At 70.6% G+C, this 91,805-nt stretch carries 89 protein-coding genes; 32 read left to right on the top strand and 57 right to left on the bottom strand.

Annotated elements, in window-relative coordinates; translation table 11 throughout:
- Positions 1-979, top strand: a 979-nt coding sequence (gene glgB, locus AAW14_RS27440) for a 1,4-alpha-glucan branching enzyme (RefSeq protein WP_265566632.1), incomplete at its 5' end; no start/stop codon positions are given.
- A 59-nt stretch (positions 980-1,038) separates the two neighbouring features.
- Here glgB and AAW14_RS27435 read toward each other — a convergent pair.
- The 3 genes from AAW14_RS27435 to AAW14_RS27425 form a co-directional block, all read right to left on the bottom strand.
- On the bottom strand, positions 1,039-3,339 hold the full coding sequence (locus AAW14_RS27435) for a HelD family protein (protein ID WP_265566631.1): 2,301 nt from the start codon (positions 3,337-3,339) through the stop codon (positions 1,039-1,041).
- Positions 3,340-3,464: 125 nt separating this feature from the next.
- Entirely contained in the window at positions 3,465-3,797 is a 333-nt protein-coding gene (locus AAW14_RS27430; RefSeq protein ID WP_322741130.1) for a thioredoxin family protein, read from the bottom strand.
- Positions 3,794-4,222 carry a MerR family transcriptional regulator gene (locus tag AAW14_RS27425; RefSeq protein ID WP_265566630.1) on the bottom strand — a complete coding sequence of 143 codons (429 nt, stop codon included), beginning with the start codon at positions 4,220-4,222 and terminating at the stop codon, positions 3,794-3,796. The genes AAW14_RS27430 and AAW14_RS27425 overlap by 4 nt, the downstream gene beginning before the upstream one ends.
- A gap of 152 nt (positions 4,223-4,374) precedes the next feature.
- On the opposite strand from AAW14_RS27425, the gene AAW14_RS27420 reads away from it, so the two are divergent.
- Positions 4,375-5,526 carry a serine hydrolase domain-containing protein gene (locus AAW14_RS27420; protein ID WP_265566629.1) on the top strand — a complete coding sequence of 384 codons (1,152 nt, stop codon included), beginning with the start codon at positions 4,375-4,377 and terminating at the stop codon, positions 5,524-5,526.
- Here AAW14_RS27420 and AAW14_RS27415 read toward each other — a convergent pair.
- Positions 5,447-5,872 (bottom strand): hypothetical protein, encoded by a 426-nt coding sequence (locus AAW14_RS27415; RefSeq protein WP_265566628.1) that lies wholly within the window; start codon positions 5,870-5,872, stop codon positions 5,447-5,449. The genes AAW14_RS27420 and AAW14_RS27415 overlap by 80 nt on opposite strands.
- Positions 5,873-5,883: 11 nt before the next feature.
- On the opposite strand from AAW14_RS27415, the gene AAW14_RS27410 reads away from it, so the two are divergent.
- Both AAW14_RS27410 and AAW14_RS27405 read left to right on the top strand, forming a co-directional pair.
- Positions 5,884-6,183, top strand: a complete 300-nt coding sequence (locus AAW14_RS27410) for an Lrp/AsnC family transcriptional regulator (protein WP_265566627.1) — start codon at positions 5,884-5,886, stop codon at positions 6,181-6,183.
- Positions 6,184-6,483 carry an Lrp/AsnC ligand binding domain-containing protein gene (locus tag AAW14_RS27405; protein WP_265566626.1) on the top strand — a complete coding sequence of 100 codons (300 nt, stop codon included), beginning with the start codon at positions 6,184-6,186 and terminating at the stop codon, positions 6,481-6,483.
- On the opposite strand, the gene AAW14_RS27400 is transcribed toward AAW14_RS27405, so the two are convergent.
- Both AAW14_RS27400 and AAW14_RS27395 read right to left on the bottom strand, forming a co-directional pair.
- A complete protein-coding gene (locus tag AAW14_RS27400) occupies positions 6,470-7,243 on the bottom strand; it encodes a DUF2127 domain-containing protein (protein WP_265566637.1) in 774 nt (257 codons plus the stop codon). The genes AAW14_RS27405 and AAW14_RS27400 overlap by 14 nt on opposite strands.
- Positions 7,244-7,306: 63 nt before the next feature.
- Positions 7,307-9,022 (bottom strand): MFS transporter, encoded by a 1,716-nt coding sequence (locus AAW14_RS27395; RefSeq protein ID WP_265566625.1) that lies wholly within the window; start codon positions 9,020-9,022, stop codon positions 7,307-7,309.
- Positions 9,023-9,177: 155 nt separating this feature from the next.
- Here AAW14_RS27395 and AAW14_RS27390 point away from each other — a divergent pair, with 155 nt between their 5' ends.
- Complete coding sequence (locus tag AAW14_RS27390) at positions 9,178-9,795, top strand: TetR/AcrR family transcriptional regulator (protein WP_265566624.1); 618 nt, start codon at positions 9,178-9,180, stop codon at positions 9,793-9,795.
- A 167-nt stretch (positions 9,796-9,962) separates the two neighbouring features.
- Here the strand turns inward: AAW14_RS27390 and AAW14_RS27385 are convergent, their stop codons facing one another.
- Positions 9,963-11,351, bottom strand: coding sequence for a cation:dicarboxylate symporter family transporter (locus AAW14_RS27385; protein ID WP_265566623.1), 1,389 nt, complete (start codon positions 11,349-11,351; stop codon positions 9,963-9,965).
- A 227-nt stretch (positions 11,352-11,578) separates the two neighbouring features.
- Here AAW14_RS27385 and AAW14_RS27380 point away from each other — a divergent pair, with 227 nt between their 5' ends.
- The 3 genes from AAW14_RS27380 to AAW14_RS27370 all read left to right on the top strand — a co-directional run bounded on the left by AAW14_RS27380 (position 11,579) and on the right by AAW14_RS27370 (position 15,050).
- A complete protein-coding gene (locus tag AAW14_RS27380) occupies positions 11,579-13,246 on the top strand; it encodes a sensor histidine kinase (protein ID WP_265566622.1) in 1,668 nt (555 codons plus the stop codon).
- On the top strand, positions 13,243-13,929 hold the full coding sequence (locus AAW14_RS27375; RefSeq protein ID WP_265566621.1) for a response regulator: 687 nt from the start codon (positions 13,243-13,245) through the stop codon (positions 13,927-13,929). The genes AAW14_RS27380 and AAW14_RS27375 overlap by 4 nt, the downstream gene beginning before the upstream one ends.
- 410 nt (positions 13,930-14,339) lie before the next feature.
- Positions 14,340-15,050, top strand: coding sequence for a helix-turn-helix domain-containing protein (locus AAW14_RS27370; protein WP_416223383.1), 711 nt, complete (start codon positions 14,340-14,342; stop codon positions 15,048-15,050).
- Between the two features lie 69 nt (positions 15,051-15,119).
- On the opposite strand, the gene AAW14_RS27365 is transcribed toward AAW14_RS27370, so the two are convergent.
- The gene (locus AAW14_RS27365) at positions 15,120-16,145 is read right to left on the bottom strand and encodes an ATP-dependent 6-phosphofructokinase (protein WP_265566620.1); all 1,026 of its coding nucleotides are present in this window, start codon (positions 16,143-16,145) and stop codon (positions 15,120-15,122) included.
- A 242-nt stretch (positions 16,146-16,387) separates the two neighbouring features.
- Between AAW14_RS27365 and pta the strand changes: the two genes are divergently transcribed.
- The 3 genes from pta to pyk all read left to right on the top strand — a co-directional run bounded on the left by pta (position 16,388) and on the right by pyk (position 21,210).
- Complete coding sequence (gene pta, locus AAW14_RS27360) at positions 16,388-18,478, top strand: phosphate acetyltransferase (protein WP_265566619.1); 2,091 nt, start codon at positions 16,388-16,390, stop codon at positions 18,476-18,478.
- A complete protein-coding gene (locus AAW14_RS27355) occupies positions 18,475-19,683 on the top strand; it encodes an acetate kinase (protein WP_265566618.1) in 1,209 nt (402 codons plus the stop codon). The genes pta and AAW14_RS27355 overlap by 4 nt, the downstream gene beginning before the upstream one ends.
- Positions 19,684-19,782: 99 nt before the next feature.
- Positions 19,783-21,210, top strand: a complete 1,428-nt coding sequence (gene pyk / locus AAW14_RS27350) for a pyruvate kinase (protein ID WP_265566617.1) — start codon at positions 19,783-19,785, stop codon at positions 21,208-21,210.
- A gap of 154 nt (positions 21,211-21,364) precedes the next feature.
- Here the strand turns inward: pyk and AAW14_RS27345 are convergent, their stop codons facing one another.
- The 4 genes from AAW14_RS27345 to AAW14_RS27330 form a co-directional block, all read right to left on the bottom strand.
- Positions 21,365-22,684 carry a hypothetical protein gene (locus AAW14_RS27345; RefSeq protein WP_265566616.1) on the bottom strand — a complete coding sequence of 440 codons (1,320 nt, stop codon included), beginning with the start codon at positions 22,682-22,684 and terminating at the stop codon, positions 21,365-21,367.
- Positions 22,674-23,219 (bottom strand): DUF6114 domain-containing protein, encoded by a 546-nt coding sequence (locus tag AAW14_RS27340; RefSeq protein WP_265566615.1) that lies wholly within the window; start codon positions 23,217-23,219, stop codon positions 22,674-22,676. Before AAW14_RS27340 ends, AAW14_RS27345 begins: the two co-directional genes overlap by 11 nt.
- A 127-nt stretch (positions 23,220-23,346) precedes the next feature.
- A complete protein-coding gene (locus tag AAW14_RS27335; RefSeq protein WP_265566614.1) occupies positions 23,347-23,985 on the bottom strand; it encodes a DUF6230 family protein in 639 nt (212 codons plus the stop codon).
- A gap of 620 nt (positions 23,986-24,605) precedes the next feature.
- Positions 24,606-25,580: a tetratricopeptide repeat protein gene (locus tag AAW14_RS27330; RefSeq protein WP_265566613.1), complete on the bottom strand. Its 975-nt coding sequence runs from the start codon at positions 25,578-25,580 to the stop codon at positions 24,606-24,608.
- A gap of 269 nt (positions 25,581-25,849) precedes the next feature.
- Between AAW14_RS27330 and AAW14_RS27325 the strand changes: the two genes are divergently transcribed.
- Positions 25,850-26,467: a TetR/AcrR family transcriptional regulator gene (locus AAW14_RS27325; RefSeq protein ID WP_265566612.1), complete on the top strand. Its 618-nt coding sequence runs from the start codon at positions 25,850-25,852 to the stop codon at positions 26,465-26,467.
- Between the two features lie 42 nt (positions 26,468-26,509).
- Here the strand turns inward: AAW14_RS27325 and AAW14_RS27320 are convergent, their stop codons facing one another.
- The 3 genes from AAW14_RS27320 to AAW14_RS27310 form a co-directional block, all read right to left on the bottom strand.
- Entirely contained in the window at positions 26,510-28,210 is a 1,701-nt protein-coding gene (locus AAW14_RS27320) for an acyl-CoA mutase large subunit family protein (RefSeq protein WP_265566611.1), read from the bottom strand.
- A gap of 75 nt (positions 28,211-28,285) precedes the next feature.
- On the bottom strand, positions 28,286-28,624 hold the full coding sequence (locus tag AAW14_RS27315; protein ID WP_265566610.1) for a DUF3817 domain-containing protein: 339 nt from the start codon (positions 28,622-28,624) through the stop codon (positions 28,286-28,288).
- Between the two features lie 64 nt (positions 28,625-28,688).
- Positions 28,689-29,198, bottom strand: coding sequence for a MarR family winged helix-turn-helix transcriptional regulator (locus AAW14_RS27310; protein ID WP_265566609.1), 510 nt, complete (start codon positions 29,196-29,198; stop codon positions 28,689-28,691).
- 125 nt (positions 29,199-29,323) lie between these two features.
- On the opposite strand from AAW14_RS27310, the gene AAW14_RS27305 reads away from it, so the two are divergent.
- A complete protein-coding gene (locus AAW14_RS27305) occupies positions 29,324-29,755 on the top strand; it encodes an SRPBCC family protein (protein WP_265566608.1) in 432 nt (143 codons plus the stop codon).
- Between the two features lie 71 nt (positions 29,756-29,826).
- On the opposite strand, the gene AAW14_RS27300 is transcribed toward AAW14_RS27305, so the two are convergent.
- The 4 genes from AAW14_RS27300 to AAW14_RS27285 all read right to left on the bottom strand — a co-directional run bounded on the left by AAW14_RS27300 (position 29,827) and on the right by AAW14_RS27285 (position 32,035).
- Entirely contained in the window at positions 29,827-30,471 is a 645-nt protein-coding gene (locus tag AAW14_RS27300) for a TetR/AcrR family transcriptional regulator (RefSeq protein ID WP_265566607.1), read from the bottom strand.
- Complete coding sequence (locus tag AAW14_RS27295; protein WP_265566606.1) at positions 30,468-31,232, bottom strand: hypothetical protein; 765 nt, start codon at positions 31,230-31,232, stop codon at positions 30,468-30,470. The genes AAW14_RS27300 and AAW14_RS27295 overlap by 4 nt, the downstream gene beginning before the upstream one ends.
- 159 nt (positions 31,233-31,391) lie before the next feature.
- Positions 31,392-31,688 (bottom strand): MTH1187 family thiamine-binding protein, encoded by a 297-nt coding sequence (locus tag AAW14_RS27290; protein ID WP_265566605.1) that lies wholly within the window; start codon positions 31,686-31,688, stop codon positions 31,392-31,394.
- Positions 31,685-32,035 (bottom strand): DUF3817 domain-containing protein, encoded by a 351-nt coding sequence (locus AAW14_RS27285; protein ID WP_265566604.1) that lies wholly within the window; start codon positions 32,033-32,035, stop codon positions 31,685-31,687. The genes AAW14_RS27290 and AAW14_RS27285 overlap by 4 nt, the downstream gene beginning before the upstream one ends.
- 151 nt (positions 32,036-32,186) lie before the next feature.
- Between AAW14_RS27285 and AAW14_RS27280 the strand changes: the two genes are divergently transcribed.
- The 4 genes from AAW14_RS27280 (at position 32,187) to AAW14_RS27265 (ending at position 34,834) form a co-directional block, all read left to right on the top strand.
- Positions 32,187-32,819, top strand: coding sequence for an AIM24 family protein (locus AAW14_RS27280; RefSeq protein ID WP_265566635.1), 633 nt, complete (start codon positions 32,187-32,189; stop codon positions 32,817-32,819).
- Position 32,820: 1 nt separating this feature from the next.
- A complete protein-coding gene (locus AAW14_RS27275) occupies positions 32,821-33,471 on the top strand; it encodes an AIM24 family protein (protein ID WP_265566603.1) in 651 nt (216 codons plus the stop codon).
- Positions 33,468-34,265, top strand: coding sequence for an AIM24 family protein (locus tag AAW14_RS27270; RefSeq protein ID WP_265566602.1), 798 nt, complete (start codon positions 33,468-33,470; stop codon positions 34,263-34,265). The genes AAW14_RS27275 and AAW14_RS27270 overlap by 4 nt, the downstream gene beginning before the upstream one ends.
- Before the next feature lie 92 nt (positions 34,266-34,357).
- Positions 34,358-34,834, top strand: a complete 477-nt coding sequence (locus AAW14_RS27265) for a MarR family winged helix-turn-helix transcriptional regulator (RefSeq protein WP_265566601.1) — start codon at positions 34,358-34,360, stop codon at positions 34,832-34,834.
- 326 nt (positions 34,835-35,160) lie between these two features.
- Here AAW14_RS27265 and AAW14_RS27260 read toward each other — a convergent pair whose 3' ends face one another.
- From AAW14_RS27260 to AAW14_RS27250, 3 genes are all read right to left on the bottom strand, one after another.
- Positions 35,161-36,462 carry an MFS transporter gene (locus AAW14_RS27260; RefSeq protein WP_265566600.1) on the bottom strand — a complete coding sequence of 434 codons (1,302 nt, stop codon included), beginning with the start codon at positions 36,460-36,462 and terminating at the stop codon, positions 35,161-35,163.
- Between the two features lie 164 nt (positions 36,463-36,626).
- Complete coding sequence (gene meaB, locus AAW14_RS27255; RefSeq protein ID WP_265566599.1) at positions 36,627-37,583, bottom strand: methylmalonyl Co-A mutase-associated GTPase MeaB; 957 nt, start codon at positions 37,581-37,583, stop codon at positions 36,627-36,629.
- Positions 37,584-37,643: 60 nt separating this feature from the next.
- On the bottom strand, positions 37,644-38,846 hold the full coding sequence (locus AAW14_RS27250) for an acetyl-CoA C-acetyltransferase (protein WP_265566598.1): 1,203 nt from the start codon (positions 38,844-38,846) through the stop codon (positions 37,644-37,646).
- 148 nt (positions 38,847-38,994) lie between these two features.
- Here AAW14_RS27250 and mce point away from each other — a divergent pair, with 148 nt between their 5' ends.
- The 7 genes from mce (at position 38,995) to AAW14_RS27215 (ending at position 48,767) form a co-directional block, all read left to right on the top strand.
- Positions 38,995-39,435 (top strand): methylmalonyl-CoA epimerase, encoded by a 441-nt coding sequence (gene mce / locus AAW14_RS27245; RefSeq protein ID WP_265566597.1) that lies wholly within the window; start codon positions 38,995-38,997, stop codon positions 39,433-39,435.
- Positions 39,436-39,690: 255 nt separating this feature from the next.
- Entirely contained in the window at positions 39,691-43,539 is a 3,849-nt protein-coding gene (gene scy / locus AAW14_RS27240; protein WP_265566596.1) for a polarized growth protein Scy, read from the top strand.
- Positions 43,540-43,719: 180 nt separating this feature from the next.
- Positions 43,720-44,655 (top strand): cellulose-binding protein, encoded by a 936-nt coding sequence (locus tag AAW14_RS27235; RefSeq protein WP_265566595.1) that lies wholly within the window; start codon positions 43,720-43,722, stop codon positions 44,653-44,655.
- A gap of 84 nt (positions 44,656-44,739) precedes the next feature.
- Positions 44,740-45,717: an ATP-binding cassette domain-containing protein gene (locus tag AAW14_RS27230; protein ID WP_265566594.1), complete on the top strand. Its 978-nt coding sequence runs from the start codon at positions 44,740-44,742 to the stop codon at positions 45,715-45,717.
- 3 nt (positions 45,718-45,720) lie between these two features.
- On the top strand, positions 45,721-46,491 hold the full coding sequence (locus tag AAW14_RS27225) for an ABC transporter permease (protein ID WP_265566593.1): 771 nt from the start codon (positions 45,721-45,723) through the stop codon (positions 46,489-46,491).
- A 210-nt stretch (positions 46,492-46,701) separates the two neighbouring features.
- The gene (locus tag AAW14_RS27220) at positions 46,702-47,907 is read left to right on the top strand and encodes an ABC transporter ATP-binding protein (RefSeq protein ID WP_265566592.1); all 1,206 of its coding nucleotides are present in this window, start codon (positions 46,702-46,704) and stop codon (positions 47,905-47,907) included.
- Positions 47,904-48,767: an ABC transporter permease subunit gene (locus AAW14_RS27215; RefSeq protein WP_265566591.1), complete on the top strand. Its 864-nt coding sequence runs from the start codon at positions 47,904-47,906 to the stop codon at positions 48,765-48,767. Before AAW14_RS27220 ends, AAW14_RS27215 begins: the two co-directional genes overlap by 4 nt.
- Before the next feature lie 7 nt (positions 48,768-48,774).
- Here the strand turns inward: AAW14_RS27215 and AAW14_RS27210 are convergent, their stop codons facing one another.
- Entirely contained in the window at positions 48,775-49,104 is a 330-nt protein-coding gene (locus AAW14_RS27210) for an ATP/GTP-binding protein (RefSeq protein WP_265566590.1), read from the bottom strand.
- A gap of 220 nt (positions 49,105-49,324) precedes the next feature.
- Between AAW14_RS27210 and AAW14_RS27205 the strand changes: the two genes are divergently transcribed.
- A complete protein-coding gene (locus AAW14_RS27205; protein ID WP_265566589.1) occupies positions 49,325-50,353 on the top strand; it encodes an LLM class flavin-dependent oxidoreductase in 1,029 nt (342 codons plus the stop codon).
- A gap of 111 nt (positions 50,354-50,464) precedes the next feature.
- Here the strand turns inward: AAW14_RS27205 and AAW14_RS27200 are convergent, their stop codons facing one another.
- Positions 50,465-50,857, bottom strand: coding sequence for an SCO5389 family protein (locus AAW14_RS27200; RefSeq protein WP_265566588.1), 393 nt, complete (start codon positions 50,855-50,857; stop codon positions 50,465-50,467).
- Between the two features lie 358 nt (positions 50,858-51,215).
- On the opposite strand from AAW14_RS27200, the gene nucS reads away from it, so the two are divergent.
- A complete protein-coding gene (gene nucS / locus AAW14_RS27195; RefSeq protein ID WP_265566587.1) occupies positions 51,216-51,887 on the top strand; it encodes an endonuclease NucS in 672 nt (223 codons plus the stop codon).
- A 67-nt stretch (positions 51,888-51,954) separates the two neighbouring features.
- Here nucS and AAW14_RS27190 read toward each other — a convergent pair whose 3' ends face one another.
- From AAW14_RS27190 to AAW14_RS27175, 4 genes are all read right to left on the bottom strand, one after another.
- Positions 51,955-54,450, bottom strand: a complete 2,496-nt coding sequence (locus AAW14_RS27190; protein WP_265566586.1) for an ATP-binding protein — start codon at positions 54,448-54,450, stop codon at positions 51,955-51,957.
- Positions 54,451-54,693: 243 nt separating this feature from the next.
- Positions 54,694-55,017, bottom strand: coding sequence for an STAS domain-containing protein (locus AAW14_RS27185; protein WP_055625190.1), 324 nt, complete (start codon positions 55,015-55,017; stop codon positions 54,694-54,696).
- A 143-nt stretch (positions 55,018-55,160) separates the two neighbouring features.
- Positions 55,161-56,009 (bottom strand): 3-hydroxyacyl-CoA dehydrogenase family protein, encoded by an 849-nt coding sequence (locus AAW14_RS27180; RefSeq protein ID WP_265566585.1) that lies wholly within the window; start codon positions 56,007-56,009, stop codon positions 55,161-55,163.
- 126 nt (positions 56,010-56,135) lie between these two features.
- Positions 56,136-56,777, bottom strand: a complete 642-nt coding sequence (locus tag AAW14_RS27175) for a TetR/AcrR family transcriptional regulator (protein ID WP_265566584.1) — start codon at positions 56,775-56,777, stop codon at positions 56,136-56,138.
- Positions 56,778-56,856: 79 nt separating this feature from the next.
- On the opposite strand from AAW14_RS27175, the gene AAW14_RS27170 reads away from it, so the two are divergent.
- The 3 genes from AAW14_RS27170 to AAW14_RS27160 are packed head-to-tail and all read left to right on the top strand — an operon-like array spanning position 56,857 to position 58,986.
- Positions 56,857-57,639: an ABC transporter ATP-binding protein gene (locus tag AAW14_RS27170; protein WP_265566583.1), complete on the top strand. Its 783-nt coding sequence runs from the start codon at positions 56,857-56,859 to the stop codon at positions 57,637-57,639.
- An 11-nt stretch (positions 57,640-57,650) separates the two neighbouring features.
- Positions 57,651-58,400 carry an ABC transporter permease gene (locus tag AAW14_RS27165; RefSeq protein WP_265566582.1) on the top strand — a complete coding sequence of 250 codons (750 nt, stop codon included), beginning with the start codon at positions 57,651-57,653 and terminating at the stop codon, positions 58,398-58,400.
- A gap of 13 nt (positions 58,401-58,413) precedes the next feature.
- Positions 58,414-58,986, top strand: coding sequence for a cob(I)yrinic acid a,c-diamide adenosyltransferase (locus tag AAW14_RS27160; RefSeq protein ID WP_265566581.1), 573 nt, complete (start codon positions 58,414-58,416; stop codon positions 58,984-58,986).
- Positions 58,987-59,004: 18 nt separating this feature from the next.
- Here AAW14_RS27160 and AAW14_RS27155 read toward each other — a convergent pair whose 3' ends face one another.
- From AAW14_RS27155 to AAW14_RS27135, 5 genes are read right to left on the bottom strand one after another with little or no spacing between them, the layout of a single operon-like run.
- Positions 59,005-59,262 (bottom strand): hypothetical protein, encoded by a 258-nt coding sequence (locus AAW14_RS27155; protein ID WP_265566580.1) that lies wholly within the window; start codon positions 59,260-59,262, stop codon positions 59,005-59,007.
- Positions 59,262-59,687 (bottom strand): hypothetical protein, encoded by a 426-nt coding sequence (locus AAW14_RS27150; protein ID WP_265566579.1) that lies wholly within the window; start codon positions 59,685-59,687, stop codon positions 59,262-59,264. Before AAW14_RS27150 ends, AAW14_RS27155 begins: the two co-directional genes overlap by 1 nt.
- 51 nt (positions 59,688-59,738) lie before the next feature.
- Positions 59,739-61,202, bottom strand: coding sequence for a sensor histidine kinase (locus AAW14_RS27145; RefSeq protein ID WP_265566578.1), 1,464 nt, complete (start codon positions 61,200-61,202; stop codon positions 59,739-59,741).
- A gap of 34 nt (positions 61,203-61,236) precedes the next feature.
- Positions 61,237-61,932, bottom strand: a complete 696-nt coding sequence (locus AAW14_RS27140; RefSeq protein ID WP_265566577.1) for a response regulator transcription factor — start codon at positions 61,930-61,932, stop codon at positions 61,237-61,239.
- Positions 61,925-62,521 carry a hypothetical protein gene (locus tag AAW14_RS27135; protein WP_265566576.1) on the bottom strand — a complete coding sequence of 199 codons (597 nt, stop codon included), beginning with the start codon at positions 62,519-62,521 and terminating at the stop codon, positions 61,925-61,927. Before AAW14_RS27135 ends, AAW14_RS27140 begins: the two co-directional genes overlap by 8 nt.
- 157 nt (positions 62,522-62,678) lie before the next feature.
- On the opposite strand from AAW14_RS27135, the gene AAW14_RS27130 reads away from it, so the two are divergent.
- From AAW14_RS27130 to AAW14_RS27120, 3 genes are all read left to right on the top strand, one after another.
- Positions 62,679-63,860 carry a sensor histidine kinase gene (locus AAW14_RS27130; RefSeq protein ID WP_265566575.1) on the top strand — a complete coding sequence of 394 codons (1,182 nt, stop codon included), beginning with the start codon at positions 62,679-62,681 and terminating at the stop codon, positions 63,858-63,860.
- Positions 63,857-64,498, top strand: a complete 642-nt coding sequence (locus AAW14_RS27125) for a response regulator (protein ID WP_265566574.1) — start codon at positions 63,857-63,859, stop codon at positions 64,496-64,498. Before AAW14_RS27130 ends, AAW14_RS27125 begins: the two co-directional genes overlap by 4 nt.
- Positions 64,499-64,623: 125 nt before the next feature.
- Positions 64,624-66,453, top strand: a complete 1,830-nt coding sequence (locus tag AAW14_RS27120; RefSeq protein WP_265566573.1) for a glycoside hydrolase family 18 chitinase — start codon at positions 64,624-64,626, stop codon at positions 66,451-66,453.
- 77 nt (positions 66,454-66,530) lie between these two features.
- Here the strand turns inward: AAW14_RS27120 and AAW14_RS27115 are convergent, their stop codons facing one another.
- The 24 genes from AAW14_RS27115 to AAW14_RS27000 all read right to left on the bottom strand — a co-directional run.
- The gene (locus tag AAW14_RS27115) at positions 66,531-66,977 is read right to left on the bottom strand and encodes a DUF2550 domain-containing protein (RefSeq protein WP_265566572.1); all 447 of its coding nucleotides are present in this window, start codon (positions 66,975-66,977) and stop codon (positions 66,531-66,533) included.
- A gap of 129 nt (positions 66,978-67,106) precedes the next feature.
- Positions 67,107-67,481: a F0F1 ATP synthase subunit epsilon gene (locus AAW14_RS27110; RefSeq protein WP_265566571.1), complete on the bottom strand. Its 375-nt coding sequence runs from the start codon at positions 67,479-67,481 to the stop codon at positions 67,107-67,109.
- A gap of 179 nt (positions 67,482-67,660) precedes the next feature.
- Positions 67,661-69,097: a F0F1 ATP synthase subunit beta gene (atpD, locus tag AAW14_RS27105; RefSeq protein ID WP_265566570.1), complete on the bottom strand. Its 1,437-nt coding sequence runs from the start codon at positions 69,095-69,097 to the stop codon at positions 67,661-67,663.
- The gene (locus AAW14_RS27100) at positions 69,097-70,014 is read right to left on the bottom strand and encodes a F0F1 ATP synthase subunit gamma (RefSeq protein WP_265566569.1); all 918 of its coding nucleotides are present in this window, start codon (positions 70,012-70,014) and stop codon (positions 69,097-69,099) included. Before AAW14_RS27100 ends, atpD begins: the two co-directional genes overlap by 1 nt.
- Positions 70,015-70,035: 21 nt before the next feature.
- Positions 70,036-71,628, bottom strand: coding sequence for a F0F1 ATP synthase subunit alpha (gene atpA, locus AAW14_RS27095; protein WP_265566568.1), 1,593 nt, complete (start codon positions 71,626-71,628; stop codon positions 70,036-70,038).
- A 115-nt stretch (positions 71,629-71,743) separates the two neighbouring features.
- Positions 71,744-72,559 (bottom strand): F0F1 ATP synthase subunit delta, encoded by an 816-nt coding sequence (locus tag AAW14_RS27090; protein WP_265566567.1) that lies wholly within the window; start codon positions 72,557-72,559, stop codon positions 71,744-71,746.
- The gene (locus AAW14_RS27085) at positions 72,556-73,101 is read right to left on the bottom strand and encodes a F0F1 ATP synthase subunit B (protein WP_265566634.1); all 546 of its coding nucleotides are present in this window, start codon (positions 73,099-73,101) and stop codon (positions 72,556-72,558) included. The genes AAW14_RS27090 and AAW14_RS27085 overlap by 4 nt, the downstream gene beginning before the upstream one ends.
- A 50-nt stretch (positions 73,102-73,151) precedes the next feature.
- Positions 73,152-73,391: an ATP synthase F0 subunit C gene (gene atpE / locus AAW14_RS27080; RefSeq protein ID WP_265566566.1), complete on the bottom strand. Its 240-nt coding sequence runs from the start codon at positions 73,389-73,391 to the stop codon at positions 73,152-73,154.
- Positions 73,392-73,469: 78 nt separating this feature from the next.
- The gene (gene atpB / locus AAW14_RS27075) at positions 73,470-74,288 is read right to left on the bottom strand and encodes a F0F1 ATP synthase subunit A (RefSeq protein WP_265566565.1); all 819 of its coding nucleotides are present in this window, start codon (positions 74,286-74,288) and stop codon (positions 73,470-73,472) included.
- Positions 74,289-74,513: 225 nt separating this feature from the next.
- Entirely contained in the window at positions 74,514-74,951 is a 438-nt protein-coding gene (locus AAW14_RS27070) for a hypothetical protein (protein ID WP_265566564.1), read from the bottom strand.
- Positions 74,952-75,249: 298 nt separating this feature from the next.
- Complete coding sequence (locus tag AAW14_RS27065) at positions 75,250-76,590, bottom strand: MraY family glycosyltransferase (protein ID WP_265566563.1); 1,341 nt, start codon at positions 76,588-76,590, stop codon at positions 75,250-75,252.
- A 127-nt stretch (positions 76,591-76,717) separates the two neighbouring features.
- On the bottom strand, positions 76,718-77,959 hold the full coding sequence (gene glyA / locus AAW14_RS27060) for a serine hydroxymethyltransferase (protein WP_265566562.1): 1,242 nt from the start codon (positions 77,957-77,959) through the stop codon (positions 76,718-76,720).
- A gap of 144 nt (positions 77,960-78,103) precedes the next feature.
- Positions 78,104-78,763 carry a protein-tyrosine-phosphatase gene (locus tag AAW14_RS27055; RefSeq protein ID WP_265566561.1) on the bottom strand — a complete coding sequence of 220 codons (660 nt, stop codon included), beginning with the start codon at positions 78,761-78,763 and terminating at the stop codon, positions 78,104-78,106.
- 142 nt (positions 78,764-78,905) lie between these two features.
- Positions 78,906-79,553: an L-threonylcarbamoyladenylate synthase gene (locus AAW14_RS27050; RefSeq protein WP_265566560.1), complete on the bottom strand. Its 648-nt coding sequence runs from the start codon at positions 79,551-79,553 to the stop codon at positions 78,906-78,908.
- 55 nt (positions 79,554-79,608) lie between these two features.
- Positions 79,609-80,448 (bottom strand): peptide chain release factor N(5)-glutamine methyltransferase, encoded by an 840-nt coding sequence (gene prmC / locus AAW14_RS27045; protein ID WP_265566633.1) that lies wholly within the window; start codon positions 80,446-80,448, stop codon positions 79,609-79,611.
- Positions 80,449-80,517: 69 nt separating this feature from the next.
- The gene (gene prfA / locus AAW14_RS27040) at positions 80,518-81,585 is read right to left on the bottom strand and encodes a peptide chain release factor 1 (RefSeq protein ID WP_265566559.1); all 1,068 of its coding nucleotides are present in this window, start codon (positions 81,583-81,585) and stop codon (positions 80,518-80,520) included.
- A 135-nt stretch (positions 81,586-81,720) separates the two neighbouring features.
- Positions 81,721-81,942 (bottom strand): 50S ribosomal protein L31, encoded by a 222-nt coding sequence (rpmE, locus tag AAW14_RS27035; protein ID WP_103838593.1) that lies wholly within the window; start codon positions 81,940-81,942, stop codon positions 81,721-81,723.
- 151 nt (positions 81,943-82,093) lie between these two features.
- The gene (locus AAW14_RS27030) at positions 82,094-83,230 is read right to left on the bottom strand and encodes an LCP family protein (protein ID WP_265566558.1); all 1,137 of its coding nucleotides are present in this window, start codon (positions 83,228-83,230) and stop codon (positions 82,094-82,096) included.
- Positions 83,231-83,560: 330 nt separating this feature from the next.
- A complete protein-coding gene (rho, locus tag AAW14_RS27025) occupies positions 83,561-85,522 on the bottom strand; it encodes a transcription termination factor Rho (RefSeq protein WP_265566557.1) in 1,962 nt (653 codons plus the stop codon).
- Positions 85,523-85,929: 407 nt separating this feature from the next.
- Positions 85,930-86,844, bottom strand: coding sequence for a homoserine kinase (gene thrB / locus AAW14_RS27020; RefSeq protein WP_265566556.1), 915 nt, complete (start codon positions 86,842-86,844; stop codon positions 85,930-85,932).
- 240 nt (positions 86,845-87,084) lie between these two features.
- Positions 87,085-88,143 carry a threonine synthase gene (thrC, locus tag AAW14_RS27015; protein ID WP_265566555.1) on the bottom strand — a complete coding sequence of 353 codons (1,059 nt, stop codon included), beginning with the start codon at positions 88,141-88,143 and terminating at the stop codon, positions 87,085-87,087.
- Between the two features lie 6 nt (positions 88,144-88,149).
- Entirely contained in the window at positions 88,150-89,442 is a 1,293-nt protein-coding gene (locus AAW14_RS27010) for a homoserine dehydrogenase (protein ID WP_265566554.1), read from the bottom strand.
- Positions 89,443-89,693: 251 nt separating this feature from the next.
- On the bottom strand, positions 89,694-91,085 hold the full coding sequence (lysA, locus tag AAW14_RS27005) for a diaminopimelate decarboxylase (RefSeq protein WP_265566553.1): 1,392 nt from the start codon (positions 91,083-91,085) through the stop codon (positions 89,694-89,696).
- A gap of 17 nt (positions 91,086-91,102) precedes the next feature.
- Positions 91,103-91,805: DALR anticodon-binding domain-containing protein (locus AAW14_RS27000; RefSeq protein ID WP_265566552.1), on the bottom strand; the 703-nt coding region annotated here is incomplete at its 5' end.

The following is a 91,805-nucleotide window of genomic DNA, read 5'->3' as shown; positions in this document are numbered from 1 at the left end:
CTACCTCGACTACTCACGGGAACCGGGCCAGTGGCGCCCGAACGCGCACGGCGGCCGGGAGAATCTGGACGCGGTGGCCTTCCTGCAGGAGATGAACGCCACGGTCTACCGCCGCAGTCCGGGTGTGGTGACCATCGCCGAGGAGTCCACGGCCTGGGACGGGGTCACGCGCGCCACGCACCACCGGGGGCCGAGCGGCTTCGGCGGCCTGGGCTTCGGTCTGAAGTGGAACATGGGCTGGATGCACGACTCGCTCCAGTACATGAGCCACGAGCCGGTCCACCGCAGGTACCACCACAACGAGATGACGTTCTCGATGGTCTACGCCTACAGCGAGAACTACGTGCTCCCGATCTCCCACGACGAGGTCGTGCACGGCAAGCGCTCGCTGGTGTCGAAGATGCCCGGGGACTGGTGGCAGCAGCGCGCCGGCCTCCGCGCGTACCTCGGCTTCATGTGGGCCCACCCCGGCAAACAACTCCTCTTCATGGGCCAGGAGTTCGCCCAGGGAGCCGAGTGGTCGGAGGCGCACGGCCCCGACTGGTGGCTCCTCGACCCCGCGTACGGCGCCGAGGCCGACCACCGGGGCGTGCGTGACCTGGTCCGCGACCTCAACACGGGCTACCGCGCCACCCCGGCGCTGTGGCAGCGCGACACCGAACCGTCCGGCTTCGAGTGGGTCGTGGGCGACGCTGCCGACGACAACGTCTTCGCGTTCCTGCGGTTCGACGCGGCGGGCACGCCCCTGCTGGCCGTCTCGAACTTCTCCCCCGTCGTCCGCCACGACTACCGCCTGGGCGTCCCCGACGACGTCCCGGCCTGGCTCGAACTCCTCAACACGGACCGGGCACGGTACGGCGGCGGCGACGTCCACAGCCCCGATCCCCTGAAGCCGGAGCCCACGCCCTGGCACGGCCGCCCGGCGAGCATCCGGACGACCCTGCCTCCACTGGCCACGGTCTGGCTCCGCCCGGCCTGACGCCCCCTTTTCGGGCGCCGGGACTCATTCCGTCGGCCCCGGCGCCCGAGGAGGTGCGTTCAGGCGGAAGCGGAAGTCCGGGCGTGCGCCCCGGCCTCCAGCGCCTCCGGCAACTCCCCGGTGTGCAGCACGCCCAGCCGCTGCGTGGCCCGGGTCAGCGCCACGTACAGGTCGCTCGTGCCGTAGCGGCCCGGCTCGACCACGAGAACGGAGTCGAACTCCAGTCCCTTGGACTGGCGCGGGTCCAGAAGAACGACCGTCTGCGTGAGGTCGGGCTCCGCGCCGGCCGTGACCCCGTCCAGCCGTGCCGCCAGCCTCCGGTGCAGATCCCGCGGGGCGATCACCGCGAGCCGGCCTTCGGAGGGAGTCAGCTCCCGGACCGCCTCGGCCACGGCTTCGGGCAGGTCGCCGGTGGCGCGCACCCAGGGCCGGACACCCGTGGACCGGACCGAACTCGGCGGTTCGAAGCCGGGGTTCTCCGCGCGGACCACGGCCGCCGCCAGCTCCATGATCTCGGACGGGGTGCGGTAGTTGACGCCGAGGCGCGTGTGCTCCCAGCGGTCATCGACGTACGGCTTCAGGATCTCCGACCACGAGCCGGCCCCGCCGGCTTCGGCCGTCTGCGCCGGGTCCCCGACCAGCGTCATCGAGCGGGTCGGGCTGCGCCGCATCAGCAACCGCCACGCCATCGGTGACAACTCCTGCGCCTCGTCGACGATGATGTGCCCGAACGCCCATGTGCGGTCGGCCGCCGCGCGCTCCGCGGCGCTGCGGTGGTCCGCCTCCTCCTGCCGCTCGGCAAAGCGCTCGGCGTCGATGATGTCGTGCGCGGACAGGACCTCGGACGCCTCGGGATCGCTGTCCTCCTTGTCCTCGAACTCATAGGTGCGGGAGGCGTACGACACCTCCAGCACGCCCTGCGCGTACGACACCTGCGCCTCTCGCTCGCGTTCCGCACGGGCGCGCGCCAACCGGTCGTCCTCGCCGAGCAGTTCGGCGGCCTCGTCGAGCAGCGGTACGTCGGCCGTGGTCCAGGCGCGCGTGACCGGCCGGCGGACGGCGGCCGCGTCCTCGTCGGGGACATACCCCTCCGGATCGGCGAGGAAGTCGGCGACCAGCCGCTGCGGGGTCAGCCGCGGCCACAACTGGTCGATGGCCGACCAGACTTCGGGGTTCTCGGCGAGCTCGTCGCGGATCTGGGTGATGTCGCCGGCGTCGAGGAGGTTGGAGCCGTCGTACGGGTCGGTCCCGATCCGCTCGGCGACCATGTCCGTGAGCGTGTTGAGGATGTGTCCCTCGAAGTGCTCGCGCGCCACGTTGTGCGGCAGTTTCGCCGCGCGGGTGCGCTCGCGGGCGACGTTGACCAGCCCGTCGTCGAGCAGCAGCACGTCCCGGTCGTGCTCGATGGCGATGACCGGGTCGGGCAGCGCCTGACGGTCGCGTACGACCCGTGCGAGCACGTCCGCCATCTCGGCGCGGCCCTTCACGGCGGCCGCCTCGGGCGTGTCGGTCGCGGTCGCCCGTACTCCCGGGAACAGTTCGCCGACCGTGGCGAGCAGCACCCCCGTCTCGCCGAGCGAGGGCAGCACCTCGCCGATGTAGCCGAGGAACGCCGGGTTCGGGCCGACGACGAGGACGGCGCGGCGGGCGAGCAGTTCCCGGTGTTCGTAGAGGAGGTAGGCCGCGCGGTGCAGCGCGACGGCTGTCTTGCCGGTGCCCGGGCCGCCCTCCACCACCAGGACGCCCCGGTACGGCGCGCGGATGATGCGGTCCTGGTCGGCCTGGATGGTCTGGACGATGTCGCTCATCCGGCCGGTGCGGGCCGAGTTGAGGGCGGCGAGCAGCACGGCGTCACCGGAGGGGTCCTCGTGTCCGGTGCGCTCGCGGTCGCTCAGGTCGAGGATCTCGTCGTGCAGGGAGGTGATCCGGCGCCCGTCGGTGGAGATGTGCCGGCGCCTGCGCAGACCCATCGGGGTGTGGCCGGTGGCCAGGTAGAAGGGGCGCGCCACGTCGGCCCGCCAGTCGATCAGGATTGGGGTGCGGTCCGCGTCGTCGGCGCGCAGCCCGATACGGCCGATGTGGTGGGTGCGACCGGCGGTGAGGTCGATACGGCCGAAGCACAGTGAACCGTCCACGGCGTTCAGCGCCGCCAGCAGCCCCGAGCGTTCGGCGACGAGGATGTCCCGTTCCAGGCGTGCCTGCATGGGCTTGTCGCCCTGTGCGAGCGCGTCCGAGACGGAGGTCTCGGTGTCGCCGCGCAGCACGTCCACGCGCGCGTACAGCCCGTCGATGAATTCCTGTTCGTGCCGCAATTCATCGTCCGGAAATTCGGTGTTTGACAATTCCGCTCCCGCCCGCATATACTGTGCTCACTGAACTTCCCGCGACTGAATTCAGGTGAAGTCGCGAACCATTGAATATACGCAAAGAGATCCCCTCGGTGCAATTGCCGAGGGGATTTCTTCTGTCCGGCGGGATCCACGGACTACAGCACGTCCGACAGCTCCTCCAGCAGCCGCCGCTTGGGACGCGCCCCCACCATCGACCGCACGGGCTCACCTCCGCGGAAGACCATGAACGTGGGCATCGACAGCACCTTGTACGCATTCGTGGTGTCCGGATTGGTGTCCACGTCCAGCTGGACCACCTTGACCCGGCCGTCCTCCTCGGCGGCCAGGGCGCTGAGCACCGGACCCATCTGCCGGCACGGCGGGCACCAGTCGGCGGTGAACTCCACCAGCACGGGCAGTTCCGCCCCGATCACCTCCGTCTCGAAGTCCGCGTCCGTCACCTCGGCCACGCCTGCTGCCCTGATCACAGCTCCTGCCCTCCCAGTTCGCACACCGGTTCCGGACCCCCCGGAACCGCCGCATCGGCCGCCAGCGCCTCGCGCGCCTGCTCCGCCTTCGCCAACTGCGCGCCGACCTTCGCCCGCACCGACTGCAACTCACCGATCAGCACGTCGAGTTCGTCCAGCTTGCGGCGGTAGACCGCGAGCGACGCCGGGCACGAGTCGCCCTCCGGGTGCCCGGCCCTCAGACACTCCACGAAGGGGCGGGTCTCCTCCAGGTCGAACCCGAAGTCCTGCAGCGTCCGGATCTGCCGCAGCAGCTTCAGGTCGCGCTCGTCGTACGTGCGGTACCCGTTGCCGGTGCGGCGCCCGGGCAGCAGCCCCCGTGACTCGTAGTACCGCAGGGTGCGCGCGGTGGTTCCGGCCCGCGCCGCCAGCTCGCCGATTCGCATGCACACGACCGTAATCCTTGACGCCGACGTCAGGGCAACACCACCGGGTCCGGGGCGCAGCCGCGCGCGACATCCACCCCGCGCTCACCGATGATTGCGCCGCGTCCCGGCAGTCTCGTCCACGAGAGCACCCGACGAAGGCGGACGGACCCATGACCACCCTGCACCACCTCCTCCAGACGTACATCGACGAGGGCTGGGCCCCGGGGGCCGTTGCCCTGGTGGACCTCCACGGCCGCACGGAAACCGCGGCGGTCGGCTACCTCGACGCCGAAGGCGGCGCCCCGATGCCACCCAACGCCCTGTTCCGTATCGCCTCTCTCACCAAGCCCGTGATGGCCGCCGCCGTCATGACGCTCGTCGAGGACGGCACCATCGCGCTGGACTCCCCCGTCGCCCCGTGGCTCCCGGAGCTGGCGCGGCCGACCGTCGTCCGCACCCCCGCGAGTCCCCTCGACGACGTGGTCCCCGCCGGCCGCCCGATCGTCGTCCACGACCTGCTGACCTCCCGCGCCGGGTACGGCTTCCCCTCCGACTTCTCCCTCCCCCAGGTCCAGGCCCTGTTCACCGTCCAGAAGGACGGCCGTGACCCCCGCAGCCTCCCCGACCCGGACACCTGGGTCGGGGACCTGGCCCGCCTCCCGCTGCTCTACCAGCCGGGCGAGGCCTGGCTCTACGGCACCTGCTCGGACCTCCAGGGCGTGCTGGCCTCCCGCGCGAGCGGGAGGCCTCTGCCCGAATTCCTGGCCGAGCGGATCCTCGAGCCGCTCGGCATGACCGACACCGCCTTCGAGGTGCCGGCCGCTGAGCGCAACCGGTTCACCACCGCCTACCGCCCCGACGGCTCCGGCGGTCTGGAGCTCGCCGACACCCCCGACGGCGCCTGGAGCAGCCTTCCGGCGTTCCCGTCCGGCGGTGGCGGCCTCGTCTCCACGGCCGCCGACTGGCTGGCCTTCGCCCGGATGCTGCTGGCCGACGGGAAGGCGCCCGGCGGGCGCCGCATCCTGTCCGCGGAGTCGGTGCGCCGGATGACCACCGACCATCTCACCGCGGAACAGCGCGAGATCGGTGCGCTGTTCCTGGAGGGCCAGGGCTGGGGCTACGGCGGTTCGGTCGACATCGAGACCACCGACCCGTGGACCGTTCCGGGCCGCTACGGCTGGGTCGGGGGCACCGGCACCACCGGGCACCTCTCCCCGGCCACCGGCACGGTCGCGATCCTGCTCACCCAGCGCGCGATGGAGAACCCGACCCCGACCGCTCTGATGCGCGGCTTCTGGCGGTACGCGGCCGAGGTGTCATGAGGGCGTCGGCCACCCCTGTGGCCACCGGCAGCAGGGCCGCCGTGCCGAATGCCGCACCCGCGCCCCGGGCGAAGAGCACACTGCCGAGCAAGGCGACCCCGAGCGTGGACCCGAGCAGCTGCACGGCGTTGAGGAGCCCGGCCGCCGAGCCGGTCTCGTGCGGGCGCACGCGGTGCAGCGCCGCGGTGAAGAACGGCACCGAGAACAGCCCCTGCCCGGGACCGCATACGGCGAGCACGGGCAGCAGCGGCCACGGACAGCGGCCGTCCGGGACCCCGGCGTACACCGCGACGGCTCCCAGCACCCCGGCGAGCAGCACACCGAGCCCCGCGTGCAGCACACGCACCCCGTGTATCCGTGCGTGCCGACGGCCTGGCGCGGCCGGGCGGCGGTCCTGAGCGCGGAGCAGATACGGCGACTGCGGCCGCGCACGGGCGGATCGGAGCCCACCCGCCCGCCACCGACGCCGACGCGGCCCTGCTGGAGGCGCTGGGGCGGGACGGCCGGGCGAGCCACGCCGAACTGGCGCAGGTCACCGGCTGGTCGCCCGCCACGGTCGCCCGTCGGCTCACCGGACTCCAGGCGGCCGGGGCGCTCTTCTTCGACGTCGACCTGAACGACACGCTGCTGGGCGCGACGGCCCAGGCGCTGCTGTGAATGTCGGTCGCCCCCGCACATCTGGACGAGGTGGCACGGGCGCTCGCCGACCATGACGAACTGGCGTTCGTCGCAGCGACGACCGGGACCACGAACCTGGTGGCCCAGGCGCTGTGCCCCGACCCGTCCGCGCTGCACGACTACCTGACCCGCCGTCCGGGCGCCCTGGACGCGATCCGGACGCTGGAGTCGGCGCCGGTGCTGCGCACGGTCAAGGCCGCGGGCCCGCTGGGACCTGGCGCGCCCGGCGGGCGCGGCAGGTCCCGTAGCCGAGGGCCGGGGTCCCTTATCCCGCGGTGACCTCGAGCCCGGCCGACTCCTCGACCTCCAGCAGCGACGCGCTTCGCCGCTCCTCCTCGAAGGCCTTGCGTCCGCCGCGCAGCCCGAACAGCCGCTTGGCGATCGCGATGTAGAGGACCGCGAGGATGTTGAGGATCAGCGTGGCGATCTTCAACCCGCTGACGTGCTCGGTGAGTTCGTAGATTTCCAGCGGGAGGAAGGCCGCGGTGGCCACGACCGTCAGGTACTCCGCCCACCGCTTGGCGTACCAGAGCCCGACCGCCTCGACCAGCTCGATCAGCGCGTACGCCAGCAGCAGCGCGGCGACCAGGACGAGCGTGGAGTGCTTGTAGCCGAAGGTCTTCTGGATGGTGCCGACCACGGGCGAGTTGTCGAGGTCGTAGTGGAAGTGGCGGAAGACGGGCCGGAGCACGTCCAGGTACTCGTTGAAGAGCCGCCGCACCGCGTCCTGGCTGTTGCTGAACTTCCACACGGCCACCGCGACCAGCACGATGAACACGCCGCGCACGGCTCGTTCGATCGCCAGGAAGCGCAGGATGAACAGGTCCCGCAGCACCTTGCCGCGCGGCACGAGCGGCGCCTCGGCGGCCGGTCCCGAGCCGTGCGGCTCGCCGAGCACGAAGTCGCCGCAGCGCAGGCAGCGCCACGCGTCCCCGACCGCCGTCTGGGCGTGCAGCCGCAGCCGCAGCCGGGAGTCGTCGGGCGCATAGGTCACATGCCCGCGGCGCGCGCAGTGACGTCGGTCCCAGTCGATCTTCATACCCCCGTGCCTCCCGATGAAGGTGCCGTGCCGGTCGTCCGGCACGGCACGGTAGTGCATGTCCTACGAGACGTAGGTCCAGGGGGCGGGGTTCCGCGGGAGGTCAGTGGGCTCCGGAGCCCGCGAACTCCCGTTCTCGGCCTGGTCCTCCGCCTCGGTGGGACGCCCCTTGCGGGGCAGCAGCACCGCGACGAGCACGGTGCCGATCCCGAGGACGACCGCACCGACGAGGCTGGTGTGGGCGACCGCGTCCGCGAATGAGGAGCCGACGGCGTCGGCCATCTGCCGTGCGCCGTGGGCGAGCTGGTCGGCCTGCGCCCTGAGCCGGGCGGCCTGCTCGGCGTTCTGCGCGTGCGCGGCCTGCTCGGCGAGCTGCCGGGCCTTGTCGCCGATGCCCTGCGCCACCGCGTATCCGGCGCCGACGGAGTCCTGCGCGGTGGTCAGCGCGTGCGCCGGCAGCCTGCTGCCCGCCGTGGCGTCCGCCAGGTGCGAGGAGTACGAACTCGCCAGCACCGAGCCGAGGATGGCGATGCCGAGTGAGCCGCCGAGCTCCAGGGAGGTGTCGTTGACCGCGCCGCCGACGCCCAGCTCCGACTCCGGGAAGGCGCCCATGATCGCGTCCGTGCAGGGCGAGAGCGCGAGGCCGATCGCAAGGCCCAGGATCACCAGGGGCAGCACGAAGTCGCCGTACGAGGACCCGGGGCCGACCCGGGTGAGCAGTGCCAGCGCCGCCGTCCCGCCGACCATGCCCGCGGTCACCGTGATCTTCATACCGATCCGCGGGGTGAGGTACCCGGTAAGCGCCGAGCCCACGAACACCGCGCCGGCCAGCGGCAGCATCCGCACTCCGGTCTGCAGGGCGTCGTATCCGAGGACGAACTGGAGGTGCTGGGTGAGGTAGTAGAAGGCGCCGAAGACCGCCAGGAAGAACAGCGCGACGGCGAGGTTGGAGCCCGCGAACCGGCGGTGCGCGAAGCGGCGCACGTCGAGGACCGGGCGCGGTTGGCGAAGCTCCCGGGCGACGAACAGGACGAGCCCGACGCCCGCGACCACGGCCGCGGTGACCGCCTTGGTGCCCCAGCCGAAGTGCGGGCCCTCGATGATCATGTAGACGAGCGAGCCGACCCAGACGACCGACAGCAGTCCGCCGACGTAGTCGATCCGCTCGTGGTGGGCGGCCCTGGACGGCGGTACGAGGACGAGGGCACCGACGATCGCGAGGGCGGCGATCGGCACGTTGATCAGGAACGTGGACGACCAGCCGTGGTGCGCCAGCAGCGCCCCGGCGACCAGCGGACCCGCCGCGATGGCAAGCCCCGCGGTGGCGGTCCACAGGGTGATCGCCTTGGCACGCTCGGCGCGCGGGAAGGTCGCGGCGAGGAGGGACAGCGTGGCGGGCATGATCAGCGCGGCGCCGACGCCCATGACCGCGCGGGCCGCGATGACCGTTGCGGCACTGTCGGCGAGGTAGCCGAAGACGGCCCCGCCTCCGAAGACGACGAGCCCGAGGACGAGGGCGCCACGCCGGCTGTACTTGTCGCCGATGGCGCCGAGCAGCAGCATCAGGGCCGCGTAGGGGACGGTGTAACCGTCGATGACCCACTGCAGGTCGGCGCTGGACAGGCCGAGGTCCTGGGTCATGTCGGGTGCGGCGACGGTGAGGGCGGTGTTGGCCATCACGATGATCAGCAGGCTCAGGCAGAGCACGAGCAGCGCCCACCAGCGCCGGGCGTAGGGCCGGTCCATCCTCTCGACCGGTTCGTTCATGACGAGACGCATGGGATACGGGCCTTCCTCTTCTCCAGTGCCCACCACTTGCACAGCAGCGTGCATTTGCACAACCATGTGCAATGTACGCCGTTGCACATGACTGTGCAAATGGAGGGCGTGGAGGCCCCCCGGTGGCGTACGGGAGCACCGCAGGGCCGTGCAGAATGGCAGCCATGACCACGGGTAACGCCAGCCGGGCCGACACCAACCGCCGCCGCATCCTGGAGGTCGCGCTCGCCGAGCTGCTGCGCGACCCCGACGCGTCCATGGACCAGATCGCACGCGCCGCGGGCGTCGTCCGGCGCACGGTGTACGGGCACTTCCCGAGCCGTGAGGCACTGATCAGCACGCTCGTCGACGGCGCGGTGGAGGCGGTCGCGGCGGCGCACGCGGCGGGCCGCGAGGGCGTCGCGGACCCGGCGGAGGCGGTGGCCCGCTCGACGCTGGCGGTGTGGGAGGTCGCCGACCGCTACCGGATCCTGGTCGCGCTGGCCCAGCGCAGCGTGACCATGCAGGGGATCCGCGAGCGTCTCGCACCGGTCCGCGAGGCGTGTGCCGGAATCCTGGCGCAGGGCCTGGAACAGGGCGTGTTCGCGTCGCCGCTGCCGCCACGGGCGCTGGCGTACGTGCACGAGCAGGAGCTGTTCGCACTGATGGAGGCGGTGAACGACGGCCTCCTGGCGCCGCGGAAGGCGGGCCCCTCCGCCGCGGTCACGCTGCTCACCACGGTGGGCGTACCCGCCGCGCGGGCCACCGAGCTGGTGGCGAAGCTGAGCGACTGACGCAGACCGGGAAGCGGGCCCCACCTCCCGTGGAAAGCGGGCCGAGCGGTCAGGCCCCCGGGGGACGGCCTGACCGCTCGGTGCCGGTGCGGTTTCTGCGGTTGTGGACCGGGCGGCTGAGCGACGGGGGTCTGCCCGGCCGCCCGGAGTACGGGGTGGCTCGGGGCTCAGGCCTTGGCCAGCGCCTTCTCGCCGCTCTGTCCGGGCGCCCCGGCCTCGGCAGGGGCGGCCGACCGGGCCTCGTCCAGCAGGGTCTTCTCGTCGAACGGCAGCTGTCCGGCGAGCACCTGCCGCACCCGCTCCTTGTCGATCTCCTTCGTCCAGGTGCCGACCAGGACGGTGGCCACGGCGTTGCCCGCGAAGTTGGTCAGCGCGCGGGCCTCGCTCATGAACCGGTCGATGCCGACGATCAGGCCGATGCCGTCGACCAGGGCGGGCTTGTGCGACTGGAGACCACCGGCCAGCGTGGCGAGCCCGGCACCGCTGACACCCGCCGCGCCCTTCGAGGCGACCAGGAGGAACAGCAGCAGCGGGATCTGCTCGCCGACGGACATCGGCGTGCCCAGCGCGTCGGCGATGTAGAGCGACGCCATCGTCATGTAGATCATGGTGCCGTCGAGGTTGAAGGAGTAGCCGGTCGGGACGGTGATGCCGACCACCGGCTTGCTGACACCCAGGTGCTCCATCTTCGCGATGAGCCGCGGAAGGGCGGACTCGGAGGAGGACGTGGACAGGATGAGCAGGAACTCACGGCCGAGGTACTTCAGCAGCGTGAAGACGTTCAGGCCCGCCACGACCCGCAGCAGCGCGCCGAGCACGACGAAGACGAACAGGACGCAGGTGAGGTAGAAGCCGAGCATCAGCACGGCGAGGCTCTTGAGCGCGTCCACGCCGGCCGAGCCCGTGACGGCGGCGATCGCGCCGAAGGCACCGATCGGCGCGGCCCACATCACCATGGACAGGATGCGGAAGACCAGCCGCTGGATGTGCTCGATGCCGCGCAGCACGGGGGCACCGACCGAACCCATCGACTGCAGAGCGAAGCCGGCGAGGAGTGCGACGAGCAGGGTCTGCAGGACCTGGCCGCCGGTGAACGCGGAGACGAAGGTCGCCGGGATGATCGAGAGCGCGAAGTCGACGGGCGGGAGCGCGTCGGACGACACCTGGGCGTGCCCTGCCTGCTTGATCGCGTTCGTCAGGTGCAGCCCTTCACCGGGGTGCAGGACGTTGCCGACCACCAGGCCGATGGCGAGCGCGACCAGGGACATCGCGAGGAAGTAGCCGAGCGCGATACCACCGACGGCACCGACCTTGGCGGCCTTCCGGACCGACCCGATGCCGAGCACGATCGTGCAGAAGATGATCGGCGAGATCATCATCTTGATCAGGTTCACAAAGCCCGTGCCGAGCGGCTTGAGTTGGACCGCTACGTCGGGCGCGGCCAGGCCCACGGCGATGCCGCAGATCACCGCGACGATCACCGCGATGTAGAGATAGTGGGTGCGGTCCCGCTTGGCTGCGGGCGCGGCAGAAGCCGTTGGGGGTGTGCTGACCACGGCTGCCCTCCTCGACGACGTCGTCGGATCTTCCGGCGTGCGGCTCACGTCCGGGGAAAACGGGAGGCGTGCTCCCGGTGACCGGGAGGCGGCCCTCCCGGGCGATGCGGTGACTATCTCCCGCCGTGTGAGGGCGGTCACCCTTCCGTTCATTTAGTTCACGCTTATACGGAGAGCCGGAACCGGGAGGTATACGAAGAGCCGGAACCGAGAGGCAGACTGAACGCATGCGCGTGCCCAGACTCCCGAGACCCCGCAGCCTGGCCGGCCAGCTCTTCGCGATGCAGGCCGTGCTGATCGCGGTGCTCGTCGCCGGGTACGCCCTCTTCTCGTATGCGAGTGATCGCGGGCAGGCGCAGGACGCGGCCGACCGACAGGTGATGGCGGTGGCCCGCTCGGTCGCCGACGCCCCGTCCGTACGGGCGGCGATCCGCACCTTGGACCCGAGCAGGTCACTCCAGCCCTACGCGACCCAGGTGCAGCGGCACACGGGCGTGGACTTCGTCACGATCATGAACCCGGGGGGCATCCGCTGGACCCACCCCAACCCCGCGCTGATCGGCGAACGCTTCCTCGGCAACACCGCCCGGGCGCTGAAGGGCGAGTCCTTCACCGAGACGTACACCGGGACACTCGGCCCCTCCGTCCGCGCCGTCACGCCCATCCGGGACGACGGCCGGATCGTCGGCCTGGTGAGCGCGGGCATCAAGGTCCGGACCGTCTCGGCACGGCTCCAGCAGCAGGTGACGACCCTGGTCGGCGTCGCGGGCGGCGCCCTGGCGCTGGGCGGCGTCGGGACGTATGTGATCAACGCCCGGCTCCGCCGCCACACGCACGGCATGAACGCCACCGAGCTGAGCCGTATGCACGACTACCACCAGGCCGCGCTGCACGCCGTGCGCGAGGGCCTGCTGATGCTGGACGGCCAGTTCCGGGTGGCGCTCATCAACGACGGCGGCCGGGAACTGCTCGGGGTCTCCGGTGAAGTGGTGGGACGCTCGGTGGCGGAGCTTGGTCTGCCGGCCCCGCTGACGGGCGCGCTGCTGTCCTCCGGGCCGCGGGTGGACGAGGTCCATCTGACGGCGAAGCGTGTGCTGGTGGTCAACACCTCCCCGGTCTCGGGCGGAGAACGCCGGGGCACGGTGGTCACTTTGCGGGACGTGACGGAACTCCAGTCCCTGATGGGCGAGCTGAACTCGGAGCGCGGGTTCACCCAGGCGCTGCGTTCGCAGGCGCACGAGGCGGCGAACCGGCTGCACACCGTCGTCTCGCTGATCGAACTGGGCCGCGCGCGGGAGGCGGTCGACTTCGCCACGGCCGAGCTCGAACTGGCGCAGGCCCTGACCGACCAGGTCATCGCCGCGGTCAACGAGCCGGTGCTGGCGGCCCTGCTGCTCGGCAAGGCGGCGCAGGCGAACGAACGGGGCGTGGAGCTGGTGGTCTCGCAGGACAGCCGCATCGACGACGGTCTGCTGCCGCCGTCGCTGCCCGCCCGTGACCTGGTGACGATCCTGGGCAACCTGATCGACAACGCGGTGGACGCGGCGCAGGGATCCATGGGCGCCCGGGTCACGGTGACGGCGTACTCGCGGGGCGCAGAACTGATCCTGCGGGTCTCGGACACGGGGGCAGGCGTCGATCCCGCCCACGCGGAGGCCGTGTTCGAACGGGGCTGGTCGACGAAACCGGCGTCCGCCCCCGGCGGCCGCGGCCTGGGCCTGGCCCTGGTCCGCCAGACCGTACGCCGTCACGAGGGCACGCTGACGGTGTCGGAGGCGGCCGGGGGCGGGGCGGAGTTCGAGGCGCGGATGCCGTTGCCTACCGTGGGGGCGGCCGCCCCGGCGGAGCCGATGTCACCGGGGGCCGGGGCCACCCTGTCCGGAGGTGACGTATGACCGAGCCCATCCGCGTACTGGTCGTGGAGGACGACCCGGTGGCCGCGGACGCGCACGTCATGTACGTCGGCCGGGTCCCGGGCTTCACGGCGGTCGGGAAGGCGCACACGGGCGCGGAGGCCCGGCGGCTGCTGGACCGTACGCCGGTGGACCTGCTCCTGCTGGACCTGCATCTGCCGGACGCGCACGGCCTGCAGCTGGCGCGGTCGCTGCGGGCGGCCGGTTACCACGCGGACGTGATCGCTGTGACATCGGCGCGGGATCTGACGGTGGTGCGCGAGGGGGTCTCGCTGGGGGTCGTCCAGTACGTGCTGAAGCCGTTCACCTTCGCGACGCTGCGGGACCGCTTGGTGCGGTACGCGGAGTTCCGCGGGGCGGCGGGGGAGGCGAGCGGCCAGGACGAGGTGGACCGGGCCCTGGCGGCTCTGCGGGCACCGGGCCCGGCGGCACTGCCGAAGGGATTGAGCGCGCCGACGCTGGGGCGGGTGACGCAGGCCCTGCGGGACGCGGAGGAAGGACTCACGGCGGCCGGGGTCGCGGAGACCGTGGGCATCTCCCGGATCACGGCTCGCCGCTATCTGGAACACCTGGTGGAGGCGGGGCGGGCCGGACGCAGTCCGCTGTACGGACAGGTGGGGCGGCCCGAGTTGGTGTACCGGTGGGTTCGGGGAACGGGGCGGTGAGAGCCGTGGCTCGGGCCGGCAGGGAGTCCGGTGCGGTCGGGGCAGGAGCACGGCGCCGCTCCGCCTTCCCGATGACCCATCGCCCGCCGCGGCCGAAACGTTCGGATTTGGCCGCCGGATCCGCCGCCGCACATCCCCGGCCAGCGTGTTGATCTTGACGGAATCTCTCCCCGCGTCCGCCGGACACCGGGGGTCTCCGTCATGATCGGGAGGCGCGGCGCAGGTACCGCGACACGACGACCGGCAAGGTGAGGGCAAGGCGAGGGGGCATTTGCACGGCACCGACCGCCTACCGACCGGCGATCACCGGCCACCGAACCGTCGATGGCCGACTCCGTATCTTCCTACAATCAGTGAGTGTGGCTGAACAGACCGTAGTCACCACGGTCCCGTGCCCCTACGTTGTGCCCGTGCACCGACCGCAGGCCCATCAGCCCACCCCGCCCACCCCTCCGTTCGACTCCCAGGCCGCCCGCAGACTGCGGACCGCCCTCGGTATGGGGCCCGAGCATGTCGCGTACGGCATGCGCGCCTCCTACGGGCTCCCCCATGTCAGCCCCGACCTCGTGGTCGCCTGGGAGCGCGGGATCGTCGTCCCCGGCGGACCCGAACTGACCGCGCTCGCCGGCGTGTTGTGGTGCTCACCGGGCGAACTCGTCGACGCCCCGCGCACCCTGCGGGAGCACCGCGTCGCACGCGGGCTCGCGCCGGAGGACGTCGCCCATGGTGTCGGGCTCGAACTCCTCGCCTACATCAGGATGGAGGAAGCCTGCGAGTGGCGCGGCAACGACCGGCAGTCCGCGGCCCTCGCCGACCTGCTCGATCTGTCCCTGCCCGACTTCATCACCGTGACCGGGCGGGACGGCAGGCTCGGCGAACTGCTGCGCAGCGCGGTCACCACCCGCTGGCAGGCGTACGTCCGCGCGGTCGGCAAGCTGCTGCCCCTGGACCGGCGGCTCCTGGAGGACGTCCTCGAGGAGATGTACGCCAACTACCAGAGGCAGATGGTCGCCACGCTCAGCTGGGGCACCGCCACCGCGGCCGACGCCCGCAAGAGCGGCCGTGACTACCTCGACCGCATCGTGGAGCACTTCTGGTCGACGGTCGAGAGGCATCCGTGACGGCGGTCGAGAGGCACCGGCGCCCAGGACGGACGCCCGCCCCGGCGACCGGGCGCTGTCCGAGACCGCCTAGAACACCGACTCCGCCTCGTCCATCCGGTCCTTCGGCACCGTCTTGAGCTCGGTCACCGCCTCCGCCAGCGGCACCATCACCACATCCGTGCCGCGCAGCGCCGTCATCATGCCGAACTCCCCGCGGTGTGCGGCCTCGATCGCGTGCCAGCCGAAGCGGGTCGCGAGCACGCGGTCGTACGCGGTCGGCGTGCCGCCGCGCTGGACGTGGCCGAGGATGACCGGCTTGGCCTCCTTGCCGAGCCGCCTCTCCAGCTCGTACGCCAGTGCCGTGCCGATGCCCTGGAAGCGCTCGTGGCCGTACTGGTCGATCTCGCCCTTGCCGTAGTCCATGGTGCCGTCGGCGGGGTGCGCGCCCTCGGCGACGCAGACCACCGCGAACTTCTTGCCGCGGGCGAAGCGCTCCTCGACCATCTTCACCAGGTCGGCGGGGTCGAAGGGACGCTCCGGCAGACAGATGCCGTGGGCGCCGGCCGCCATGCCCGACTCCAGCGCGATCCAGCCCGCGTGGCGGCCCATGACCTCCACGACCATCACGCGCTGGTGGGACTCGGCCGTCGTCTTCAGGCGGTCCATCGCCTCCGTGGCCACGGTCACGGCGGTGTCGAAGCCGAAGGTGCGGTCCGTGGAGGAGATGTCGTTGTCGATCGTCTTGGGGACGCCGACCACCGGAAGACCCGCGTCCGAGAGCATCCGCGCGGCCGTCAGCGTTCCCTCGCCGCCGATCGGGATCAGCGCGTCGATGCCGAAGTCGCGGATCATGTCGGAGGCGTTCTCACACGCCCCGCGCAGACGGTCGCGCTCCAGGCGGGAGGAGCCGAGAATGGTGCCACCGCGGACCAGGATGCCGCTGACGGCGTCGAGGTCGAGAGCGCGGTAGTGACCGTCCAGCAGGCCCCGGTAGCCGTCCTCGAAGCCGATGACCTCGTCGCCGTACTGCGCCACCGCCCGGTGCACAACCGACCGGATCACTGCGTTCAGGCCGGGGCAGTCGCCGCCTGCGGTGAGTACTCCGATGCGCATCGTGCTGTGTCTCCTGCTCGCTTTCGATACCGGTGAGCCAATCCGATTGTTTCATGGCTCACAGGAGGGTGCCGATTGCGCACCTCACCCTCGCGCCACCGCGTGATCCCTGGTTCTGACGGGCGCCTTATCCAGCCGCAAGGGTATTGTCAAGAGCGTTCTGCTCACCTCGCGGACGATCTTCGCGAGTCGCACCCGGGCCCTGCCCGCCACCCCACCGAGAGACGAGACGGAGAGCACGCGTGACGCGCAGCGTGTACGTGACCGGGATCGACCGCGGCGACGGCCGGCAGGTCGTCGAGCTGGGCGTCATGGAGCTGCTGACCCGGCAGGTCGACCGGGTGGGCGTGTTCCGTCCGCTCGTCCATGACGGCCCCGACCGTCTCTTCGAGCTGCTGCGCGCCCGGTACCGGCTCTCCCAGGACCCGGCGACCGTGTACGGCATGGACCACCACGAGGCGTCCGCGCTCCAGGCCGAGCGCGGGACGGACGAGCTGGTGTCGACGCTGGTCGACCGGTTCCATGCCGTCGCCCGGGACTACGAGGTCGTCCTCGTCCTCGGCTCCGACTTCGCCGACACCCAGCTCCCGGACGAGCTCTCCCTCAACGCCCGGCTCGCCAACGAGTTCGGGGCCTCCGTGATCCCGGTCGTGGGCGGGCGGAACCAGAGTGCCGAGTCGGTGCGCGCCGAGGTGCGCAACGCGTACCGCGCCTACGACGGGCTCGGCTGCGACGTCCTCGCCATGGTCGCCAACCGGGTCGCCCGCGAGGACCGCGACGAGATAGCCGAGCGGCTGGACTCCCGGCTCCCCGTGCCCTGTTACGTCCTTCCCGACGACCCCGCCCTCTCGGCCCCGACGGTCGCCCAGATCACCCACGCGCTCGGCGCCAGGGTCCTCCTCGGTGACGACTCGGGGCTGGCGCGGGACGCGCTCGACTTCGTCTTCGGCGGCGCCATGCTGCACAACGTCCTCGCCGCGCTGACCCCGGGATGTCTGGTGGTGACGCCGGGCGACCGTGCCGACCTCGTCATCGGGGCGCTCGCCGCCCACAGCGCCGGCACCCCGCCGATCGCCGGCGTGCTGCTCACCCTGAACGAGGTGCCCGGCGACGAGATCCTCACCCTCGCCGCCCGCCTCGCCCCGGGCACCCCGGTGATCTCGGTCTCCGGCAACAGCTTCCCCACCGCCGCCCGCCTGTTCTCCATGGAGGGGAAGCTGAACGCGGCCACCCCGCGCAAGGCGGAGCGCGCGCTCGGGCTCTTCGAGCGGTACATCGACACCGCAGGGCTGCTCAAGCGGGTGTCCGCCCCGAGCACTGACCGGCTCACGCCGATGATGTTCGAGCACAAGCTGCTCGAACAGGCCCGCGCCGACAAGCGCCGGGTGGTGCTGCCCGAGGGCACGGAGGAGCGGGTGCTGCACGCCGCCGAGGTACTGCTGCGCCGGGGCGTCTGCGATCTCACGCTGCTCGGTCCGGTGGACGGCATCCGCAAGAAGGCCGCCGGCCTCGGCATCGACCTCGGCGACTCCCAGCTGATCGACCCGGCCACCTCCGAGCTGCGTGACGCCTTCGCCGAGCAGTACGCCCGGCTGCGCGCCCACAAGGGCGTCACCGTCGAGCTGGCGTACGACGTCGTCTCGGACGTGAACTACTTCGGCACCCTCATGGTGCAGGAGGGCCTCGCCGACGGCATGGTCTCGGGGTCCGTGCACTCCACGGCCGCCACCATCCGCCCGGCCTTCGAAATCATCAAGACCAAGCCCGACACGAAGATCGTCAGCTCGGTCTTCTTCATGTGCCTCGCCGACAAGGTGCTCGTCTACGGCGACTGCGCGGTCAACCCCGACCCGAACGCCGAGCAGCTCGCCGACATCGCCATCCAGTCGGCCGCCACCGCCGAGCAGTTCGGCGTGGAGCCGCGGATCGCGATGCTCTCGTACTCCACCGGCACCTCCGGTTCCGGCGTCGACGTCGACAAGGTGCGCGAGGCCACCGAGCAGGTCCGGCTGCGCCGCGACGACCTCAAGATCGAGGGTCCGATCCAGTACGACGCCGCCGTCGAGCCCACCGTCGCCGCGACGAAGCTGCCGGGCTCGCAGGTCGCCGGGCAGGCGTCCGTGCTGATCTTCCCGGACCTGAACACCGGCAACAACACCTACAAGGCCGTGCAGCGTTCGGCCGGCGCGATCGCCGTCGGTCCGGTTCTGCAGGGCCTGCGCAAGCCCGTCAACGACCTGTCCCGGGGCGCCCTCGTCCAGGACATCGTCAACACCGTCGCCATCACGGCGGTCCAGGCCCAGAACACCGACCAGAAGGCAACCTCCCCGTGAGCCCGACCCGTGTCCTCGTCCTCAACTCCGGCTCCTCGTCGGTGAAGTACCAGCTGCTGGACATGCGTGACCGCAGCCGGCTGGCCGTGGGTCTCGTGGAGCGGATCGGCGAGCAGACCTCCCGGCTCACGCACACGGCACTCGCCACTGGCGCCACCCGTGAACAGAACGGTCCGATCGCCGACCACCAGGCCGCCCTCAAGGCCGTCGCCGAGGTGCTGGCCCACGACGGGCTGGGGCTCGACTCGCCCGAGCTGGCCGCCATCGGCCACCGCGTGGTGCACGGCGGCATGTTCTTCACCGAGCCCACCGTCGTCGACGACGCCGTGCTCACCGAGATCGAGCGGCTGATCCCCGTCGCGCCACTGCACAACCCGGCCAACCTCATCGGCATCCGCACGGCCATGGCACTGCGCCCGGACCTGCCTCAGGTCGCCGTCTTCGACACGTCGTTCCACACGACGATGCCGGAGTCCGCGGCGCGCTACGCGATCGACACGAAGATCGCGGACCGGCACCGGGTGCGGCGGTACGGATTCCACGGCACCTCGCACGCGTATGTGTCCCGGGCGACCGCGAAGCTGCTGGGGAAGGCGCCCGAAGAGGTCAACGTCATCGTGCTGCACCTGGGCAACGGGGCATCCGCCTCGGCGGTCAGGGGCGGCCGGTGCGTGGACACCTCCATGGGGCTCACTCCGCTGGAGGGGCTTGTGATGGGGACGCGCTCGGGTGACGTGGACCCCGCGGTCATCTTCCATTTGGTGCGTGTTGGCGGAATGTCCATGGACGAGATCGACACTCTCCTCAACAAGAGGAGTGGTCTGTTCGGTCTGTGCGGTGACAACGACATGCGCGAGATCCGCCGCCGGATCGATGAGGGCGACGAGGAGGCGCGGCTCGCCTTCGACATCTACATCCATCGGCTGAAGAAGTACATCGGTGCCTATTACGCGGTACTCGGCCGGGTGGACGCGATCGCCTTCACGGCCGGTGTGGGCGAGAACGCGGCCTCGGTGCGGGAGGCCGCCGTCGCGGGCCTGGAGGAGCTGGGCCTGGCGGTCGACGGCCGCCTGAACGCCGTACACGGCGACGAGCCGCGGCTGATCTCGCCCGCGCATGCGCGGGTGGCGGTGGCCGTGGTGCCCACGGACGAGGAACTGGAGATCGCCACACAGACCTACGCACTGGTCGGAAAGAGCAACTGAAGGAAATTCGACCGGCTCTCGCCTGAGCGCGAACCCGCCCATTTGTATCTTCCGCCAGACGGAATATTCCGTTGCGAAACAAACCGTTAGGATCGCCCCATGCGCCGTTCGAAAATCGTCTGCACTCTCGGCCCAGCGGTCGACTCCCACGAAATGCTCGTCGCGTTGATCGAAGCCGGCATGAACGTGGCCCGCTTCAACTTCAGCCACGGCTCCCATGAAGAGCACCAGGGCCGGTACAACCGCGTCCGGGCCGCATCCGCCGAGACCGGCAAGGCCATCGGCGTGCTCGCCGACCTCCAGGGCCCGAAGATCCGTCTGGCCACCTTCGCCGAGGGCCCGGTCGAGCTGGTGCGCGGTGACGAGTTCGTCATCACCACCGAGGACGTGCCGGGCGACAAGCACATCTGCGGCACGACCTACAAGGGTCTGCCGGGAGACGTGCAGCGCGGCGACCAGATCCTCATCAACGACGGCAACGTCGAGCTGAAGGTCCTGGACGTCGAGGGCTCCCGGGTCCGGACGATCGTCATCGAGGGCGGTGTCATCTCCGACCACAAGGGCATCAACCTGCCCGGCGCCGCGGTGAACGTCCCGGCGCTGTCCGAGAAGGACATCGACGACCTGCGGTTCGCGCTGCGCATGGGCTGCGACATGGTCGCGCTCTCCTTCGTGCGGGACGCCAACGACGTCAAGGACGTCCACCGCGTCATGGACGAGGAGGGCCGCCGCGTCCCGGTCATCGCCAAGGTGGAGAAGCCGCAGGCGGTGGCGAACATGCAGGACGTCGTGATGGCGTTCGACGGTGTGATGGTCGCCCGCGGCGACCTGGCCGTCGAGTACCCCCTCGAGAAGGTCCCGATGGTGCAGAAGCGGCTCATCGAGCTGTGCCGCCGCAACGCCAAGCCGGTGATCGTGGCGACCCAGATGATGGAGTCGATGATCACCAACTCCCGTCCTACCCGCGCCGAGGCCTCCGACGTCGCCAACGCCATCCTGGACGGCACCGACGCGGTCATGCTGTCGGCCGAGTCGAGCGTGGGCGCGTACCCGATCGAGACGGTCAAGACGATGTCGAAGATCGTCATCGCGGCCGAGGAGGAGCTGCTCGCCAAGGGCCTGCAGCCGCTGGTCCCGGGCAAGAAGCCGCGGACGCAGGGCGGTTCGATGGCACGCGCGGCGGCCGAGATCGCGGACTTCCTCGGCGGCAAGGGCCTGGTGGCCTTCACCAAGTCCGGTGACACCGCCCGCCGACTGTCCCGCTACCGTGCGGCGCAGCCGATCCTGGCGTTCACCACGGACGAGTCCACGCGCAACCAGCTGACGCTGAGCTGGGGCGTGGAGTCGCACGTCGTGCCGTTCGTGAACAGCACGGACGAGATGGTCGACCTGGTCGACCAGGAGCTGGTCAAGCTGAAGCGGTTCAACGACGGCGACATCGTGGTCATCACGGCCGGCTCCCCGCCCGGCGTCCCGGGCACCACCAACATGGTCCGCGTCCACCACCTGGGCGAGAACCACGACTGACGGACCGCACGTACGGCCCGGGGGGCGCCTCCTGCGACAGGGGGCGCCCCCGGTCGTCGGGAGGGGTTGCCCCAGGACACAACCGTGCCCCGCCGGGTGGGGGGCCCGGCGGGGCACGGTTCTTGTGCGGCTCCCGGAGTGGTCTTGAGGGTGCTCAGCTCCAGCCAGTGACGAACTGGTGCATCCCCGGCACGGTGAGCGTGCCGCCGAACTGGCCGGCCTGGGTGACCTTCACATTGGTGAAGTAGATCAGCGGGATGTTCAGCGGGGGCGGGTTGTCCGGGCTGAACGTGACCGGGATCAGGCCGAAGAGATTGCCGGAGATGCTCTCCGTGTACATCACCGTCTTGCCGCCACGGATGGTGGACGTCGTGCCCTGACCGGCCTGGACGTGGTACGTCTCGCCCTTCTGGCCGTCGACGAGCTGGTGCAGGTCGCCGATGTCGGTGCCGCCGGAGATCACGTACTTCAGCACCCTCTTGACGGTGCCGTTGGCGGTGCGCACCTTGACGACGCCCTGGTAGTCGGCGCCCTTGAGCAGCAGCGAGCTGGCCTGCAGGTGCCAGGGGGCGTCCGGCAGCCCCAGGGTCTGCTCGACGCCGCCCTGGTCCGTGGTGGCCGCGGGGCAGTTCGCCGCGGAGGCCGACGAGCCCGGGGACGGGCTCGTCGCCGCCGAAGCCGCCGACGTGACCGTGTCGCCCGCCGCCTTGGTGGCCGCGGAGGCCGCCTTGGTCGCCGTGTCCGTGGTGTCCTTCACGGTCTTCGTGACCGTGTCGGTGACCTTCTTGGTCGTGTCCGTGACGGTGGAGGAGGAGGTCCCCTTCGTCGCGGACGCCGCGGACGAGGCCGAGGGAGACGGCGTCGCGGAGGCGCTCGCCGACGACTTGTCGCCGGGGTTGAACACGTTCTTGATCGCGCCGCCGAGGTCGTCCAGCAGGCCGCCGCCGCCCGTGGAGGCCGACGGAGTGGGCGTGGACGTACCGCTGCCCGACGACTTGTCCGAGCCCGCGGAGGACGCGGAGGCGGACGGCGCGGGCGCGGCCTTGTCGCCGGAACCTGAATCCGACGAAGAGGTCTTGCCCGAGCTCGTGTCCGACGACTTGTCCGCGGAGGCCGAGGGCGTCGGCTGTGCCGTGTCGGCGGACTTGGACGTGCCCGGCGCGCTCGCCGAGGCGGACGGCGACGGCGTGGCCGACGCGTCCTTGGAACCCTTGGCGTTGTCCAGGACCTCCACGCACTTCTGGTACTCATCGGCCGTCATGGTCTTCGACGGATGTTCGTCCGCGCGAGCCAGCGTGCTGTTGAGCCCCAGGCCCATGAAGACCGCGGTCGGCATCGCCGCCAGGGCTATCGCCCTTCCGGCCGGCACGTGGAACCTGGTGAACAGCGGCTTCCTGGGGGCCGCGTGGCGCGGCCCGGTTCTCGCACGGGACGCGTCCACGTCCGTCCCGTGGGTCACCTCGTCAGCCGGCACTGTGCCTCCCGTTCGCCCCGTAGACCGGGTTCGTTCCTGACAGATCGTTCGGCTCGCTCACCCCGTCCACGCCCTCCACAGCCACGCCTTCCGGCGCTCCCCCCTCCGGCTCGGTGCCCTTGTCCGCCTGCGGCTCGGGCGGTACGCCGGGCGCCCAGGCGACGGCCAGCGCCCCGCCGATCAGGGCGAGCAGGAAGCCCACGACGAAGCCGCCGAAGTTGGACACCGGGATGGACACCAGCGCCAGCAGGATCGCCGCGACACCCGCGAAGGTCCGGATGTGCTTCTGGAACCAGAGGCTGATGCCCAGGACTATGAGCAGCACGCCGATGATCAGGGAGCCGGCGCCCGCGGTGGTGGCCATCGCCAGCGTCAGGTGACCGACCTGGAGGTGCGCGTACGGGAAGTAGATGATCGGGAAGCCACCGAGCAGGACGAACAGGCCTGCCCAGAACGGCCTCGCGCCCCGCCAGGCGCGGAACTGCACCCTCCGGCGGGCGAACTGGCCGGGAACGGCAGGAGTCTCGGCGCTCATGGAAAACAGCTCCCTGGTGCGGCGTTGCTGTGGGTGGTGGTGCTGGAGGTGTGGGGGGTATGTGAAGGAGCGGGTGAAGGTCGAACGGGCGGGGGCGCCGTCGGCTCCCCCGCCCATCACCGAGTGCTCAATGGAGCTGACACTCGTTGGCGCCCTTCGACAGGCTCATGTTGAGCCCGTTCAGCTTGAAGGTGCCGGCGGTGGTCGCCCACGCGTGCTGGTCCACGCCGCTCAGCACCGCACGGTCCGCCTGCTGAGCGAATCCGTACGGGTTGGTGGCGTCGCCCTGCTTGATGCCCGGACCCTTGTTGGCGTCCTTGGCGGCCACACCGATGTCGATGTTCGTGAACTCGGCGTCGGCCTTGAGGTCATTGACATCGATGTAGATGTTGTGCGCCGTGACCGGGTCGTGGCCCGCCCCACCGGCCGTCAGCGTCAGCGTGACGTCACCGATGAACGGAACCGGGGTGACCACGGACTGGCACAGGTTCGTGATCGTGGCGTCCTTGAACGCCGACACGGCGACGGGGTGAGTCGTCTTCTTGCCGTCGAGCGTGTAGCCGCTGTCGATCGCCCCGTACTGCTCGAAGCCCGTACCGTCGAGCTTGTCGGCGGTCACCTTGAATTCCTGGCCCGACACGCTGAACGACGCCGCGAGCGCGCCCTGCGCCAGCGCCACGCCTATCGCTGCCGTCGCGGCCACGCTGGGCACCATGACCACAGCGAACCGCTTCCATCTGGTCCCGCCACGCACCTGGGACTCCATATTTCCTCCTTCTCGGACGTACATCTCCTGGCCTGGCTCGCTACCATTCGGCGGCTCAGCCGGGCAGGGATGGGAGAAGTGCTACGTCCTCGGGAAGGAGAGCGCCTGCGCTCGGAGGCGCGAACGCGCCCCAATCACCGGCGATCACCCCCGAGCGACAACCACTGGTCGCGCCTGACACACATCACGCACAACCTGCCGGACAGGCTCCGCGATGGCGGAGACCCCCCTGTCCAGGACCCGACGCCACTGCCGTCGGCTCCTGCTCGGTGGGGACCCACGAGAAACCCGTTGACCCGGCTGGCTGTCGGGTGCGGCGATGGACCGAGCGTGGCCGATCGTTGTGCATTCTCGCCGCCCCCGCAAGGGGGTTCGTTACTCACTAGTAACGGCCGGATAACCGAAGAACGACCTGTCGGTATCGCCCGGCAACTCTTCGTGGCCCAAAAGCAGATGAGGAAACGGTTGAAGTGCGGACAGAACCCGACAGAACATCGGCCCGGACTTACTCCCAGTAACAGCGGCCGCGTTTACCAAGATTTGGTAAAGCGCGGCCGCCGTGCACCTCTGTCGGCAATTCCTTCACTCGGGCATCACAAGCCCGGGCGTTTAACAACTGGTCAGAACAGAGCGCGCGCCAGCGCCCGCCGAGCCGCGGTCACACGCGGGTCCTCGGCCCCGACCACCTCGAAGAGTTCCAGCAGCCGCAGCCGCGCCGCGTCCCGGTCCTCCCCGGCCGTGCGCCGCACGGTCTCGACGAGCCGCCCGAACGCGTCCTCCACATGGCCGCCCACCAGATCCAGGTCCGCCGCGGCGATCTGCGCCTGCACGTCACCCGGCTTCTCGGCGGCCTCCTTGCGCGTCTGCTGCGGGTCGAGGTCGCGCACCCGCTGCAGCAACTCGGCCTGGGCGAGGCCCAGCTTGGCCTCCATGTTCCCCGGGTCGTCGCTCAGCACGTTCCTGTACGCCTGGACCGCGCCGCCCAGGTCACCCGCGTCCAGCGCCTGCACGGCCGCCTCGAGCGCCGCGTCATGGGGCCCCGCCGGGGCCTGGGGAGCCGCCTGGGCGCCGCCCGCCTCCGCATCGGGGTCGACGGTCAGGCCGGTCAGCCCGAAGCGCTGCTCGGCGACCTGGACGAGTTGGTCGATGGTCTCGCGGATCTGCTGCTCGGGGGCGGCGCCCTGGAAGAGGGGCAGCGCCTGCCCGGCGACGACCGCGAACACGGCCGGGATCCCCTGGATGCCGAACTGCTGCATCAGCATCTGGTTGGCGTCGACGTCGATCTTGGCGAGCACGAACCGGCCGTTGTACTCACCGGCCAGCCGCTCCAGGACGGGGCTCAGCTGTTTGCAGGGCTGGCACCACTCGGCCCAGAAGTCGATGACGACCGGTACCTCGGCGGACCGCTGCAGAACGTCGCGCTCGAACCCCGCCTCGTCGACGTCGATGACGAGGTCGGCCGGGGAGACCGCCCCTCCCCCACCCTGCCGGGCCGATTCGGCGCGCGCCTGCTCGGCCTTCGCCTTGGCCTCCTGGGCCGCCTTCACCGCGGCGAGGTCGACGACTCCGCTCATGGACATGTTCCGTGGCTGCATGAGTACATCCTCCCCCTTCCGTACGCCGCTGTGAAAAGCGCTGTGAAAGCCGTGCCCCCGCACGGCGTTGATCTGCGCCGGGTCCCCACCCGGCTCCGGTGGTCGTCGCTCGCGCACGCGTCACCCGGGAGTGAGCGCGGTCGCTTTCGCTACGAGTCGTAGCGTAACTGGAGTCAGGGGTCGCCGTGACCAGTCCGCCGGTGATATCCCTCACCACTTCACGCGTCGCACAGATATGGCCACGACCGAGGCCGGATATGGTCACTGGCATGCAGAGCAGCACCTCCGCCGCCCGTCCCGGCCGCCCGCGCAGCGCCGCCGCGGACGCCGCGATCCTGGAGGCGACGCGGGAGGCACTGGTCGAGCTGGGCTGGTCCAAGCTCACGCTGGGAGACGTGGCGACACGCGCGGGGGTCGCGAAGACGACCCTCTACCGCCGCTGGGCGGGCAAGAACGAGCTCGTGGTGGACGCGGTGGCGGCCCTCTTCGACGAACTGGAGCTGCCCGACCGGGGCAGCCTGGCCGCGGACATCGAGGGCGTGGTGCTCCAGTTCGCGGCGATCCTCGACCTCCCGGAGGCCAAGAGCGGCCTGATGGCGGTCGTGACGGAGTCCACCCGGGACGACGCACTGCGCGAACGCATCCGGGAGTCCATCGTCGACCGCCAGAAGCGCCTGGTCCTGGAGGGCCGCGCCCGCGCCACTGCGCGCGGCGAGCTCCCCCCGGAGACGGACCCCGAGGAGGCGGCCCGCACCGCCGACCTGATCTTCGACATGGTGGCGGGTGCGGTGGTCCACCGCACCCTGGTGAGCGCCCGGCCGGCGGACGAGGAGTGGGTACGGAACTTCACCCGGGTGCTGCTGCAGGGGCTCGGCGGCCCCGCGTAGCTCCGGGGGCGGCGAACCCGCCCCCGCCGCCTCCGGAACCGGCTAGAACCCGGCCGGCTCCGTGTACACCCCCCACTCGTCCCGCAGGACCCCGCAGATCTCGCCGAGCGTCGCCTCCGCGCGCACCGCGTCCAGCATCGGCTCGATCATGTTGGCGCCGTCGCGCGCGGCGGCCAGCATCGCGTCCAGTGCCGAGCGCACCGCCGCGTCGTCCCGGCCGGCCTTCCGCTCGTCCAGCACCCGCACCTGCTCCCGCTCCACCTCGTGGCTGACCCGCAGGATCTCCAGGTCGCCGGTGACCGACCCGGTGTGGACGTTCACGCCCACCACGTTCTTCTCGCCCTTCTCCAGCGCCTGCTGGTAGCGGAACGCGGACTCGGCGATCTCGCCGGTGAACCAGCCGTCCTCGATCCCGCGCAGGATCCCGGAGGTGATCGGGCCGATCGGGTGCTGCCCGTCGGGGTGCGCCCGCAGCCCCCGCTCCTTGATCTGCTCGAAGATCCGCTCCGCGTCCGCCTCGATCCTGTCCGTCAGCTGCTCGACGTACCACGAACCGCCCAGCGGATCGGCGACGTTGGCGACCCCGGTCTCCTCCATGAGCACCTGCTGGGTGCGCAGCGCGATCTCCGCCGCCTGCTCGCTCGGCAGCGCCAGCGTCTCGTCCAGCGCGTTGGTGTGCAGCGAGTTGGTGCCGCCGAGCACCGCCGCGAGCGCCTCCACCGCCGTACGGACCACGTTGTTGTACGGCTGTTGCGCCGTCAGCGAGACCCCGGCCGTCTGCGTGTGGAAGCGCAGCCACTGCGCCTTCTCGCTCTTCGCCCCGTACACGTCGCGCATCCACCGTGCCCAGATGCGGCGCGCCGCCCGGAACTTGGCGATCTCCTCGAAGAAGTCGACGTGCGCGTCGAAGAAGAAGGACAGGCCGGGGCCGAAGACGTCCACGTCCAGGCCGCGGCTGAGCCCCAGCTCCACGTATCCGAACCCGTCCGCGAGCGTGTAGGCCAGCTCCTGCGCGGCCGTCGCGCCGGCCTCGCGGATGTGGTAGCCGGAGACGGACAGCGGCTTGTAGGCGGGGATGCCGGCCGCGCAGTACTCCATGAGGTCGCCGATCAGACGAAGGTGCGGCTCGGGCTGGAAGAGCCACTCCTTCTGGGCGATGTACTCCTTGAAGATGTCGGTCTGCAGGGTGCCGTTGAGTACGGCCGGGTCGACGCCCTGCCGCTCGGCGGCGACCAGGTACATGCAGAACACGGGGACCGCGGGACCGCTGATCGTCATCGAGGTGGTGACGTCGCCCAGCGGGATGTCCTTGAACAGGACCTCCATGTCCGCCGCCGAGTCGATCGCCACCCCGCAGTGCCCGACCTCGCCGAGGGAGCGCGGGTCGTCGGAGTCTCGGCCCATGAGGGTCGGCATGTCGAAGGCGACGCTCAGGCCGCCACCGCCCGCGTCCAGGATCATCTTGTAGCGCTCGTTCGTCTGCTCGGCGTTGCCGAACCCGGCGAACTGGCGGATGGTCCAGGTGCGCCCCCGGTAGCCGGTCGGGTACAGGCCGCGTGTGAAGGGGTACTCCCCCGGCCAGCCGATCCGCTCGAAGCCCTCGTACGAGTCGCCCGGGCGCGGTCCGTACACCGGCTCCACGGGGTCGCCGGAGAGCGTGGTGAAATCGGCCTCACGCGTGCGTGAGGCGTCGTAGCGGGCCTGCCAGCGTCGGCGGCCCTCGTCGATGGCGTCAGCGTCCATACCTTCGAATTTACTAGGACGTCCAAGTAAATGTCGATGGCTGACCGCCGCACGTGAGCCGTACGGCGGTGTCCGCTACGCCTTCGCGACCGCGGGAGCGTCCTCGGTGAGCTTCGCCTCCAGCTCGTGGCTGACCTTGCGCTCCACGAAGAAGGCCGCCGTGGGGATCGTCCCCGCCAGCAGCACCCACAGCTGCTTGCCGACCGGCCACTTCGCCTTGGAGCCGAGGTCGAAGGCGAAGACCAGGTAGACGACGTACAGCCAGCCGTGGGCGATGCCGACGACGCGGGTGAAGTCCGCCGCGCCGTTCATGTCCAGCACGTACTTGGCGATCACGCCGAGGGTCAGCAGGACCAGCAGCACGCCCGTGACGTAGGCCATCACGCGGTAGCGGGTCAGCACGCTCTTTTTCATGGGGACGAGCGTAACGGCCCGTTTCGGGCGATCTTCGGGTACCCCCGCGCCGTACGGGGGCGTGCTACTCGGCTTCGAAGTCCCCCGCGGCGATGCGCAGCGGGCGCAGCATGGCGAAGAGCTCGGCGCACTCCTCCGCGTCGTACACACCGAGCCCGAAGTCCATCGCCATCAGGTCGCGGGTGGCCGCGTCGCAGACTTCACGGCCCTTGTCGGTGATGGAGGCGAGGGTGCCGCGGCCGTCGTTGGGGTTGGGCCGCTTGGCGACGAGGCCGGAGCGCACCAGACGGTCGACGGTGTTGGTGACGGACGTGGGGTGCACCATCAGCCGCTCGCCGATCTTGGACATCGGCAGCTCGCCCGACTTGGAGAAGGTGAGCAGCACCAGCGCCTCGTAGCGGGCGAAGGTCAGTCCGTACGGTTTCACGACCGCGTCGACCTCGGCGAGCAGGATCTGCTGCGCCCGCATGACCGAGGTGATGGCGGCCATGGAAGGCACGTTTCCCCACCGCTGCTTCCAGTGTTCGTCGGCGCGGGCGATGGGATCGAAGGACAGACTGAGGGGCTTCGGCACGGCATCGACCTTACCGGCCGGTCATATGCTGGTCAGCCCCGTCTCGCTTTTCGGTCGGCCGACCGCCTCCGGCGCACACTGGAAGCGGAAGGCCATGCGTCATGAACCGAACGTGGAGGTGTGTCATGAGCACTCTCGAAGAACACGTCGACGTCGGAGTTCCGGTCGACACGGCCTGGAACAGCCTCCATCGCGTGGAGAACTATCCCCGCTTCGTGCAGGGGGTGCGCGACGCCCGTACGGAGGCGGGAGGCCGAGCGCATCTGGACGTCGAGGCGGGCGGACGGACCCGGGAGTTCGAGGCCGAGGTCTCCGACCGCGGTGGGGAACGCGTGCTGGACTGGCGCACCACGGGCGGCGCCGAGCTGGCGGGCTCCGTCGCGTTGCAGCCGATCGACCAGAACCACACCCGGGTGCAGGTACGGATCGAGTACGACCCCGCCGCCGTCAGGGAGACGTTCGGCGGGCCGAAGGGATTCGCGCAGGCGAGCGCGATCGAACGGCTCGTCCGCAGCGATCTCGGGCACTTCAAGGAGTACGTGGAAGGGAAACGGTGAGCGGAAGGAGGCCGCGGGTGCCCGGCACCGCCCGGGCGGAGTCCGGCCATTCGCGCGCCCGGCGGGAACGGTCAGACACCGCCTAAGGGGCCCGACGCACGGCGCAGCCTGTGGCGGAGCGCTCGCTGGGCCACCGGGCCCAGGCCCTCGAGGGCGGACGCCAGGGACGCCAGTTGCTCCAGGGCCGCGAGCGCCGCGCCCGCGCCGGCCGCGTCCACCCCCTCGTACAGCTCGATGCCGACGAAGGACGCCGACACCGCACGCGCCAGGCCCCCGGCGTCGGCGAACTCCCCCAGCGGCGTCGACGCCAGCACCCGCGTCAGCACCCGCTCGATCTCCACGATCCAGAGTTCGAGCCCCGCCGCCGTGGCCGACGCGAGACGGGGATGGGTCCCTGCCCCGGCCAGCAGCTGACCGAGGACCGTCACATGGCCCTGGGCCTTCTCCTCCTCGTGCATCTCCCGTCCGAACGCGAGGAGTTCGGCGAGCGAGCCGATCGCGTCGAGCCGCTCCCGGTACCGCGCCACCCGCTGCTCCGTCGCATGCCGGCAGGCCGCCGCCAGCAGCTCGTCCACCGAGCCGAAGTGGTAGAAGACCAGCGCCTGGTTGACGCCCGCGGTCGCCGCGATCGTCCGGGCCGACGTCCCGGCGATCCCCTGCTCGGTGAGCGTCCGCAGCGCTCCCTCCAGCAGCTTCGCCTTGGTCGTCCCGGTCATGCCGGCGCCTCCTCCTTGACCGGCCGCAGCCGGGGACGCACGCGGCTCACGTGCGGGAGTCGTCCGACGGGCCTCCGGGACGCTTCCCGGTCGGGCTGCGGTTCGCGAACCGGCACTTCGGTCATGTCTTCGGCCACGAGGGCTCCGGTACGCAGACAGCGGCGGGCGGCCGGGGTGCGCGCCGACGGCGGGGCGAACAGGGCCACGGAGATGACGAGGGCGAGCAGCAGCGGGCAGAGATAGGCCACCGTCGGCGCCAGGGAGCCGAAGAAGCGGATGACGGAGACCGCGCCGAAGCCCGTGCCGCCGGCGGTGAGGACGAGCGCGCGCACGGCGAGCTCCGCCAGCCAGTTCAGCCGCGCCCGCTCAGGGGTGATCCCCCGCTCCAGCCACAGCCGGAGCCGGTCGACGGACCAGGCGGTCGCCCAGCCGAGCAGCGGGCGGACCAGGACGCGGTCCGCGAGGGCCCCGGCGCGGCCCCGGCGCGGCCGGTGGCCGTACCCGGTGAGGAAGCGGACGCCGTCGTCCTCGGGCACGCACCGCCAGTAGCCGCTCCCCTCCGCGATCGGCGACAGCGGGTGCGGCGAGGAGAACCGCAGCGCGCAGTTGCGGGTCCCGTCCGGCCGTCCGCCCTCCGTGCACGGCATGTGGTGGATCTCGGTGAGGCGCAGGTGCCAGCGCCGGCGCTGCGCGGGGTCCTGGATCCGCGCCCACAGTTCGTCGAGGTCCCCCCGTATGTGCGCCTCCACGTAGAGCCCCATTGCGAATCCCCCATGTCACCGGCCCCGTTGAGCGACTGCTCAATCAAGTCACCTGACACTACAGGAGATTTGAGCGGCCGCTCAAACCGCCGCTCAAGTCGCTGACAAGGGAGAACCCCGGCCCTGCAGGGCCGGGGGTTCTCCGCTGCTGGGGGCAGGTCACTCGCCGGACAGATGCCGCTCCACCGTTTCCACCTTGGCGGTGAGCCCGTCCGTCACACCCGGGCGGATGTCCGCCTTCAGGACGAGGGAGACTCGCGGAGCGCGCTCCTCGACCACGGCCACGGCGCGCTTCACGACGTCCATCACCTCGTCCCACTCACCCTCGACCGACGTGAACATCGCGTCGGTACGGTTCGGCAGCCCCGATTCCCGTACGACCCGCACGGCGTCGGCGACGTACTCCCCCACGTCCTCACCGACCCCCAGGGGCGTCACGGAAAAGGCGACGATCACGCGTTCACGACCCCTTCGCGGCGGGCCCGGGAGGCGATCACCGCGTCCTCGGCCGCACGGCGGAGCCGACGCTCGGCGAGGAAGCCCCCGCCGGGAATGACGGAGTAGGCGAAGTAGAGCGCGGCCGTCCCCTTCTCCCACTTGGTGCGGTTCCAGGCGTCGAGCCAGAAGACCACGTAGAGGACGAACAGCACGCCGTGGATCGGGCCCAGCCACCGGGCGACGTCGACGCTGGATGTGACCGTGTACTTGATGACCGTGCACGTCGCGAGCACGAGCCAGGAGATGCCTTCCGGCACGGAGATCAGGCGGAGTCGGCGGATGGCGGAGGCTGTCTTGAGGTCCACGGGTCACCTTCGGTGGGAGAGTCGCTGACGACGCGGTCGCCTTGTGAACGGATGCACAAATGCTGGGCCCATTGTGACAAACGACCGTGTCGCCCCCGCGCGAGGGGTCTGTCCGCCGCGCCGGTCCGGCCGCTACCTTCGCCCCGTGGCGATGTTCCGACTGCAAGGCAGCAAGGTGCTGGCCGTCGACATGACCGGGGACGCCGTGAAGGCGAAGAACGGCTCCATGGTGGCGTACGACGGGCAGATGACCTTCAAGAAGCTCACCGGCGGCGGTGAGGGGATCCGGGGAATGGTGACCCGTCGGCTCACCGGCGAGCAGATGACCGTGATGGAGGTGAAGGGACAGGGGACCTGCTGGTTCGCGGACCGGGCATCCGAGATCAATCTCGTCAGCCTCCAGGGGGACAAGCTGTACGTCGAGTCGAGCAACCTGCTCGTGACGGAGGCCGGCCTGCGCACGGGCACGACCTTCACCGGGCTGCGCGGCGCCTCGCAGGGCAACGGCCTGTTCACGACGACCGTCGAGGGCCACGGCCAGGCGGCGATCATGTCGGACGGACCGGCGCTGGTGCTGCGAGTGAGCACGCAGTACCCGCTGATCGTCGACCCCGGCGCGTACATCGCGCACCAGGGGAATCTGCGGCAGTCGTTCCAGTCGGGCGTGACGTTCCGCACGTTCCTCGGCGAGGGCGGCGGCGAGGCCTTCCAGATCCGCTTCGAGGGGGACGGACTCGTCTACGTCCAGCCCAGCGAGCGCAACACGATCGCGGGGGACCTCTGACATGGCCTTCCGCGAAGTGAACTCGAAGATGATCGAGGCGACGGTCGTACCCGGCCGTCATGTGTACAGCCAGCGGGGAGCGATGCTCGCCTACAAGGGCCGGGTCTCCTTCACCCCCAACATCCAGGGCGGCCAGGGCGGGGTCATGTCGATGATCGGCCGCCGGGCCGCGGGCGAGGCGACGCCGCTGATGACGGTCGAGGGCGACGGCACGGTCCTGTTCGGGCACGGCGGTCACCACATCCAGGTGATCAACCTCACCGGGGACACCTTGTACGTCGAGGCGGACCGGCTGCTCGCCTTCGAGGGCAGCCTTCAGCAAGGCACGATGTTCATGGGCTCGCAGGGCGGCGTCATGGGCCTGGTGCGCGGCCAGGTCACCGGTCAGGGCCTGTTCACGACCACCCTCACCGGGCACGGCGCGGTCGCCGTCATGGCGCACGGGGGCGTCTTCGAGGTGCCGATCACCCCGCAGCGCCCGGTCCATGTCGACCCTCAGGCGTACGTCGCGCACCACGGCGACGTACGCAACAGGCTGTCCGCCGCGCTCGGCTGGCGCGACATGGTGGGCCGCGGCTCCGGCGAGGCGTTCCAACTGGAGCTGAGCGGCAGTGGTGCGGTGTACGTCCAGGCCTCGGAGGAGAAGCTGTGAGCACCTACCCGGGTGGCGGCCCCGTGATCCACGACCCGGCGACCCTGCCGGTCGACGACAACGTCAACGCGTACACCTTCTGCGTGGACCTGAAGGGGAGCCAGTGGTTCCTGCAGAAGGGCAAGATGATCGCCTACTACGGCACGATCGAGTTCAACGGCGTCGGGCACGGCCGTTTGGACCACCTTGTCCGTACGTCCTTTCATTCGCCACTGCACGCCAGCGACTGGGTCGTGGCACAGGGCTCGGGCAAGATGCTCCTCGCCGACCGGGCCTTCGATGTGAATTCCTACGACCTGGAGGACGGCAATCTGACCATTCGCTCGGGCAACCTGCTCGCTTTTCAGCCAAGTCTCGCACTCAAGCAATCGATCATTCCGGGATTCCTGACACTGATCGGAACCGGCAAGTTCGTAGCCGCATCTAACGGTCCGGTGGTGTTCATGGAACCCCCGATCCGGGTCGATCCGCAGGCCCTGGTCGGCTGGGCGGACTGCCCCTCCCCGTGCCACCACTACGACCACGGGTACCTGACCGGCGTATGGGGCGGTCTACGTGCGATGACGGGCCTCGGCGGGGCCTCCGGAGAGGAGCATCAGTTCGAGTTCGTGGGGGCGGGCACGGTACTGCTGCAATCCACGGAGACCCTCATGGAGGAACTGCCCACGGGAGCGGTCCCGCACGAGCCGGGCGTACCGGGCGGCATGGGGGTACCCGGGCACCAAGGACAGCAGCCGGGGGCACCGCGCCTTCCCGGACAGCTGGGAGACCTCCAGCGTCGCTTCGGGCTGTGAGCGGTAGTCTGCGGAGTGTGACATCGAACGCGTGCGCACAGTCACACCACCCTCACTAGTTCGCCTTTCAACCTTTTAGGTAGACTTCATTCATGGAGACCGAGACGGCCACACACTGGCTGACCGATGCGGAGCAGTGCGCCTGGCGCACCCACCTCGAGGTCAACAGGCTGTTGGCATATCAGCTCGAAAGGGATCTGCAGCCGTTCGGCCTGACGATGAACGACTACGAGATCCTGGTGAATCTCTCGGAGTCGGAGGGCATGCGGATGCGGATGAGCGACCTCGCGGCCGCCACCCTCCAGTCCAAGAGCCGCCTCTCACACCAGATCACGCGTATGGAGAACGCGGACCTGGTCCGTCGCGAGAACTGCGAGTCCGACCGCCGGGGCCTGTACGCGGTTCTCACGGACCACGGCATGGAGACGATGCAGAAGGTCGCGCCCCACCATGTGTCGTCCGTACGGCGGCACTTCATCGATCTGCTGTCCCCCGACGACCTGGAGCAGCTGCACAAGTCCCTGCGCCCGGTCGCGGAACACCTGCGGGGGCAGCGGGGAAAGCCGTAGCGGCGCCGGAGGGACTGCCCCGGCCCACCCGCCCGGTGGAGCAGCCGGCGGATGCACCGCACCGCCGACTGCGCCGCCCGCGGGGCTGGAGCCGCCCGCTCCCGGCGGACGACGCCCACCCGTCACCGCACGGACCCGCGCGGCACCGAGGCGCGTCACCCCGGTCCCGACCGCGCACCACGCGCAGGGCCGGGGGCGCGACGCACGGGCCGGGTCCCGCACGCCCTCCGGGCACACGCCTCCGTCGCCGTGCCTACGCCGACGCCCGGCGCCAGGCCCGCCGCGGACGCAACGCCGCCCGCTCCCGGCGGACGAGCCGCCACCCGTCACCGCACCGAGGACACGTCACCCCGCCCCGGCCGCGCACGTCGGCGGCGCGACGTCCACGTGCGCGCACCACCCGTTCGGCCCTGACCCCTTGGGGATCCGGCGGCAGCCGCCCCGCATCCCGCCAGGGTCGCGGCCGCCACCGTCACGGCTCCGGACGCCGCGAAGCACAGCACGAGCGGCAGATGCCCCACCAGCGCGCCCACCGCGGCCGAACCGACCGAGCAGCCCGCGTTGACGGCCGTGTTGACCCAGGCTCCGGCCCGGGTGCGGAAGCCGGGCGCGGCCGACTCGTCCGCGACCAGGTACGACGTGGTCAGGGCCGGGGCGATGAACAGGCCCGCGCAGGCCACCGCCGCCGCGAGGACGCCGAGGCCGGGTGCCAGCCCCGCCACGGCCAGGGTCAGGCCGAGACCCGCGGTGAGCAGCGGCAGACGGATCCGCGCACTCACCCGCCAGGGGACCGCCCCGTTCAGCAGACCGCCGACCGCGCTGCCCGCGGACAGCGCCGCGAGCACCCACGCCACGACGTCGTCGCCGTGCCTCCGCTGCTCGGCGAAGGCCAGGACCAGCAGATCGAGCGCGCCGACCGCCACCCCGACCCCGGCGGCCACGAGCACGGGCCGCACCAGAGACCGCATCCCCCGCGGTCGTCCCGCGGTACGCGCCGGGCGCGCCGTGACGGGGCGTGCCCCGGCCGTCGCGGGCGACGAGACGAAGGCGATGGTCCCGGCCGCCACCAGCAGCGCGCTCAGCGCCACCCCGGCCCCCGGCGGCGCCCACCGCACCACCGCACCCACGATCAGCGGCCCGGACACGAACAGAAGTTCCTCGGCCACCCCGTCGAGCGCATACGCCCGCTGCAACAGCCGCTGATCATCGAGGAGTTCGCTCCACACGGCGCGCATGGTGGGGCCCAGCGGAGGCGGGCAGGCCCCGGCCGCGAGAGCCAGCGCGCCCAGGAGCGGCACCGGCGCGCCCGGCCGCAGACTCACCACGGCCAGCACGACCAGGATCCCCGCGTACAGCAGGGCCATCGGCACGAGCGCCCGCCGGGGCCCGTACCGGTCGACGAACGCGGCCCGCAGCGGTGAGAGGAGGACCGTCGTGGCCCCGAAGAGCGCCATGACCGTCCCGGCCACGGCGTACGACCCGGTCGCCCGGGTCACGGACAGCATCACGGACAGGGAGACCGTCCCGTACGACAGTCGCCCCAACAGGGCGGCACCGAAGGTACGACGGGCGTACGGGACACGGAGGACGGCGGCATACGAAGGCCGCACCACGGAAGACGCGGGCATGTGGAGGTTCCTCGACTGGAGGCGATGAGGGGACACCGGGGTGCCGCGACGACCACAGCCGAACGCTGCTCGTCGATCACGGTCCTGGGCGGGTCCTATGCCAAGAGGAGGAACATGTGGATCAACGTATCAACGCACAGGAGCGTTGACCACGGGCTTTACGGTCAGCCAGCCGTCAGCCCCGCCACCAGTTCGTCCGCCGCCCGGTAGGGATCGAGCTCGCCGGCCACGATCCGCTCCGCCAGCGTGCCCAGACGGCGGTCGCCGTGCAGGTCGCCGATCCGCTCCCGCAGGGCCGTGACCGCGATGGTCTCGACCTCGTGGGCGGCGCGGGCCCGACGGCGCTCCGCCAGCACACCGTGCTCCTCCATCCACGCCCGGTGCTTCTCCAGCGCCTCGACGACCTCGTCGACCCCCTCGCTGCGGGCGGCGACGGTCTTCACGATCGGGGGACGCCAGTCGCCCGGGGCACGCGACTCCCCGAGGCCCAGCATGTGGTTCAGCTCACGCGCGGTCGCGTCCGCGCCGTCACGGTCGGCCTTGTTGACGACGTACACATCACCGATCTCCAGGATGCCCGCCTTCGCGGCCTGGATGCCGTCGCCCATCCCGGGCGCCAGCAGGACGACCGAGGTGTCGGCCTGGGAGGCGATCTCGACCTCCGACTGGCCGACGCCCACCGTCTCCACGAGGATCACGTCGCAGCCCGCCGCGTCCAGCACCCGGATCGCCTGCGGTGCGGCCCAGGCGAGGCCGCCCAGATGCCCGCGTGTCGCCATGGAGCGGATGTACACGCCGGGGTCCGACGCGTGCTCCGACATCCGGACGCGGTCGCCGAGCAGCGCGCCGCCCGAGAAGGGGGAGGACGGGTCGACGGCCAGGACGCCGACCCGCCTGCCCTGCTTGCGGTACGCCGTCACGAGGGCCGACGTGGAGGTGGACTTGCCGACGCCCGGCGACCCGGTCAGGCCCACCACATAGGCGCCGCCGGTCAGCGGCGCCAAGGCCGCCATGACCTCCCTGAGCTGCGGAGACGCCCCCTCCACCAGGGAGATCAGCCGGGCCACGGCCCGCGGCCTGCCTTCCCTGGCCTGGGCCACCAGTGAGGAGACGTCCTGCATCACAGCTCCGTTCGGATTCTTCGAGGTGTTCGCCTCCGGGGCGGGAGACGTCCAGGGTGCTCAGGCCTTGGCTACCCGCAGGATGAGCGCGTCACCCTGACCGCCGCCACCGCACAGGGCCGCCGCGCCGACGCCGCCGCCGCGCCGCTTGAGCTCCAGGGCGAGGTGGAGGACGAGCCGGGCGCCGGACATCCCGATGGGGTGCCCCAGAGCGATCGCGCCGCCATTGACGTTCACCTTTTCGGTGGAAACTCCGAGATCCTTCATTGACTGCACGGCGACCGCCGCGAAGGCCTCGTTGATCTCGATCAGATCGAGGTCCGAGACCTCCAGGCCCTCCTTCTTCAGCGCGTGCAGAATCGCGTTCGACGGCTGGGACTGCAAGGAGTTGTCCGGCCCGGCCACGTTCCCGTGGGCGCCGATCTCCGCGATCCACTCCAGGCCCAGCTCCTGGGCCTTGGCCTTGCTCATCACGACCACGGCCGCCGCACCGTCCGAGATCTGCGAGGAGGAACCGGCCGTGATCGTGCCCTCCTTGCTGAACGCCGGGCGCAGCTTGCCCAGCGACTGAGCCGTCGTCTCGCCGCGGATGCCCTCGTCCCGGCTGAAGACGACCGGCTCGCCCTTGCGCTGCGGCACCTCGACCGGGGTGATCTCGGCCTCGAAGATGCCGTTCTTCTGGGCGGCCGCGGCTCGCTGGTGGGACAGGGCCGCGATCTCGTCCTGCTCCTGGCGGCCGATGCCGAGGCGCGTGTTGTGCTTCTCGGTGGACTCGCCCATGGCGATGCCCTCGAAGGAGTCCGTCAGGCCGTCGTAGGCCATCGCGTCGAGCATCTGGACCGCACCGTATTTGAAGCCGTCCCGGGACTTCGGCAGCAGGTGGGGGGCATTGGTCATGGACTCCTGGCCGCCCGCGACGATCACGTCGAACTCGCCCGCGCGGATCAGCTGGTCGGCCAGCGCGATCGCGTCGAGGCCCGACAGACACACCTTGTTGATCGTCAAGGCCGGGACGTTCATCGGGATGCCCGCCTTGACCGCGGCCTGACGTGCCGGGATCTGCCCGGCCCCGGCCTGCAGCACCTGCCCCATGATCACGTACTGCACTTGGTCGCCGCCGATCCCCGCACGGTCGAGGGCGGCCTTGATCGCGAAGCCGCCGAGGTCGGCTCCGGAGAAAGACTTCAGCGAGCCGAGCAGCCGTCCCATGGGGGTGCGGGCACCCGCGACGATGACGGAGGTCGTGCTGTTCGTTCCAGACATGAGCTGCGATCCCCTTCCGGCTTGCACAGCCGAGGAGTGAACGAGGGTTTACTTCGAATGTACTGAGCGGTAGTCCACCCCGTCATCGGGCTGTCGGTGTGATCGCGCGCACGTTGCGTAACCACGCGCGGAGCGCTGCACTACTTACATGCTGACGCGAATCGACCACATCGGGATCGCCTGTTTCGACCTGGAGAAGACCGTCGAGTTCTACACCTCGACCTATGGTTTCTCGGTGTTCCACACCGAGGTCAACGAGGAGCAGGGCGTACGCGAGGCCATGTTGAAGATCAACAACACGGACGACGGCGGCGCCTCCTACCTCCAGCTCCTCGAACCCATCCGCGAGGACTCCACCGTCGCCAAGTGGCTGGCGAAGAACGGAGAGGGCGTGCATCACATCGCCTTCGGCACGGCGGACGTGGACGAGGACGCCGCCGCCATCAAGGACAAGGGCGTGCGTGTCCTGTACGAGGAGCCACGGCGCGGCTCCATGGGGTCGCGGATCACCTTCCTGCATCCTAAGGACTGCCACGGCGTTCTGACAGAACTGGTCACATCGGCGGCTGTTGAGTCACCTGAGCACTGACTCCCGTACATGAGGGCCGGTAGGGTTGGGAGCGGTCGCCGCTCCACCAGGGCGACCGGGTCCCGCCCGAGCGGCGGGACGCCGGGTCCCCGAGGACGGGGCCTGGGTCCGGGGTCCGGGTTTCGGGGGACGAGCGTCGGGGCAGCAGCCCATGCTCCGCCGTTGATCTGACACCATTCCCCGGGGGCCCCGTTCGGCGGATGGACGGAGCTCGTTTGGAGAGACTTGCGACCAGGGGACGGATGGGACCGCGCAGTGCGGGGCTACGAACGCCAGGAGCGAGAGCCGGCGGCTGACGTCGACCATCTCTCTCGGTTCGAGGCCGAGATGGAGCGGCTGAAGACCGAGCGGGAAAAGGCGATCCAGCACGCCGAGGACCTCGGCTACCAGGTCGAGGTGCTGCGCGCCAAGCTGCACGAGGCGCGGCGCACGCTCATGACCCGTCCGGCGTACGACGGGGCCGACATCGGCTATCAGGCCGAGCAGATGCTCCGTACGGCGCAGATGCAGGCGGACCAGCTACGGGCGGACGCCGAGCGTGAGCTGAGCCAGGCCCGAGCACAGACGCAGCGCATCCTCCAGGAGCACGCCGAGCAGGCCGCACGTCTCCAGGCGGAGCTGCACGCGGAGGCGGTCACCCGCCGCCAGCAGCTCGACCAGGAGCTGGCGGAGCGCCGGCAGACCGTCGAGTCGCACGTCAACGAGAACGTGGCATGGGCCGAGCAGCTTCGCGCCCGCTCCGAGTCCCAGGCGCGCCGCCTCGTGGAGGAGTCGCGCTCCGAGGCCGACAAGGCGCTGACCGCCGCCCGCGCCGAGGCCGAGCGGCTCACCGCCGAGGCCCGGCAGCGGCTGCAGGGCGACACCGAGGCCGCCCGGGCGGAGGCCGACCAGATTCTGCGCCGCGCCCGCGCGGACGCCGAGCGGCTGCTGAACGCCGCGGCCACGCAGGCCCAGGAGGCCACCGACCACGCCGAGCAGCTGCGCTCCAGCTCCACGAGCGAGTCGGACGCCGCCCGTCGGCAGGCGTCCGAGCTGAGCCGGGCCGCCGAGCAGCGGATGGCCGAGGCGGAGGCGGCGCTGCGCGAGGCGCGCGCCGAGGCCGACAAGGTCGTCGCCGAGGCGAAGGAGGCCGCCGCCAAGGCGCTCTCCGGCGCGGAGTCGACCAACGAGCAGCGCACCCGTACGGCCAAGGAGCAGGTCGCCCGGCTGGTCAGCGAGGCCACCAAGGAGGCGGAGGCCACCAAGGCCGAGGCCGAGCAGCTGGTCGCGGACGCCAAGGCCGCGGCCGAGAAGATCGTCGCGGAGGCCTCGGAGAAGGCCCGCAGCATCACGGCCGAGGAGACCGCCTCCCAGCTCGCCAAGACGGCGCGTACGGCCGAGGACGTGCTGAACAAGGCGTCGGACGACGCCAAGGCGACCACCAAGGCCGCCGCCGAGGAGGCCGAGCGGATCCGCCGGGAGGCCGAGGCCGAGGCGGACCGGCTGCGCGCCGAGGCGCACGACATCGCCGAGCAGCTCAAGGGCGCGGCGAAGGACGACACCAAGGAGTACCGCGCCAAGACGGTCGAGTTGCAGGAGGAGGCGCGCCGGCTGCGCGGCGAGGCCGAGCAGCTGCGCTCCGAGGCGGTCGCCGAAGGCGAGAAGATCCGCGCGGAGGCCCGGCGCGAGGCCGTCCAGCAGATCGAGGAGGCGGCCAACACCGCCGAGGAGCTGCTCGCCAAGGCGAAGGCCGACGCGGACGAGTTGCGCACCGCGGCCACCGCCGACAGCGAGAAGGTGCGCACCGAGGCCATCGAGCGCGCCTCGATGCTGCGCCGCCAGGCCGAGGAGACCCTGGAACGCACTCGCAAGGAGGCCGAGACGCAGCGCGCCGAGGCCGTCGAGCTGTCGGACGCGATCAAGGAGCAGGCGGAGAAGGCCGCCCGCGAGCTGCGCGAGGAGACCGAGCGGGCCGTCGAGGCGCGCCGCACGGAGGCCGCCGAGGAGCTGACCCGCCTCCACTCCGAGGCCGAGCATCGGCTCTCCTCCGCCGAGCAGGCGCTCGCCGACGCGCGGGCGGACGCCGAGCAGCTCCGCCGCGAGGCCGTCGAGGAGGGCGACCGGCTGCGCTCCGAGGCCGCCGAGCGCATTCGTACGCTCCAAGCCCAGGCCGAGGCCGAGGCCGACCGGCTGCGCACGGAGGCCGCCTCCGACGCGTCCGCCTCCCGCGCGGAGGGCGAGGCCATCGCCGTACGCCTGCGGTCGGAGGCGGCGACCGAGGCCGAGCGGCTCAAGACGGAGGCGCAGGACACCGCCGACCGCGTCCGGGCCGAGGCGCAGGCCGCGGCCGAGCGGCTGAGCACCGAGGCCACGGAGACGCTCGCCGCCGCCCAGGAGGAGGCCGCCCGGCGCCGCCGCGAGGCCGAGGAACTCCTCGGTGCGGCGCGCCAGGAGGCCGACCAGGAGCGCGAGCGCGCCCGGGAGCAGAGCGAGGAGCTGCTCGCCGTGGCGCGGGCCCGGGTCGAGGAGGCCCAGGCGGAGGCCGTACGGCTGATCGAGGAGGCCGACCGGCGCGCGACCGAGATGGTGTCGGCCGCCGAGCTGCACGCCCAGCAGGTGCGGGACTCCGTGGCCGGGCTGCACGAGCAGGCGCAGGAGGAGATCACCGGGCTCCGCTCCGCCGCCGAGCACGCGGCGGACCGTACGCGCACCGAGGCGCAGGAGGAGGCCGACCGCGTCCGCGCCGACGCCTACGCGGAGCGCGAGCGGGCCGCCGAGGACGCCCAGCGTGTCCGGCGGGAGGCCACCGAGGAGACGGATGCCGCCAAGTCCCTTGCCGAGCGGACGGTCTCGGAGGCGATCGCCGAGGCGGAGCGGATCCGTTCGGAGGCCGCCGAGCACGCCCAGCGCGTGCGTACGGAGGCCTCGGACACCATCGCCTCCGCCGAACAGGCCGCGACGCGCACCCGTGCGGAGGCGCGCGAGGACGCAAACCGGATCAGGTCGGACGCGGCCACGCAGGCGGACACGCTCATCACGGAGGCGCGGGCGGAGGCCGAGCGGCTCACCAGGGAGACCAACGCCGAGGCCGAGCGGGTCAGGGCCGAGTCGGTGGCCAAGGCCGAGAAGCTGGTCGGGGACGCCACCGACGACGCCGAGCGGCTGCGTGCCGAGGCCGCCGAGACGGTGGGATCCGCACAGCAGCACGCCGAGCGGATCCGCAACGAGTCGGAGAGGATCAGGGCCGAGGCGGAGGCGGAGGCCGAGCGGTTGACCGCGGCTGCCCGCGAGGAGGCCGAGCGCACCCTGGACGAGGCCCGCAAGGACGCCAACAAGCGGCGCTCCGAGGCAGCCGAGCAGGTCGACACGCTCATCACGGAGACCGCCGCCGAGGCCGACAAGCTGCTCTCGGAGGCGCAGCACAACGCGCTCAAGACGACGGCGGACGCCGAGACACAGGCCGACACGATGGTGGGCGCCGCCCGCAAGGAGGCCGAGCGGCTGGTCTCCGAGGCGACGGTCGAGGGCAACTCGCTGGTGGAGCGCGCCCGTACGGACGCGGACGAACTGCTGGTCGGCGCACGCCGGGACGCCACCGCGATCCGGGAGCGCGCGGAGGAGCTGCGCGACCGCATCACCAGCGAGATCGAGGAACTGCACGAGCGGGCGCGGCGTGAGTCGGCCGAGGCGATGAAGTCGGCGGGCGAGCGGTGCGACGCGCTGGTCAAGGCCGCCGAGGAGCAGCTGGAGAAGGCCAAGGCGCAGGCGAAGGAGCTCGTCTCGGAGGCCAACTCCGAGGCGGGCAAGGTCCGTATCGCCGCCGTCAAGAAGGCCGAGGGGCTGCTGAAGGAGGCCGAGCAGAAGAAGTCCACGCTTGTCTCCGAGGCCGAGAAGATCAAGGCCGAGGCGATCCGGGAGGCCCGGAAGGCGGTCGAGGAGGGCAAGCGGGAGCTGGAGATCCTGGTGCGCCGGCGCGAGGACATCAACGCGGAGATCTCCCGTGTCCAGGACGTCCTGGAGGCGTTGGAGTCCTTCGAGGCCCCGTCGGGTGGCAAGGACGGAGGCGTCAAGGCGGGGGCGGCCGTGGGTGCGCCCCGTTCGGGTGGCAAGGCGTCGGACGGCTAGCGAGAAGTGTGGATTCTGTGCTTGTCGGGCGTTTGACGCGGGTCATGGCAAGCCCTCAGACAGTTAGCCACCCAAAAGGAGTGTCATTCTCCAGATCAAACAGGCATACGCTCGATGACACGCCGCATTGGCCCCTAGGATTCCCCTATCACCTCACCGGTCTCATTCGACAGGAACCCCATGAGCGACACTTCCCCCTACGGCTTCGAGCTTGTGCGGCGTGGGTACGACCGCGCTCAGGTGGACGAACGCATCTCCAAGCTCGTCTCCGACCGTGACAGTGCTCTCGCCCGCATCACCGCTCTGGAAAAGCGCATCGAGGAGCTTCACCTCGAGACGCAGAACGCCCAGGCCGCCGTCACCGACGCGGAGCCGTCGTACGCGGGTCTGGGCGCGCGCGTCGAGAAGATCCTCCGTCTCGCCGAAGAAGAGGCCAAGGACCTGCGCGAGGAGGCTCGTCGCGCAGCCGAGCAGCACCGCGAACTCGCCGAGTCGGCCGCCCAGCAGGTGCGCAACGACGCAGAATCGTTCGCTGCGGAGCGCAAGGCCAAGGCCGAGGACGAGGGCGTCCGGATCGTCGAGAAGGCCAAGAGCGACTCCTCGCAGCTGCGTGCCGAGGCGCAGAAGGACGCGCAGTCCAAGCGCGAGGAGGCGGACGCCCTCTTCGAGGAGACCCGCGCCAAGGCCGCGCAGGCCGCCGCCGACTTCGAGACGAACCTCGCCAAGCGCCGTGAGCAGTCCGAGCGCGACCTGGCCTCCCGTCAGGCCAAGGCGGAGAAGCGCCTGGCCGAGATCGAGCACCGCGCCGAGCAGCTTCGCCTGGAGGCCGAGAAGCTGCGCACGGACGCCGAGCGCCGCGCCCGCCAGACGGTGGAGACGGCCCAGCGTCAGGCCGAGGACATCGTGGCCGACGCGAACGCCAAGGCCGACCGTATCCGCTCGGAATCCGAGCGCGAGCTGGCGGCGCTGACGAACCGTCGCGACTCCATCAACGCCCAGCTCACGAACGTTCGCGAGATGCTCGCGACGCTCACGGGCGCGGCCGTCGCCGCAGCGGGCTCGCCGGCCGAGGACGAGCCGATCTCGCGCGGCGTTCCGGCGCAGCAGACCCGGTAACGCAGGGCGTACGGCGTCCGAACATCCGCGAAGCCCTCTGCCACTGCGGTGGCGGAGGGCTTTGCGCCGTCTTAGCGTGGCCGCATGATCGAGCTCGAGGGGCTGACCAAGCGATACGGCGAGAAATTGGCGGTCAACAACCTCACGTTCACCGTCAGACCCGGCCTCATCACGGGCTTCCTCGGCCCGAACGGCGCCGGGAAGTCCACCACCATGCGGATGGTGCTCGGGCTCGACCACCCCACCCGCGGCGACGTGCGCATCGACGGCCGTCACTACGACCGGCTAAAGGACCCACTGAAGTACGTCGGCGCCCTCCTCGACGCCAAGGCCGTGCACGGCGGCCGCACCGCCCTCAACCATCTGCTCTGCCTGGCCCAGAGCAACGGCATCGCTCGCTCCCGCGTCCACGAGGTCCTCGACACCGTGGGCCTGACCTCCGTCGCGCGGAAGAAGACCAAGGGCTTCTCGCTCGGCATGGGCCAGCGTCTCGGCATCGCCGCCGCGCTCCTCGGCGACCCACGGATTCTGATGTTCGACGAGCCGGTCAACGGCCTCGACCCCGAGGGCATCCACTGGATCCGCACCCTGATGAAATCCCTCGCCGCACAGGGGCGGACCGTGTTCGTGTCGAGCCACCTCATGAGCGAGATGGCCCTCACCGCCGACCACCTCGTGGTCATCGGACAGGGCCGGCTGCTGGCCGACACCTCCATGGCGGAATTCATCCGGCAGAACGCGCGCTCGTACGTCCGAATCCGCACCCCGCAGCGCGAGCAACTGCTCGACGTGCTCCACGAGGCGGGCGTCACGGTCGTCGAGTCCGGCAGCGGGGCGCTGGAGGTGGACGGCGACAAGGCCGAGCTGATCGGCGAACTGGCCGCCCGCCACCGGATCGTGCTGCACGAGCTCAGCACCCAGCAGGCCTCACTGGAGGAGGCGTTCATGCAGCTGACGGCCCAGGTGGTGGAGTACCACGCGCACACCGACACGCTCGTCGACACCTGGTCGCGGCAGGTCCCGCGCCGGGAGTGGGGCGCCGACTGGAAGAAGGGATCCTGAGCCATGGCTGCGACCCAGGTCATCAGGTCGGAGTGGACCAAGATCCGGTCGGTGGCGTCGACGGTGTGGACGCTCTCGCTGGCTCTGGTCGTCACCGTCGCCCTCGGCATGCTGATCTCGGCCCTGACCAGGAGCGAGTTCGACCGGATGGGTCCGGCGGCACAGGTCTCGCTGGACCCGACCTACACCAGTTTCGCCGGGATGAGTCTCGGCCAGCTCGCGGTGATCGTGTTCGGGGTGCTCGTCGTGTCGAACGAGTACAGCACCGGCATGATCCGCACCTCGCTCGCCGCGGTTCCCCAGCGCGGTGCCTTCATGTTCGGCAAGATCGCGGTGGCGGCCGCGCTCGCTCTCGTCGTCGGCATGGTCACCAGCTTCCTCTCCTTCTTCCTGGGGCAGGCCATGCTCGGCCCGCACCGGGCGTGGATCGGCGATCCCGGTGTGCTGCGCGCGGTGATCGGCGGCGGGCTGTACATGACGCTCATCGCGATGTTCTCGATGGGCGTGGCCGCGATGCTGCGCTCGCCGATGCTGTCGCTGGGCATCCTGATGCCGTTCTTCTTCCTCATCTCCAACATCCTGGGGAACGTCTCGGCGACGAAGAAGATCGGCCGTTTCCTCCCCGACCAGGCCGGCAGCAAGATCATGCAGGTCCTGCCGAGAGCCGGCGACGACACCCCGTACGGTCCCTGGGGGGGTCTCGGGATCATGGCGCTGTGGGTGGTCGCCGCCCTGATCGGCGGGTACGTCCTGCTGAAGAGGCGGGACGCCTGAGCGTCGTCAGGGGGTACGGGTCCGCCCTGACCGGGGCGGACCCGTACCCATACACGGACCCGTACCCCTCGAGGTAAGAACGCCCTCATCCCGGTGACCTGCGAGCCTTTGCATTCTCTTGAGCGGAACCGTCAGCGCCCGGATATCCTCCTAACCCTTACGGGGGCAGCCTGCGCCCGGACGTCCTGAACCTTTCGATGGGTGCGGAGCATGATCGAGGCAGTCGGCCTGACGAAGCGCTACGGCGACAAGACCGCTGTACACAACCTCTCCTTCCAGGTACGGCCGGGCGCCGTCACCGGTTTCCTCGGGCCCAACGGCTCGGGCAAGTCGACGACCATGCGCATGATCCTCGGCCTGGACAACCCCACCTCGGGGCGGGTGACGATCGGCGGCTATCCGTACCGCAAGCTGCCCAACGCCCCCCGGCACGTCGGCGCCCTGCTCGACGCCAAGGCCGTGCACGGCGGCCGGGCCGCCCGCAACCACCTGCTGTCTCTCGCCCAGCTCTCGGGCATCCCGGCCCGCCGCGTCGACGAGGTGCTCGGAGTCGTCGGCCTCCAGGACGTGGCCGGAAAGCGGTCCAAGGGCTTCTCACTCGGCATGGGGCAGCGGCTCGGCATCGCCGCCGCGCTCCTCGGCGACCCCCAGGTGCTCCTCTTCGACGAGCCGGTCAACGGCCTCGACCCGGAGGGCATCCTCTGGGTGCGCAATCTGATGAAGTCCCTCGCGGCGGAGGGCCGTACGGTCTTCGTCTCCTCCCACCTCATGAGCGAAATGGCGCTCACCGCCGATCACTTGATCGTGATCGGGCGCGGACAGCTGCTCGCCGACATGAGCGTCAAGGACTTCATCTCCGCCAACTCGGCGGACTTCGCCCGCGTCCGCACCCCCGACACCGAGCCGCAGCAGCGGGAGAAGCTGACCGCCGCGCTCACCGACGCGGGCGGGCATGTGCTGCCCGAGCAGGACGGCGCGCTGCGCGTCACGGGGCTGCCGCTGCCGCGCATCAGCGAGATCGCGCACGACACCGACGTACGCCTGTGGGAGCTGTCGCCGCACCAGGCCTCGCTGGAGGAGGCGTACATGCGGATGACCCAGGGCGCGGTCGACTACCGCTCGACCATCGACCAGAAGGCGGGCCTGATGCAGCCGTTGCCGCCCGGCGTCCAACCGCCGATGCCGGTGCCCGGGCAGGGTCAGCCGGACTGGTACGCCCCGCCGCCGCCCCAGCAGGGCGGGCAGGCCTTCACGACGCCGGGGCAGCAGCAGGCGGGCCCCTACGCCGCTCCGGCCGCGCCACCCGCTGGGCAGCAGCCGAACCCCTACGCGCAGCCGGCCCCCCAGGACCGGGCACCGGCCGCCGCCGACGTTCCTGCCTCCCCCGCCGCCACCCAGTCCGAGGACGCCCGATGAGCACGCCCCAGTCCCCGATGCCGCAGGCCGCGCCCACCTGGCAGACGGCGCCCGGCTCCGCATACCCCAGCTACACCTCGCCGATCCCGGTGGTACGGACCCACCTCGGCCACGCCCTCGCCTCGGAGTGGACGAAGATCCGGTCGGTGCGCTCCACGATGTGGACGCTCGGGGTGTTCGTCCTGCTGGTGCTCGGCATGGGCCTCGGCGCCGGTGCGCTGGTCGCGAACTCCTCGTCGAACGTGAGTAGCCTGAATCCGCTGTCCCTCGGCTTCTTCGGGCTGCTCTTCGGCGGCATCTGCATCATCACGCTCGGCGTGCTGACCACCTCGTCGGAGTACGGCACCGGCATGATCCGCACCACGATGACCGCGTGCCCCAGCCGGGGGCGGGTGCTCGTGGCGAAGGCGATCGTGTTCTTCCTCGTCGCCTTCGTGGTCACGCTGGTGACCGCCTCCCTCGTCGCCTTCGCGCAGGTGGCCATGGTGCACGGGGCCCCGGAGCCCTCCGGCGGGGAGTGGCTGAAAGCGACCCTCGGCGTCTCCCTCTACGTCGCGCTGCTGGGACTGCTCTCGCTCGTCGTGGGTTCGATCGTCCGGCATTCGGCGGGCGCCATCACCATCATGATCGGGGCGGTGCTCGCCCCCATGGTCGTGGCGCTCTTCATGTTCTCGGAGTCGCTGGCGAAGGTGCGTCAGGCCCTGTTGGAGTACTCGATCCCGAACCAGCTCAGCGTCTTCTACTCCAACTCCCTGACGTCCTCGGGCCCGTCCGGCTGGGATCCGCTGTGGATCGCCCTGGGCGTGACCGCCGCCGCCTTCACCGGCGCGTATCTGCTGCTGGAGAAGCGGGACGTGTAGGCCGGGTTCAGTACCTCGGCGCGTTACGGGACCGCCGCACCCGCGTGGTGCGGCGGTCCTTCGCGTTCCAGCAGGACTTGTGCCAGTGCCGGCGGTCGTCCACGCCCGCGTGCTCGGGCCAGGCCACCACATGCGGGACGCCGGAGGGGATGACCTGGTCGCAGCCGGGGCAGCGGTAGGTCTTGCCCTCGGCGCTCGCGCCCGCCACGTGCCGTACGCTCCACTCCTCGCCGCCCCAGCTCTCGGTGGACTGCCAGCCGCCGTAGCGCGACTGGTCGTCGTCCGCGCTCCGGCCGGGCGAGCCGGAGCCCTTGGGACGGTTGCGACGCGGGGACACGGGACACCTCACGGAGCCATACAGGAAGCACGGGTCCTGTCCAGCCTACGCGGCGCGTACGGGGGTACGCGTACGTCACCGATCCGACAGACACCCCTCCCGTCGGCCCAATCTGCAGACAATCCGCAAATCTCTCCGTCAACCCGTGACTTGGGCACATGTCAGACAGTTATGCCGGGTGGGGGAGCTCCGTGTCGGAGCCAGGAAAGCAGGAAGTGCGATGCGCGTAGGAAGTTTTGTACTGGCGGCCCAGTTCCCGGGACAGGGCCAGGGGGAGGCGCTGCACCGCGCGGTGCGGTCGGCCGAGGTCGCCGAGGAAGCGGGCCTTGACGCAGTGTGGCTGGCCGAGCACCACTTCGTGCCGTACGGGACGTGCCCGTCGGCCATCACCCTGGCGGCCCTCCTGCTGGGCCGCACCCGCCGGATCCGGGTGGGCACGGCGGTGAGCGTGCTGCCCACCGTCCACCCGGTGGCGCTCGGCGAGCAGGCCGCGCTGCTGCACCTCACCTCGGGCGGGCGCTTCTCACTCGGGGTCGGGCGCGGCGGACCATGGGTCGACCTGGAGGTCTTCGGTGCCGGCCTCCAGGCGTACGAGACGGGGTTCCCGGAATCACTCGATCTGCTGGTGCGCTGGCTGCGCGAACCGTCCGTCGCCGCCGCGGGGGAACGATTCAGCTTCCGTGAAGTCCCGGTCGTCCCACGGCCTTCGGAGTCGCTCACCGACACCGAGGGACCGGAGGTCGTCGTCGCCTGCACCTCACCGGCGAGCGTACGGCTGGCGGCCGAACGGGGCCTGCCGATGCTGCTCGGCATGCACGTCGGGGACGAGGAGAAGGCGGACATGGTCGCATTGTGGGCGCAGTACGCGCACGCGGCGGGGGTCGACGGGGACGTGATCGCCGGCGCCGGCCATGTCTCGGCCGGCGTCTGCCAGATCGCCGACCGGCTCACCGACGCGGCGGAGACGCTGGCCAAGGCGATGCCGGGCTGGCTCAAACAGGGGCTCGACGCTCATGTGACGGTCGACGGCCGGGCCCGCTCGATGCGGGACCCGCTGGCGTACACCGAACTGCTGTGCGGGCTGCACCCGGTGGGAACCCCGCGGTTGTGCGTCGACCGGCTCACGGCGACCGCGGAGCGGACGGGCATCGCGCGCTTCGCCCTGCTCGTCGAGGGCTCCGGCGACCTCGCGGCGACGGAGGAGAACGTGCGGAGGCTGGGTGCCGAGGTGCTCCCCCAGCTCCGCTGAGCCCGCCGGATCCGGCTCCTGGCCGGGACCGCCGCCGGGAGCTTGCCGCTCCGGTACAGATCGATGCACCTCCAGCGTACGGAGCGGCAAGCCATGCGGCGTCAAATCGCGTCAGCAGTCCCGCAGCTCCGGAGACTGGTTGAGCAGCTGACTGCGGACCGAGGTGAAGCGGGCCAGCGTTTCGTCCACCGAGGAGTCCAGCGGGAACACCGCCACACGGTGGCAGTTCTGGAAGGCCAGGCGCACTCCGAAGTGCCGCTGCAGGGCGCCGCGTATCGCGTCACTCGCGAGCGCACGCAGCAGCTGTCCACGTGCCTGCTCGTCCGGCGGGGGCGTCTGGTTGTCGGCGAACTGGCCGCCGTCCACCTTCAGCTGGGCCACCAGGGAGCTGATCATCTCCCACGCGTAGGGCAGGGAGGTCCGGACGCAGTCGACGAAATCGGCTTCGTCGACCTCGCCTCGCTCGGCCTGTTCGAGTAGGGCCGGTGAGACGTCGAGCGACATGGGTACTCCTCTCGCACCCCAGAGCAACCGGGGTTGACGGACAGGGAAGGGAGATTCGCGATATCGAACACGCTGCGTACACACCGCACGACCTCCCGTTTACTACGTTAGGCAACGGACGGTGACGGCACCAGGAGAATGCGCACACCGCAAACTCCCGCTAGGCACACAACCAGCCACTACCGAACAGGGGCATCACGGAAGAATGGGAGGGACCTGCCCCGGGGAGCTCGGGTGCGGCCGGAGAGGCCGGGCAGGTTCCCCGTCGCGGTCTCCGGCAGCGGGGCTCGGGCGGGCCCTGGGCTGCTCACGAGGGCGAATCGCGCCGGGCGGGGCGCGTCGAGTAGCGTTGCCGACCATGCGTCTCGTCATTGCCCGGTGCTCCGTCGACTACGCGGGCCGTCTCACCGCACACCTTCCCTCCGCGCCCCGCCTGATCCTGGTGAAGGCGGACGGCAGCGTTTCGATCCACGCGGACGACCGGGCCTACAAGCCCCTCAACTGGATGTCGCCGCCCTGCACCCTGAAGGAAGGTGCGGGTGACGAGGAGGGCGTCTGGACCGTTGTCAACAAAGCAGGCGAGAAACTGATCATCACGATGGAGGAGATCCTCCACGACTCGTCGCACGAACTCGGCGTGGACCCCGGTCTGATCAAGGACGGCGTGGAAGCACACCTCCAGGAGCTGCTCGCGGACCGCATAGAGACGCTCGGCGATGGCTACACGCTCATCCGCCGTGAGTACATGACGGCGATCGGGCCGGTGGACATCCTGTGCCGGGACGCGGACGGCGGGACCGTCGCCGTGGAGATCAAGCGGCGCGGCGAGATCGACGGCGTGGAGCAGCTCACCCGCTATCTGGAGCTTCTGAACCGGGACCCGCACCTGGCTCCGGTACGGGGCATCTTCGCGGCCCAGGAGATCAAGCCGCAGGCCCGCGTGCTCGCCACGGACCGCGGCATCGGCTGCACGGTCCTGGACTACGACGCGCTGCGGGGCATCGAGGACGACAAACTGCGGTTGTTCTGACGGGCGGTACGACGACTTCAGGGCCGGGTCCGGAACGCGGACCCGGCCCTTTTGCGCCTACGGGGCCTCAGATCACCGTGCCCGGACGGCTGGGCGTTCCCGAACCACCGGCCGACGGGGTGCCCGGCGAGCTGCCCGTGGCGGCCGGGGAGCTGGAGGCGGGGCCGCTGGCCGAGTTGGAGGTGCTCGGGGTGGTGGACCCCGACCCCGAGGGCTGTGGGGTGCCGGTCGACGAGGTCGGCGACGAACTCGACGATGTCGTCGACGTCGGTGGCTTCGACGGCGGCTTCGACGAGGACTTCGACGGGGTCGCGCCCCTCGTACCTGTCGGGTTGTCCGTGGGGGTGTCCGAAGGGTGGCCCGAGGTGCCCGGCGTCGGACCGTCCGTCGTTCCGTCCGTCGCGCCGTGCGTGCCCCTGGCTCCGGGCCCTCTGGACGTCGGGGTGCCGGCCACGCCCGAGCCGCCCCCGCCCTTGTTCGCCTTGTCCGCGCCGAGACTGCCGTCGTTCGCGTCCTGGCTCGCCGAGGGGCCCACACGGACCTTCTGGGACGGGGCGTTGCTGTCGTTGTTCGAGGTCATGCCGAGCGTCACGACGGTGCCGAGCAGGGCGACCAGCGCCGCCCCGGCGCCCGCGGCCACCAGATTGCGCCGGGTGCCCTTCACGACGCTCCGCACGCCACCGGGGCCGTCCACCGCCTGGTGCGTGACCAGCGTCGCCGAGTCACCGGCCGGTACGGCCGGTACGCCCGGCCCGAAGGCGGCCGGCACACCGCGGGGCGGCGACACCGACTCCTCGTGCCGCGCGTCCGGCACCTCCTCGCCCGCCGCCGTGCGCCCGCCGGGCCGCGTCGCTCCGGAGCGGTCGGCGACCAGGGCAAGGGCGCGCCGCCCGGCGACCGTGCCGCGCTTGTCGGAGAGGGCACCGCGCAGCCCGATCGAGGCCTCCAGCTCGGTGCGGGCCCGGTCGAGCCGTCCGCGGCAGAGCGCGAGTATGCCCAACTCATGGTGGAAGTAGGCCTGGTCGCCGACCTCTCCGGCGAGCCGGGCCGCCTCGGCGCCGGAGCGCAGCGCCCGCTCCCAGGCACTCCAATCCAGTCCGGCGGCGAAGGCGGGCGCGGCCTGCCGGGCCAGTTCTACGGCGGCGCTCTGCTCGTCCTCCGCGGGCGGGGCCGTCTCGGGTACCAGGACGCTCAGGGCGGCCAGCACGGCGTCGGCCTCCGCGGAGACCCGCTCCGCGGTGACCGAGGGGTGGCCGGCCCACCAGGCGTAGTGCCGGGCGGCCTTGAGCGCGTAGTCCTGTGCGCCGGTCCCGTACCCGGCGGCCTCCAGCTGGGCCAGCACCCCGGCGGCGAGCCGGTAGCGGGAGCCGACCGGGGAGACCAGGGCGCAACCGGCGAGTTCGGCGAGCGCCGCGTCCGCGTGCGTGTCGTCCACGAGGGCCGGCAGATGCGTCTGATGAGGCACCTCGCCGCCGAGCGCGACCGCGAACTTGAGCGTGTCACGCGCCGACGCGCTGAGCCGGGAGGCCAGCAGCGGGGCGGGCGCGGCGGCCTCGGCGAGCGAGGGCAGCGGCACGTCGTGTCCGTCCCCGGCCTCGAAGGGCGTGTCCGCCGGGGGTTCCTGGAAGACGCCGAAGTCGTCCAAGGCATCGGCGTCGGCGCGCATCCGGTCCCGCTGCCGCAGCAGCGCCCCGGCCTGCATGAAGCGCAGCGGCAGTCCTTCGGACTCGAACCAGAGGTCGCCCGCCCAGTTCGTCTCCTCCTCGGTGAGGTCGCGGCCGACGGCGCGCTCCAGGAGTTCGAGGCCCGCCGCGCGGTCGAGTCCGCTGAGGAAGACCTCTTCCACATGGGAGTCGGCGGAGGGCGCGGGCACGTCGGGGGTGGCCGAGAGCAGGAACGCGCACTCGGGCGTCGCGTCGAGGAGCTCGTCCAGCGCGCTGCCGCCGAACTCCAGGTCGTCGAGGACGACGACGGCGCCGATCTCGCGGACGTACTGGAGCAGTTCGTCCCGTTCCGGGCGGTGGAGGGGTGCGCTGTGCACGGCGGCGAAGAGGTCGTGCAGGAGGTCGCCCGTGGTGCGCCGGTGGCCACAGAGGCGGATCACACCGTCGGGCGCGAGGTCCGCGCAGTCCTCGGCGACGACCTCCAGGAGCGCCGTGCGGCCGGAGCCGGAGGGCCCGGTGAGCCGGACCGAGCGGCCTCGCGCCAGAAGCCGTACGAGGCGCTCGCGCTCCTCCTGGCGCTCGAGGAGCGGCTGTCGCGGCTGCGCGGGCCCCGGCGGCACCGGCGGCCGGCCCGAGCGGTCGAGCTCGGTCCGCTGGGCGGCGGTACGCCTCATGGGCGGTGCGGGCCGTGCCCCGGGCGGGCAGGCCTCTATCTCACTGCCGTCCACGGGGTTGACGGTGAGCAGGAAGTCGCCCGACACGAGTTGGACGGTACGGGCGTGCGCCGGCGCCGGCTGACCGAAGTCCGGTGTCATGGGTTCCCTCGGCGGGCGCTGGCGCGGCGCCTCCAGGGCGCCGTCGTGGCCGTACTCCTCGGGTCCCGGGTTGATCGGGTCCATAGGTCCTAGCCCCCCAAAAGCGTGGTGTGCCTGAGCCCCTCCCGGCCTTGCCGCACACTGCGCTGTCGCTTCTGGTCCGGTGCCCGCTCGAGGGTGACGGGCGGCGGGCAGCCGAACCCTAAACCTTCGCACAGTATCTCTGACAAGCCGGGGTACCGCGCCGCCCGAGACATCACAGTCTCGTGAGGATTGTTCGCGACGCACGTTTCGTCGGTGTTCACTCCCGTGGCCCCGGCCGCCGGGTCACACGCGGGGCAGTGACTCCACCCCGATGCCGCCCTCGATGGCGAGGATCCGGTGCAGCCGGGTGGCGACCAGCAGGCGCTGCATCTGCAGTGGTACGCCGCGCAGCACCAGCCGCCGGCCGCACCGCCCGGCCCTCCGGTGAGCCCCCATGATCACCCCGAGTCCGGTGGCGTCCCAGGAGTCCAGTTCGGACAGGTCGAGCACCAGGTCACCGACTCCGTCGTCGACGGCCGAGTGCAGGACCGTACGGGCGTCCGCCGCGCTGCGGACGTCGAGGCGGCCCCCGACGACCAGCTCGGCGTGGTCGCCCCTGATGTGCATATGCGCTCCCCGAGAGTGCGTCGTTCGTACTCCGTTTGTGGTTGTGCAAGGTCTGACTGCCCCGGAGGCGGTCAGGTTGCCGTCTGTGAGCGAACCGATACCGAATTCACCCCATGGGGTGACACCCCCGAGGCACGAGCGATTCAGTACGTGTAGAAGCCCTGCCCGCTCTTGCGGCCGATGTCACCGGCGTCCACCATCCGGCGCATCAGCTCCGGCGGAGCGAACTTCTCGTCCTGGGACTCGGTGTAGATGTTGCTGGTGGCGTGCAGCAGGATGTCGACGCCCGTGAGGTCGGCCGTGGCCAGTGGGCCCATGGCGTGGCCGAAGCCCAGCTTGCACGCGAGGTCGATGTCCTCGGCGGTGGCCACACCCGACTCGTACAGCTTGGTCGCCTCGACGACGAGTGCCGAGATGAGACGGGTCGTCACAAAACCGGCGACGTCGCGGTTGACGACGATGCAGGTCTTGCCGACGGACTCGGCGAACTCGCGGGCGCGGGCGAGGGTTTCGTCGCTCGTCTTGTAGCCGCGGACGAGCTCGACGAGCTGCATCATGGGCACGGGCGAGAAGAAGTGCACGCCGACGACGCGCTCCGGGTGGTCGGTGGCCGCCGCGATCTTGGTGATCGGGATGGCGGACGTGTTGGACGCGAGCACGGCGTCCTCGCGGACGAGCTTGTCGAGCGTCCGGAAGATCTCGTGCTTGACCTCGAGCTTCTCGAAGACGGCCTCGACCACGACGTCCGCGTCGGCGGCGGCGTCGAGGTCGGTGGTCGCGGTGATGCGGGCGAGCGCCGCCTCGGCGTCGTGCGCCTGAAGCCTGCCCTTGCCCACGAACTTGTCGTACGAGGCCTTGATGGCGTCCGTGCCGCGCGTCAGCGCCTCGTCGGTGACATCCCGCAGGACGACGTCCCAGCCGGCCTGGGCCGATACCTGGGCGATACCGGAACCCATGAGTCCGGCTCCGATGACGGCAAGCTTCCGTGCCACTGTGCGACTCCCCTGACGCGCTGTCCGTGTAGGTCTCTCGGCCGGACCCTAGCGCTCGTGAGGGGCCCTGTGACCGGTTAGTAATGCGCGTCACGTCTCACATGACGGACATCACACCGGCATGCGTCACTCCGCCGCCCGGACGGCGTAGTTGAGCACCTTCTCGCTCAACAGCTCCTCCATCTCGTCGAGAAGCACCAGCACCTCACGTGACACTTCGCCCGGATTGCGCCCGGCCATCATCTCCCGGCCGATGACGGCGACGACGGTCTGGTGGACCCAGTTGATCTGACCGGCGATCAGGGTGGGCAGCGGGTCGCCGACGGACGCGCCGACCTCCTCGCGCAACGTCTCGTCCAGGCTCTCCAGGACCTCCTGGGCGATCCCCCAGAGGCGTGAGCGAAGGGCCGGGGCGTCATGGACGACCCGCATGAAACGGTCATACCCCTCGATCAGTCCCACCCGGGGCGACACCGCCTGGACCTCGTCGCGCAGTTCGCGCAGCACGGCGGCGGCGGCCGACTCGCCGTCCTCCCGCCCGCGCACCCAGCGCGAGAGCCGGTCGACGACCCCCTTGGAGCGGTCGAGGAAGAGATCCTCCTTGGCCGGGAAGTAGTTGTAGACGGTGTTGACGGAGACGTCCGCCGCTTCGGCGATCTCCGCGACGGTCACCGCGTCGAAGCCGCGCTCCAGGAACAGTCCCGTGGCGATGTCCGAGATGTACTGCCGCGTCTGCCGCTTCTTCCGCTCCCTGAGGCCCTCGGTCATGTCCTGATCCTAACTTCGCTGGGCCTCAACTATTTTTGGGGTCATTGAAAAATTTCAGGGACTCTGTTTTTCTGTGGTCATGACCATCATCAGTACGGCCGGTCTGGCCCGTACCTTCCGGACCAGGCGCGGCGAGGTGGAAGCGGTGCGCGGCATCGACCTCACCGTCCGGGAGGGCGAGATCCTCGGATTCCTCGGCCCAAACGGCGCAGGCAAGACGACCACTCTCCGGATGCTCACGACCCTGCTGAAACCCACCGGCGGCGCCGCCACGGTCGCGGGGCGCGACCTCGTCACCGACGCCGAAGGGGTGCGCCGCGTCTGCGGCTACGTCGCCCAGTCCGGCGGCGTCGACCCGCATGTGACGGTGCGGGAGGAACTCGTCACCCAGGGGCGGCTCTACCGCCTGACGAAGGCCCAGGCGGCCGAGCGCGCCGAGGAGTTGGCGCACGAACTGGACCTCGGCGGGCTGCTGGACCGGAAGACGGCCGCGCTCTCCGGCGGCCAGCGCAGGCGCCTCGACATCGCGATGGGACTCACGCACCGACCCCGGGTGCTCTTCCTCGACGAGCCCACCACCGGTCTCGACCCCGGCAGCCGCGCCGGCCTCTGGGACCTCGTACGGCGTCTGCGGGACGAACACGGCACCACCGTCTTCCTCACCACGCACTACCTCGACGAGGCGGACGCGCTCTCCGACCGGCTGGTGATCGTGGACGAGGGAGTCGTGGTCGCGGACGGCACCCCGGGAGCGCTGAAACTCCGGTACGGCGGCTCGATCGACGCGACGCTCCAGGACGCGTTCCTCGCGATCACCGGCCGCGGCCCGGCGCCGGCCGACTCCACCCCCGTAGCCGTATAGGACGTATCGAGATGCTGCTGAACGACACCGCACTGATCTTCGGGCGCTACGCCCGCCAGACCCTCCGCTCCCGGCTCGCGATGCTCTTCGGCGTCCTGATGCCGCTGCTCTATCTCGTCTTCTTCGGCCCGCTGCTCACCGGTCTGCCCCTCGCCTCGCGCGGCAGTTCATGGCAGGTGCTGGTGCCCGGCCTGCTGCTCCAACTCGGGCTGTTCGGCGCCGCGTTCGCCGGGTTCACGATCATCATCGAGAAGAACCTCGGGATCGTGGAGCGGATGCGGGTCACCCCCGTCAGCCGGCTCGCGCTGCTGCTCGGCAGGGTGCTGCGGGACACCGCCGTCTTCGTCTTCCAGTCGGTGCTCCTGGTCCTCGCGGCACTGGTGATGGGCCTGCGGGCGCCGCTTGCGGGGATCCTGATCGGGTTCGTCTTCGTGGCGCTGCTGACCCTCTCGCTCGCCTCGCTGTCGTACGCGCTGGCCATGAAGGTCCACACCCCGCAGGAGTTCGGCCCCGCCATCAACACGATGACCATGCCGTCGATGCTGCTCTCGGGTCTGATGCTGCCGATGTCCCTGGCCCCCGGCTGGCTGGACGTGCTGTCCCACTTCATGCCGCTCCGCTATCTGGTGGACGCGGTGCGGGACGCCTACGTCGGCTCGTACGCCACGGCGCACATGCTGTACGGCGTGCTGGTCGCCGTCGCCGTCGCGGCACTGGCCGTGACGGTGGGCACACGGGTGTTCCGGACGGCCGGGGCCTAACTACGCTGGTCACATGGTCAATCTGACGCGCATCTACACGCGTACCGGCGACAAGGGCACGACGCACCTGGGCGACATGAGCCGGGTGCCGAAGACCGATCTGCGCATCGCCGCGTACGCGGACTCCAACGAGGCGAACGCGGTGATCGGCACCGCGATCGCGCTGGGCGGCCTCGACGAGGAGGTCGTCAAGGTCCTCACCCGTGTGCAGAACGACCTGTTCGACGTGGGCGCGGACCTGTCGACGCCGGTGGTCGAGAACCCGGAGTTCCCCCCGCTGCGGGTCGAGCAGTTCTATGTCGACCGGCTGGAGGCGGACTGCGACCGCTTCCTCGCCGAGTTGGAGAAGCTGCGCTCCTTCATCCTGCCCGGCGGCACGCCCGGCGCGGCCCTGCTGCACCAGGCGTGCACGGTCGTACGGCGGGCCGAGCGCTCGACCTGGGCCGCCCTCGAGGCTCACGGCGAGGTGATGAACCCGCTGACCGCGACCTATCTCAACCGCCTGTCCGACCTGCTGTTCATCCTCGCCCGGTACGCCAACAGGGAGACCGGGGACGTGCTGTGGGTGCCGGGCGGGGAGCGCTGAGGCGCGCTCCCCGGTCCCTCAGCGGCTGCCGTCCTGGGCGGCGTCCCGGTCCGCCGCCGCAGCCGCGGACTCGGCGGCGGACACCTTCTTCTGCATGTCCGCGAGACCGGATCCGGTGGCGGACGATCCCGTCGCGGACGATCCCGTCGCCGACGAGGACGGCGCGGACGAGGACGGCGCGGCGGCCGTGCCGTGGTCGCGTGCGCAGCCCGCGGTGAGCCCCACGAGAAGGGCCACCGCGGGTGCCGCCAAGCGCAGCACCCGCGGGCCCCGCATCAGCTCGCCGCCTTCCCGTTGTCGTGGGCCGCGCACCACGTCTTGACGCCCGCCAGGTCCTTCTGCCGCTGCTGGAGCGTGGGCACCAGCGACTTGCGGAAGGTCAGCCGGTCCTGGAGATACGTGGCGATCTCCGTGTGACCCGCGTTCTTGGCGTTGTCCACGCGCTGCTGGAGCCGGGCGATGGAACCGCGGACGGTCACCGGCCCGTCAAGCCGCTTCAGGGCCCGCTCGATCCGCTCGTCGATCTTCGGCACGCGCTTGCACAGCGACCTCGCCCCGTCACCCTTGGGCGCCGCGTTGGCCGTGGCCGCGGGCGCGGGCGTCGGCGAGTTCTCGGCCAAGGCCGCCCCGGTCCCGCTCACCAGCAGCGCCGCCGTGGCGAGCCCCACCAGCACGGTGCTCCGCCGTCGTCGTACGTACATCTCCTCCTCCGTTCCCGGACGGCCCCGTCGTCCGTCCGACGTCGACGGAGGCTAGGGGCCCTCTTTGTGGGATCTCTGTGACCGGTTTGCCCCGGCTGTTCCGATCAGCCAGTCCCGTCGGTCGGGCAGGGCGCCGCCGGCCCGGGGCAGCCGCACCTCGAAGCGCGCCCCGGCGCCGGCCGGGCCGTCCGCCACCGTGACGCTCCCCCGGTGCAGCGCCGCCTGCTGGGCGACCAGGGTCAGGCCGAGCCCCGAGCCGGCGCTGCCCGGTCCCCGCCGGAACCGCTCGAAGATCCGGCCACGCGCCTCGGCCGGGACGCCGGGGCCGCGGTCGTCCACCGTGATCACGACCTCGTTCCCGGCGCTGCGGACCCCGACCGTCACACACGCCCGTCCCTGTGGGTCCCTTCCGTGCGCCAGCGCGTTGGCGAGCAGATTGTCGAGCAGCAGCCGCAGTCCGGGCTCCCAGCCGTGCACGGTCGGCCCCGGCTCCGCCCGCAGGGTGATCCAGGCGTCCGGATCGCGGCGCCGGGCCTCCGCGACCGCGGCGTCCGCGGCCTCCGCCACGTCCACCGTGCGGAACGCCTCCGCCTCCACCAGGTCTCCGCGTCCCAGCTCGCGCAGCATCACCAGCAGACCGAGAAGGCGGGCGTGCTCATGGCGCAGATCGGTGACGACCTCCGTGCGGTCCGGCTCGGGCAGGCCGGGGTGGGCCACCAGGATGTCGAGGTTGGTGCCCATGCTCATCAGCGGGGTGCGCAGTTCGTGCGAGGCGGCGGCGGAGAAGGAACGGGCCGTCTCCAGGGCCTCGGCGGTGCGGGCGGCCTGTTCGTCGTAGCGCGCGAGGACCGTCCGCAGGGTGGCCGCGAGCTCGTCGACCTCGGTCACACCGGTGGGCTCGTGGCGCAGCCGGGTGGTGCTGGTGCGCGGGTCGAGGCCCGCGGTGCGGCGGCCCAGACGACGCAGCGGTCCGGTGGCACCGGTGGCGATGCCCCAGGCGAGCAGGCCGGACAGGGGCGCCGCGAGCAGGGCGGTCATCACCACGCGCCGCCGGACGAGCTGGAGTTGCGTGCGGTCGGCGGTGTCGGGCTGGAAGACCCAGAGGGTGCCGGAGACGGTGTCTGCCGCGATCGGCCTCGACAGCGCCCGCCAGCTGCGCCCGGCCTGCCGGACGGTGACCGGGCCGGCGGCCCGCGCGGGCAAGGCCACCGAGGCGCTCGGCTGCGGTCCACCGCTGAAGGTCGCGTCCGCCGCGACGACGCGTACGCCGACGTCGAGTGCCGCGCTGTACAGCAGCCTTTCCCTGGTGTCGGCCGCCCGCCGCCGATCGGCGGCCGTGGCGCGCAGCAAGGCGCGGGCGTCCGGGAGCACGGCCGCGGCGCGCCGGCGGAGGTGGTTGTCCTCCTCTCGGTGCAGGTCCCGGGCGACCAGGTTCAGCAGCAGCCAGCCGGAGGCGAGCACGAGGAGCGGGACCGTGAGTCCGACGGCGAGTCCGATGCGGGTGGACAGTCTCATGGCGACTCCTCCGGCGGCCGTACCGCCGCCGCCCTCACGGCGTCTCCCGCAGGACGAAGCCCACCCCGCGGACGGTGTGCACGAGCCGTCTGCCGCCGTCCGCCTCCAGCTTGCGCCGCAGATAGCTGACGAAGGTGTCCACGGCGTCGGTGCGTACGTCGAAGTCGTAGCCCCACACCCGTTCCAGTAGCTGGTCGCGGCTGAGGACGAGGCCCGCGTTGCGGGCGAGCACCTCGAGGAGTTCGAACTCGCGCCGGGTCAGCTCCAGGCGACGGCCGTCGCGCAGGGCGGTGCGGGCCGCCGGGTCGATCACCAGGTCCGCCACCCGCAGCACCTCCCGGTCCGCGGGCGGTCTCCGGCGCAGCAGCGCCTGCAGCCGCAGGACCAGCTCCTGCAGGGCGAACGGTTTGACGAGGTAGTCGTCGCCGCCCGCCTGGAGTCCGGCGATACGGTCGGCGGTCTCGTCGAGCGCGGAGAGCATGAGGACGGGCAGGTCCTGGCCGTCGTCGCGGAGCCGCGTGCACACCTCGATGCCGCTCATACCGGGCATCGACACATCGAGGACGAGCACGTCCGGCGCGGTGTCCCGGATCACCGCGAGTGCCTCGGGGCCGCTCTCGGCGGTGCGGACGCTGAAGCCGCTCAGCCGCAGCCCGCGCTCCAGCGAGCGGCGGATGGCCGCGTCGTCGTCCACGACCAGTACCGCACCGGGGCATATGCCCTCACTCATCCGACCTCCCAGAACCGCTCAACCGCTCGGTCAGCGTACGGCGCTCCCCGGAACGGGCGGCAGCGGCGGGCGCCTTCTTGGGCAGGGGCAGATAGGACAGGGCGATCAGTCCGTGGATCACGAGGATGCGCAGGGCGGCGTACTGCGCGTCGCGAAGGGACGCGGGCGCGCCGACGTACCAGATCGCGACCTGCAGCAGCGCGCAGGCCACGGCCGTCCCCAGCAGCGTACGCAGCCACAGCCGCCCCTCGTGCCGGGCGCGGGCCAGGCCGTGGCGGGGCGGCCCGGGCGGACGCGGGCCGCCGGCCAGACGGTGGGCGGCGTGACCGTCGAGCCACCGGAGCGTGGAGTGGCCGTATGCGACCGTGAAGCCGATGTACAGCGCGGCCAGCCCGTGCTCCCAGCTCGGCTTCGCACCGTTCTTCAGGTCGATCGCCGCCACGGCGAACAGGACGACCTCCAGCAACGGCTCGCACAGCAGCAGCGCCACGCCGGTGCGGCGCATCCGCAGCAGATAACGGACGGCCAGGCCCGCGGCCAGCAGCACCCAGAATCCGGCCTCGCACGCGACGATCAACCCGACGACCACGTCTTGCTCCTCTCGTTCCCCCTTTTCCTCCAAGCTCGTTGACAGCCGGGCCCATCTCGTCGTCGTCGGCGACGAAGTCGCACTGCATCCTTCGATGTAGGCGCAAACCGTCCCACGGCATCAGGTGGCGCATCCGCGCGCCGTGTTGGATGGGGACATGGCCATACGACTCCCCCGACCGCACCGCGACGACCTGCGCATCGCGGTCGGCGGGCTTCTGGGCGGGCTCCTGTTGTGGGCCATCGGACTCGCCTCCCGCGCCGCGGGCGAACCGACCGTCCTGTGGCCGGCGCGCTGGGTGGTGCTGGTGCCGCTCGTCGTGACGGCGGCCTGCGAGCTGCTGCGCCGCACCCGGCCGAAGGCGGGCCTGCTGATCGGCACGGCCGCGGTGGTCGCCGACACGGTGACCCGGGGCAGCCTGGTCACCGTCGTGATGTTCACGGACCTCATGTACGCAGCCGTCCTGTACGGCACTCCTGCCGCCGCCCGGCGTCTGCCCTGGGTCACCGGTCTGCTCACGGTGCTGGGCACAGTCACCCCGCTCGCCCTCTGGCGCGACCCCAAGGGCATGCTGATCGGGGTCGGGTTCGGTGTGGTGGCGCTCGCACCCGCCGTCACCGGCTGGGTCGTCCGCAACCACCGTGACGCGGCGGAGACCGCACGGCTGCGCGCCGAACAGACCACCCTGCTCGCCGAGATGGACCGCGTCCAGGCCGTCGCCGCGGAACGGGCGCGCATGGCACGGGAGTTGCACGACATGGTCGCCAACCATCTGTCGGCGATCGCCATCCACTCCACGGCCGCGCTCTCCCTCGACGACCCGAAGACGTCCCTGGAGGCCCTCGTCGTGATCCGTGAGAACAGCGTGGCGGGGCTCGCCGAGATGCGGCGCCTGATCGGGATCCTGCGCGACGGCGCCGCCGACGAGCAGACAGCCGCGGTTCCGACCCTCGACGGGCTCGGTGCCCTCGTGGAGCAGGCCCGCACGAACGGGCTCGACATCACCCTGGACGCCGAGTACGCAGGGGTCCCCGCGCCGGTGGAGCTGGCCGCGTACCGGATCGTGCAGGAGTCATTGACGAACGCGCTGAAGCACGCCGGTGCCGGCCGGGTCACGGTGACCCTGGGGCAGCGGGACGGGGTCCTCGATGTGCGGGTGACCAGCCCTTACGGCGACCGCGGGGGACCAAGGGCACCCGGCTCCGGCGCGGGGCTCGTCGGGATGCGGGAGCGGACCGCGCTGCTCGGCGGCACGTTCGACGCCGGTCCCGACGGGCCGCTGTGGACCGTATGCGCCGCCCTTCCCGTCCACGAGGCCCGACAGGGAGAGACCAGATGATCCGTGTGCTCGTCGCCGAGGACCAGTCCGCCGTACGCGCCGGACTGGTCCTGATCCTGCGCAGTGCGCCCGATGTCGAGGTGGTCGGGGAGGCCGCGGACGGGGAGCAGGCGGTGGCGCTCGCCCGGGAACTCCGGCCGGACCTGGTGCTGATGGATGTGCAGATGCCGCGTCTGGACGGGGTGTCGGCGACACGGCAGGTCGTCGCCGAGCGGCTCGCCGATGTGCTGGTGCTGACCACGTTCGACCTGGACGAGTATGTGTTCGGGGCGTTGCGGGCGGGTGCCTCCGGGTTTCTGCTGAAGAACACGGAGGCGAAGGACCTGATCGCCGCGGTGCGGACGGTGGCGCGCGGCGAGGGGATGATCGCCCCGGCTGTGACCCGGCGGCTGATCGCGGAGTTCGCCGCCGGGCCCGTGCGGGAGCCGGCCGCAGACCTGTCGGTTCTCGAGCCGCTCACCCGGCGCGAGCGCGAGGTGCTGTCCTGTCTCGGCGAGGGCCTGTCCAACGCCGAGATCGCCGTCCGTCTGACCATGGCGGAGGCCACCGTGAAGACGCACGTCAGCCGTCTGCTGGGCAAGCTGGAGCTGCGCAGCCGGGTCCAAGCAGCCGTCCTGGCTCAGGAGTTGGGGATCTGACCCGGGCAAAGCGGACACTGGTCCAGACCTATTGACCTATGGTCCAGACCTTTCTATTCTCGCGGCACCGTGGGCGTGAAGGCTCAGTCATGCCCCGACATCCCCAATACAGAGGGAGGCGCAGCATGCGCTTCAGACACAGAGCCGCGGCAGGGTTCGCGACCCTGTTGCTCCCGCTCGCCGGGCTCGTCGGCCTCGCGGGCCCCGCCCACGCGGCCGCGTCGGCCACCGCCACCTACGCCAAGACCCAGGACTGGGGCAGCGGCTTCGAAGGCAAGTGGACGGTCACCAACTCCGGTAACACCGCGATCAGTTCCTGGACGATCGCGTGGGACTTCCCCACCGGAACGTCCGTCACCTCCGCCTGGGACGCGGACGTGACGAACTCCGGCACCCACTGGACCGCCCGGAACAAGTCCTACAACGGCACCCTCGCGCCCGGCGCCTCGGTCTCCTTCGGCTTCAACGGATCCGGCTCCGGTGCCCCCTCCAACTGCACACTGAACGGCGGCTCTTGCGACGGCGGCACCACGGTCCCCGGCGACAACCCGCCCTCCGCTCCGGGCACCCCCACTGCGTCCGGCATCACGGACACGTCGGTGAAGCTGTCCTGGACGGCGGCCACCGACGACAAGGGCGTCAAGAACTACGACGTCCTGCGCGACGGCACCAAGGTAGCCACCGTGACGACGACCTCGTACACGGACACCGGTCTGACCGCCGGCACCGACTACTCCTACACCGTGCAGGCCCGTGACACCGCCGACCAGACGGGTCCCGTCAGCGGCGCGGTCACGGTGCACACCACGGGCGGCTCCACCAACCCGCCCCCGCCCCCCGGCTCGGCCGTCAAGCTCGGCTACTTCACCGAGTGGGGCATCTACGGCCGCAACTACAACGTCAAGAACCTTGTGACGTCCGGCTCGGCGGCGAGGATCACCCACATCAACTACGCCTTCGGCAACGTGACCGGCGGCAAGTGCGCGATCGGCGACTCCTACGCCGACTACGACAAGGCGTTCACCGCCGACCAGTCCGTCAGCGGCGTCGCCGACACCTGGGACCAGCCGTTGCGCGGCAACTTCAACCAGCTGCGCGAACTGAAGGCCAAGTACCCGAACCTCAAGGTGCTGTGGTCCTTCGGCGGCTGGACCTGGTCCGGCGGCTTCGCGGACGCCGCCAAGGACCCTGCCGCCTTCGCCCAGTCCTGCTACGACCTGGTGAAGGACTCCCGCTGGGCCGACGTCTTCGACGGCATCGACATCGACTGGGAGTACCCGAACGCCTGCGGTCTGTCCTGTGACACCAGCGGGGCCGCGGCCTTCAGGAACGTGATGGCCGCGCTGCGCGCCAAGTTCGGCTCCGGCGCCCTGGTCACCGCGGCGGTCACCGCCGACGGCTCCTCGGGCGGCAAGATCGAGGCCGCCGACTACGCGGGCGCCTCGAGTTACGTGAACTGGTACAACGTCATGACGTACGACTTCTTCGGCGCCTGGGACGCACAGGGCCCCACCGCTCCGCACTCCCCGCTCACCTCGTACAGCGGCATCCCGAAGGCCGGCTTCACCACCGCCGACGCGATCGCCAAGTACAAGGCGACCGGGGTGCCCGCGAACAAACTGCTGATCGGCATCGGCTTCTACGGCCGCGGCTGGACCGGTGTCACCCAGGACGCCCCGGGCGGCACGGCCACCGGACCCGCGGCGGGCACTTACGAACAGGGCATCGAGGACTACAAGGTGCTCAAGACGTCCTGCCCCGTCACCGGCACCGTCGCGGGCACGGCGTACGCACATTGCGGCAGCAACTGGTGGTCGTACGACACCCCGGCCACCATCGGTACGAAGATGGCGTGGGCGAGGACACAGGGTCTCGGCGGCGCGTTCTTCTGGGAGTTCAGCGGTGACACCAGCAACGGAGAGCTGGTGAGCGCCCTCAGCAACGGGCTGTCGTAAGCCCCCGTGAGGGTTCGGGCGACAGTGGCGCTCCCCCGGGCTTCGTCCGGGGGAGCCATTCCAAGGAGTGGATGTGGCTAGGCCACATTCACTCTTTGTCCGGGTGGGGCCGCTTCGAGCCACGCGAGGAAACCGGTCAGCGCGTCCTCGCTCATGGCGAGTTCCAGGCGTGTGCCCCGGTGCAGACAGGTGAGGATCACCGCGTCGGAGAGCAGCGCCAGCTCCTCCTCGCCCTCGGGCAGGCGCCGGCCCGCCACCTCGATCGCCGAGCGCTCCAGGACGCGGCGAGGCCGCGGGGCGTACGAGAAGACACGGAACCATTCGATGCGGTCGCCGTTGTAGCGGGCGATGCCATAGCCCCAGCCCTTGCCGCTGGTGTCGAGCTCCTCCGGGACGTTCCATCTGAGGCTGCAGTCGAAAGTGCCGCCCGAGCGCTGGATGAGACGGCGCCTGAGGCCGAAGACGAAGAGTCCCGCCACCACGAGTGCCACAACCAATCCGCACGCAGTCAGAGCGAGGACCATCGACACCGACCTCCTCGTCTCCTAGGTAACGGAACGGAAAAAACACCCGCATTTGCCTCAGCCGCGGCTGGATCCGGATTGCTCCGGCCCAGCCGCGGCTGAGTCACGTCATCACACGGGGCGCCGGGATCAGGACCCCGACACCGCACGCAGCCGGACCTCCGCGCGGCGCTCGGCGGAGGCGTCGCCCTCCGCCTTCGCGCGCTCGAGTTCCCGCTCAACGCGCTGGACATCGATCTCGTCCGACAGTTCGGCGATCTCGGCCAGCAGCGACAGCTTGTTGTCCGCGAACGAGATGAAACCGCCGTGCACCGCGGCGACGACCGTTGCACCATCACTCGTACGGATGGTCACCGGGCCCGACTCCAGCACACCGAGCAGCGGCTGGTGACCGGGCATGACGCCGATGTCGCCGGACGTGGTGCGCGCGACGACCAGGGTGGCCTCGCCGGACCAGACCTGGCGGTCGGCGGCGACCAGCTCGACGTGCAGCTCAGCAGCCAAGGGTGGCTCCTCGGGTCACCACCCGGCGGGTCTGCCGGGTGTTGGTCTGAATTCTAGTAGGCGTGAGGAGAGGGGCGGACCGCACCCCACGGGACGAGGCCCGCGGGGTGCTTCTCCACCCCTCTCGCCAAGAGGCAGTACCTGTCACGGGCCCGTTCCGGGTCCGCAGCAGACGGCCGTCAGGAGACGCCCAGCTCCTTGGCGTTCTTCTTCAGGTCCTCGATACCACCGCACATGAAGAACGCCTGCTCCGGGAAGTGGTCGTACTCGCCGTCGATGATCGAGTTGAAGGCCGCGATCGACTCCTCCAGCGGGACGTCCGACCCGTCGACGCCGGTGAACTGCTTGGCGACGTGGGTGTTCTGGGACAGGAAGCGCTCCACACGGCGGGCCCGGTGGACGACGAGCTTGTCCTCCTCGCCGAGCTCGTCGATACCGAGGATCGCGATGATGTCCTGGAGGTCCTTGTACTTCTGCAGGACCGTCTTGACGCGCATGGCGGCGTCGTAGTGGTCCTGCGCGATGTAGCGCGGGTCCAGGATGCGGGACGTGGAGTCCAGCGGGTCCACGGCCGGGTAGATGCCCTTCTCGGAGATCGGACGGGACAGAACCGTCGTCGCGTCGAGGTGGGCGAACGTGGTGGCCGGGGCCGGGTCGGTCAGGTCGTCGGCGGGGACGTAGATCGCCTGCATCGAGGTGATCGAGTGACCGCGGGTCGACGTGATGCGCTCCTGGAGGAGACCCATCTCGTCGGCCAGGTTCGGCTGGTAGCCCACCGCGGACGGCATGCGGCCGAGCAGGGTGGAGACCTCGGAACCGGCCTGGGTGAAGCGGAAGATGTTGTCGATGAAGAACAGCACGTCCTGCTTCTGGACGTCGCGGAAGTACTCGGCCATGGTGAGGCCGGCCAGCGCGACGCGCAGACGGGTGCCCGGGGGCTCGTCCATCTGACCGAAGACCAGCGCGGTCTTGTCGATGACGCCCGAGTCGGTCATCTCCTCGATGAGGTCGTTGCCCTCACGGGTGCGCTCACCGACACCGGCGAACACGGAGACACCGTCGTGGTTGTTGGCGACGCGGTAGATCATCTCCTGGATGAGCACCGTCTTGCCGACGCCGGCGCCGCCGAACAGACCGATCTTGCCACCCTTGACATACGGGGTGAGGAGGTCGATGACCTTGACACCGGTCTCGAACATCTCGGTCTTCGACTCGAGCTCGTCGAAGTTCGGGGCCTTGCGGTGGATCGGCCAGCGCTCACCGTCGTACTTCTCGTCGACGTTCAGCACCTCACCGAGGGTGTTGAACACCTTGCCCTTGGTGAAGTCGCCGACCGGGACGGAGATCGCCGCGCCGGTGTCCGTCACCTGGGCCTGGCGGACCAGACCGTCGGTGGGCTGCATGGAGATGGTGCGGACCACGCCGTCGCCCAGGTGCTGGGCGACCTCCAGGGTCAGCGTCTTCTTCTCGCCCTCGTTCGCCGGGTCGGCGACCTCGACGTGCAGGGCGTTGTAGATGTCCGGCATCGCGTCGACGGGGAACTCCACGTCGACGACCGGGCCGATGACCCGGGCGACGCGGCCCGTGGCAACGGCCGTCTCAACAGTGGTCGTCATTACTTGTCACTCCCCGCGGTCGCGTCGGCCAGAGCGCTGGCGCCACCGACGATCTCGCTGATTTCCTGGGTGATTTCGGCCTGGCGGGCCGCGTTGGCAAGACGGGAGAGCGTGTTGATCAGCTCGCCCGCGTTGTCGGTGGCCGACTTCATCGCGCGGCGTGTGGCGGCGTGCTTGGAAGCGGCCGACTGCAGCAGCGCGTTGTAGATACGGCTCTCGACGTAGCGCGGCAGCAGGGCGTCGAGGACGTCCTCCGCCGACGGCTCGAACTCGTAGAGCGGCAGGATCTCGCCCTTGGCGGGCGTCTCCTCCGCCACCTCTTCGAGGCTGAGCGGCAGCAGACGGGAATCGATCGCCGTCTGCGTCATCATCGAGACGAACTCGGTGTAGACGATGTGGAGTTCGTCCACGCCGCCGCCTGCCGTCGCCGTCTCGATGGCCTCGATCAGCGGTGCCGCGACCTTCTTGGCGTCCGCGTACGTGGGCTCGTCCGTGAAGCCGGTCCACGACTCCGTGATCTTGCGCTCACGGAAGTTGTAGTGGGCCACACCGCGGCGGCCGACGATGTACGTGTCGACCTGCCTGCCCTCGCGCTCCAGCCGCTCGGTCAGCTGCTCCGCCGCCTTGATCGCATTGGAGTTGAAGGCGCCGGCCAGACCGCGGTCGCTCGTCAGGAGCAGCACCGCGGACCGGGTCACCGTCTCGGCCTGCGTGGTCAGCGGGTGCTTGGTGTTCGAGCCGGTGCCGACCGCCGTGACCGCGCGCGTGAGCTCGGTCGCGTACGGCGTGGAGGCCACCACCTTGCGCTGCGCCTTGACGACGCGCGAGGCGGCGATCATCTCCATCGCCTTCGTGATCTTCTTGGTCGCGCTGACGGATCGGATGCGACGCTTGTAGACCCGGAGCTGGGCTCCCATGAGTCAGGTCCCTTCCTTACGTCACTTGGCGGCTGCGGCCGGGGTGTCCTCGCCGAGCAGCTTGCCGTCCGAGGTCTCGAACTGCTTCTTGAAGGCCGCGACGGCTTCGTCGATCGCCTGGATCGTGTCGTCCGACATCTTGGCGCCCTCCTTGATGGAGGTCATCAGGCCCTGCTCCTTGCGGTGCAGGTACTCGAGGAGCTCCTTCTCGAAGCGACGGATGTCGGCCACCGGCACCTCGTCCATGCGGCCGTTGGTGCCGGCCCAGATCGAGACGACCTGGTCCTCCGTGGCCATCGGCTCGTACTGGTTCTGCTTGAGCAGCTCGACCATGCGCTGACCGCGCTCCAGCTGGGCCTTCGACGCGGCGTCCAGGTCGGAACCGAAGGCGGCGAACGCCTCCAGCTCACGGAACTGGGCGAGGTCGACGCGCAGACGGCCGGAGACCTGGCGCATGGCCTTGTGCTGGGCGGAGCCACCGACACGGGAGACCGAGATACCGACGTTCAGGGCCGGACGCTGACCGGCGTTGAACAGGTCGGACTCCAGGAAGCACTGGCCGTCGGTGATGGAGATGACGTTGGTCGGGATGAACGCCGAGACGTCGTTGGCCTTCGTCTCGACGATCGGCAGACCGGTCATCGAGCCGGCACCCATGTCGTCGGAGAGCTTGGCGCAGCGCTCCAGCAGACGGGAGTGGAGGTAGAAGACGTCACCCGGGTAGGCCTCGCGGCCCGGCGGACGGCGCAGCAGCAGCGACACGGCGCGGTAGGCGTCGGCCTGCTTCGAGAGGTCGTCGAAGATGATCAGGACGTGCTTGCCCTGGTACATCCACTGCTGACCGATGGCCGAACCGGTGTACGGCGCCAGGTACTTGAAGCCGGCCGGGTCGGACGCCGGGGCGGCGACGATGGTCGTGTACTCCAGCGCGCCGTTCTCCTCCAGCGCGCGGCGGACCGACGCGATGGTGGAGCCCTTCTGGCCGATGGCGACGTAGATGCAGCGGACCTGCTTGTTCGGGTCGCCCGTGCGCCAGTTGTCGCGCTGGTTGATGATCGTGTCGACGGCCAGGGCGGTCTTGCCGGTCTGGCGGTCACCGATGATCAGCTGGCGCTGACCACGGCCGATCGGGGTCATCGCGTCGACGGCCTTGTAGCCCGTCTCCATCGGCTCGTGCACCGACTTGCGCTGCATGACCGTGGGGGCCTGCAGTTCGAGGGCGCGGCGGCCCTCGGTCTCGATCTCGCCGAGGCCGTCGATGGGGTTGCCGAGCGGGTCGACGACGCGGCCGAGGTAGCCCTCGCCGACGGCCACGGAGAGCACCTCACCGGTGCGGTGCACCGGCTGCCCCTCCTCGATGCCGCTGAACTCACCGAGGACGATGGCACCGATCTCGCGCTCCTCGAGGTTGAGGGCGAGGCCGAGGGTGCCGTCCTCGAACTTCAGCAGTTCGTTGGCCATGGCCGAGGGCAGGCCCTCGACCTTCGCGATGCCGTCGCCGGCAAGGGTGACCGTACCGACCTCCTCGCGCGAGGCCGCGTCCGGCTTGTACGACTGGACAAAGTTCTCCAGCGCGTCCCGGATCTCCTCCGGCCGGATCGTGAGCTCCGCCATCTGGGTTCCCTGCTCTCCTTGTTGGGCCCGAAGTTTCTGTGGGGGTCTGGGGGCGACCCCCAGGAATCCTCTGCACGGCCCAACGCGGGCCGTAGTACTGCGTATGGAGTTGCTGCTAGCCCGCCAAGCGGCGGCGGGCGTCCTCGAGACGGTCCGCGAGCGAACCGTTGATGATCTCGTCGCCGACCTGCACCCGGATCCCGCCGAGGATCTCGGGGTCCACGTCCAGGTTGAGGTGCATCTGGCGGCCGTAGAGCTTGGCCAGTGCGGCACCGAGGCGTCGCTTCTGTGCGTCGCTCAGCGGAACCGCCGAGGTGACGACGGCGACCATGCGGTCACGGCGCGCAGCCGCGAGCTTGGACAGGGACTCGAGTCCCGCTTCCAGGCTACGTCCCCGCGGCGCGACCACAAGGCGCGTCACCAGACGCTCGGTGGTCACGTTGGCGCGTCCGCCGAGCAGCCGGTGCAGCAGCTCGATCTTGGCCGAGGCGCTCGCGGCCGGATCGGTCAGCGCGGCGCGCAGCTCGGTGCTGGAGGAGACGATCCGGCCGAACCGGAACAACTCGTCCTCGACGTCGTCGAGCGCCCCCGCCTTCTCGGCGGCGATGAGGTCGGCGATGTTCGCCAGCTCCTCCAGCGCATCCACCAGGTCACGCGGCTGCGACCAGCGCGAGCGCACCATCCCGGCCACCAGGTCGACGGTCACCCCGCCGACCTGGCCGCTGAGCAGACGCTGGACCAGTTCGGCCTTGGCCTCGCCGGGCTGCGCCGGGTCGGTGAGGACCCGACGCAGCGACGCCTCGCGGTCGAGCAGCGCGGTGACGGCGGCCAGCTCGTCGGCGAGCTGCGCCGCGTCCACGGACGTGGAGTCCGTCAGCGCGTCGAGACGCTCACGTGCTGCTGCCAGGGCCTCGCGGCTCGCTCCGTTCATCGCGCGGCCTCGGCCTTCTCCTCGAGCTCGTCAAGGAAGCGGTCGATGACGCGGCTCTGACGGTTGTGGTCCTCAAGGGCCTCACCGATGAGCTTGCCGGCCAGCTCGCTGGAGAGCCTGCCGATCTCCTGCCGCAGCGCCTGCGCGGCGACCTTGCGGTCGGCCTCGATCTGCGCGTGACCGGCGGCGATGATCTCCTCGCGCTGCCGCTGCCCCTCCGCGCGCATCTCGGCGATGAGGGCGGCACCCTGCTCCTGCGCCTCCTGGCGCAGACGCGCGGCCTCGTGGCGGGCCTCGGCGAGCTGAGCCTTGTACTGCTCAAGGACGCTCTGGGCCTCGACCTTCATGGCCTCGGCCTCTTCGATACCGCCTTCGATCGCCGCGCGGCGCTCTTCCAGAACCTTGTTGATGTTCGGAAGCAGCTTCTTGCTGAGGAAGAAGAAGACGATGGCGAAGGCGATGAGGCCGATGACCAGCTCGGGGCCCGGCGGGATGAGGGGGTTCTCCTCCTCCGCAGCCAGCTGCACCAACTGTTGTGTCAGCTGCATGTCATCAGTGCCTTTCCTTTAAAAGGTCGGTCGTCAGCCGCGGTTTACTTGTAGCCGTAGACGAACGGCATGACGATGCCGATGAGGGCGAGCGCCTCACAGAAGGCGAAGCCCAGGATCTGGTTGGCGCGGATCAGACCGGCAGCCTCGGGCTGGCGAGCGAGGGCCTGGGTGCCGTTGCCGAAGATGATGCCGATGCCGATGCCGGGACCGATGGCGGCGAGGCCGTAGCCGATCGAGGCAATAGAGCCGGTGACGGCGGCAAGGGTCTCAGTGGCAGCCATGCTGATTCTTCCTTCTCTTTCAAGGACCGGTGGGGGTTGGCCACCGGACGTCTGGTGAGGAGCGGTTCGAACGGGGGCTCAGTGGTGCTCGGCGAGAGCGCCCTGAACGTAGGAGCAGGCCAGAAGGACGAAGACGTACGCCTGGACGGCCTGAACGAAGAGCTCGAAGAGGATCATGACCATGGTCATGACGAACGAGACGGCGCCGGCCGGGATCAGCCAGCCGTTCAGCAGGTACCAGCTGGCGACCGTGAACATCACGAGCAGCAGGTGACCGGCGAACATGTTGGCGAAGAGTCGCACGGCGTGGGTGAACGGCCGGACCAGTACGTTCGAGAAGAACTCGATCACGACGACCAGCGGCAGGATCGGACCGAGCGACTTGTCGTAGCCGGTCAGGTTCTTCATGCCGCCGACGAAGCCGTGCTTGCGGAAGGTCAGGATCATCCAGGTGAGGTAGACGACGATCGCCAGGGCCGCCGGGAAGGCGATGATCGACGTCACCGGGAACTGGGCGACCGGGATGATCGACCAGAGGTTCATGATCCAGATGAAGAAGAACAGCGAGACCATGAGCGGGACGTACTTCTCGCCCTCGCGCTTGCCGAGCGTCTCGTAGACGATCCCGCGGCGCACGAAGTCGTACCCGGCCTCACCGACCATCTGGAGCTTGCCCGGGACCACCTTGGCCTTGCTGAACGCGGCCCAGAAGACGCCGACCACGACCAGGGAGCTCAGAATGGCAAGCAGCATCGGCTTGTTGAAGTGCAAGCCGCCGACCGTGAACATCGGTTTGAACAGGAAGGATTGAAGGCCCGGCGACGGAAAGCCGCAGCCGTTGTCGGCGAAAACGCGGCAACTCCAGTCAAAGGCGAGCGTGGTCTGGTCAGCACTCACCGCGGGCTCCTTCGGCGTGACGCATGGGTTCGGCAACCTCGTTGTGTCGGCGCGGCGCGCAGCCGCGGATCGGCACCGGACTGGTGTTACGGATGGGGGGGCGACTGTCGGGCATCAAGCCTCGCGATCGAGCAGGCGTCAGCTCAGATGCCCGCGCCCACGATGCCGCAGTTGGCACCGGACGATAGCAGGATCTCTCACACGTCTTTATCCCGGCCCTACCCCTCACGGCGTGGACCCTGTCTTCTCGGGCTGCCCGCTCTTCTCGGAGCCCGGGTCGACATAGAAGATCTTGGTCTTCATATGCGCACGCGCCTGCGCCGCCATCCACACGACCGTCGCGACGAGCAGAGCGAACGCGAACGCCTTCGGATTGAAGAGGGAAGTGCCCTTGAAGAGAGCCATGAAGATCAGGAGCAACAGGAGCTGGGCGACGTAAAGCATCAGCCCCATGGCCTGGAACAGCTGCGGGAGCGTTTTCGCCGTCCACTGCAGGACGTAGAGCCCGATCCCCATGAAGAGGACGGCGAGCACTGTGCCGACGGCCGCACCCAACGCACCCTTGCCACCCGCGACCACACCGCTGACAGCGACGGCGATCACACCGACAGCCACCGCGGGCGCGGCGATCTGCAGAAGGTTCCGGGCGTCATTGGACGGCATGGCGGCAACTCCGCTTTCACAGGGGGCAGGGTGTCGTCATGGACGAGCGTAGTCCCGGGACGAGCGGGGTCCTCACGCCGAGGGACCATCGCGCGGAGGTCCTTCGGCTCTATCCCCGGGGTTCTCGTGAACCGTATCACAAACTATTTGATGCGGTCTTTACCTAGGGATGTGCCTGCCGTCACACATGAGAGTGAACCTGCCCGTCTGCGCGGATCCTGGGTCACCTTGTCTGGTATTGGGGCGCTTTATACCCCCACGATTTGGCAACGCGCTCGTCAGATTCTTACCTGGCCCGTCAGCGCGACGACTCGGCCTTGCTCCGCTCCAGGCGCGTACGAGCACTCAGCGCGGTGGCCCCGTTGACCCGCCCCATACCCGTGACGACCGGGGTGCGGCGCTCCTGACCGGGCTTGCGCTCGTCCCCCGGTTCGTACGCGGCGGCAGGCACCGGCTCCATCGCGGCCCGGTGCCGACGGCGGTAGCGGGGCGGCACGAAGGCCTCGGCCCAGCGGGGGGCACGCGGGGTGAACCTCGGCAGCAGAAGGAGGATCAGACCGACCGCGCTCAGTACGACGATGCCGAGCACGATCCACATCGACGCCGAGTTGACGGAGTACCCCAGGGCCCCGAAGGCGATGAGCGCCGACCAGAAGTACATGATCAGCACGGCCCGGCTGTGCGAGTGCCCGATCTCCAGCAGCCGGTGATGCAGATGCCCGCGGTCCGCGGCGAACGGCGACTGGCCGCGCCAGGTGCGGCGAACCACCGCGAAGACGAAGTCGGCGGTCGGCAGGGCGATGATCGTCAGCGGGAGCAGCAGCGGGATGTAGACGGGAACGGTCTGGTGGACCGTCGCGCGCACGGACCCGGAGAAAAGGTTCATCGAGTCCGGGTCCACCTGCCCGGTGATCGAAATGGCGCCGGCGGCGAGCACCAGCCCGATCAGCATCGATCCCGAGTCGCCCATGAAGATCCGCGCCGGGTGCATGTTGTGCGGCAGGAAGCCCAGGCACATGCCCATCAGGATGGCCGCGAACAGGGTCGCGGGGGCCGCGGGCTCCAGCCCGAATCCGTACCAGATGCGGTAGGCGTACATGAAGAACGCGGCCGAGGCGATGCAGACCATGCCGGCGGCGAGGCCGTCGAGGCCGTCGACGAAGTTGACCGCGTTGATCGTGATGACGACCAGCGCCACGGTCAGCAGGGTGCCCTGCCACTGTGTGAGCGCGACCAGGCCGACGCCCGGGACGGGCAGCCACAGGATCGTCAGACCCTGCATGACCATCACGCCCGCGGCGATCATCTGGCCGCCCAGCTTGATCAGGGCGTCGATCTCGAACTTGTCGTCCAGCACGCCGATGAGCCAGATGAGTGCGGCCCCGGACAGCAGCGCCCGCGGTTCGTTCGAGCTGGCGAAGACCTCGTTGAGGTTCTTGAGGTGGTCTGCGACCAGCAGGCCTGCGCACAGACCGAAGAACATGGCGATACCGCCGAGCCGGGGGGTGGGTTCCCGGTGCACGTCACGTGCCCGGATCTCCGGCACGGCTCCGGCCACGATCGCGAACTTGCGTACCGGCCCTGTCAGCAGATACGTCACCGCGGCCGTGATACAGAGCGTCAGCAGGTATTCACGCACGGGCTTCCCCACAGGTCTCGCTGGGCATCCTCAGCCCCACACCCTAACTCCGCGTGCATACGGATGGGGACGAACGGGTAGCGACGATGGTTGCACGTGTGGCTGTGTACTCCGCTGCGCCTACCCCTCACCGGCCGGGATACGGCGGAAATCCGCTGGTGAGCTCCCGCACTTCGTCACGCGCCTTCTTGGCGTCCGTCTCGTTGCGCAGCACGGACGCGAACAGCGCGGCCACGTAAGCCATTTCGGCCTCGCCCATGCCCTGCGTGGTCAGTGCGGCAGTGCCCAGGCGCAGGCCCCGGGCGTCGCCGTGAGGCAGCGCACATGTGTCCAGGACCATACCGGCCGCCGCGAGCCGGCCCCGTGCGGTGCGGCCGTCGACGCCGAGCGGGGCCGGGTCCACGGTCAGCAGATGGGTGTCGGTGCCCCCGGTGGTGACCGCCAGACCCTCGTCGGCCAGACCCGCCGCGAGCCGCCGGGCGTTGGCCACCACCTGGTGGGCGTAGGCGGCGAAGTCCTCGGTCGACGCCTCCCCGAAGGCGACCGCCTTGGCCGCGATGGTGTGCATCTGGGCGCCCCCCTGGGTGAACGGGAAGACGGCCCGGTCCACGCGCTCGGCCAGGTCGCCGCCGCACAGGATCATGCCGCCGCGCGGACCGCGCAGCACCTTGTGCGTGGTGGCGCAGACCACATCGGCGTACGGCACCGGACTGGGCGCCGCTCCCCCGGCGACGAGCCCTATCGGATGGGCGGCGTCGGCGATGAGATAGGCGCCCACCTCGTCGGCGACACCCCGGAAGAAGGCGTAGTCGATGTGCCGCGGATAGGCGATGGACCCGCAAACAATGGCCTTCGGACGGTGCGTACGGGCGAGGGCGCGCACCTGTTCGTGGTCGATGAGTCCCGACTCCGCCTCGAGCCCGTAGCCGACGAAGTCGAACCAGCGACCGGAGAAGTTGGCGGGCGAGCCGTGCGTGAGGTGGCCGCCGTGCGGCAGCCCCAGCGCGAGCACGGTGTCGCCGGGCCTGAGCAGGGCGGCGTACGCGGCGAGCATCGCGGACGAACCCGAGTGCGACTGCACATTGGCGTGCTCGGCGCCGAACAGTGCCTTGGCCCGCTCCACGGCGAGGCGCTCGGCGACGTCGACGATTTCACACCCGCCGTGGTGCCGGGCGCCGGGATACCCCTCGGCGTACTTGTTGGCGAGCGGCGAGCCGAGGGCTGCCAGCACCGCCGGAGAGGTGAAGTTCTCGGCGGCGATGAGCTGCAGCGTCGTCGACTGCCGGGCGAGTTCCCCGAGGAGGATCTCGGCCAGCTCGGGGTCCTGCCGCCGCAGGACGTCGGCCTCGAGGGTATGGGTGACCGCCATGGTGCGCTCCGGGCGTCGACGGGGACGTAGGTCCAATGTAGGCCGCGGCCGCAAGGGACGCCCGGTATTGCACCTGTCGCGGCTGCGGCGTCGTGGCGCCGGGGCCCGGCACCGGACACGGTCGCAACGTCCCGCGACAGGGGCCTACGTACGCGTCGCAACCCCCGTCAGGGCCGTGACCACCGGGTCCAGCGCCTGATGGATCTCGTCGCCGATCGACCGGAAGAACGTCAGCGGCGCCCCGTACGGGTCGTACACCTCGTCCGCGTCCGCCGTCGGGGCCAGGAGCCAGCCGCGCAGCGCCGCCGCCGCCCGGACCAGGGCGCGGGCCCGCTCGACCACGCCGTCCTCCAGCGGAGGCAGCGTGGCAGGGTCTATGGCCCGTACCAGGCGGGTGAACTCCTTCAGCGTGAAGGTGCGCAGGCCCGCCGAGTGGCCCATGGAGATGACCTGGGCACGGTGGTCGCGGGTCGCGGTCAGGACCAGGTCGGCGCGGATGACGTGCTCGTCCAGGAGTTCCCGTCCCACGAACCCGGAGGCGTCCGCGCCGAAGTCCGCGAGGACCGCCTCGGCGTTCGCCTCCATGGGCGCGCCCTCGTGGCCCCAGGTGCCCGCGCTCTCCACGATCAGCCCGCCCCACAGCGGGTCGCCGAGCCGGTCCGCCAGGGCATGGCGGGTCAGCCGCTCGGTGATCGGCGAGCGGCACACGTTCCCGGTGCTGACGTGGAGGATGCGGAAGGTGTCGCGGGGAGGTCCCGGTTCCACCAGGCTCCCCGCCTCGTCCCCGCTTCCTATGCCGCGCATGGGGGTCCCCCCTGCTCCTTGGGGTGCTCCCGCTCATGCGCGTCCCCCCGCTCGAGCAAAGCCGAGCGCGGGGGCGAAGCCGAGAGCGCGGGCGAAGCCGAGAGCGGGAGAGCGGCCGAGGGCTTCGGGGAGTCAGGCGCTGTCAATTGGCCACCTCGAGGTCGGGTACGACCTTGCGCAGCTCGTCGGCCGACAGCGCACCCTGGCGCAGCAGCACCGGCACCCTGCCCGTCACATCGACGATCGAGGACGGGACGTTGCCGGGGGTCGGGCCGCCGTCGAGGTAGACGGAGACCGAGTCGCCGAGCATCTCCTGCGCGGCGTCGCAGTTCTCCGGTGCCGGGTGGCCGGTGAGGTTGGCGGAGGACACGGCCATCGGACCGACCTCCGTCAGCAGTTCGATGGCGACCGGGTGCAGCGGCATGCGCACGGCGACGGTGCCACGGGTGTCCCCCAGATCCCACTGCAGGGACGGCTGGTGCTTGGCGACGAGCGTGAGGGCACCCGGCCAGAAGGCGTCGACCAGCTCCCAGGCCATCTCGGAGAAGTCCGTGACGAGGCCGTGGAGGGTGTTCGGGGAGCCGATGAGGACGGGCGTTGGCATGTTCCGGCCCCGGCCCTTGGCCTCCAGCAGCTCGGCCACGGCTTCCGAGGAGAACGCGTCGGCGCCGATGCCGTACACGGTGTCGGTCGGCAGCACCACGAGTTCGCCACGGCGGATGGCGGAGGCGGCCTCACGCAGACCCGTCGCACGGTCGGTCGCGTCGTTGGTGTCGTATCGCCGTGCCATCTTCAGCTGGCCTCCTCGTACACGTACTGCTGCGGAAAGAGAGTCTGGGGGGTGCTCACGGCAGCGCCCTGCGGGCGGTCGCGAAGCGCGGGCGGTTGTTGAGGTCGGGGTGGTCGGCCGCGTCGGCCCAGCCCCGCTCCTCGGTGAAGATCCACGGCACCTGCCCGCCCTGCGTGTCGGCGTGCTCGATGACGACGACGCCGCCGGGGCGCAGCAGCCGGTGCGCAGTGCGTTCCAGGCCCCGGATGAGGTCGAGGCCGTCCTCGCCGGAGAACAGGGCCATATCGGGGTCGTGGTCCCGGGCCTCCGGGGCGACGTACTCCCATTCGGTCAGCGGGATGTACGGCGGGTTGGAGATCACCAGGTCGACCTGGCCGTCGAGGTCGGGGAAGGCCGTGCGGGCGTCTCCCTGACGCAGGTCGACCCTGGAGCCCTCCATGTTCCTGCGGGTCCAGCGGAGGGCGTCCTCGGACAGCTCCACGGCGTGCACGCGGGAGCGCGGCACCTCCTGCGCGAGGGCCAGCGCGATGGCGCCCGAGCCGGTGCACAGGTCCACGATCAGCGGCTCCACGACATCCATCGCGCGGACGGCGTCTATGGCCCAGCCGACTACCGATTCGGTCTCCGGGCGCGGGACGAACACCCCCGGACCGACCTGGAGTTCCAGGTACCGGAAGTAGGCGCGCCCGGTGATGTGCTGGAGCGGCTCGCGCGCCTCGCGGCGGGCGATGACCTCCCAGTAACGGGCGTCGAAGTCCGAGTCCTTCACGGAGTGCAGCTCGCCCCGCTTGACGCCGTGCACGAAGGCCGCGAGCTCCTCCGCGTCGTTGCGCGGCGAGGGCACGCCGGCGTCGGCCAGCCGCTGGGTGGCCTGGGCCACCTCCGCGAGCAGCACGCTGCGGGGGATCGGGGGTCGCCCCCCAAAGTTCTGCTGCACGCTGGTCCTCCGGTGTGTGTACGTGCCTTACGCGGCGGCGAGCTTGGCGGCCGAGTCCGCGTCGACGCAGGCCTGGATCACCGTGTCGAGGTCGCCGTCCAGGACCTGGTCCAGGTTGTAGGCCTTGAAGCCGACACGGTGGTCCGAGATGCGGTTCTCCGGGAAGTTGTACGTACGGATCTTCTCGGAGCGGTCGACCGTGCGGACCTGGCTGCGGCGGGCGTCCGCGGCCTCCTTCTCCGCCTCCTCCTGCGCCATGGCGAGCAGCCTGGAGCGCAGGATACGCATCGCCTGCTGCTTGTTCTGCAGCTGGCTCTTCTCGTTCTGGCAGGAGGCCACGACCCCGGTCGGGAGGTGCGTGATGCGCACGGCGGAGTCGGTCGTGTTGACGGACTGGCCGCCCGGTCCCGAGGAGCGGTAGACGTCGATGCGGAGGTCGTTCGGGTTGATCTCGACGTCGACCTCCTCCGCCTCCGGTGTGACCAGCACACCGGCCGCGGAGGTGTGGATACGGCCCTGGGACTCGGTCGCCGGCACGCGCTGCACGCGGTGCACCCCGCCCTCGTACTTCAGCCGGGCCCACACGCCCTGGCCGGGCTCGGTCTGGCCCCGGGTCTTCACGGCGACCTGGACGTCCTTGTAGCCGCCGAGCTCGGACTCGGTGGAGTCGATGATCTCGGTCTTCCAGCCGAGGCGCTCGGCGTACCGCAGATACATGCGCAGCAGGTCGCCGGCGAACAGGGCGGACTCGTCGCCGCCCGCCCCCGCCTTGATCTCGAGGATGACGTCCTTGTCGTCGCTGGGGTCGCGCGGGACCAGCAGCAGGCGCAGCTTCTCGGTCAGCTGCTCGCGCTGCTTCTCCAGGTCCTTGACCTCGGCGGCGAAGTCCGGGTCGTCGGCGGCCAGTTCGCGAGCGGTCTCGATGTCGTCGCCGGTCTGCCTCCAGGAGCGGTACGTGGCGACGATCGGGGTCAGCTCGGCGTAGCGCTTGTTGAGCTTGCGCGCGTTCGCCTGGTCCGCGTGGACCGACGGATCGGCGAGCTTCTTCTCCAGGTCGGCGTGTTCACCGACCAGTTCCTCGACCGCCTCGAACATCTCCGGCTCCCATGGGATGTCCCCCGCCCGGACGGGGCGTGGGGGACGTATGTACGACGAACAGGGGCTGCACCGCAAAGCGCCGGCCCCGGCGCCCCCGAATCGAGGGCGCCGGAGACCGGCGCTGTGGGCTCGCTACTTCTTGGCAGCGGCAGCCTTGCCGAAGCGGGCCTCGAAGCGGGCCACACGGCCACCGGTGTCGAGGATCTTCTGCTTGCCCGTGTAGAACGGGTGGCACTCGGAGCAGACCTCGGCCCGGATGGTGCCGGACTCGATCGTGCTACGGGTGGTGAACGACGCGCCGCAGGTGCAGCTGACCTGCGTCTCGACGTACGCGGGGTGGATGTCGCGCTTCAAGGTGTCTCCTAGATTCCGGGAGGGCGCCGGGTCGCAGCCGCGGGATGCGGAAGCGTGAACCGGAGCCGACGTACCAGTCTGCCAGGACTGACCGTATCCCCCAAAACCGGGGGCACAGGTGAACTATTCCCGGCCGGTGGGCGCCCGCTCACTACGAGCTGACGACGCCCGTGGCCCCGCCCGTCGCGGAGCCCTTGGTGGCGCTCGCCGGGATCGGCTTGTCGTTCTTCAGGGCGTCCCACACGAGCTGGGCCTTGGTCTTCTCCAGCAGGACGCGGTTGGGGTCGTACGGGTCGTACTCGACCGGCATCGTCACCATGGTCATGTGCGAGGGGCTGATGCCCTTCAGCCCCTCGGCGAAGGACGCCAGGTTCTTGACGGAGGCCAGGTCGGAGTCGGTGGTGACGGTCTTGGTCGCGGTGTCTGCGAGGTCCACCAGCTTGGTCGGGCTGGTCAGGATGCCGATGTTCTTGACCTGGTTGACCAGGGCCTTGATGAAAGCCTGCTGGAGCTGGATGCGGCCGAGGTCGGAGCCGTCGCCGACGCCGTGCCGGGTGCGGACCAGTCCGAGCGCCTGCTGCCCGTCGAGAGTGTGCGTACCGGCCTGCAGGTCGAGGTGGCTGCGGGAGTCGTCGATGTCCTTGGTGGTGGTCACCTTGACGCCGCCGAGGTCGTCGACCAGTTTCTGGAAGCCGGAGAAGTCCACCTCGATGTAGTGGTCCATACGGACCCCGGTGATCGACTCGACGGTCTTCACCGCGCAGGCGGCGCCGCCGGTGGAGTACGCCTCGTTGAACATGGAGTGCGGGGCGGGGGAATGTGCGACGCCCTTGTTGTCGGTGCACTCGGGCCGGTCCACCAGGGTGTCGCGCGGGATGGAGACCACGCTGGCCCGCTGGTGGCCCTTGTAGAGGTGCACGATCATCGCCGTGTCCGAGCGCCCGGTGCCGTCGTCGGTGCCGCCGCCCAGCTTCCTGTTGCTGCCGGAGCGCGTGTCCGAGCCGAGGACCAGGACGTTCTCGGAGCCGTTGTCGACCTTCGTGGGCCGATCGGTGCCGAGAGCCTGGTTGATGTCGACGCTCTTCAGGTTGCCGTTGAGCTTGAAGTACAGGTAGCCGACACCGGTGCCGCCGAGGACGACGATGCCCGCGGCGGTCCAGGCCGTGACGAGCAGGGCCTTGCGTCGCCTGCCGCGCGTCGCAGGCGGCCGCCCCGGCACCCGGTGGCGCGGGCCGGTCGTGGTGGCCTCGTCGGCTATGCCGTCGTCCGGCGTGCTCTCGGGGGGCATGTGCTCCTCAGTCCTGGCGGCCTGTACTGGTCCATCGTTACTCCGTTCGGTCAGACGGAGAAACCGGAGACAGGGTTGCACAACGCAGCGTGCCCGTTACGTGGGCCGTTGAACACACCGGGTCACCGCCCGGCGACACCATCCGCGCTCACCTGCGATTTCCTCCGCGGTTGCCATACCGCTCCAAACCGGCACCCTGTGGCAAATGTCTCGCACATCGCACCTCCGGCCCGCCCACCGCGCCTCCGGCCCCCGCACAGCACCTGCGGCAACGCACAGGGCCGCCCCCCTCCTGTGAGACGGGAGCGGCCCTGTGCCGTGAAGACCTGCTCAGTCGCCGTTGCCCGGCGCCGGCGTCGTCTTCTGGATCTGCATCAGGAACTCGACGTTCGACTTGGTCTGCTTCATCTTGTCGAGGAGCAGCTCGATCGCCTGCTGCTGGTCGAGCGCGTGCAGCACCCGGCGCAGTTTCCAGACGATGTTGAGCTCCTCGGCGCCGAGCAGGATCTCCTCCTTGCGGGTGCCGGACGCGTCCACGTCCACCGCCGGGAAGATGCGCTTGTCGGCGAGCTTCCGGTCGAGCTTGAGCTCCATGTTGCCGGTGCCCTTGAACTCCTCGAAGATCACCTCGTCCATGCGCGAGCCGGTGTCGACCAGCGCGGTGGCGAGGATCGTCAGGGAGCCGCCGTCCTCGATGTTGCGCGCCGCACCGAAGAAGCGCTTCGGCGGGTACAACGCGGTCGAGTCGACACCACCGGACAGGATGCGGCCGGAGGCGGGCGCGGCGAGGTTGTACGCACGGCCCAGACGCGTGATCGAGTCGAGCAGGACGACGACGTCATGGCCCAGCTCCACCAGGCGCTTGGCCCGCTCGATGGCGAGCTCCGCGACCGTGGTGTGGTCCTCGGCCGGGCGGTCGAAGGTCGAGGAGATGACCTCGCCCTTGACCGACCGCTGCATGTCGGTGACCTCTTCCGGACGCTCGTCGACGAGGACGACCATCAGGTGGCACTCGGGGTTGTTGTGGGTGATCGCATTGGCGATCGCCTGCATGATCATGGTCTTGCCGGTCTTCGGCGGGGCCACGATCAGACCGCGCTGGCCCTTGCCGATCGGCGACACCAGGTCGATGATGCGGGTGGTCAGCACGCCCGGGTCCGTCTCCAGACGGAGGCGGTCCTGCGGGTACAGCGGGGTCAGCTTGTTGAACTCCGGGCGGCCACGGCCGTGTTCGGGCGCCATGCCGTTGACGGAGTCGAGGCGGACCAGCGCGTTGAACTTCTCGCGGCGCTCGCCCTCCTTCGGCTGGCGGACCGCGCCGGTGATGTGGTCGCCCTTGCGCAGGCCGTTCTTGCGGACCTGGGCGAGGGAGACGTACACGTCGTTCGGACCCGGCAGGTACCCCGACGTACGGATGAAGGCGTAGTTGTCGAGGATGTCCAGGATGCCCGCGACGGGGATCAGGACGTCGTCCTCGGCGAGCTGCGGCTCGGCGATTTCGTCACGGCCACGGCGGCCCCTGCGGTCGCGGTAGCGGCCGCGACGGCCCCGGCGGCCGCCCTCGAAGTCGTCCCCGTCCTCGTCGGGCCGCTGCCGGTCCTGGCGTCCGCCGCCCTGCTGCTGGCTCTGCTGCTGGCGCTGCTGACCGCCCTGGCCCTGCTGCTGGTCGTCGCCCTTGCCACGACGGTCCCGGTCCCGGTCCCGGCCCCGCTCGCGGCGGTCGCGGCGGCGGCCCTCGCCGCCCTCACCGGCATCGCCCTGCGGCTGCGCCTGGGCCGGGGTCTCGGCCTTCGGCTCGCTCTTCGCCTCGGCGGTGACCGTCTCCGGGCTGCCGGCCTCGGCGGTGGCGCGGCGCCGGCGGCGCTCGGCCGGGGCGTCGTCACCGGCTCCCTGGCCGGGGATCTCGATCTGCTGCTGGGCCGCGGGCTGCTCGGCGGGCTTGTCGGCCTTCGGCTCGGCCGCGGAGGCCTCGGCGCCGGTACGGGCCCGGGAGGTGGCCCGGCGCTTCGGCTTGGCCTCGGTGGCGGCCTCGGCCTTGGCCGGGGCGGCTCCGCCTCCCCCGGCCTGCGCCTCCTTGATGACCTCGATCAGCTGGCTCTTGCGCATACGCGCGGTGCCCCTGATGCCGAGGCCGGATGCGACCTGCTGCAGCTCGGCCAGCACCATGCCCTCGAGGCCGGTACCGCGGCGCCGCCGGGAGCCGGCACCGGTGGCAGGCGCGGAGGCGTCCGTGGAGGGCGCGGCAGCGGTCTCCTCGACACGTGCGCCCATCAGATCGGTGGTGTCGCTCACGAAGGGTCCTTCCCTGGAGCGGACGTCGGCCTGTCTGGCTCGGCGACCGGTTGTGCTGTCCGACTTCGGTCCCGTCTTTGTGGACCGTGCCGGGGCGGTGGTCCGCCAAAGCGGCGGAAGAGATATCTGGTGATGGCGCTTCCCAAAGCCCTGACACCCGGTTTTGTGTCAGGCGGCTTGGTCACGCCGATTCCGGAGCGTGCTCGGCAACCCGCTCAGTGTCCACGTACCGCGTACTGCTCGGGTACGAGATACGAAACACAGTGCGGCTTGGGAGGCTCCCGGAAGAATGGTTGTCCCGGACGGGGACACGAAGCACCTCGCCATGGCGGGGTCGGGTGCAGACTTGAGGTTAACACTACCGGATCCAACAAACATTCCCCCTCTCGAAATCCGGCAACCGTGTGTCAGGGCGCAAGCGGCAGCACGCTCGCTCCCTGGCTGTCCAGGTCCAGCCGGTTGGCGGCCCAGCCCTCGCCCGCCAGGTCGGCCACCTTGTCGGCGCTGTCGTCGTCGGCCAGCGCCAGGACCGTGGGCCCCGCACCGGAGATGACGGCGGGAATCCCGTCGGCCCGCAGCCGCTCCACCAGCACGGCGCTCTCCGGCATCGCCGGGGCCCGGTACTCCTGGTGGAGGCGGTCCTCGGTGGCGGGCAGCAGCAGCTCGGGGCGCCGGGTCAGAGCCTCGACGAGCAGAGCGGCGCGGCCCGCGTTGGCGGCGGCGTCGACGTGCGGAACGGTGCGCGGGAGAAGTCCGCGCGCCGTCTCGGTCAGGACCGGCTTTCCGGGCACGAAAACCACCGGAACGATGGAATCCGCGGGGTCCATGCGGATCGCGCGGGCGGCGCCGCGGTCCATCCAGGAGAGCGTGAATCCGCCGAGCAGACAGGCCGCTACGTTGTCGGGGTGGCCCTCGATCTCGGTGGCGAGCTCCAGGAGCGCGGAGTCGTCGAGCCGGTCGCCACCTATGGTCACGGCGCGGGCGGCGACGATTCCGGCGCAGATCGCGGCGGAGGAGGAGCCAAGACCCCGACCGTGCGGAATCCGGTTGGCACAGACGATTTCCAGGCCGCGCGGCTGCCCGCCGAGGGAATCGAAGGCAGCACGCAGCGACCGTACGAGGAGATGACTCTCGTCGCGCGGAAGCGTCTCGTTGCCCTCACCCGCGATGTCGATGTGCAGCCCGGAGTCGGCCACCCGGACGACCACGTCGTCGTAGAGCCCCAGCGCGAGGCCCAGGGCATCGAAGCCCGGACCGAGGTTGGCGCTGGTGGCGGGGACGCGCACCCGGACGGCGGCGGCGCGGAACGCTGGACCGGCCATCGCTCGATGACTCTCCTTGAGCTGCGTGATGGTCGAATGACATTCGATACGTGCGGAAGACCCGAAGGCCGCAGGGGCGGCGCGGCACCGCGGCATATGCGGCGGGCGGGTTCGGTACAGCCTATCGAAGGAAGGTTCTGTGGCGACATAGGGCGCACAGGAGGCGCACGATGCGTGTCGTAAGCCCCCTGTGCCCCCTCTGCGAGGTGCCTACAGGGTTATCCCCCGCCGGCGGTCGCGTTACGCGAGGCCGAGCCGCTCGGCCGCCGTCGCCGCGTCCACCGGGACGGTGACCGGCTGGGGGGCGCCCGCGACGGCCCAGTCGGGATCCTTGAGGCCGTTGCCGGTGACGGTGCACACGATCCGCTGCCCCGGGTCGACCCTGCCCTGCTCGGCGGCCTTCAGCAGACCGGCGACGGACGCGGCGGACGCGGGCTCGACGAAGACGCCCTCCTGGGCGGCCAACAGACGGTAGGCGCGCAGGATTTCACGGTCCGTCACCTCGTCGATGAGGCCGCCCGACTCGTCCCGCGCCGCGAGCGCGTACTTCCAGGACGCCGGGTTCCCGATACGGATCGCGGTGGCGATGGTCGACGGGTCCTTGACGACCTCACCGCGCACGATCGGGGCAGAACCGGAGGCCTGGAACCCCCACATGCGCGGGGTCCGCCGGGCGACGCCGTCGGCGGCGTACTCCCGGTAGCCCTTCCAGTAGGCGGTGATGTTGCCCGCGTTGCCGACCGGCAGGACATGGATGTCGGGTGCGTCGCCGAGCATGTCCACGATCTCGAAGGCCGCGGTCTTCTGCCCCTCGATTCGCACCGGGTTGACCGAATTGACCAGCGCCACCGGGTAGTTGTCCGACAGCGCCCGCGCCAGCGTGAGGCAGTCGTCGAAGTTGCCGTCGACCTGGAGGATCTTCGCGCCGTGCACAAGGGCCTGGCCCATCTTGCCGAGCGCGATCTTGCCCTGCGGCACGAGCACGGCCGAGACCATGCCGGCGCGCACGGCGTAGGCGGCGGCGCTCGCGGAGGTGTTGCCGGTGGAGGCGCAGATGACCGCCTTGGCGCCCTCCTCCTTGGCCTTGGAGATGGCCATGGTCATGCCGCGGTCCTTGAAGGACCCGGTGGGGTTGGCGCCCTCCACCTTGAGATGAACGTCACAGCCGGTGCGCTCGGACAGGACCTGCGCGGGCACGAGCGGCGTGCCGCCCTCGCGGAGCGTGACGACCGGCGTGCTGTCGGAGACCGGCAACCTGTCCCGGTACTCCTCGATGATTCCGCGCCACTGGTGGGTCATTGCTGGTTACTCTCCTTCAACCCGCATGATGCTGGCGACACCCCGCACGGTGTCGAGGCTGCGCAGCGCCTCGACGGTCCCGGCCAGGGACGCGTCGGACGCACGGTGGGTCACGACGACGAGGGAGGCCTCGCCGTCCTTGCCCTGCTGGCGAACCGTATCGATCGAGACGTGGTGCTCGGCGAACACGGTGGCGACCTGGGCGAGTACACCCGGTTTGTCGGCGACGTCAAGGCTGATGTGGTAGCGCGTGACGACATCGCCCATCGGCGAGACGGGCAGGGCGGCGTACGCGGACTCGCCGGGTCCCGTGGCGCCGCTGAGCCGGTTGCGGCACACGGCGACGAGATCCCCGAGCACGGCGGAGGCGGTCGGCGAGCCGCCCGCACCCGGCCCGTAGAACATCAGCTGGCCCGCGGCGTCGGACTCCACGAAGACGGCGTTGTACGCGCCGCGCACGGAGGCGAGGGGGTGGGTCAGCGGAATCATGGCGGGGTGCACGCGCGCGGTGACCGAGCCCCCGTCGGCGGCGCGCTCGCAGATGGCGAGCAGTTTGATGGTGCAGCCCATCTGCTTGGCGGAGGCGAAGTCGGCGGCGGTGACCTCGGTCATGCCCTCGCGGTAGACGTCGTCGAGGCGCACGCGCGTGTGGAAGGCGATCCCGGCGAGGATGGCGGCCTTGGCGGCCGCGTCGAACCCCTCGACGTCCGCGGTGGGGTCGGCCTCCGCGTAACCGAGAGCGGTGGCCTCGTCGAGGGCCTCCTGGTACCCGGCGCCGGTGGAGTCCATCTTGTCGAGGATGAAGTTGGTCGTCCCGTTGACGATGCCGAGCACGCGGTTGACCTTGTCGCCGGCCAGGGACTCGCGCAGCGGCCGGATCAGCGGGATGGCACCGGCGACGGCGGCCTCGTAGTAGAGGTCCTTGTCGTGCTCCTCGGCGGCGGCGTGCAGGGCGGCCCCGTCCTGGGCGAGCAGCGCCTTGTTGGCGGACACGACGGAGGCGCCGTGCTCGAAGGCGGTGGTGATGAGGGTCCGGGCGGGCTCGATCCCGCCGATGACCTCGACCACGACATCAATGTCGCCGCGTTTGACGAGGGCGGTGGCGTCGGTGGTGACGAGATCGGCCGGGACCCCCTCCCGGACCTTGGACGGGCGTCGTACGGCCACGCCGGCGAGCTCCACCGGGGCGCCGATGCGGGCAGCGAGGTCGTCGGCGTGCGTCGTCATGATGCGCGCCACCTCTGAGCCGACAACCCCACAGCCCAGCAGCGCCACCTTCAGCGGACGCGTACGCATCATCCGACCTCGTTTCCTCATGCGGTCTACGGTTGGACCAGTCTCACTCACCGGACGGGCATTTCTGCCCTTCGTCCGGATCGTGAGATGTCTATTTCATCTTGTCAGCGACGAAAGACAGGAAGATCTTCCGTCGTGCTTCGGGGCCTCAAGGGAGCCTCCAGCCACCGTCGCTGCCCTCGGCGATCCGGTGCCGGGTCGGGCGCCCTCGGCGGGCCCGTCCCGGCACCGGTCCGTCACTCACCACTCACCACTCACCCGACATCGAGCCGGAGAAGGTCGTCCTCCGTCTCACGGCGGACGATCACCCGGGCCTCGCCGTCGTTCACGGCGACGACGGGCGGGCGGAGCGCGTGGTTGTAGTTGCTGGCCATCGACCGGCAGTAAGCGCCGGTGGCGGGCACGGCGATGAGGTCACCGGGCGCCAGGTCGGCGGGCAGGAAGGCGTCCCGTACGACGATGTCGCCGCTCTCGCAGTGCTTTCCGACGACCCGGACCAGCATGGGCTCGGCGTCGGACGCGCGGGAGACGAGGGCGACACTGTACTCGGCGTCGTACAGCGCGGTGCGGATGTTGTCGGACATGCCGCCGTCGACGGAGACGTACGTCCGCAGCCCCTCGAGCGGCTTGATGGTGCCGACCTCGTACAGCGTGAAGGCGGTGGGCCCGACGATGGCGCGCCCCGGTTCCACGGAGATACGGGGGGTGCGCAGCCGGGCGGCGTCGCACTCGCGCGAGACGATCTCGGTGAGCGCCTTGGCGATCTCGTGCGGCTCACGGGGATCGTCGTCACTGGTGTACGCGATCCCGAGCCCGCCCCCGAGGTCGATCTCGGGCAGTTCGACGCCGTGCTCGTCCCGGATGTCCTTGAGAAGTCCCACGACCCGGTGGGCGGCGACCTCGAAGCCCGACATGTCGAAGATCTGCGAACCGATGTGGCTGTGGATGCCGATGAGTTCGAGCCCGTCGAGCTGCAGGGCGCGACGTACGGCCTCGGCTGCCTGACCGCCGGCGAGCGGGATCCCGAACTTCTGGTCCTCGTGCGCGGTGGCGATGAACTCGTGCGTGTGCGCCTCGACGCCGACGGTCACCCGGATCTGCACCCGCTGCCGCCTGCCGAGGGAGTGGGCGATGTGCGCGACGCGCACGATCTCCTGGAAGGAGTCGAGGACGATCCGCCCGACGCCGCTCTCGATCGCCTGGGTGATCTCCTCGGCAGACTTGTTGTTGCCGTGGAAGGCGATGCGGTCCGCGGGCATACCGCCGGAGAGCGCGGTGGTCAGCTCACCCCCCGAGCACACGTCGAGGTTGAGTCCCTCCTCGTGCAGCCAGCGCACCACGGCGCGGGACAGGAAGGCCTTGCCCGCGTAGAACACGTCGGCGTCGGCCCCGAAAGCGGTACGCCAGGCCCGCGCCCGGGCCCGGAAGTCGGCCTCGTCGATGAAGTAGGCGGGGGTGCCGAACTGCTCGGCGAGAGTCTTCACATCGACGCCGCCGACGCGGACGGCGCCGTCCTCGCCCCGGGTGACGGTCTGGGCCCACACCTTGGGGTCCAGGACGTTGAGATCGGCGGGCGGGGCGGAGTAGTGGCCCTCAGGCAGGACGTCGGCGTGGCGGGGCCCGGCGGGGTGTGCGGAACGGCTCATGTCGGGTCTGGGCTCTCTCAGAGGTAGTCGGGGGCACTGATGCCGAGCAGGGACAGGCCGCCGGCCAGCACCGTTCCGGCTGCTTCGGCGAGGGCGAGCCGGGCGCGGTGGGCGGCCGAGGGTTTCTCGTCGCCCAGCGGGAGCACGGTGTGCTGGAAGGCAAGCAGGGCGTCGGCGACGACGACGAGGTGCCGGGCGAGCCGGTCGGGCGCGCGATGGGCGGCCGCCTGGGTGAGGACGTTCGGGTACTCGGCGAGGGCACGGACGAGACAGGCGGCATCCGCCACGTCACCGGGAAGACCGTCGAACCGGAGGCGCGCGGCGTTACGGCTCAGGGCACGCGCTCGGGCGTGTGCGTAACGGACCCGGAAGAGGGGGTTGCTCTCGCGCTGCAGCAGATGGTCGGCAGTGATCCTGGGCCGGTCGTGCGCGGCCGGGTACAGCAGGGCCCAGCGTGCGGCGTCGGCGCCGAGGGGAGCGGGGTCCTCCGGGGCCGGAACGGGCCGCAGGTCGACGGTCTCACCGGGCCGCGCGTGATCGACCTCGACGCGCCCGCCCTGGGTGGCGACGATCCGGACGAGGGTGTCGGCGACGACTTCGGCGCGGATGTCGTAGGGGATGCGGAGGGGGATGACCTGACCGGCGAGGGTGGGGGTGTGGGCGTAGGGGGTGTGGCCGGGCGGGGCGGACTCGTATGAGGTTTGTTCGTGCGGGGTGTGG

The organism is Streptomyces hygroscopicus, assembly GCF_026168105.1.
Lineage (GTDB): Bacteria > Actinomycetota > Actinomycetes > Streptomycetales > Streptomycetaceae > Streptomyces > Streptomyces hygroscopicus_D.
This window is presented reverse-complemented; position numbering and strand designations above follow the sequence as displayed.

What these genes read in the sequence shown, in the direction of transcription:
- AAW14_RS27260 (WP_265566600.1), bottom strand. Translation starts at nt 36,462, where the DNA reads ATGCCCGCGTCTTCCGTGGTGCGGCCTTCGTATGCCGCCGTCCTCCGT.
- AAW14_RS27225 (WP_265566593.1), top strand. Translation starts at nt 45,721, where the DNA reads ATGGCTGCGACCCAGGTCATCAGGTCGGAGTGGACCAAGATCCGGTCG.
- AAW14_RS27425 (WP_265566630.1), bottom strand. Translation starts at nt 4,222, where the DNA reads ATGCGAATCGGCGAGCTGGCGGCGCGGGCCGGAACCACCGCGCGCACC.
- AAW14_RS27330 (WP_265566613.1), bottom strand. Translation starts at nt 25,580, where the DNA reads ATGCAGCCACGGAACATGTCCATGAGCGGAGTCGTCGACCTCGCCGCG.
- thrB (WP_265566556.1), bottom strand. Translation starts at nt 86,844, where the DNA reads ATGGCCGGTCCAGCGTTCCGCGCCGCCGCCGTCCGGGTGCGCGTCCCC.
- AAW14_RS27145 (WP_265566578.1), bottom strand. Translation starts at nt 61,202, where the DNA reads ATGAGACTGTCCACCCGCATCGGACTCGCCGTCGGACTCACGGTCCCG.
- AAW14_RS27235 (WP_265566595.1), top strand. Translation starts at nt 43,720, where the DNA reads ATGAGCGACACTTCCCCCTACGGCTTCGAGCTTGTGCGGCGTGGGTAC.
- AAW14_RS27030 (WP_265566558.1), bottom strand. Translation starts at nt 83,230, where the DNA reads ATGCCCCCCGAGAGCACGCCGGACGACGGCATAGCCGACGAGGCCACC.
- glyA (WP_265566562.1), bottom strand. Translation starts at nt 77,959, where the DNA reads ATGGCGGTCACCCATACCCTCGAGGCCGACGTCCTGCGGCGGCAGGAC.
- AAW14_RS27325 (WP_265566612.1), top strand. Translation starts at nt 25,850, where the DNA reads ATGCAGAGCAGCACCTCCGCCGCCCGTCCCGGCCGCCCGCGCAGCGCC.
- AAW14_RS27295 (WP_265566606.1), bottom strand. Translation starts at nt 31,232, where the DNA reads ATGGGGCTCTACGTGGAGGCGCACATACGGGGGGACCTCGACGAACTG.
- AAW14_RS27165 (WP_265566582.1), top strand. Translation starts at nt 57,651, where the DNA reads ATGCTGCTGAACGACACCGCACTGATCTTCGGGCGCTACGCCCGCCAG.
- AAW14_RS27175 (WP_265566584.1), bottom strand. Translation starts at nt 56,777, where the DNA reads ATGACCGAGGGCCTCAGGGAGCGGAAGAAGCGGCAGACGCGGCAGTAC.
- AAW14_RS27190 (WP_265566586.1), bottom strand. Translation starts at nt 54,450, where the DNA reads ATGGACCCGATCAACCCGGGACCCGAGGAGTACGGCCACGACGGCGCC.
- AAW14_RS27435 (WP_265566631.1), bottom strand. Translation starts at nt 3,339, where the DNA reads ATGCGGGCGGGAGCGGAATTGTCAAACACCGAATTTCCGGACGATGAA.
- thrC (WP_265566555.1), bottom strand. Translation starts at nt 88,143, where the DNA reads ATGACCCACCAGTGGCGCGGAATCATCGAGGAGTACCGGGACAGGTTG.
- atpE (WP_265566566.1), bottom strand. Translation starts at nt 73,391, where the DNA reads ATGGCTGCCACTGAGACCCTTGCCGCCGTCACCGGCTCTATTGCCTCG.
- AAW14_RS27120 (WP_265566573.1), top strand. Translation starts at nt 64,624, where the DNA reads ATGCGCTTCAGACACAGAGCCGCGGCAGGGTTCGCGACCCTGTTGCTC.
- AAW14_RS27070 (WP_265566564.1), bottom strand. Translation starts at nt 74,951, where the DNA reads ATGCCGTCCAATGACGCCCGGAACCTTCTGCAGATCGCCGCGCCCGCG.
- AAW14_RS27200 (WP_265566588.1), bottom strand. Translation starts at nt 50,857, where the DNA reads ATGTCGCTCGACGTCTCACCGGCCCTACTCGAACAGGCCGAGCGAGGC.
- AAW14_RS27320 (WP_265566611.1), bottom strand. Translation starts at nt 28,210, where the DNA reads ATGGACGCTGACGCCATCGACGAGGGCCGCCGACGCTGGCAGGCCCGC.
- AAW14_RS27265 (WP_265566601.1), top strand. Translation starts at nt 34,358, where the DNA reads ATGGAGACCGAGACGGCCACACACTGGCTGACCGATGCGGAGCAGTGC.
- AAW14_RS27050 (WP_265566560.1), bottom strand. Translation starts at nt 79,553, where the DNA reads ATGGCACGGCGATACGACACCAACGACGCGACCGACCGTGCGACGGGT.
- AAW14_RS27055 (WP_265566561.1), bottom strand. Translation starts at nt 78,763, where the DNA reads ATGCGCGGCATAGGAAGCGGGGACGAGGCGGGGAGCCTGGTGGAACCG.
- AAW14_RS27300 (WP_265566607.1), bottom strand. Translation starts at nt 30,471, where the DNA reads ATGACCGGGACGACCAAGGCGAAGCTGCTGGAGGGAGCGCTGCGGACG.
- AAW14_RS27315 (WP_265566610.1), bottom strand. Translation starts at nt 28,624, where the DNA reads ATGAAAAAGAGCGTGCTGACCCGCTACCGCGTGATGGCCTACGTCACG.
- AAW14_RS27160 (WP_265566581.1), top strand. Translation starts at nt 58,414, where the DNA reads ATGGTCAATCTGACGCGCATCTACACGCGTACCGGCGACAAGGGCACG.
- AAW14_RS27275 (WP_265566603.1), top strand. Translation starts at nt 32,821, where the DNA reads ATGGCCTTCCGCGAAGTGAACTCGAAGATGATCGAGGCGACGGTCGTA.
- AAW14_RS27250 (WP_265566598.1), bottom strand. Translation starts at nt 38,846, where the DNA reads ATGTCTGGAACGAACAGCACGACCTCCGTCATCGTCGCGGGTGCCCGC.
- AAW14_RS27010 (WP_265566554.1), bottom strand. Translation starts at nt 89,442, where the DNA reads ATGATGCGTACGCGTCCGCTGAAGGTGGCGCTGCTGGGCTGTGGGGTT.
- AAW14_RS27115 (WP_265566572.1), bottom strand. Translation starts at nt 66,977, where the DNA reads ATGGTCCTCGCTCTGACTGCGTGCGGATTGGTTGTGGCACTCGTGGTG.
- AAW14_RS27365 (WP_265566620.1), bottom strand. Translation starts at nt 16,145, where the DNA reads ATGCGCATCGGAGTACTCACCGCAGGCGGCGACTGCCCCGGCCTGAAC.
- AAW14_RS27340 (WP_265566615.1), bottom strand. Translation starts at nt 23,219, where the DNA reads ATGAGCGCCGAGACTCCTGCCGTTCCCGGCCAGTTCGCCCGCCGGAGG.
- AAW14_RS27395 (WP_265566625.1), bottom strand. Translation starts at nt 9,022, where the DNA reads ATGCGTCTCGTCATGAACGAACCGGTCGAGAGGATGGACCGGCCCTAC.
- AAW14_RS27090 (WP_265566567.1), bottom strand. Translation starts at nt 72,559, where the DNA reads ATGAACGGAGCGAGCCGCGAGGCCCTGGCAGCAGCACGTGAGCGTCTC.
- AAW14_RS27230 (WP_265566594.1), top strand. Translation starts at nt 44,740, where the DNA reads ATGATCGAGCTCGAGGGGCTGACCAAGCGATACGGCGAGAAATTGGCG.
- pyk (WP_265566617.1), top strand. Translation starts at nt 19,783, where the DNA reads ATGCGCCGTTCGAAAATCGTCTGCACTCTCGGCCCAGCGGTCGACTCC.
- AAW14_RS27220 (WP_265566592.1), top strand. Translation starts at nt 46,702, where the DNA reads ATGATCGAGGCAGTCGGCCTGACGAAGCGCTACGGCGACAAGACCGCT.
- AAW14_RS27420 (WP_265566629.1), top strand. Translation starts at nt 4,375, where the DNA reads ATGACCACCCTGCACCACCTCCTCCAGACGTACATCGACGAGGGCTGG.
- AAW14_RS27335 (WP_265566614.1), bottom strand. Translation starts at nt 23,985, where the DNA reads ATGGAGTCCCAGGTGCGTGGCGGGACCAGATGGAAGCGGTTCGCTGTG.
- mce (WP_265566597.1), top strand. Translation starts at nt 38,995, where the DNA reads ATGCTGACGCGAATCGACCACATCGGGATCGCCTGTTTCGACCTGGAG.
- AAW14_RS27125 (WP_265566574.1), top strand. Translation starts at nt 63,857, where the DNA reads ATGATCCGTGTGCTCGTCGCCGAGGACCAGTCCGCCGTACGCGCCGGA.
- nucS (WP_265566587.1), top strand. Translation starts at nt 51,216, where the DNA reads ATGCGTCTCGTCATTGCCCGGTGCTCCGTCGACTACGCGGGCCGTCTC.
- AAW14_RS27380 (WP_265566622.1), top strand. Translation starts at nt 11,579, where the DNA reads ATGCGCGTGCCCAGACTCCCGAGACCCCGCAGCCTGGCCGGCCAGCTC.
- AAW14_RS27375 (WP_265566621.1), top strand. Translation starts at nt 13,243, where the DNA reads ATGACCGAGCCCATCCGCGTACTGGTCGTGGAGGACGACCCGGTGGCC.
- atpA (WP_265566568.1), bottom strand. Translation starts at nt 71,628, where the DNA reads ATGGCGGAGCTCACGATCCGGCCGGAGGAGATCCGGGACGCGCTGGAG.
- AAW14_RS27205 (WP_265566589.1), top strand. Translation starts at nt 49,325, where the DNA reads ATGCGCGTAGGAAGTTTTGTACTGGCGGCCCAGTTCCCGGGACAGGGC.
- AAW14_RS27155 (WP_265566580.1), bottom strand. Translation starts at nt 59,262, where the DNA reads ATGCGGGGCCCGCGGGTGCTGCGCTTGGCGGCACCCGCGGTGGCCCTT.
- AAW14_RS27390 (WP_265566624.1), top strand. Translation starts at nt 9,178, where the DNA reads ATGGCAGCCATGACCACGGGTAACGCCAGCCGGGCCGACACCAACCGC.
- AAW14_RS27405 (WP_265566626.1), top strand. Translation starts at nt 6,184, where the DNA reads ATGTCGGTCGCCCCCGCACATCTGGACGAGGTGGCACGGGCGCTCGCC.
- AAW14_RS27140 (WP_265566577.1), bottom strand. Translation starts at nt 61,932, where the DNA reads ATGAGTGAGGGCATATGCCCCGGTGCGGTACTGGTCGTGGACGACGAC.
- prfA (WP_265566559.1), bottom strand. Translation starts at nt 81,585, where the DNA reads ATGTTCGAGGCGGTCGAGGAACTGGTCGGTGAACACGCCGACCTGGAG.
- AAW14_RS27400 (WP_265566637.1), bottom strand. Translation starts at nt 7,243, where the DNA reads ATGAAGATCGACTGGGACCGACGTCACTGCGCGCGCCGCGGGCATGTG.
- AAW14_RS27170 (WP_265566583.1), top strand. Translation starts at nt 56,857, where the DNA reads ATGACCATCATCAGTACGGCCGGTCTGGCCCGTACCTTCCGGACCAGG.
- atpD (WP_265566570.1), bottom strand. Translation starts at nt 69,097, where the DNA reads ATGACGACCACTGTTGAGACGGCCGTTGCCACGGGCCGCGTCGCCCGG.
- lysA (WP_265566553.1), bottom strand. Translation starts at nt 91,085, where the DNA reads ATGAGCCGTTCCGCACACCCCGCCGGGCCCCGCCACGCCGACGTCCTG.
- AAW14_RS27130 (WP_265566575.1), top strand. Translation starts at nt 62,679, where the DNA reads ATGGCCATACGACTCCCCCGACCGCACCGCGACGACCTGCGCATCGCG.
- AAW14_RS27305 (WP_265566608.1), top strand. Translation starts at nt 29,324, where the DNA reads ATGAGCACTCTCGAAGAACACGTCGACGTCGGAGTTCCGGTCGACACG.
- meaB (WP_265566599.1), bottom strand. Translation starts at nt 37,583, where the DNA reads ATGCAGGACGTCTCCTCACTGGTGGCCCAGGCCAGGGAAGGCAGGCCG.
- AAW14_RS27100 (WP_265566569.1), bottom strand. Translation starts at nt 70,014, where the DNA reads ATGGGAGCCCAGCTCCGGGTCTACAAGCGTCGCATCCGATCCGTCAGC.
- AAW14_RS27280 (WP_265566635.1), top strand. Translation starts at nt 32,187, where the DNA reads ATGTTCCGACTGCAAGGCAGCAAGGTGCTGGCCGTCGACATGACCGGG.
- AAW14_RS27215 (WP_265566591.1), top strand. Translation starts at nt 47,904, where the DNA reads ATGAGCACGCCCCAGTCCCCGATGCCGCAGGCCGCGCCCACCTGGCAG.
- AAW14_RS27185 (WP_055625190.1), bottom strand. Translation starts at nt 55,017, where the DNA reads ATGCACATCAGGGGCGACCACGCCGAGCTGGTCGTCGGGGGCCGCCTC.
- AAW14_RS27150 (WP_265566579.1), bottom strand. Translation starts at nt 59,687, where the DNA reads ATGTACGTACGACGACGGCGGAGCACCGTGCTGGTGGGGCTCGCCACG.